This is a genomic window from Pseudomonas sp. LAM2023 (assembly GCF_016620375.1).
GTDB lineage: Bacteria > Pseudomonadota > Gammaproteobacteria > Pseudomonadales > Pseudomonadaceae > Aquipseudomonas > Aquipseudomonas anuradhapurensis.
In genome coordinates this window covers 858161-967665 of the sequence record NZ_JAENHV010000036.1, presented here as the reverse complement: position 1 = coordinate 967665, position 109505 = coordinate 858161, and the positions used below count along the sequence as shown (strand labels likewise).

Below are 109505 nucleotides of genomic sequence, written 5' to 3'. Positions count from 1 at the left end.
GACGCTCATGCCGCCGTCGGCCATGACCACCGAACCGACAATGAAGCTGGCGCGCTCCGATGCCAGGAAGGCGACGATTTCGGCGATTTCCTGCGGTGCTGCCGCCCGGCCGATAGGCGCAGACTTGCCGTGCTCCTGCAAGAAGCCGCGACCATCCTCCATGAAATGGTTCAAGAGGTTGGTCACCACGTCACCGACGCCAATGGCGTTGACCCGGATGCCATGTTCAATCGCCTCCAGCGCCTGGGTACGGGTCAATTGCGCCAGTGCGCCCTTGGACGCGGTGTAGGCCGCGATACCGGGGAAGGCGAAATAGGAGGCGTAGGAGGCAATATTCACGATCGCCCCGCTCTTGTTCTTGATCATTTCCTTCATCGCTTCCCGGGAATGCAGGAACGCCCCCGTCACGTTGGTTTGCATCTGCCATTCCCAGTCTTCGCGGGTCATCTCGAGCAGCGGTTTGTACAGAATGCGACCGGCGTTGTTGACCAGCACGTCCAGCTTGCCAAAGTGCTCGACCGCAAGCGCCACTGCCTGCTCGGCAGCACCGTCGACCGTGATGTCAGCAACAAACGGAACAAGGCCAGCACGCTCGAGTGCGTTGACTGCGGGGTCGATGTCCTCGGCGATCACCTTCGCACCGCGAGCGTGAAGGAGTTCGGCGGTGGCCTTGCCGATGCCGCTGGCCGCGCCGGTGACCAGCACGACTTTGCCTGCCACTTCGTTTGGGGTTGGGGTGAAGTCGGTCATTTTCTCGTCTCCAAGTCAGGAATGGGTTGTCGCTTTCGACGGTGCCAATTTCTTCCTTTTCGACGTAGGCCGCCCTGGCGACCTTGCTCTGGCTGTCGGAGTTTTGCTTGTTTCGACCTGGGAGGTCTGGTTCCACTCAGGTGGACACTTCAGAGTTCGCCAGCTTGCTGGCTGAAGCGCTCGATGAGCCACCGCCCCGCCGGCCCAGGCGGTGAGTCAGTGCGGTAAATAGCATCAAATGCGTAAGCGCCGCCTTTGCAATCAGGCAGATCGAGTTCGACCAGGTGCCCTGCATCGAGGTCCGCTTGCACCATGGCGACCGGCATATTGCCCCAGCCGATGCCTTCCTTGAGCAACATGTGCTTCGCGCCCAGGTCCGCGAGCCGCCACGTGTGCGGGCTCACCACGGCAAAATCTCGGTCGCCGGTCAGCGCTGATCGGTCTGATAGCACCAGCTGAACGAAATTTCGCGCCGCACCCGGTTCATTGCCGCCGCCGCTGGCGAGTGGGTGCGCGGGGGCAGCGACGGGTACCAACTGCACGCTACCCACGCCGACACGCTCAAGGCCATCACGCCCGATGTCCAGCGGGCCGCTGATCCCGATCGCAGCTTGCTTTTCGATAACCCGCTGAGTGACCGCACCCAGTGCTTCCATGTGAAGGTGCAAGGTCACCGTTGGAAATACCTGGCTGAAGGTCTTGAGCGCATCTACCACCCGCTCTGCAGGTAACATCACGTCTAGCGCAAGGTGAACTTCTGCTTCAAGCCCATGCAATAGCCCGGACACCTTCGAGCGCAGCCCGTTAACGCCGTTGATGATCGTTCGTGCTTCGGCAAGCACGGTTCGTCCAGCCTCAGTCAGCTGTGGCTTGCGTGTGGTGTTGCGGTCAAAAAGCGATACGCCAAGCTGCATCTCCAGGTTTGAAATGGCATAGCTCACTACCGAAGTAGCGCGGTGCAGTGTTCTTGCCGCACCGGCGAAGCTTCCCACCTCTACAACCGTCAGGAACACTTTCAACTGGTCCAGGGTCGGGGTGCCAGGGTCCGAAATCATTTTCACCCGCTCGAGCATGTTGGATTGCAGCATCCTATTTGCGGCTCAACCCTATGTCGATAACGTGGTGATCGCCAGTTATCAGCAAATCGCTGGCACCGGGGGGGTGATCTGCCGTCCACGGGCTCTATCAGCCACTATCGGGCCCAGCGTCATGACATCTAGCCACTCACCCTTGACCCACGCCCTCCGCGCGCCACATGCTCGGCCACACCACCCACGCTCAAGGAACGATTGCATGAAGCTGGAAACCCTCGCCATCCACGCAGGCTTCAGCCATGACCCGGCCACCCGGGCCGTGGCCGTGCCGATCTACCAGACCACCTCGTTCGCCTTCGACGACACCCAGCACGGCGCCGACCTGTTCGACCTGAAGGTCGCCGGCAACATCTACTCGCGCATCATGAACCCTACTAACGACGTGCTCGAACAGCGCATGGCGGCGCTGGAGGGCGGGGTCGGTGCGCTGGCGGTGGCCTCGGGCATGGCGGCCATCACCTACGCCATCCAGACCGTCGCCGAAGCGGGCGACAACATCGTCTCGGTGGCCAAGCTGTACGGCGGCACCTACAACCTGCTGGCGCACACCCTGCCGCGCATGGGCATCCACACCCGCTTTGCCGCGCATGACGACATCGCTGCCCTGGAAGCCCTGATCGACGAGCGCACCAAGGCGGTGTTCTGCGAGTCCATCGGCAACCCCGCCGGCAATATCGTCGACATCGCCGCGCTGGCCGAGGCCGCCCACCGCCATGGCGTACCGCTGATCGTCGACAACACCGTGGCCACCCCGGTGCTGTGCCGGCCGTTCGAGCATGGCGCGGACATCGTCGTGCACTCGCTGACCAAGTACATCGGCGGCCACGGCACCAGCATCGGCGGCATCGTCATCGACTCCGGCAGGTTCCCCTGGGCCGAGCACAAGGCGCGCTTCGCCCTGCTCAACACCCCCGACCCGTCCTACCACGGCGTCACCTACACTGAAGCCTTCGGCCCGGCCGCGTTCATTGGCCGCTGCCGCGTGGTGCCGCTGCGCAACACCGGCGCCGCGCTGTCGCCGTTCAACGCCTTCCTGATCCTGCAAGGCCTGGAAACCCTGGCCCTGCGCATGGAACGCCACACCGAGAACGCGCTCAAGGTCGCCCGCTACCTGCAAGCCCACGAGCAGGTCGCCTGGGTGAAGTATGCCGGCCTGCCCGACCACCCCGAGCATGCCCTGGCGCAGCGCTACACCGGCGGCAAGCCGGCGGCGATCCTGTCGTTCGGCATCAAGGGCGGCCAGGCGGCCGGGGCGCGCTTCATCGATGCGCTGCAACTGGTGGTGCGCCTGGTGAACATCGGCGATGCCAAGTCACTGGCCTGCCACCCCGCCTCCACCACCCACCGCCAGCTCAACGACGAAGAGCTGGAAAAGGCCGGCGTGCCGCGCGACATGGTGCGCCTGTCGATCGGCATCGAGCACAGCGACGACATCATCGCCGACCTGGCCCAGGCCCTCGAGGCCAGCCGCGGCTGACCCTTCCGCGCCCCACCCAATGCCGACGGCGGGCGCACCTCGTGCAAAAGCGGATTCCCTTGCAATGACCCTGTTCTACCTGAAACTCATGGTGACCCCGCTGCTGATGTGGGCCATTTCCCTCGCCTCGCGGCGCTGGGGTGGCCTGCTGGGCGGGCTGTTGTCCGGCCTGCCGGTTACCTCGGCGCTGGTAATGACCTTCCTGTGCCTGGAACAAGGCACCGCCTTCGCCCTGGGCGCAGTACCCGGCGCGCTGGGCGGCCTGGCCGCAGTGCAGGCCACCTACACGTTCTACCTGTTCGCCACGCGCAGGCTCGGCATTGCCCCGGCCGTGTTGCTGGCAATCCTGGTCTACGGCCTGGCTGCCTACGCGTTTACCCACTGGGGCAGCCTGTACCTGTCGATTGGCGTGGCGCTGCTGCTGATCGGCGTATTGATACGCGCCAGCGGCCGCGAGCCCAGACCGGACACCCTCGTCCGCCCCCGGCATCGCTATTGGGAGATCCCCCTGCGCATGGTGTCGGCAACCGCGCTGCTGATGCTCACCACCCGGTTGGCCAGCTGGCTGGGGCCGGCGACCAGCGGGATGCTGGCGCCGATCCCGGTCATTGCCTGGCCGCTGGTGGTGTTCGCCCACGTGCAGCATGGCCGCGCCGGGATGGCGGCGATGGTGCGCGGCAATGCGATTGGTGCGGTGGGCGTGATTGCGTTTTATCTGGTAATGGCAGGATTGCTCGATGCCTGGGGCGTTGCCATTGCCATCAGCCTGGCCATGGTTTGTGCCGTGGGGCTGACCGTTGGGTTGGCGGGCGTTTTGCGGCGAGGATGACATGTCGGGCCGCCCTGTCGCGTTGAAACTGAATGCGCGCGCGCTCCGCTTACCCTGTAGGAACGGCTTTAGCCGCGAAAAGTCCAATGCGGTGCATGGCGCCGGCTGCGCCGGTGTTCGCGGCTAAAGCCGCTCCTACACGCTCTGCCTGTCATCATCAGCCAGGCCATCATCCGCCTGGCCATCGCCGCCCTCCTCTTCGTTCATGAGCGGGTCGTCATCAGGGTCGGGGATGGTCGGCCGATCGGGGTCAACTGCCGGGTCGGGTGAAGTGGGCAAGTCAGGGTTGGTACCGCCTTGTGCACTCGGATCGGGGTTCATCGCTGCATACCTCTCAAGAAAACTGTGTGAACCATCTTCGGGCCACCCATCAACGCGATTGCGGATGCTCGGCAGAAACCGAATTGTTGGCTTCCACATCCTGCATTTCTTCCTCGACTGGGCCCTCGTCATCTGCAGATAACGGGACTTCCCCGTCACCGCTGCCGGCCTGCTCGTCTTGGGTCCTTGCGCTGCCATTGTCCCGATCCAGCTGCCCGTCCTGGTCCGAGCCGGGGTTGCCTGGCGGCGGGTCCCAATCGACGGGGCGATTTTTGGACCAGGCCTCGCCGACGCCGGTCTCGGGTGCGGTTGGTGCAGATGCCTCGGGGCCGTTCTGGTCGATTGCCATGAGCGTTCTCCTGGTTTGGCGCAATGAAAGCGCACTTACAGGTGTGAGGGAGCGCTGCTTGCGGGAGTGCCTGGGGTTCGACCGGTGGCGCGAAAAGCCGGGGTACTGGGTGCGCGGGGCATGTTGGCGGATGACTCGGGAAAGCCCGCCAGGCCGAGCCTGGCGGGGGCAGCTGATGGGGCTGAGTCAGGCCAGCGCCTCGCGGCTGTGCTGGCCATCGACCAGGCGCTGCAGGCCCAGCGGGTTGGCGTTTTTCAGGGCGTCGGGCAGCAGCGCATCGGGGTAATCCTGGTAGCACACCGGGCGCAGGAAGCGGTCGATGGCCAAGGTGCCGACCGAGGTGCCACGCGCATCGGACGTGGCCGGGTACGGCCCGCCATGCACCATCGCATCGCACACTTCCACGCCGGTCGGGTAGCCGTTGACCAGCAGTCGCCCGGCCTTGCGCTGCAGCACCGGCACCAGCGCGGCGAAGCGCTGCAAGTCTTGCGGCTCGGCAATCAGGGTGGCGGTCAGTTGCCCATGCAGGGCTTGCACGGCGCGGCGCAGTTCGGCTTCGTCGGCCACTGCGACGGCCACGGTCGCCGGCCCGAAGACCTCTTCCTGGAGCAAGGCGTCACCGTTCAGCAGCAGGCTCACGTCGGCCTGGAACAGCTGTGCCTGGGCCTGGTCACCCGCCTGTTCGGCACCGGCCAGATGGCGCACGCCCGGGTGCTGGTGCAAGCGTTGCACGCCTTGGGTATAGCTGCGCAGGGTGCCGGCATTGAGCATGGTCTGCCCGGGCTGGTCGGCCAGTTGCGCGCCAAGCGCGGTGAGGAAGCTGCTGAACGCTTCGCCAGCGATACCCAGCACCAGCCCGGGGTTGGTGCAGAACTGCCCGCAGCCCAGCACCACCGAGCCGGCCAGTTCCTTGGCCACCTGCTCGCCCCGGGCCTGCAAGGCCGCCGGCAATACCAGCACCGGGTTGATGCTGCTCATTTCGGCGAACACCGGGATCGGCTGCGGGCGCGCCGCCGCCAGCTCGCACAGGGCACGGCCGCCTTTGAGCGAGCCGGTAAAGCCCACCGCCTGGATCGCCGGGTGGCGCACCAGCGCTTCGCCGACACCGGCACCGTAGATCATGTTGAACACGCCGGCAGGCATGCCGGTGGCGAGCACGGCGCGCTCGATCGCCTCGGCCACCTGCTCGGCGGTGGCCATGTGGCCGCTGTGCGCCTTGACCACCACCGGGCAGCCGGCGGCCAGCGCTGCGGCGGTGTCACCGCCGGCGGTAGAGAAGGCCAGCGGGAAGTTGCTGGCGCCGAACACCGCCACCGGGCCGACACCGGTGCGGTACTGGCGCAGGTCCGGGCGTGGCAGCGGCTGGCGCTGTGGCTGGGCGCGGTCGATGCGCGCGCCGAGGAAGTCGCCGCGGCGCAGCACGTTGGCGAACAGGCGCATCTGGTTGCTGGTGCGCGCCCGTTCACCCTGGATGCGCCCGGCCGGCAGCGCGGTTTCGCGGCACACGGTGGCGATGAAGGTGTCGTCCAGCGCATCCAGCTGGTCGGCAATGGCATCGAGGAACTGCGCACGGCGCTGCGGCGCCATGCCGTTGAATTCGGCAAACGCCGCTTCGGCTGCCTGCGCGGCGGCGTCCACTTCTTCCGGGGTGGCCTGGGCAAAGGCCAGCGGCAAGGCTTCGCCGGTACGCGCATCGAGGCTGTGCAGGCGCACGCTGCCGGCGGCGCTGCGCTGGCCGCCAATGAAGTTGCTTCCAGACATGGTTGGCTCCTGTAATGAGGAAAGAAGATTCAACGGTTCATGTCAGCCATGGAGTGCACATGCCCCCCATGTCAGCAGAACCCCTGTGGGAGCGGCTTCAGCCGCGAACACCGGCGCAGCCGGTGCCATGCACCGCGCCGGGCCCTTCGCGGCTAAAGCCGCTCCCACAGGTATGCGGGCGAACCTGACACACCGCTCGCCTGACTGCTCAAAGGCTTTTCACCACTCCAGGGCACACCTGCGCGGGTGCTGCCGCAATACCGTTGCGCAGTGGTTGGCCAAAGGCGTCGAGGCTGACCTCGAAGGTATCGCCCGGGCGCGCCTGGATGCCGTCGGCGAACGACAGCGTGGCGGTGCCGAAGTAATGCACGTGGATATCGCCAGGGCGCAGGAACTGGGCGTACTTGAAGTGGTGGAACTCAAGGTTCTCGAAGCTGTGGCACATGTTCTGCTCGCCCGACAGGAACGGCTTGCGCCACAGCTCCTGGCCGTCGCGCAGGATGCGGCTGGTACCTTCCAGGTGGGCCGGCAGCGCGCCCAGGCGCAGCTCGGGGCCGAAGCTGCAGGCGCGCAACTTGGAATGGGCCAGGTACAGGTAGTTGCGCCGCTCCATCACATGGTCGGAAAACTCGTTGCCCAGCGCATAACCGAGGCGATACGGGGTGCCGTCGGCAGCGATCAGGTACAGCCCGACCAGCTCCGGCTCCTCACCAGCATCCTCGGCAAACGCCGGCAGCGGCAGGTCGGCGCCTGGGCGCACGACGATACCGCCGTCGCCCTTGTAGAACCACTCCGGCTGCGCGCCCTCCTCGCCTGCCGGCGGCCGCCCGCCGTCCAGGCCCCACTGGAACATGCGCATGCTGTCGGTCACGGTGCCTTCGGCCTGCTGCTGGTGCATCTTGTCGCGGGTGGCGGCGCTGCCCAGGTGGGTCAGCCCGGTGCCGGTGACCAGGCAGTGCGCCGGGTCGGGATGGTCCAGCGGTGGCAATACCCGGCCTTCAGCCAGCAGGGCCAGGTAGTCGTGGCGCTCGCCCAGGCCGGCAGCCTGCACTTCGGCGGCCAGGTCACGGCCGGCAGCAATGGCTTGCAAGGCCAGCTCACGGGTGCTGCCGGCGCCACGTACTTCCAGGGCGTACTCGCCTTCCACCACGCCCACCCGGCGTGCGCCGGTGGCGGTTTCGAATTGAATCAATCGCATGCTTGTGCTCGCTTTTCGGTTGCGAAAATTAGCGGGGGGCCGGGGCTACCCGCGTGGAAGCCAGGCGCTGGCGGCGTTCGAGGCGGTTGTAGACCACCCCGGTCAGCAGCAGGCCGAACAGCATCACCACGGCCAGGAAATACAGTCCCGACGACAGTTGCCCGGTGTGCTCCTTGAGCGCGCCGATGCCGAACGGGCCGAGGTAGCCGCCAAGGTTGCCGATGGAGTTGATCAGCGCGATGCCGGCAGCGGCACTGGCACCGGAGAAGAACCGCCCCGGCAAGGTCCAGAAGATGGCCGTGCAGGAGAACAGCGCGAAGGCCACCAGGCACAGCGCCGCCAGCTGCAGGCCGGGCACGCTCAGCCAGGCACTGAGGAACAGGCCGAGCGCCCCCAGGGCATACAGCAGGCCGAGGTGGCCGTAGCGGTCATTCAGGCGGTCGGAACTGCGCGGCACGATCAGCAGGCCGATGATGCCGAACAGGTACGGCACCGCCGAAACGAAGCCGGTGACCAGGTCGCTGCCACCAAACTGGTGGATCAGCGTCGGCAGCCACAGGCCCAGGCCGTAGATGCTCAGGGTGACCGGCAGGTAGAACAGCGCCAGCAACAGCACCCGCCCGTCCTTCAACGCATGCAGGGGGTTGCCGTGGCGGGTCTGGCCGAACTCGCGCAGGTCGTTGGCCAGCTGTTCCTGCAGCCAGCTGCGTTGCTCGTCGCTGAGCCAGCGCACCTTGGCCGGGCCGTCCGGCAGCAGGCGCAGGGTTGGCCAGGCCAGCAGCACCGCCGGGGTGCCGATGCAGATGAACAGCCATTGCCAGCCATGCAGGCCGAAGCTGCCATCGAGCCCCAGCAGCGCGCCGGAAAGCGGCCCGGTAATCAGCATCGCCAGCGGCTGGGAAAGGATGAAGAAGCCGAGGATCTTGCCGCGATGGCGTACCGGGTACCACTGGGTGATGTAGTACAGCACCCCCGGGAAGAAGCCCGCCTCGGCCGCCCCCAGCAGAAAGCGCATCAGGTAGAAGCCGTTGGGCCCGCTGACGAACGCCATGCCGACGGTGATCGCGCCCCAGGTGACCAGGATGCGGGCGAACCAGCGGCGCGCGCCGAAGCGGTCGAGCAACAGGTTGCTGGGCACCTCGAACAGGAAATAACCGATGAAGAACAGCCCGGCGCCCAGGCCATAGGCCGCGTCACCCAGGCCGATGTCGGCGCCCATGTGCAGCTTGGCAAAGCCCACCGCAGAACGGTCGACATAGGCCACCAGGTACAGCAGGACCAGAAAAGGGATGAGTTTCAGTGTGATCAGGCGGACGAGCCGCTGCTCCTGAATCATGGCGATGTCTCCGATTGTTCTTGTAATGGGCAGAGCACCTGGTCGGGCTTTTTGGCAGGCCATCGACCGGAAAATCGATCTTATAGTATTACTATTTAAAACGACAAGCCTTCACATAGCGCATTTTTGTCGATACAGTCAGTCGCACAACGACAAATAGTAATACTAATTAGGTATCCCTCATGTCTGATCACAAACGCCCGCTGCGCTCCGCCCAATGGTTCGGTACCGCTGACAAGAACGGTTTCATGTACCGCAGCTGGATGAAGAACCAGGGCATCCCGGACCACGAATTCCAAGGCAAGCCGATCATCGGCATCTGCAACACCTGGTCGGAGCTGACCCCGTGCAACGCGCACTTCCGCAAGATTGCCGAGCACGTCAAGAAAGGCGTGCTGGAAGCGGGCGGCTTCCCGGTGGAGTTCCCGGTGTTTTCCAGCGGCGAATCCAACCTGCGCCCCACCGCCATGCTCACCCGCAACCTGGCCAGCATGGATGTGGAAGAAGCGATCCGCGGCAACCCGGTGGATGCCGTGGTGCTGCTGACCGGCTGTGACAAGACCACCCCGGCGCTGCTGATGGGTGCGGCGAGCTGCGACGTGCCGGCGATCGTGGTCACCGGCGGGCCGATGCTCAACGGCAAGCACAAAGGCAAGGACATTGGCGCCGGCACCATCGTCTGGCAGATGCACGAGGCCTACAAAGCCGGGCAGATCGACCTCAACGAATTCCTCTCGGCCGAAGCCGGCATGTCGCGCTCGGCGGGTACCTGCAACACCATGGGCACCGCCTCGACCATGGCCTGCATGGCCGAGGCGCTGGGCACCTCGCTGCCGCACAACGCCGCCATCCCCGCCGTGGATGCACGCCGCTACGTGCTCGCCCACCTGTCGGGCATGCGCATTGTCGACATGGTGCGCGAAGACCTGCGCCTGTCGAAGCTGCTCACCCGCGAAGCGTTCGAAAACGCCATCCGTGTCAACGCCGCCATCGGTGGCTCGACCAACGCAGTGATCCACCTCAAGGCCATCGCCGGGCGCATCGGCGTGGACCTGCAACTGGAAGACTGGACCCGCATCGGCCGCGGCACGCCGACCCTGGTCGACCTGCAGCCTTCGGGGCGCTTCCTGATGGAAGAGTTCTACTACGCCGGTGGCCTGCCCGCGGTCATCCGCCGCCTGGGCGAACACGGCCTGCTGCCCAACCCCGGCGCGCTGACCGCCAACGGCAAGAGCCTGTGGGACAACTGCCAGGCTGCGCCGCTGTATGACGAAGAAGTCATCCGCCCGATCGACAAGCCGCTGGTGGCCGACGGCGGCATCTGCATCCTGCGCGGCAACCTGGCGCCCAAGGGTGCCGTGCTCAAGCCGTCGGCGGCCACCCCGGCGCTGATGCAGCACCGCGGCCGGGCGGTGGTGTTCGAGAACTTCGAGGACTACAAGGCCCGCATCAACGACCCCGAGCTGGAGGTGGACGCCAATTCGGTGCTGGTGATGAAGCACTGCGGGCCGAAGGGCTACCCGGGCATGGCCGAGGTCGGCAACATGGGCCTGCCGGCCAAGCTGCTGGCCCAGGGCGTGACCGACATGGTGCGCATTTCCGACGCGCGCATGAGCGGCACCGCCTATGGCACCGTGGTGCTGCACGTGGCGCCGGAGGCTGCGGCGGGTGGGCCACTGGCGGCCGTGCGTGAAGGTGACTGGATCGAACTGGACTGCAAGGAAGGCCGCCTGCACCTGGACATTTCCGACCAGGAACTGGCCGGCCGCCTGGCCGACCTGCAAGCCCCGCCGCAGCTGATCAGCGGTGGCTATGCCAGGCTGTACCTGGACCACGTGATGCAGGCCGACGAAGGTTGCGACTTCGACTTCCTGGTCGGTTGCCGCGGCGCGGCGGTGCCCAAGCACTCGCACTAATGCCTGAAGCCTGTCGGTTAGCGTCATTGGAGCTGCTGCGCAGCCCATCGCGCCGGATTCTTCGCGGGTAAACCCGCCCACAGGTACCGCGCCAGCTTCGAGGTGACGCTAAACCTGTGGGAGCGGCTTCAGCCGCGAACACCGGCAAAGCCGGTGCCATCCTCCGCGTCGCCTGCTTCGCGGGCACGCCCGCCCCACAGGCACTGCGCTGGCTTCGAGTTAACGCTACACCTGGGGGAGCGGCTTCAGCCGCGAACACCCGCAAAGCCGGTGCCATCCTCCGCGCCGCCTGCTTCGCGGGCATGCCCGCTCCCACAGGTACTGCGCTGGTTTCGAGGTAACGCTAAACCTGTGGGAGCGGCTTCAGCCGCGAACACCGGCGCAGCCGGTGCCATGCACCGCGTTGACGCGCTAATGCTATGATGCTGCCCCCGCCCGAAGGATCGCCCCCGCCGCACATGAACTACCGCCAGCCCACCACGCGCAAGAGCATGCACGCCACCCTGGTCCAGGACCTTGGCGTACAGATCGTATCCGGCCAACTCGCACCCGGGCAGAAGCTGCCCTCCGAGGCCAGCCTGTGCGAAACCTACGCGATCAGCCGGCCGGTATTCCGCGAGGCCATGCGCGCCCTCACCGCCAAGGGCCTGATCGAAGCCCGCCCGCGTACAGGCACCCTGGTCCGCCCCCGGCATGACTGGCACATGCTCGACCCCGATGTGCTGCACTGGCTGATGCAGGCCACGCCGCAGCAGGAATTCTTCAACATGCTGTCCAGCGTGCGCTGGGTCATCGAGCCCGCCGCCGCCGCGCTGGCCGCCACCAACGCCAGCGCCGAGGACGTCGCGTCGATCGCCGAGGCCTACCAGCGCATGGAAGCCGCACGCAACCATGAAGAGCGCCTGCAACCCGACCTGGACTTCCACGCCCGCATCGCCGACGCCACCCACAACGACCTGCTGGCCTACCTGTGCAACATGCTGTCGATGGCGCTGCGCGAGTCGGTGCGCTATTCCAACCAGCGGGCGAATTTCGACGAACTCGCCCTGCCCCGGCACAAGGCAATCCTCACCGCCATCCAGAACGGCGACGCGCTGGGCGCGCGGCATGCTTCACTGGTGCAACTGGAGGATGCCCGCGTGGCGCTGGCCAAGGTGCTGGGCCAGGACCCGGCTAGCTGAGGCGACGCTGAAGGGAGCGTAGACGTTTAGCCAGGGTCCACTTGGGTCAGCCAACGCCGTTAGCACCGACCTCCTCCATGAAATCCGCAAGATAGGCTTCCAGCCGCGCGTGGCGTTCGGCAGCCAGGCGCCCCCCTTCGGCGGTCTTGAAGCCCGATGCCAGCTTGAGCAGCTTGGTATGAAAGTGCTCGATGGCGTAGGCCGTATCCTGATACCCCCGCCCCTGCGCAGCGGGATTCTCGAAATCGTACAGCGCCGAGCCCATCCGCCCGGAAACATAGAAACAGCGGGCAATACCCACCGCACCGATGGCGTCCAGGCGATCACTGTCCTGCAGAATTCGGGCTTCGAGGCTCGCTGGCTCGAAACCTGCGGAATAGCTGTGCGTTTTGATCGCATGGGCCACCTGCTCGACACGCGGCAACGGCCAGCCAAGCGCGGTGAGGATGGCGGTGGCCTTTTCGGCCGACAAGCTCGACGCCTGCTTACGCAAAGGTGAGTTCTTTTCGACTGGCACACAGTCATGCAATACCGTCGCGGCCAGCAGTACTTCCAGGTCGCCGCCCTCTGCCCGCCGGATCCGCTGCGCGTTTACCCATACGCGATGGATGTGCGCGAGGTCGTGGGAGCCATCGTGGTGGTCTGGTGGGAGATGTTTCAGCAGTTGAGCGGCGAGGTGTTGGAAAGGGGCGAAAGCTTCGCTGGTCATTGCTGGTGCGTTCCATTTCGGTTGAATGCGCTGCAGCACGCGCTACAAGCTGTGAAGGATAACGTGCGAAAAATCAGAAATAGGCACTTCCCTGTAGGCCGTTTCCCAAAGATACTCCCTGCGCCTGTTTTTCGTTGCACATGGTCAACGTGGATTCTAGTCTCGGCTGGTCGCTGCCAATTCAGCGACCGGTTTTGACAGGCCGTCGATTGTTGTCCGTGTACATACGCTTATGGCGGCTGTGCGTGCGGGCACCTTCGTGTGCGCCGAGTGCCAACAATCTCGGTCTGTCAACCCGCGTACAGCTGCCACCCTCCCGTTTGACAGCGAGATGGAATCGCAGCTCAACCATTGTTGGAGCGAAAGCATGCGAAAGATAGTCCCTGACCCACCACATTTCCCTTCCCTTGAAGACACTCTGATCCAAGCCACGGATTACGCGTTGTGCGCGTCGACCGTCACGCATCAGGCAATGCTACTGCATCCCAAGTCACCGGCATCAATCCTCATGATGGCGTCTATGCATGAGCTGGAGACGCTGCGAGCCCTGCTTGAGCAAGCGCTGATCCAGGTGCAAATGCCTTCTGAACCACGGACCTTGCACTAAGGCTTCACTGATATGTCGCCCGGGCTGCCTTATCGCCGGCGATAGGGTCAGCGCAGGCACTAGAGATTTTCGGGGAGATTGAACAATGCCTACAGAAGAACCCAAATGCACCGTCGGCAAGACCACCTTCTACCAAGGTGAAAACCAGACCCATCCCCTCTTCCGCATCGAAGCCGGCATCCCTTGCCAGAGCGCCCGCGAACAAGCCTCGGAATTGATGGGCTACGCACGGGACCTGACCTTGGACGGCTTGATGGAAGACAAGCCTCAGCTGATATGGGCTTCGCACTACCTGTGCGCGTTAGCCAAGGCGCTGATGGATGATGCCGAGTTGGGCATGATGCGCTGAACATCACTCACCGAATTGCCTTCAAGATCTCGAGCGAAGCACAGACTTGAAGGCAATTCGCACGCCCTGCCACATGATTAATCAGCGATGCTGCTGATCAGAACACCGACCATCCGATCCGCGAACTCAACAGCTCAAGCGCCGCCATCCCAGCCAGAGAGTTGCCCGCAGCGTTCAGCTCAGGTGACCACACGCACACAGTGAATTGCCCCGGCACGATCGCCACGATGCCACCGCCCACACCACTCTTGCCCGGCAGCCCCACACGGTAGGCGAAATTGCCCGCCTCGTCATACAGCCCGCTGGTGGCCATGATCGAGTTCACCTGCTGGGTCTGGCGCGGGGTGAGGATCTGCGAGCCGCTGTGCTTGCAGAAACCATCGTTGGCCAGGAAACAGAACGCCCGGGCCAGGTCGAGGCAGTTCATCTGCAGCGCGCAGTAGCTGAAATAGCTGCGCAACACCGTTTCGACCTCGTTATGGAAGTTGCCGAACGACTGCATCAGGTACGCCATGGCCGCGTTGCGCGCGCGGAATTGGTATTCCGAATCAGCAACGCGCGCATCGATCGAGATATGCGGGTTGCCCGACAGCCGCCGCACGAAATCGCGCATCGACAAGGTAGGTGCTGCAAAGCGCGACTGGTTGATATCACAGATCACCAACGCACCCGCGTTGATGAACGGATTGCGCGGGCGCCCGCGTTCGAACTCCAGCTGCACCAGCGAGTTGAACGGCTGGCCCGAGGGCTCATGGCCAAGCCGCTCCCAGATGGCCTCGCCCGAGTGGCCAATCGCCTGGACCAGGCTGAACACCTTGGAAATACTCTGCACCGAAAACGGCACCAGGGCGTCGCCTGCGCAGTGATAACTGCCATCGTTGCCGTAGACGGCGATGCCCAACTGGTTCGCCGGCACGTCGGCCAGCGCAGGGATGTAGTCAGCCACTTTGCCCTTGCCGATCAAGGGACGTACTTCTTCGAGAATCTCGTTCAACAGCGTTTGCATGGAGGGCCCTGTATCAATCCCCAGACGACGGCTTAGGGGTAGTGTTCTTGACGAAGGTTAAGCGGGAGAAATCACACATTCGACAAGAAATGGCCGAGACTACCATGCCGGGCAGCGACCACGGGGCCAGCAGGATCAGGCAGGCCTGTGCCTCTGCGTGACACTGGGCAAGTCATCGGCAGATACAATGCAAACGGCTCGATGCAGGTCGCACCTAGCGGGCGGTTTTGTGGCGAACGTAAAGCGCACTCGCGCCCCCGGAAAGCGGCCGCGCCTGCAGCTCGAACGCATGTGGATGCCCCTTGATCAAATCGCTCAGCTTCTTGAAACCATGGGTGCGCGGATCGAACTCCGGTCGGAGCTTTGTTATGTTTGCGCCCAGCATTCCCAGGCTCGCCCAGCCCTCCTCGTCGGCAAGGTCGTCCAGAATCTTGTTGATGAAGCCAACCGGGACTTTTGGCTTTTTACGAGCAACTGCGTCTTTGTTCGGCTTGTCGGGGCCGGAAGTGGCATCAACGTCACCTGCCACCTGCTCGCTGGCAGGAGGCAACACCTCCTCCCGTAACAGCTCGGTGTAGACAAACTTGTCGCAGGCGGCCACGAATGGCTTCGGCGTCTTCTCTTCACCAAACCCATAAACGGTCAGGCCTTCCTCACGCAGGCGTGAAGCTAGCCGAGTGAAGTCGCTGTCGCTAGAAACCAGGCAGAAGCCATCGAAACGTCGGGTGTAGAGCAGGTCCATTGCATCGATGATCAACGCGCTGTCGGTTGCGTTCTTGCCTTTTGTGTAGGCGAATTGCTGGATGGGTTGGATGGAGTAATCGAGCAGAACCTTTTTCCAGCCACCCAGTTGCGGGCCGGTCCAGTCTCCATAGATGCGCTTGACGCTGGCCACGCCGTATTTGGCAATTTCTTCGAACAAACCTTCAACGATGGCGGCTGGGGCGTTGTCGGCGTCGATCAGTACAGCGAGGTGTTTCTGTAAGTGGTTCGCGCTGTGAGTGGCCATGATCCATCCTTGAAAAGAATCAACCATATCGTCAACGGTTCCAGAAATCTCCCCTTTTCAATATCCAATCGGATCGGCTTGCGAGGGCTTCTGAGCCTGTATTACCCGATGCGGTCACTGGTAATCCATCCGGCCGCTGAACAGTGAGGAAAAATCGGCGGAAGAACAGCCACAGACCAAGCGCAATCTTGAACTGTTAAAGGGTTTGGGCTCACGCGCTTCAGCCTGCACCGCTGGCTCCAATCTCATCTATGAAATCCGCAAGAAACACTTCAAGCCGAGCATGACGTTCAGCAGCCTGCCAAGCCCCTTCAGCAGCTTCAAAGCCTGACGCAAGCTTGAGCAGCTTGGTATGAAAGTGTTTGACCGTATACGCCTTGTCCTGATACTCCCTCCCCCACGCAGTGGGGTTCTCGAAATCGTACAGCGCCGACCCCATTCGCCCGGAAACGTAAAAACACCGGGCGATACCCGCCGCACCTATGGCGTCCAGGCGGTCACTATCCTGAAGAATCCTGGCCTCAAGGGTGAGCGGCTCGAAGCCAGCCGAGTAGCTGTGGGTTTTGACTGCATGTGCCACCTGCTCGATGCGCTGCAAGGGCCAGCCCATATCAACCAGTATTGACGCCGCCCTTTGTGCGGACAGCGTTGACGCCTGGCTCCCACGACCTGTCCCGCATCCATCGCGTGTGGGTCAAACCGTAGCTCGCGCCACCTGAGCCTGATCTGGCGTTCGCAGGAAGAGGGCCTGATGTGCATGACGATCACGCTACTACCAGATCGCTCGCTCATAGGCCCCCTTCTCATCTGTGGGCCATTCAGAAGGGCTATTCGGTTTATTGTCTATGAGGTCGTGCAGCGATGATGTACCGCATTGCTAGTAACAGCAGTGAGATAGGTATCACTCTCAAATCAGCTTGCAAATGACATCCAGGTCGTCATAAACGAATTGCGCGCTCGCCCTACAGTAGATCTCATAGTGGTCGACTAATCGTGCACCATTCTGCGGATGACTTAAGTAGGCGTTAACTAACTCTCCCGGCTGATGCAAGCGCGGCTTGCTCAAGACATACCTCTCAGTGAGTTCCTGATCCTTGCGGAACTGTACGCGTCCGTCGCGCAAGATGTTCCGAAGCAGGTTCCATTCGTAGAAGAAGATGCCATCCAGCTCATAGAAATTGAGAAACGGTATGTTATGCAACAAAATAAAATGGCTGTTATGCGTATGTGCATTGACCAAGCCGTGGCTACTGAGCTTTTGCCTAATGCTGTCATCGGTGAGATTGTCTCTCAGCATTGCCAGTTGTTTTACGAAGCCCTTGCGGAACTCAGGCTCGGAAAAAAGCCGGCATTGCTCGGAGAGATAAGTAGGAAGATTGGATAGTCGATACTTTACTTGGATAAAGTAATAAATATCTTCCTCTACGTCCTGCAGAACCAGGTCTATATCGTACCCCTTGACTTTCGATCTGTTGCCCGGCTTGAATTCACCATAGACCTTGAACCGCGGGTCGTTGAGATTCTTGATGTAGTTAACAATATAATCCGCCTCAAAACCGATACCGAGCACCCCTCTGAAATCCTGCCCCTTACCACCTTGTAAAGCTTTCCCTAGTAACTGCCCTACAAATTTCCTCAATCCATATTTAAAGCTCAACGCACCCCGCACGTATGTATTGCCTTTGTATTCGATAAAGCTGCTGGCTGAATTTAGCGTCGGCGCTTGTCCCGAGAGAGCGGAGTTGATCATGCTGATAGTCGCCGGGCTTACGCAGCTTTGCAGCTGAGCTGCTGGAGTAATGCGCTCACCTAGCATTACCCGCAGCTCGAGATACGTAGCGAAGTAGACAATCTCGCGCAAGTACTGATACTGGGGGTGCAGAATTATATTCGCTGATAGATAGTTTGTGTGTATGGACAGACACTTGTCGAGGACATGGGCGATCAGCGGCTCGCGTGCTGAAGGCGGCAAATGCCCTAGCCTCTGTAGTACCAGTGCCATGTCGAGCAAAGTGCGCATGTCACTAATTTTAGAGTTAGCTTCGCAGGTCTCTGCTAACCAATGCCCTTTGAGGCGACGCTGGAGCGTAGCGGTAGGCACGATCGACAGCGTTTTCCCCTCCAGCCTGGCGCTCATTAGTCCGTGTGCCATGAGGAAGTAAACCTCGCTCAGGTAGTAACCAAGCCAAAGGTTGGCGTTACTCAAAATGGCCAAGTTATGCTCAGCGCGAAGCTGCAGGTTCTCGGCAATCCTGTTGCAGGTGTACTCGAGTTTGGCCCAGGTGTTGGCCTGAATGAATGCGTTGAGCATTGCAAGCCGCTCACTCGAATCGGCCTCATTCTTAACCAGCATGATACCAATTCTGAAGTACTTGCTCAGTTGGTCAGTGAAGCGACTCATAGTTTTTTCATTGAGCGAAACGGTGTCTTCAAAGAGGTGCTGGGGCAGCGTTCTCTTCGCCTTCGCAAGGCCCGCACTCAGCTTCTCTAAGACAAGCCACTGAACCTGTTCGGAACTAATGAAGCGACGAAGGGCTGGCACCTTGTAGAGCGTCCGGGTAAGCCAATTGGGACGCTTTCGTTCAATATCCAAGGCTTCGAGCGTTGCCAGGGGATCATGCAAAAAGGCGAGAAGCTGCGGGTCGACATCCTCATAAATCATCTTTGTGCCTTGACTAATCCGTTGTGATGTTGGTTGGGGCGACGCTCGCGATTCAGCAGAAAATCATGGGCGATAATCAAGGCATCCAACGCTTCCACCCCCGATATTGCGTTTCTTACCGTATTCATGGCGAAAGTCCTACGCCAGATCGTCAGAGTGTACTTTGCGCCGGCTAGAGGCTGTCTACAGAGGCTCGTTGACCCACCGCCCGCGCAACATTCCTTTTAACTCTTCAATGCTCAGTGTCTTATCACGCTTGCGATGGACTACCGCATGACAGTTGGCGCACAACGTTACGAGATCTGTCTCAGGACTCACGGCCTGCTCACCACCAAATGTCGAGATCGGTACGACATGGTGAACGTGGATGAAGCCCTTCGCGTGTTCCCCATAAGCCTGTTCAAAATCAAAACCGCATGCCTTGCAGTCAAGCCCGTGGAAAGCGATAGCTTTCATCCTCAGGTCGGTGCTGCGCTCGTAACGTGTTCCAAAGAAGCTTGTCTTGCTGCCTTCACTAAACGACTCAAAGGTGAATGTATCGTCGTCTGCATTCGGCACAACCGTTTGCGCTTGGGAAGACAACAGCTTTGCGTGGCTTAAGATGGCATCGTAATTGACCTGAGAGATGGGTCGAACCGCGTCTCGCCAGTAGTTTTTCACTCGGGTCGCGGGGATGGTCTCCAGGTAAATCCCGTCAATTTTTAATGGAACGGGGTTTTCAAACGGAACGAAATTTTCAATAAACGCGAAGAGATCCCCCTTGTTATTCCTTCTGTCTGCATCAACCTTGCCGATGCGTGCCTTGCCGAAATAGTGCGGATCGTTGCTGAGACGCGCAGAAGCAAAGGACTTGTCTTTGATACGCCCCTTGTAGTAGACCACCTCCATTCCCTGAGCGAGCAAGTTTTTGTAGCGTTTGGGAAAGTGATAGACAGAGCCTGTCTCGTCTTCCCACTGCGATGAATCGTTCTCAACGATGATGACGGGCATTGGATTTTCTCTCGAAAGGCTCCAGAAGCCTACCAAAAAGAGGAATTTTCCTACAATACAATGAGAAGTGCGCTGCAATTCTTTGCATAACGGTAATTCCTCACCGTTGACACTCGGTATACTCAAGCTTTCCATAAACCCCACAGCGCCTATGGGATAGCGATAAAGTTAACTGTTGGCGGACGCGGGTTCAGCTCCCCCCGGCTCCACCAAATGATCAAACAAAGACGTCCACGGACGTCTTTTTTTGTGCCTGCGATCCAGTAAACACGCGGCTTCCAGCGCTTTTACGGTCTTTTGAGAGTTTTGGAGTTCCAGCCATTTGGGTATTCCAGACGGTATTCCATCTCATCCGGTGCTAATCTTTGGAATACCGAATCAGTGCTTGAGGACAATCTCATGCCTGCTCAAAACCTCCGCCTCTCCGATCGACAGCTCAAAGTAGTCAAACCCGCGTCCAAGGATTACGTCCTCACTGACGGTGATGGTTTGCAGCTCCGTGTACGCAGCAACGGCTCGTTGCTGTGGAATTTCAACTACCGCGAGCCGGTGACCAAGAAGCGCATCAACATCGGCTTTGGGACCTATCCCGAACTGTCACTGGCAAATGCACGAAAGATGGCAGTCGATGCGCGCGAGCTGCTCGCTCAGGGCATTGATCCGAAGGTACAGCGCAACACGCTGAATGAAGCCAAGCGTGCAGAAACGGAACACACCTTTGAGAACGTGGCCACCGCCTGGTTCGAGCTCAAGAAAGACTCGGTGACCCCGGCCTATGCCGAGGACATTTGGCGGTCGCTCACGTTGCACGTGTTCCCCGACTTGAGGACGACACCACTGGTGAAAATCACCGCGCCGATGGTAATCGCATTGCTTCGTCCAATCGAAGCGAAAGGCAGCTTGGAGACGGTCAAACGTCTTAGCCAGCGGCTAAACGAGATCATGACCTACGGCGTAAACTCCTGCCTGATCTTCGCTAACCCGCTCAGCGGCATCAGGGCAGTCTTCAAGAAGCCCAAGAAAGAGAACATGGCTGCGCTTCCGCCCGAAGAACTCCCCGAGCTCATGCTGGAGATCGCGAACGCCAGCATCAAACGCACGACCCGTTGCCTGATCGAATGGCAGTTGCACACCATGACTCGCCCCGCCGAGGCAGCGACTACTCGCTGGGCAGACATCGATTTTGAAAGGCGCGTTTGGACTATCCCACCGGAGCGGATGAAGAAGCGCCGCCCGCACAGCATCCCGTTGAGTGATCACGCTGTCGCGCTGTTGGAATCATTGAAGAACCACAGCGGCCATCGCGAACACGTCTTCCCGGCCGACAGAAACCCACGCACCCACGCCAATAGCCAGACTGCCAACATGGCGTTGAAACGTATGGGGTTCCAGGATCGGTTGGTCAGCCACGGCATGCGCTCGATGGCCAGCACCATCTTGAATGAACATGGGTGGGACCCCGAACTCATTGAGGTCGCACTGGCGCATGTCGACAAGGATGAGGGGCGGAGCGCTTACAACCGGGCCGACTACATCGAGCGCCGGCGCCCGATGATGGCGTGGTGGAGTGAGTACATCCAGAAAGCCGCCACCGGCAGCCTGCTCGCCTCAGCGTATGGCCAAGTCAGAGACAAGAACGTGGTGCCGATACGCTAGCGCTATACGGCGCAAGAACGGCAGCAGAAACAACTGAACGTTCAAGATTCGGGGCTAGCAGCCTCGCTTATTCGCTTCTCAGCACGGGTCCTTCCAAACAGGGCTGCAAAGCCGCCCTGTTTGGAAGGACCTCACTTTGAATAGCTAAAAGCGACCACGTTGTCCAGGATTTACCACGGAATTCCACCGGTGGATAACCGCTCTTAAAGTCCAAAGTGACGCTGAATTTTGAAACTTGACCGGGTTTATCTACAGGCGTAGAACTGGCCGTGCAAGCGCTGTCGATGACAGCAACCCAGGTGGCCCGAGCCTTGAAGGTCACGCCGCTCTCGCGGTGGTTCTCCCCCCAAATGGCGATTCGCATCCGGCAGCTCGCCCGGTCACCTCCCCGGTGATGGATGCCAACTACATTTCATGGTCCTCGTGCGCCAGACGACACTTCCTATTGCGCTGTCCTGCAGCAACCTATCCGCTTGGCCGAATCTTGCGCCAACCTGTGCCCGTCTCTTTCTGTGGAAAGAGACGGGCACTTCTAACGCTGCTGCAGCCCTGATCGCACATGGCTTTGCGGCATTCCCTCTCGTGACAATCGGCGTGACAAACGCCGATGTCACCAGCAACCGCCATGTAGATGATGGTGCCGCAGACCAGGGAATGGACTGCACCTGACTGACAGTCAGGCATGCCCCGGTCATCGCATTGCTGCTTGCACACGGCTCAGGATCTTCAGTCGCTGGTCTCGTCAGCCAGCACTGCCTCCACCCGCCCACCGGCAACGGTGTTAAGGAGGCCAGATCATGAGATGCCCTTGCTCCCGGTCGTAAGGAGCCGCCAGTCCCGCGTAGAGGACATTCCCCACAGGTCGCAGGGGCCTTGATCCCTGATAACACTCAGCATTCTTGGCGGGATGACGTGGGGCGACGATCGGAGATCGGAAGATGAGGTGATCGACATGGCATTAGTGGGTAGACGCGATGGTCGTAATTTCGGCTACGGCAGACAATTGAGCTATGCAGGGCCGCAAGCGTTGAAAGACATGTTCGGCGGAGGCCACTACGGCACGGTGAAGGCGCACGGTGACCGGTGGTTGGCATTCGTAAAGTGGTGCCGCTCCGAACAGGGGCCCCGTATCAATGATGCGCGGCAGATTGATCGAAAGGTATTGGCCGACTACGCGGCGTATCTGCGCGACATGGTTAAGCGCGGTGATCTCGCAGTCAGCACCGCGCAAAACCGACTATCCAGCGTGAACAGGACCATGGCAGCGCTTCGCGGTGATCAGCATGTGAAACTGCCAAGTCCGTGCAAGGCGCTGGGTATGCAGCGCAGCGGAGTTCGACACTCGGTGCCACAGGGCCAAGACCGCAACCAGGTTAAGCAGATTGCCGATGTGCTTTGCCGCGATCATCAGCTCCGGGCCGCTGCAATCGTTCTGTTGGCGCGAGCCACCGGCATGCGCTTGCGTGAGGCCATCCTAGCCGACTTGCCACGGCTGAGCCGTGAGGCTAACGACCTAGGCAGGATCAACGTCCAGGATGGTACCAAAGGCGGCCGAGCTGGCGCCTCAGCGCCACGATGGATTGCGGTGGTCCACCATGTTCAAGACGCACTTGGGTTTGCACGGCAGGTGTCGCCTGCGAGTAGCCGCAACCTGATTGCGCCAGACGAAAGCTTTCTGAATGTTCTGCAGGAAATCATTCGCCCAGCGCGGGACGTCCTGCATGCACACAAGCTCAAAGGCTTTCATGAGCTGCGAGCGGCGTACGCATGTGAGCGTTACGAGCAAATCACCCAACATCGCGCGCCTATAAACGGGGGGCAATGCTGCCAGTTAGATCAGCACCTTGACCGCGAGGCTCGAATGCAAATCAGCTATGAGCTGGGGCACGGTCGGATCGACGTCGTCGCTGCGTACATTGGAGGGCGTATGAAAGGCCATTCGACATGGAGCTGTTCTTAGCCGGCGTGCTGAGAGGATCGCAAGCCACTCAACAACGCCATTTTCGGCAGGCGAGAATCATCCAAGCGGAGATTTCTGAGCGCTGGCAACGACAGACGCCTTGGGCTTGGCAGAAAAAGCATATGGCTTGGTTTCTCGATAATCACTTGAAAATGCACAGTGAGGCTACCCGATATCAGTACCTACTCACCGTGAGGCTGATCGCCCGTCGATTAGAAAAGCCATGGATGTTCAACCGCTGAAACCTCCAACCACGTGCTGGGTAGATGTCTAATTTGGAGCCTACGTAAAGCAAAATCGGATGCGAAATCCATCAGACGAAGGAGCCGAAGTAAGCTAGACCGCGACATGGCCAATTGATACTATCGAGCTTCGCGGTGGTGATTATACAGCACCGGCTACTGCACTGAGGAACCTATGGACAGGTTACGATTTGATCTTAACTTTATATTCAGGCTCTTGCTGACCTTCAATGCCACGTCGTTGCTTGTTATCGTTTTTCTTGTCCAGAAAGGTTTTACGCTAGGACATTTCTTTTCTAACACCCCTTGGCTAACCAAAATACCTAACGCTGCCTCCTATCTATTTTACTTATCGATTCCGATCACGCTCACAGGACTAAGCCTTTTACTCAGCTCTTTTTTGGGTAAAGACGAATTCAAAAAAGGACAAACGAGCAGCATTGACCACGCAAATAATAGTTTTTTACCAAGCTACCTTGGATATTTCTTTGTAGCTCTAAGCGTGAATAATTGGGAGACCTTGTTTTTTGTCTACGGGATTTTATTCATCTTCACATTTAGATCCCAAGCACTATATTTCAACCCCCTATTCTTACTTTACGGATATGAATTTTACAACATAACCACAACATCCAAATCCTCCATATTCCTGATCAGCCGCCAGAGATACAAAACCCCCGCAGAGATAGTCATCACAAAAGCGTCTAGAATAAATAACTACACATACATCGAGCGAGACTAAAAATATGGATCACGTTCTGGCAAAGGTTAAGAAAGTACGTAAGAAACCAATCTTTAAATTAATATCAGACCACACGCTATTTTCGCGCATTGAAGTCGATCCCGGGGCATGCATCCCTTACAACCCAGACCACAACCTGGATGAAGAGTGCTGGTTTAAAGTCGAAAATTTTTCACAGCAATCTTACTGTTTAGAGATACTGACAGCCGACATCGACCCGAAAAATTACGACGAACTTCCCAAAGGAAAATTTCCGGACATATCTCACATATGCGCACTTCAAGGAAGTGACTTTTATTTCCAGAAGGTTACTCCGTCATTATTCCTGCGACGCAAGACTTTTGTATTCGGCGAAGTCGCAGAGATTGAAGATGATCGGCTACGACTCGTGATCAACACCCAACCGGACGCTGTATATTTCTCTAAACAAGACGTGTTAATTTTTAAAATCCTGGCGACGATTTCAAGTATTTTCCCGGGGATTGATGAGCTCTATAAAGAAGCAACACAGGAAGAGGTTAAGCAGTTCCTCGACGAACCGTTCATAAGTCTTAGCAATGACTTTGACGCCGATAAAGTATCGAAACCCAATAGAAAAAGAATTGCATTGGCGATGGCCACTCTGGCGGCATTACCAGAGCAAGACAAAGAAGGCATGCTTTCCTACATTGATGGCTATTGCGGCGAAAGCTTGAAATTTGACAAAGATGCGGGAATGTTTGACATCTCCACAGACAACGAACTAAAGATGCTAATTTATGGTATAGAGCAACGATTTTACACAACCCAATTCGGACAAGAAAAGCGCTTAGCAAACTCTGTCCAAGCGCTAGGATAAATGATGCGGAAATTTGCAGGTTTGCCGGCCTACCATTGCTAACCTGCACTGCATTCTAGGATCTGCATAAAATCAGATTCAGTCACTTTCCGCCTAAAAAGCTTTGAGTCTCAGTGGACAAGCTCTTAACCTGCGTTAGCAGGATAGACTTAAAGTTAAATTCAAGTTAGCAGTCACAAAAAGACTAACTAATACGGACTTACAAAGCTGCGAGGCACCTTACCAGCTGATACTGGCAGCATGCCTCTAGCCAATGTGGTAAATTCCGCAGAATGCCACAGGGACATAGCCAGCCATGGACAAGAAATCACTTTCTGAGCGGGACATCTGCAGTAAGTACATCGCACCAGCGGTTCAGCAAGCTGGCTGGGACATGCTAAAACAGGTGCGTGAGGAGGTCAGCTTCACCAAAGGCCGCATTTTGGTCCGGGGCAAGCTTCACAGCCGGGGCGAGGCGCGCCGTGCAGACTTCATCCTGTACCACCAAGCCAACCTCCCCATCGCTGTGATCGAGGCGAAGGATAACAAGTACTCCATTGGCTCCGGCATGCAGCAAGCTCTTGGCTATGCAGAGGCGTTGGATGTGCCGTTCGTGTTCTCCAGCAATGGCGATGGTTTCCTCTTTCATGATCGCAGCGGGACAGGCAGCAAGGTCGAAACTGAGCTCTCCTTGGATCAGTTCCCTAGTCCTGCCGAACTTTGGCACCGCTACTGCCAATGGAAGGGGTTGGACAATGCTGCTCAACACAAGATAGAAGCGCCCTACTACGACGACGGCTCCGGACGTATGCCGCGCTATTACCAAATGAACGCCATCAACCGCACCGTTGAGGCGGTAGCGCGCGGGCAGGACCGCGTTCTGCTGGTAATGGCAACTGGCACCGGAAAAACCTACACCGCCTTTCAAATCATCTGGCGACTGTGGAAATCAAAACAGAAAAAAAGAATCCTGTTCCTTGCCGACCGCAACATCCTGGTCGACCAGACAAAGAACAACGACTTTAAGCCCTTCGGCCAAGCGGTGACCAAAATCGCCAGACGCCAGATAGACACCTCCTACGAGATCTACCTGTCGCTCTATCAGGCGATGACTGGCGCTGAAGAAGAGATGAACGTCTACAAGCAGTTCTCCCGCGACTTCTTCGACTTGATCGTGATCGACGAATGCCACCGTGGCAGCGCCGCCGAGGACTCCGCCTGGCGCGAGATTCTTGACTACTTCTCCAACGCCACCCATGTCGGCCTCACCGCAACACCGAAGGAAACCAAAGAGGTGTCCAGCATCACCTACTTCGGTGAGCCGGTGTACAGCTACACCCTCAAGCAGGGCATCGAGGACGGTTTTCTCGCGCCCTATAAAGTGGTGCGGATCGACTTCGACAAAGACCTGCAAGGCTGGCGTCCACCCAAGGGCATGCTCGACAAGAATGGCGAGCTGATCGAAGACCGCATCTACAACCTCAAGGACATGGATCGCACCCTGGTCATCGAGGCGCGCACCCTACTGGTGGCGCAGAAGGTCACCGAGTTCCTCAAGGCCTCCGACCCGTTCCAGAAAACCATCGTCTTCTGCGACGATATCAATCACGCCGAGCGTATGCGCCAGGCCTTGGTCAACCTCAACCCCGAGCGCGTGACTGAGAACCGCAAGTACGTCATGCGCATCACCGGCGATGATCAGGAAGGCAAGGCCGAGCTGGATAACTTCATCAACCCGGAAGAGCGCTACCCGGTCATCGCCACCACCAGCAAGCTGATGACCACCGGTGTCGATGCGCAGACTTGCAAGCTGATCGTGCTCGACCAGCACATCAAGTCGATGACCGAGTTCAAGCAGATCATCGGCCGTGGCACCCGCATCAATGAAGACTTCGGCAAATACTGGTTCACCATCATGGACTTCAAGAAGGCGACCGATCTGTTTGCCGACCCGGCCTTCGACGGTGACCCGGTGGTGGTCTACGCCCCCGAAGGCAGCGAGCCGCCAGTCCCGCCCGACGATTTACTTGAAGGCGATGGCATCAGCGCAGGCAGCGATGGAGAAGGTGATGATCTGGACTTTACCGGCGAGGAAGACGGCAAGAGGCGCATCAAGTACATCATCGACAGCATCCCGATTTATGTCATCGCCGAGCGTGTGCAGTACTACGGCCAGGATGGCCGACTGATCACCGAATCGCTGCACGACTACACCCGCACCTGCGTACAAAAACAGTTCGCCTCGCTGGACGATTTTCTGCGCCATTGGAGTGATGCCGAGCAGAAAAAGGCCATCATCGACGAAATGGCCACCCAAGGTGTGATGTGGGAAGCCCTGGCCGAAGAAGTGGAAAAGAAACAGGGCAAGCCACTCGATCCGTTTGACTTGATCTGCCACGTCGCCTTCGACCAACCGCCGCTGTCGCGTAAAGAACGCGCCGAACAGGTGAAAAAGCGTAACTACTTCGCCAAGTATTCCGGTGCAGCCCGCCAAGTGCTGGAAGCGCTGCTGGATAAATACGCCGACACCGGCATTGAGCACATCGAGGACATCAAAATCCTCCAGCTCGATCCCTTTAACCAGCTCGGTGCACCCATCGAACTGGTTAAAGCCTTTGGCGGCAAAGCTGGCTACAACAAAGCTATCCATGAACTGGAAGACGCGCTGTACGCCAGTTAATCCGTTCTACCCGTAGGGTGAGCAACGTCGGAGCCTTGTCCACCTAAGCAGCCAACTCCATTACAATCCTCCGCTTTGCCGCACCGACCGAGAATTCGTTATGTCCATCAGCTCCACCATCAAGTCCATCCAGGACATTATGCGCAAAGACGTCGGCGTCGATGGTGACGCCCAGCGCATTGGCCAGCTGGTCTGGCTGCTGTTCCTCAAGATCTTCGATGACCGTGAGCTGGAATGGGAGTTGATGGATGACAACTATAATTCGCCGATCCCCGAGAGCTGCCGCTGGCGTACCTGGGCCGCAGACCCGGAAGGCATGACCGGCGATGCGCTGAAGGACTTTATCGACAACAACCTGTTCCCGCAGCTGCAGAACCTGCACGAATACAGCAACACACCCTCGGCCTTTGTGGTGCGCAGCGTGTTTGAAGACGCCTACAACTACATGAAATCCGGCCAGCTGCTGCGCCAGGTGATCAACAAGATTCAGGAAGGTGTGGACTTCAACAAGGCCCAGGAACGCCACGAGTTTGGCAACCTCTACGAGCAATTGCTGCGCGACCTGCAGAACGCCGGCAACGCGGGCGAGTTCTACACCCCGCGCCCGGTCACCGAATTCATGGTGCGCATGGTCGATCCCAAGCTGGATGAGAAGGTCATGGACCCGGCCTGCGGCACTGGCGGCTTTTTAACCTGCGCCATCGAGCACAAACGCAGCCGCTATGTAAAAACCGCCGAGGACGAACGCATCCTGCAGGGCAGCATCTTCGGCGTTGAGAAAAAGCCGCTGCCGCACCTGCTGGCCACCACCAATATGATCCTGCACGGAATTGAGGTGCCCAGCCAGATCCGCCACGACAACACCCTGAGCAAACCGCTGATCAGCTGGGGCCCGAGCGAGCGCGTGCACTGTATCGTCGCCAACCCGCCTTTCGGCGGCATGGAAGAAGACGGCATCGAAACCAACTTCCCCACGGCCTTCCGCACCCGCGAAACCGCCGACCTGTTTCTGGTGCTGATCATGCAGCTGCTCAAAGACGGTGGCCGCGCCGCCGTGGTGCTGCCCGATGGCTTTCTATTTGGCGAAGGCATTAAGAGCCGCATCAAGGAAAAGCTGCTGAACGAGTGCAACCTGCACACCATCGTTCGCCTGCCCAACGGCGTATTCAACCCCTATACCGGCATCAAGACCAACTTGCTGTTCTTTACTAAAGGCACACCGACCAAGCAGGTGTGGTTCTACGAGCACCAGTACCCAGCAGGCGTAAAGAACTACAACAAAACCCGCCCCATGCGCATCGAAGAATTCGCCGTGGAACAAGACTGGTGGGGGAGCGAGGCCGATGGGTTCGCCACACGAGTGGAAAACGAATTCGCCTGGCAGGTCAGCATCGAAGAGCTGCAAGCCCGCAACTGGAACCTGGACTGCAAAAACCCGCATATCGGCGAACAAATCAGCCACGACCCGGAGGAGTTGTTGCGAGATTACGCCAATCTGCAAGGCGAAATCAGCGACCTACGCGATCAGCTTAAGGCGGCGTTGGCCGAATCCCTGGAGCGCCAGGTATGACGGCGCTGCTCATCGACAACCTGCCGCTGCTGGCCGGTGCGCCCAATGGCATAAAAAAGTTGCGCGAGCTGATTCTGGAACTGGCGGTGCGTGGCAAGTTGGTGCCGCAAGATCCTGGTGATGAGCCGGCCAGTGAATTGCTCAAGCGCATTGCTGAGGAAAAGGCGCGGTTGGTAGCTGAGGGCAAGATCAAGAAGCAGAAGCCGCTGACGGAGGTTGGCGAGGAAGCAGAACCGTTTGAATTGCCAGCAGGATGGAAGTGGAGTTCATTAGCGCAAGTAGCATTTGTTAACCCTCGGAATGCTGCAGCAGACTCACTTGAAGTCTCTTTTGTGCCTATGACTTTTATTGGCACACGCTTCGATGATCAGCATGGGCAAGAACCTCGCCTCTGGGGTGAGGTAAAACAAGGTTTCACGCATTTTGCCGAAGGCGATATTGGTGTCGCGAAGATCACACCATGCTTTGAAAACAGCAAAGCATGCGTCTTTTCCAACCTCATGAATGGCTTGGGCGCGGGCACGACTGAGCTGCATATTGTTCGCCCTGCTAACGAAACCCTTAATCCTAGGTACGTACTGGCCTATCTGAAATCGCCACAGTTCTTGCTTGTTGGCGAAACCAAGATGACGGGGACAGCAGGTCAGAAACGATTGCCGAAAGACTTTGTTGAGACAAATCCGTTTCCATTGCCCCCTCTCGCCGAACAACACCGCATCGTTGCCAAAGTCGATGAGCTGATGGCCCTGTGCGACCGCCTGGATGCCCAGCAGGCAGACGCCAAAAGCGCCCACGCTCAAATGGTAGAAGCGCTGCTAAACATCCTGACCCAGGCCAGCGATGCAGATGAATTCGCCGCCAACTGGCAACGTCTGGCCGAACACTTCCACACCCTGTTCACCACCGAGCCCAGCATCGGCGCCCTTAAGCAAACCCTGCTGCAACTGGCCGTGATGGGCAAACTGGTGCCGCAAGACTCCGCCGATGAATCTGCTGATAAGTTGCTCAAGCGCATTTCGGATCACCGCTCAACGTATCGGGAGAAGAAGCAGAAGTCTTTCGCCGAAACTACCGAGGTAGAAAGGCCCTTTGAGCTGCCGTGTCAGTGGGTGTGGACAACCTTACCGGCCATTGGGGAGCTTGCCCGAGGTAAGTCGAGGCATCGACCTCGAAACGACCCTTCTCTATATGCAGGGGGAAATGTTCCTTTGATTCAAACAGGCGACGTAGCTAGGGCCAACGGTGTAGTCAAGACACACAGCGCTATGTATAACACTAAAGGTGTGGAGCAAAGCCGCTTATGGCCTGCCGGTACTATGTGCATCACCATTGCGGCGAATATCGCTGACAGTGCAATTCTTGGCTTTGACGCATGCTTCCCAGACAGTGTTGTGGGTTTCATTCCGGAACTCCCTGAACTCGATGTACGCTATTTCGAGTTCTTTCTGCGTACTGCAAAGTCGCATCTTGAGGACTTTGCTCCTTCTACCGCTCAGAAAAATATCAACTTAGAGATTCTTGGGCTGCTGTCTGTACCATTGCCGCCAGCTAATGAAGTTCGCCGCATCGTCGCCAAAGTCGATCAATTGATGGCCCTCTGCGATCAACTGAAAGACCGCCTAACCCAGGCCCGCCAAATGAACGAACAATTGGCCAGCACGCTGGTCGAGCAGGCAGTCGCCTAGCGGCTTGCAAGCTGCATGAAATTAAGGACAACCCCATGCCCATCAAAACGCAAATCTGGACGGTCGGTGGCCAACCCAACCAGTTGCATGAGTGCATCCTGCCCAGCGAGCAGTTGTTGGAAGACATGATCGTCAGCGCGCCACGGCTGCTGTCGGAAGAGTGGATGTTGATCGGCCGTCAGGAAAGCACCGGGCTGGGCGGGCGGATCGATCTGCTGGCCATCGCTCCGGATGCCTCCCTGGTGGTGATCGAACTCAAGCGCGACCGCACTCCGCGTGATGTGGTGGCGCAGGCGCTGGACTATGCCTCGTGGGTGGAGAAGCTGGCCGCCGAGGATATTGCCGCCATCTACAAACGTTACAGCCAGAACGCCGACTTGGCGGCGGACTTTCAAGCCTACTTCGGCCTGCCGCTGGATGAAGAGGCTCTCAACCAAAGTCACCAGATCATCATCGTCGCGTCCGGGCTGGACGCCAGCACCGAGCGTATCGTGGCGTACCTCAGCGAGCGGGATATTGCTATCAACGTGCTGTGCTTTCAGGTGTTCAAGCAGGGCGCGCAACAACTGATCAGCCGCTCCTGGCTGCTAGACCCTGTGGAAACCCAGGCCAATGCCAGCAACACTCGCAGCGATGGCCCGAGCGAGCCGTGGAATGGTGAGTTCTATTGCTCTTTCGGCCACAGTTCCACGCGTTCCTGGCTGGATGCGCAAGCCTTTGGTTTTATCTGTGGCGGTGGCGGCACTTGGTACAGCAACAGCCTGAAGATGCTCGCCCCCGGCGACCGGGTGTGGGTCAACATTCCGCAGCAAGGGTACGTTGGTGTCGGCCGTGTGACCGGTCGAGCCACAGCAGCGGCAGACTTCACCGTGCCCTACAACGGCGTTGATACGCCGGTGCTGCAAGCCGCCAAGCGTGGTACCTACCACGCCGAATACAGCAACGACCCAGCGCTGTGCGAGTACTTCGTGCCTGTGGAATGGCTGCAGACCGTGCCGGTTGAACAGGCCATCAAGGAAGTCGGTCTGTTCGGTAACCAAAACACCGTCTGCCGCCCAACCACACCCAAGTGGCGCTGGACGATAGAGCGGTTGAAGGCGCGTTTGCTCAACAAGGCGCTATGATCATTCGACTCATCCGGACAAGCTATCGGCTCTGGCACCTAGCGATCTCAATCACCACCTGTAATCTGCTCAGCCAAACGGATAGCAAGTCAGGCGGACGGTCGCGGAAATCAACCTAGCTAAAAAATTGGTGCATACGGCAGGCTCTATTCTTGGGCATGCCGTGCTTCCGACTCGTTGACAGGAAACAGACTAGGCACTCTGCTCAATTCGGGCCCACCCTAGATGATTTGAGTAATCAGATATAAAGACTCCCGAAACTTTACCTTGTGTTCAGAACCACAAAAACTAGGAAGAAACACACGCTCATGGCACCCGTATCTCCCCCCACAACCATCCCTCAAAGCCCATCCCCCGCTTCACCGCCCGCCCCCTCCGCCTCCAGCAGCCCCCGGCAAGCATTATTCAAACTCCTCGCCGATATCAAATGGTGGCTGCCAGTAGTTTCAACGCTTATCTCAATCTCACTCCTCACCAAGTACCTCTGGGTAATCCATCACCCCGAGTTGATCCTGAGTTCGTTAGGGAACCCTTCGAACCTCGTCGCCTGGTTATTCTTCAGCCTGCTGATACTCGCGTCGCTGCTGCTCATCGTATCGGTGCCGTCTTTGGTCTTCACGTTGAGCATGTCTGTATGCACCGTTGACAGAGAGCTGGAAAAGAGGCTCGCCTTACGCTTTGGCCTCATCGTAGGCGGGGGCTACCTACTGCTATCGCTCAACCTGCTGGGGGCCCTCTTTGATTACACCATGGCCCCAGGCTACTTCTTCCCTATCGTCGTAGTCGCTGCCGCTTGTGCCGTGATAGTTCTGCTTCACCGCGATGCGCCCCTGCACAACAAAGTACTGGAGCTGCCGCCTGGTCCCCGCAAACCCTCGCATCGCAAACTCTATTACACAGCCCTCGTTGGCTGGCTAGGTACGCTGCTCGCGTTTACTTCGGTGAGTGGAGTCATGCCCGCCCAGCTAGCCATCATGACGTGGCGAGGCGGAGAGAGCGACGAAGAGGCATTCGGGGCTATCGCCCTCTGCTTATTGATAATGTGCCTCTACCTAGCGCCAGTCCTCGTCTTTTATTTGACAAACGGCAATGCGATGCAGCGCACCGGCCGAGCCGCACTGGTGCTGCTCGGGTGCATCTTCGTCAACGCCATGCTGTTGCCGGCCCTCTTGGACCTGTGGGTCTATTCCGCCGCCAATCTGATCAAAATCAGGGACAATACCGAGCTGAGCTATGTGTTGAACGAAAAGGATTATCCGAAGGAGGTATTCAGTAGCGCCCCGTGGCAACTGGAGAGCTACGAGGGGCCGAATGGTTTGTACAGCGTCAGGGCGTTTCGTCAGTTCCGCTTCGGCGATACGTTGTTGATCTGTCCCGCTAGCTACCGAAATATCGCTTTGAAAGAGATCGACAGCTACGCACATCGCTGTATTGCCTTGTCCGAGGCCAAGGTGCATGTAGCCGCTCCTGTATTAAGCAAGAATGCCGCGACGGTAGCCAAACCGAATTGATCCGGCCCCCATGCCTACCCACGCTCCGGTGTTGATTGAATACCGGAACTGCCAATCTGTTTGCTGCCGCACAAAAAAGTGCTCAAAAAGCAACTCCATCGGAATCCAGACCACACAGCGTTCCAACTGGTATTCCAAGCAAGTTGACCAATAAATTAATAATCAGAAAAAACAGATAGATACCGACACATTTCAAATTACCCCGGCCCCGTGGCATGGATCGCACGCACTATGCACAGCCAGCGATAAGCTGCATACAGACCAACACGAGAATTCGACCGAAAAAACTGTATGCCGAACCGTCCTCATAGATTAGCGTCGGGGGATCAGTAGCTGAGCCGCGAATAGAAGCCGCGGCCGTAATTGAACCAGGGTCGCCCGCCCTTTTTTTTCGAAACGCCTGCTCAACTACACGGTACCGAAACGACACGTATCGCGAACTTACCCCCACCCGAATCACAAGATCGATTAACGGAACAAGCAAAACCCCTAAAAATCAAAATCCCAGAAACAACAAAGCCACCCGAAGGTGGCTTAGTCGTTTAAATAATGGTCGGGACGGAGTGATTCGAACACTCGACCCCTTGCACCCCATGCAAGTGCGCTACCGGGCTGCGCTACGCCCCGACTGGGCTTTGAAGCATGTTCTCAATGCTACCGAGAACGTTGAAGAATGTACCCTAACCTCCTGATAAATGAAAGCTTTTTCTCAAAAAATTTTCATTCACCAGCAACCAGGTCACTTCTTCAACACCACCAACACATCCTCCAACTCGACAATCATCTGTCGAATCAGCTGCTTGTACTGGCTAGACTCATCCTTGGCCTCATCACTTGAAAGCCTCAACCGAGCCCCGCCAATGGTGAACCCCTGGTCATAAAGCAGCGCACGAATCTGGCGAATCATCAGCACATCCTGGCGCTGATAATACCGCCGGTTCCCCCGCCGCTTCACGGGATTGAGCTGGTCGAACTCCTGCTCCCAATACCGCAGCACGTGCGGTTTTACCGCACAAAGCTCACTCACCTCACCGATGGTGAAGTACCTTTTGCCCGGTATGGGGGGCAGTTCGTCGTTATGGCTTGGTTCCAGCATAGGCCTCAACCCGGGCCTTCAACTTCTGCCCTGGACGAAAGGTGACGACGCGCCGTGCAGTGATCGGGATTTCTTCCCCAGTCTTGGGGTTGCGGCCCGGCCGCTGGCGTTTGTCGCGAAGGTCGAAGTTGCCGAAACCGGACAGCTTGACCTGCTCGTTCTCTTCAAGTGCGTGCCGAATTTCTTCGAAAAACAGCTCGACCAGCTCCTTGGCCTCACGCTTGTTAAGCCCTAGCTCCTCGTACAGCCTTTCGGCCATCTCAGCTTTCGTCAGAGCACCCATGCCGTTATTTCCTTAACGTGGTGTTCAACCTTTGTTCGAGCGAGGTGAGGATGTTTTGCAGTGCGGCGTTCACCTCATCGTCGTTAAGAGTGCGCGATGGATGCTGCCAGGTCAAGCCGACGGCCAGGCTTTTTCTATCAGGATCAATGCCTTTACCCTGGTAGACATCAAACAGCCTGAGGTCTGTGAGCCATTCGCCTGCATTGTCACGAATTACTTCAAGCACCGCGCTAGAAGCTACATCACGTCCTGCGATCAAAGCCAGGTCACGACGGGTTTCCGGGAACTTGGACAGCTCGCTGAACTTCGGCAGGCGGCCTTCGACCACGTCGCCCAGCACCAGCTCGAAGAGGAACACCGGGCGGTCCAGGTCCAGGGCCTTGGCCAGCTCTGGGTGGATGGCGCCGAGGTAGCCGACCAGCTTGCCGTCACGCTCGATGGCGGCGGTCTGGCCTGGGTGCAGGGCGGGGTGCTTGCCGGCGCTGAAGGTGAAGTCGCTCAGCGCGCCGGAGTAGCCCAGCAGGGCTTCCACGTCGGCCTTCACGTCGAAGAAGTCGACGCCGTCACGGCCGTTGGCCCAGCCTTCCGGCAGGCGGCTGCCGGTGACCACGCCGGCGATCATCGGTTGCTGCTGCAGGTCGCCGAGCTGGCCGACGAAGCGCAGGCCGCTTTCGAACAGGCGCACGCGGTCTTGCTGGCGGTTCAGGTTGTGCTGCAGGGCCTTGACCAGGCCCGGCCACAGCGAGGCGCGCATGGCGGCCATGTCGCTGGAGATCGGGTTGGCCAGCAGCAGCGGCTCTACGCCCGGGCTGAACAGTTCGAACAGTTTCGGGTCGATGAAGCTGTAGGTGATGGCTTCCTGGTAGCCGCGGGCAACCAGCAGGCGGCGCAGGGTCGGCAGGTCACCGCGGGTTTCCGGCTTGCCTTGCGGCGCCAGGCGGGCTTGCGGGTAGCGTACCGGCAGGTTGTTGTAGCCGTACAGGCGGGCCAGCTCTTCGATCAGGTCCACTTCCAGGCTGATGTCGAAGCGGTGGCTTGGGACGTTGACGGTCCACTGCCCTTCCCCGTTACGAGTCGTGGTCAGTTCGAGGGCGTTGAGCAGTTGCTCGACCTGGGCGGGGTCCATTTCCATGCCGAGCATCTGGGTGATGCGTTCGGCGCGCAGGGTCACCGGGGCGACTTGCGGCAGGTGCTGTTCGCTGACGGCTTCGACCACCGGGCCGGCTTCGCCGCCGACGATGTCGAGCAGCAGCTGGGTGGCACGCTCCATGGCTTCGCGGGCCAGCTGCGAGTCGACGCCGCGCTCGTAGCGGTGCGAGGCATCGGTGTGCAGGCCGTAGGAACGGGCTTTACCGGCGACGGAAATCGGCTCGAAGAAGGCGCTTTCCAGGAACAGGTCGCGGGTTTTGTCGGTGTTCACACCGCTGTGCTCGCCACCCATGACGCCGGCGATGGCCAAGGCGCGGGTGTGGTCGGCGATGACCAGGGTGTCGGCGCGCAGGGCCACTTCCTGGCCGTCGAGCAGGACCAGCTTCTCGCCTTCTTCGGCCATGCGTACGCGGATGCCGCCGTTGATTTCTGCCAGGTCGAAGGCGTGCATCGGCTGGCCGAGTTCGAGCATCACGTAGTTGGTGATGTCGACGGCAGCGTCGATGCTGCGCACGTCGCTGCGGCGCAGGCGCTCGACCATCCACAGCGGAGTCGGCTTGCTCAGGTCGACGTTGCGGATGACGCGGCCCAGGTAGCGTGGGCAGGCGGCCGGGGCGCTGACTTCGACCGGGCGCACTTCGTCGTGGGCCGCCGCTACGGCTGGCACCGCCGGGCGGGTGACCGGGGTGTCGTACAGGGCGCTGACGTCGCGGGCCAGGCCGGCGATGGACAGGCAGTCGCCGCGGTTCGGGGTGAGGCCGATCTCGATGCTGGCGTCGTCCAGGCTCAGGTACTGGCGAATGTCTTCACCCACCGGGGCGTCGGCGGCCAGTTCCAGCAGGCCGTCGTTCTCTTCGCTGATCTGCAGCTCGGCAGCCGAGCACAGCATGCCGAAGGACTCGACGCCGCGCAGCTTGGCCTTCTTGATCTTGAAGTCGCCGGGCAGTTCGGCGCCGATCATGGCGAACGGGATCTTGATGCCTGGGCGGGCGTTAGGGGCGCCGCACACCACCTGGAAGGTTTCCTGGCCGTTGCTGACCTGGCACACGCGCAGCTTGTCGGCGTCCGGGTGTTGCTCGGTGGCGAGGATCTCGCCCACTACGATGCCGCTGAACTGGCCGGCAGCGGGGGTGACGCTGTCGACTTCGAGGCCGGCCATGGACAGGCGGGCGACCAGTTCATCACGGGAGACTTGCGGGTTTACCCAACCGCGCAGCCACTGTTCACTGAATTTCATGCTGTTCTCCTGAAAGTTGCGTCGGGCATTGACCTAGCGGAATTGCGCGAGGAAGCGCAGGTCGTTGTCGAAGAACAGACGCAAATCGTTGACGCCATAGCGCAGCATGGCCAGGCGCTCGGCGCCCATGCCGAAGGCAAAGCCCTGGAATTCTTCCGGGTCGATGCCGGACATGCGCAGCACGTTCGGGTGCACCATGCCGCAACCCATCACTTCCAGCCAGCCGGTCTGCTTGCACACGCGGCAGCCTTTGCCGGAACACATCACGCACTGGATGTCGACTTCGGCGGACGGCTCGGTGAAGGGGAAGAACGATGGACGGAAACGCACCGCCAGTTCTTTCTCGAAGAACACCCGCAGGAACTCTTCGATGGTGCCCTTGAGGTCGGCGAAGTTGATGTCGCGATCGATCAGCAGGCCTTCGACCTGGTGGAACATCGGCGAGTGGGTGATATCCGAGTCGCAACGGTACACGCGGCCCGGGCAGACAATGCGGATGGGCGGCTGGCTGGACTCCATGGTGCGCACCTGCACCGGCGAGGTGTGGGTGCGCAGCAGCATGTTGGCATTGAAGTAGAAGGTGTCGTGCATCGCCCGCGCCGGGTGGTGGCCGGGGATGTTGAGCGCTTCGAAGTTGTGGTAGTCGTCTTCCACCTCGGGGCCTTCGGCGATGCCGTAGCCGATGTGGGTGAAGAACTGCTCGATGCGCTCGAGTGTACGGGTGATCGGGTGCAGGCCACCGGTGGCCTGGCCGCGGCCTGGCAGGGTGACGTCAATGCATTCGGCCGCCAGGCGAGCGCTGAGCTCGGCTTCTTCGAAGGCCGCCTTGCGGGCGTTGAGCACCACGGTAACGCGCTCTTTGGCGTCGTTGATCAGCGCGCCGACTTTCGGCCGCTCTTCGGCTGGCAGGTTGCCCAGGGTCTTCATCACCTGGGTCAGTTCGCCCTTCTTGCCGAGATAATTAACCCGGATCTGTTCCAGGGCATTGATGTCTTCAGCGCGCTCCACAGCTTCCAGGGCTTGGGAGACCAGCGCATCCAGGTTTTCCATGTACAGACTCCAGATACGAAAATAGGGGAAGAGCTTTGAAGGCTCTTCCCCTATCGATGACGTTCAATGCCCGACGGCGCTGGCGCCGCCGGGTGATTGTCGCGGGTACTTAAGCCAGAACGGCTTTAGCTTTCTCGACAATCGCAGCAAACGCCGCTTTTTCGTTCACTGCCAGATCGGCCAGAACCTTACGGTCGATTTCGATCGAAGCCTTTTTCAGGCCAGCAATCAGACGGCTGTAGGACAGACCGTTGGTGCGGGCACCGGCGTTGATACGAGCGATCCACAGTGCGCGGAACTGACGCTTCTTCTGACGACGGTCACGGTAGGCATATTGACCAGCCTTGATGACCGCCTGCTTGGCAACGCGGAATACGCGCGAGCGTGCACCGTAGTAGCCTTTAGCCAGTTTCAGAATTTTCTTGTGACGCTTACGAGCGATGACGCCACGCTTAACACGAGCCATGAGTAACTTCCTCTATCTAAACCAGAATTAACGTACGCGCAGCATGCGCTCGACTTTTGCCACGTCAGACGGGTGCAGCAGGCTGGCACCGCGCAGTTGACGCTTACGCTTGGTCGACATTTTGGTCAGGATGTGGCTCTTGAAAGCGTGCTTGTGCTTGAAGCCGGAAGCGGTCTTCAGGAAGCGCTTCGCAGCACCGCTCTTGGTTTTCATTTTTGGCATGTTGGAACTCCGCATTCGATAAAATTACACAATAATCATCAGGCCTGCCGTGCCCGGGAGATTACTTCTTCTTTTTGGGGGCGATGACCATCATAAGCTGGCGTCCTTCCATCTTAGGATGCTGCTCAACGGAGCCGTATTCGGCGAGGTCGGCTTCGACCCGCTTCAACAGCTCCATGCCCAGCTCCTGGTGGGCCATCTCACGGCCGCGGAATCTCAGAGAGATCTTGGCCTTGTCCCCATCGGTAAGGAAACGTACCAGGTTGCGTAGTTTTACCTGGTAATCCCCTTCTTCCGTCCCTGGACGAAACTTGATTTCTTTAATCTGGATCTGCTTCTGGTTTTTCTTGGCTTCGTTGGCCTGCTTCTTCTTCTCGAAGAGGTGCTTGCCGTAGTCCATCACCTTGCAGACGGGCGGCTGCGCGTCGGCAGAAATTTCCACCAGATCCAGCTTCGCTTCATCAGCGATACGAAGCGCTTCATCAATCGAGACGATGCCAATCTGCTCGCCGTCAGCGCCAATTAACCGAACCTCGCGTGCCGAGATATTCTCGTTGATCGGGGCTTTCGGTGCAGTTCGTTTATCGTTTCTCATTTCACGCTTAATAGTCATTACTCCGATTCTAGGCGACCGCGCTGGGCAACAGCGCTGTTGAGCAGCTGCGTGAATTCAGCCACCGGCATGGAGCCGAGGTCTTTGCCTTCACGGGTGCGTACGGCGACGGTCTGCGTTTCGACTTCGCGATCCCCTATAACCAAAAGGTACGGGACCTTGAGCAAAGTATGCTCGCGGATTTTAAAGCCGATCTTCTCATTTCTCAAGTCCGACTTGGCACGGAAACCGCTACCGTTCAGGGTATTTTCCACCTCGAGGGCGAAATCGGCCTGTTTGTCGGTGATGTTCATGATCACCGCCTGGGTTGGCGCCAGCCAGGCCGGGAACACACCGGCGTAGTGCTCGATCAGCATGCCGATGAAGCGCTCGAACGAACCGAGGATGGCGCGGTGCAGCATGACCGGGCGGACCCGGCTGTTGTCTTCGGCGATGTAGCTGGCATCCAGGCGCTCGGGCAGGTTCGGGTCGTACTGCAGGGTACCGCACTGCCAGTTACGGCCGAGGCAGTCGCGCAGGGTGAACTCGATCTTCGGCCCGTAGAAGGCGCCCTCGCCCGGCTGGTATTCCCACTCCAGGCCCGATTCGTTCAGGGCGTCGGCCAGTGCACCTTCGGCACGGTCCCACAGCTCTTCGGAACCGACGCGCTTGGCGGGGCGGGTCGACAGCTTCATGGCGATGTCGGTGAAGCCGAAGTCCTTGTACACGTCCAGGGTCAGCTTGATGAAGTCGGCGGCTTCCTTCTTTACCTGTTCTTCGGTGCAGAAGATGTGCGCGTCGTCCTGCACGAAGCCACGCACGCGCATGATGCCGTGCAGGGCGCCGGACGGCTCGTTACGGTGGCAGGCACCGAACTCGGCCAGGCGCAGCGGCAGGTCGCGGTAGCTCTTCAGGCCCTGGTTGAACACCTGCACGTGGCACGGGCAGTTCATCGGTTTTACCGCGTAGTCACGGCTTTCCGACGAAGTAGTGAACATGTTCTCGGCGTAGTTGGACCAGTGGCCGGAACGCTCCCAGAGAATGCGGTCGACCACTTGCGGGGTCTTGATTTCCTGGTAGCCGTTGGCGCGTTGCACCTGGCGCATGTACTGCTCGAGCACCTGGTACACGGTCCAGCCGTTGGCATGCCAGAACACCATGCCCGGGGCTTCTTCCTGCAGGTGGAACAGGTCGAGCTGCTTGCCGATCTTACGGTGGTCGCGTTTTTCGGCTTCTTCGATGCGCTGGATGTACGCAGCCAGCTGCTTCTTGTCGGCCCAGGCGGTGCCGTACACGCGTTGCAGCTGCTCGTTCTTGGCATCGCCGCGCCAGTAGGCGCCGGACAGCTTGGTCAGCTTGAACGCCTTGAGGAAACGGGTGTTCGGCACGTGCGGGCCGCGGCACATGTCGACGTATTCTTCGTGGTAGTACAGGCCCATGGCCTGCTCGTCCGGCATGTCTTCGACCAGGCGCAGCTTGTAGTCTTCGCCACGGGCCTTGAACACGTCGATGACCTCGGCACGCGGGGTCATCTTCTTGACCACGTCGTAGTCCTTGTCGATCAGCTCCATCATGCGCTTTTCGATGGCGGCCATGTCTTCAGGGGTGAAGGGGCGCTCGTAGGCGATGTCGTAGTAGAAGCCTTCGTCGATGACCGGGCCGATGACCATCCTGGCGGTCGGGTACAGCTGCTTCACCGCGTGGCCGACCAGGTGGGCGCACGAGTGGCGAATGATCTCCAGTCCCTCTTCATCTTTAGGGGTGATGATCTGCAGGGTGGCGTCGTTGTGGATCAGGTCGCAGGCATCGACCAGCTTGCCGTCGACCTTGCCGGCCACGGTGGCCTTGGCCAGGCCGGCGCCGATGGAAGCGGCGACTTCGGCTACGGATACGGCATGATCGAACGAACGTTGACTGCCATCGGGAAGAGTAATAACGGGCATGGCGCCTCCTCTCCTAGTGGTGACCCCTACCAAAGGTCACGTGGGTTGGGATGAGCCAGTACAAGATCCGACCTGCCTTCCTGCACAGGAAGCCTGCCTCACAGTGGCAGAAGCCTTTCGGCTTGCGGGGGACGAACCAGAGTGACTGGAAAGAAAAAAGATAGCTGCGGCGCGCAACGGCGCGACCACAAGCCGGGCATGCTAGCACGCGGGTTGGGCGCCACGCAGAAATATTTGGAAATTACGCCGCTTGGGTGAACTTACACGGAAAATTTCCTATCAGACCTTGGGAAGCAACCTACTCTTGATGAGACATTTACCCAAGGAGTAACTGGTTATGCGAGTTCCGTCTCTTCTGGCCCTGGCGGCCGCTGGCGCCCTGCTGCTGCCCGTGGCTGCAAACGCCGGCAACTTCCCAGCCGGGAAGGAGGCCGCCTACATGACCCAGTGCACCCAGGTGGCCAGCGGCCAGGGCGTTGACGCCGCAACCGCGAAAAAGCACTGCGATTGCGGTGCCCAAGCCATCAAAAAGAATTTCACCGACGCGGAAATCGCCGACCTGGACAGCAAGGATGGTGTTGATGCCAAGCTGATGCAGAAGGCGCAGACCGTGGTGAAACAAGCCTGCGCACCGAAGCGCTGAAACCTTACAGCCAGAGCAGGCCAGCCATTCTTTGCGCTGGATCAATATCCTGCGAAGGTAAAAGGCGCTAGATGTGCAGAATTAGACTATGATGTGTCCCGTGCTCCGTAGCCTCGGCCGCATTGCACCACTGAAAAAACTAAATGTTCTGGAGATTCACCCATGTCCAATCGCCAACAAGGCACCGTCAAATGGTTCAATGATGAGAAAGGCTACGGCTTCATCACCCCAGCAGGCGGCGGCGACGACCTGTTCGTTCACTTCAAGGCCATCGAATCCGACGGCTTCAAGAGCCTGAAAGAAGGCCAGACTGTTTCCTTCGTCGCCGAGCGCGGCCAGAAGGGCATGCAGGCTGCACAGGTTCGTCCGGAGTAATTCGGATAGCTGTAGAAAAACCCGCCCTTGTGGCGGGTTTTTTTATGGGCGCTTGCCGGGCCAGCCCCGTTCGCTTCTTGTAGGAGCGGCCTTGCGTCGCGATGGGGCGCGCAGCGGCCCCGGCAATGTTTGCTGCGAAGCTGAAAACCTGGGGCCGCTGCGCGGCCCATCGCGACGCAAGGCCGCTCCTACAAAGGACCGCGGCTAGCGGTCAGCCGCAGTTGACCCGGGTCACCTTGCCCTGCTCGTCCACATTCAGGTTCAGGCGCTCGGAACGGTACTCCAAGGTGACCACATCGTGCGGCTTGAGAATGCGCGCCATCTGCGAGCCACTGGCCTTGCGCGCCTGCTCCAGCAGTTCGGCGCTGGCCACTTTGCCAAGGGTGAAATCGGCGCCGCTGGCTTCGCAGCGGCCATCGTTGCCAGCCGGCGCGGCCGGCGTAGCGCCACCGCCAGCATTGCCACCAGTGCTGCAACCAGCCAGGACAGCAGCCACCGCCAGGGTTGCCAGGTAAGCACGGGTACGGAACATGAAGCCTCCTAAATCGGTCCGGGAACTGCCTGATCCGACAGTTCCACTGTTCTTTTGTTGCAAAACCGGTCAAGTTTGCCTCAACCAAGCGGCACAGGCGAAAACGCAATCGTGACCGGATTTTGCACAAGCCGCCGCATTTGCCATATGCTTAAGTCGCAAGGTCAATGACGCAAAGTCATGATTTAGTGCAAGAAGTGGAGCGCACCCCGCCTCCATCGAACACCAGGGTCAGTGTTCGTCCTTCGTCCGGGCCCCCAACGAGAGCGTTAATGAGCAGCCACAGCATTGTTGCCGATATCAAGGTCAAATGGGCCGAAGGCCAGAGCGCGTACAGCCCCGGCACACCGGAAGAGTTGCTACTGATTGCCATCGACCTGCTGGTGCGCGACCGCGGCAGCGAGGCGGCGCGCAGCTTCATCGACCAGGTGTTCGAACGCTACGCGCCGCATGCGGCTATTCCAATCGGGCCAAACGGGCGCTGAGCAGGTCGAATAGGCCCTGGGCATCGCCCTCCTGCACCCACAGCACATTGGCAGGCTGCTTGAGCACACCGTACCAGTCGGCAATGGTCTGGCCGAAGGTGGGGCCTTCGCGGCTGTCGATGCTCATGTGGATGCGCCGGCCGCTGAACAGCTCGGGCTTGAGCAGGTAGGCGATGACGCTGGCGTCGTGCACCGGGCCGCCGGGCATGCCGTACAGGTCCATGTCGTGGGTGATGTAGGCGTTGAGGATGTCCACCACGCGCTTGCTGGCCTGGTTGTTCACTGCCGCCAACTGCTTGAGGCGGGCGTCACTGGTCAGTAGCTTGTGGGTGACATCCAGCGGCAGGTAGGTCAGTTGCACACCGCTGGCCAGCACCACTTCGGCAGCATGCGGGTCGGCGTACAGGTTGAATTCCGCCGCCGGGGTAATGTTGCCGCCGTTGAAATGGGCACCGCCCATGACCACCACCTGCTTGATGCCCTTGACGATGTCCGGGCGCTGGACCAGCGCCAGGGCCAGGTTGGTCTGCGGGCCGAGCATGGCGATGGTGATGCTGTGCGGCTTGGCGGCGCTGAGGGTGTCGACCAGGTATTGCACGGCGTTGCCCTGGGCCAGGGGCGTTTTCGGCTCTTTGACCTCGACGCCGGTGAGGCCTTCCTCACCATGCACCTCGGCAGCGTAGATCGGCTTGCGCACCAGCGGGCGGCCGGCACCGGCATACACCGGGATGTCATCGCGGCCAGCCCATTCGCAAGCCAGGCGGGCATTGCGCGAGGTTTTTTCCAGGCGCACGTTGCCAGCCACGGTGGTGATGGCGCGGATGTTCAGTTCATCGGGCGAGGCCATGGCCAGGAACAGCGCGACCACGTCGTCGGCGCCGGGGTCGCTGTCGATGATCAGGTCGATGGGGGCGGCCTGGGCGGTAGCGGCGGTGACCATGAAGGCGATTCCTTGTAGCAGGGGTTTGAGCATGGTTGGCACTCCTGTTGCCAAAGCGAATGTCTGTAGGAGCGGCCTTGCGGCGCGATGGGGCGCAAAGCGGCCCCAGTTTTTCAGCTTCGCAGCCAACATTGCCGGGGCCGCTTCGCGCCCCATCGCGACACAAGGCCGCCCCCACAAAAAACAGCGTGTCCTGACGGTTAGAACGTGACACCGGAAATCAGCGCGATGTTGCTGTAGGGCTGGCACTCGCCGGTGCGCACCACCGCACGGGCGCTGCGCGACAGCACCTTGAACTCCTCATGGCTCAGCCATTCCCGCTTGCCCAGCTTGCCTTTGAGCCGCTCGATCTCGACCAGCGCCGGCGGCACCACTTTCTGCATTTCTTCGGCCAGCACGTGGCGCTCTACCTGCAGCTCGCTCAGCACCACGCGCAGCACACTGGCGAAATCCGGCAGGCCGGGCGTCACGGCCAGGTCGATCAGTTCGACACCTGGCGGTACCGGCAAGCCGGCATCGCCGATCACCAGGATGTCGCCATGCCCCATGCCGGCAATGGTGCGTGACAGGGCAACGTTCAGCAGCGGGGTTTTCTTCATGGCGCAAGCTCCGCCAGGTAGGGAATCGACGGCTGGGCCCCGGCACGGGTAACCGACAACGCTGCGGCGCGCTGGCCAAAGGCGATGGCTTCGCCCTCCTCCAGGCCGCGCACCAGGCCGGCGGCAAAGCCACCAATGAAAGTGTCACCGGCAGCGGTGGTATCCAGCGGCTGCACCACCGGCGCTGGGAAGTGCCGGTGGCCCTGGGCAGTGACCAGCAGCGCACCTTGCGCGCCCAGGGTAATGATCACCTTGCCCGCACCCAGCTGCAGCAAGCGCTCGCCGGCGCGCCGGGCACTGTCCAGGTCGGTCACTGCCACACCACTCAGGGCTTCGGCCTCGCTTTCGTTGGGGGTGAGGTAGTCGATATGCGCGAACCAGGCCGCGGGCAGCGGGCCGGTGGCGGGCGCCGGGTTGAGGATCACCTGCTTGCCCAGCTCGTGCCCCCTGGCCAGGGTCCAGGCGACAGTTTCGGCCGGCACTTCCAGCTGGCAGATGATGATCTCGGCCGCCTGCAGCAGCGCATCGAAACGTTGCACCGACTGCGGTGTCAGCAGGCCATTGCCCCCCGGGATGATGACGATGCAGTTCTGGCTGGCCGCATCCACGGTGATCAGCGCCACACCGCTGGACACGCCCGGGCAGGTGTCGATTGCCCGGCAGTCGACGCCTTCGACATACAAGGCCTGGCGCAGTTGCTGGCCGTAGGCATCGTCACCCACGTTGCCGATCATCGCCACGCTGCCGCCCAGGCGCGCCACGGCCACGGCCTGGTTGGCGCCCTTGCCGCCGGGCACGGTGAAAAAACTGTCGCCGGGGAGCGTTTCGCCGGCCCGGGGCAGGCGCTGGGCGCGGGCCACCAGGTCCATGTTGAGGCTCCCGACCACCACGACCTTGGCACTCATGACATTTCCTTAGCGTTAGCGGTAATCATTGAACAGGTCCGGGCGTGGCCCGGTGGATTCGCGCAGCACCAGGCGCGGGGCGACGATGCGCTGCTCCGGCGCCCCCTGCCGAGGGGTACCGATGCGCGCCAGCAACAGCGAGGCGGCGCTTTCGCCCAGCTCGCGGATCGACTGGCCCACGGTGGTCAGCGGCGGATACACATAACGGCTGAGTTCGATGTCGTCGAAACCGATCACCGACAGCTCGGCGGGCACGTTGAGCTGGCGCTCGGCGGCAGCGCGCAGCACGCCGAAACCGATCATGTCGTTGCCGGCGAAAATCGCCGTTGGCCGCTGGCCCTGCAGCACCTGCGCCGCCGCCGCATAACCGCCCAGGCTGGTGAAGTCGCAGTGCAGCACGCGATCGCCCGCGGCCGTTGCGCCGGCCTCGGCCATGGCGCGCCGAAAGCCGCTCAGGCGCAGCTGGGACACCCCGGTTTCGGCGGGGCCACCGATGTAGGCGATATCGCGGTGGCCAAGCTCCAGCAGGTGGCGGGTGGCCAGGTACGCACCCAGTTCGTGGTCGATGCGCACCAGGTCGGCGTCCACGCCTTCCAGTTCGCGGTCGACGATGACCATCGGCGTACGCACCCCGGCCAGGCTTTGCAGCAGGTCGCTGTCCTGGCCCACCGAGGCCACCACCAGGCCATCGATGCGCTTTTCCAGCAACACGCGCAGGTAGCTGCGCTGTTTTTGCGGGTTGTCATCGGAGTTGCACAGGATCACGCAGTAGCCGTTGCGCTCACAGGCATCCTCGATACCCCGCGCCAGCTCGGCGAAGTACGGGTTGACGCTGTTGGGCACCAGCAGGCCGATGGTGGCGGTGCTGCGCGCCTTCAACGAACGCGCCACGGCGCTGGGCACGTAGTCGAGTTCAACGATGGCGGCTTCGACTTTCAACCGCACCTGCTCGCTGACCGGGCGGGTCTTGTTCAGCACATGGGACACGGTGGTGTAGGAAATGCCCGCCAGTGCCGCGACGTCTTTGATGGTTGCCATGTTTTCAGTTCCGCCGGCCCGCGCGCCGGCTACGGTAAGTGTCGAGCACCACGGCGATGACGATCACCGCCCCGGTGATGATGCGTTTGGTCGGTTCGCTGGCGCCGATCTGCGCCAAGCCGGCGGCCAGTACGGAAATGATCAGCACACCGAAAAAGGTACTGATCACCGAGCCACGCCCGCCCATCAGGCTGGTGCCGCCAATCACCACGGCGGCGATCACCTGCAGCTCGAGGCCGGCGCCGGCGTTGGGGTCGGCCGCCTCCAGGCGCGAGATCTGGAACAGCGCAGCCAGCCCGGCGAGCAGGCCCATCAGGGCGAACACCAGCACCTTGTACGGGCGCGGATCGATGCCGGCCAGGCGCACCGCCTCTTCGTTGGTGCCGATGCCGATCAGGTAGCGGCCGAACACCGTACGCGTCAGCACCAGCTGGGCCAGCACGATCACCAGCAAGGCGATGATGAACGCCGGCGAGATGCCAAAGGCGATGGGGTTGGAGAACCAGGCATAGGCATCGCCGATGTAGGCGGTGCGCGAGTCGGTGAACTGGTAGGCCAGGCCACGGGCCATTTCCAGCACGCCAAGCGAGACGATGAACGACGGGATGCGCCAGGCCACGGTAACGCCGCCGGTGATGCTGCCGGCCAACGCCGCCACGGCCATGCCCAGCAGGGCCGCAGGCAGCATGCCCCAGCCCCAGCCGAGGATCGCCACGCTGACGGTCGAGGCGGCCAGCGCCAGCACCGAGCCCACCGACAGGTCGATGCCACCGATGATCAGCACGAAGGTCATGCCGACCGCCAGCACCATCAGGTCGGGGATCTGGTTGGCCAGGGTGCTGAAGGTGTTGTATGACCAGAAGTGGCTGCTGAGGAACGAGAACAGCACGATCATGGCCAGCAACGCGCCGGCCAGGCCCAGGTAGGTACCCAGGCCAAAGTAGGTGCCACTGCGGCGCAGCGGTGCGGCGCCCTGGCTGTCGAGCGGGGTGGTTTTCATGCATCCATCCTGGGGGCTGCATCATGCAGCAGTGCGTCACGTTTCTGATAACCGGCAAAGGCGGCGGCCAGCAGCTGGTCCTGGCTCCAATGGTCACGCTCGAAGGTGTCGATCAGGCGGCCGGCCGAGAGCACGGCAATGCGGTCGCAGATCAGCATCAGCTCGCGCAGGTCGCTGGACACCACCACCAGGGCCTTGCCCTGGCGCGCCAGTTCGGCCAACAGGCCATAGATGTCGAACTTGGCACCGACGTCGATGCCACGGGTAGGCTCATCGAACAGCAGCACCTGGCAGTCACGCTCCAGCCAGCGGCCGATCACCACCTTCTGCTGGTTGCCACCGGACAACTCGCCGACCACCTGCTGCGGGCCGGCACTGCGGATGCGCATGGCCTGGATCTGCCGGGCGGCCAGGGCCTGTTCGGCCTGGCTATCGAGCACACCGGTGCGCGACACCGCGCCCAGGTTGCCTAGGGCGATATTGGCGCTGATCGACTGGGTCAGCAGCAGGCCCTCGCCTTTACGGTCTTCGGTGATCAGGGCGATACCAGCCTGCACGGCGGCCTTGGGCGAGTCGATGGTGACCGCCTGCGGTGGCTGGCCGAGCGCGATGCTGCCGCTGTCGGCCCGGTCGGCACCGTAGATCAGGCGCAACAGCTCGGTACGGCCGGCGCCGATCAGGCCGGAGATGCCAAAGATCTCCCCTGCCCTGACCTCAAACGACACCTCACGCACCTTGTCAGCGCGGCTGAGCTTGTCGACCCTGAGCAGCGGCGCACCGATCTGCCGATGGCCCAGGTCGATGTGCTCGCCCAGTTCGCGGCCGACCATCAGGGTGACCAGTTCGGCGCTGCTGTAGCGCTGGATCGGCTCGTCACACACCAGCCTGCCGTCGCGCAGCACGACGATGCGCTGGGCCACGCGCTGCAGCTCTTCGAGGCGGTGGGAAATGTAGACGATGGCCACGCCACGCCGGCGCAAACGCTCGATCTGGGTGAACAGCAGCTCCACTTCACGCGCGGTGAGCATGGCGGTGGGCTCGTCGAAGATCAGCACATGGCAGTCGCCGATCAGGTTGCGGGCGATCTCGACCATCTGCTGGTGGCCGATGCCCAGCTCGCCCACCGGGGTATCCGGGTCGATGGCGTCGAGACCGACCTGGGCCATGGCGGCCGTGGCCAGCTGGCGCAGGCGCTTTTGGCTGATCCAGCCGAAACGGCTGGGCAGGTTATCGAGGAACAGGTTTTCCGCCACGGTCAGGGTGGGCAGCAGGTTCAGCTCCTGCATGACCATGCGCACGCCGAGGCGCTCGGCTTCGCTGCGGCTGCCGGGCGCATAGGCCTGGCCGCGGTAGTTCATGTGCCCGCTGGTGGGGGTTTCCAGGCCACTGATGAGCTTGGACAGCGTGCTCTTGCCCGCGCCGTTCTCGCCGGTCAGGGCCAGTACTTCGCCGGCGCGCAGGCTCAGGCTGACCTCGGCCAGCACCGGCTGGGCGTAGGTCTTGCCCAGGCCGCTGGCGGCGAGTACCACTTCATTGGCCGATGCAGGCATGGCCGTATCTCCTGCCAGCGATCAGGGTTTGGTGATGAGTTGGACCGGGGTCTGGATGACGTTGTCGGCATCCACCTCGGGTTTCTCGCCCTTGACCATCTTCAACGCCGCCTGGATGCCGTACACCGCCTGCTGGCTGGCCGCCTGGTCGAGGGTGGCGAGCACACGGCCATCCTGGAGCATGGGCTTGATGGCATTGATGTTGTCGTAGCCCACCACCTGCACCTGGCCGGTCTTGCCAGCGGCGCGCACCGCCGACACGGCGCCCAGGGCCATGCTGTCGTTGCCCGCCAGCAGGGCTTTCAGGTCCGGGTATTCATTGAGCATGGAGGCGGCGACGGCGTTGCCCTTGTCGATTTCCCAATTGCCGCTCTGCACCGAGACGATCTTGATCTGCGCGGCGTCCATCGCGTCCTTGAAGCCGGCGGTGCGCTGCTGGGCGTTGGTGGTGGTCGGCACGCCCTCGATGATGCCGACCTGATCGCCGGCCTTGAGTTTCTCGTTGGCCAGGTAGTCGCCAACCAGGCGCGCGCCCTTGCGGTTGTCGGGGCCAACGAACGGCACGCTGATGCCCTTGCTCTTGAGCAGTTCGGGGTCCAGGCGGTTGTCGATGTTGATCACCACCACGCCTTGGTCCATGGCCTTTTTCACCGCGGATACCAGCGCCTTGGAATCGGCCGGGGCGATCACCAGCGCTTTGGCACCGGCGTTCACCATCTGTTCGACGATACGGATCTGTTCGCCGGTGTCGGTTTCGTTCTTGATGCCGTTGGCGATCAGCTCGAATTCGTCAGGGTGGGCTTTCTGGTAGTCCTTGGCGCCGTCTTCCATGGTGCGGAAGAACTCGTTGGCCAGGGATTTCATGACCAGGGCCACCTTGGGCTTGTCTTCGGCGTGGGCTGCGGAGAACGGTATGGCGAAGGACAGCGAGGAAACGACAGCGAGGGCCAACAGACGACCGGGGAACGGCAGTTTCATGGACGATGACTCCGAATCTTGTGGTTTTTATCGGATAGCAAACGTTTGCGGTACCTAACTATGGAAACAGTACCGGGGTTTGTCAAATCCGTTTGGCTGTCGGAGGTCAGTGAACTGCCGGGAGGATTATCCCGAAAACTTGTGCAAAACCGAACACCTTTTTCCCACGCTTGCTCCAAATCCGGGCCGGAAACTGCCCGCTTGTAGGAGCGGCCTTGTGTCGCGACGGGCTGCGCAGCAGCCCCCTTTCCCTGGCCTGGTAGAAATTGCCGGGGCTGCTGCGCAGCCGTCGCGACACAAGGCCGCTCCTACAAAAAACACTGTTCCGGCCCGTTAAGGTATCGGCAACCTGTTGCGAAATAACTTACACTCAAATACTGTACGCACATACAGCAACAACAAGGAAACGCTTGTGTCCAACACTGCCTCCGCCACCCCCGACAGCTATCAACAACTGGGTATGCGCATCCAGAAGATCATCAACAGCCCCACCGCCCAGCGCAGCCGGGCGGCGCTGATCTTCCGCCTGGAACAGGAAACCCCGGAAGACTGGGAAACCTTGCTTGAGGAAATCGCCGAAAACGACAACGTCACCCTCGCCCATCGCGATGATGGCGGCGTGCAGATTTTCTGGACCGTGCCCAAGGAAGATTAATCGCGCAGGCGCCCACCGCCCTCAGGCCAGCGCCTGCAGGTAGGCACTGGCCTCGCGGTAACGGGCCAACCGCGCCAGGTCGGCAGGGCCTGGGCAAGGAATGCGCGAAAGGTCGCTGTTGTCGGCCAGGTCGGCCAGTTTGACGGTGCGCGCCAGCGGGTCATCGCCCAGGCGCACCACGAAGTCCTGGTAAGCCTCGCCCTTGCGGCGGCTGAGCGCCAGCAAGGCGGCAAGGATTTTCAGCGCGAAACCTTCGCGCGCCAGGTCGGAAAGGGTCAGCGGGGTATCTTCGATCACATCGTGAAGCACCGCGACAATCCGTTGTTCAGGTGTGGAAACCCGCATCATCACGCGTAGCGGGTGGAGAATATACGCTGCCCCACCCTTGTCGTATTGCCCTTCATGCGCCCTGGCGGCCACGGCAATGGCCCGCTCCAGTGTAGACATGAGGCCCTCCCCGTTCGGCTTCTTCCTGCCAAGCATAGCCAAACTTGGGCCACCGCGGTCCGTGCAGGAGCGGCCTTGTGTCGCGATGGGCTGCGCAGCAGCCCCAGGGGTTCGGCGTCACGACAGATTCTGTGGGGCTGCTTTGCAGCCCATCGCGACACAAGGCCGCTCCTACAGGGGCCGTGCAAGGCTGTGCAGTCAGCGGGCTGCGCCGTGCTGGATGACCACCGAATCGGTGCCCAGCTTGGCCATCACCTCGGCCTGGCGGGCTTCGGCTTCTTCACGTGTCGGGAAAGGCCCCATCAACACCACCGGCTTGCCGTTGCGGTACTCTACCGAGGACGGAATGCCCTTTTCGATCAGGCGCGCGGTCATGTCACTGAGCGCACCCATGTTGGCACCCTGGATCACTTCCACATCCCAGCCTTGCGGGGCCGGCTGGCCAGCCAGGGCCTCGGCGCGGCGCTGCAGGTCGGCGCCGCCGCACATCTCGCGGATGCGCAGGTTGTTGCCGCTGTCGTCGACAATGATCTCGTACTGGCCATCACGCTTGATCGCCACATAGCTGCGGTAGGGCTCGTACTGCCCGGCATCATCCTTGCCGCGCACCTGGCCGCAGATGGTGCCCTGGGTGTCGATCCGCACATTGCCGAACTTGGCCGTGTTGGGGTTGTGCAGGTGTTCGGCCACCTGCTTGTGCACGCCTTCGACCTCGTTCTCACAGCCCGCCAGGGCGAGCACTGCCATTACCACAGCCAGTTTGCGCACGCGTGTACCTCCAGATTCGAAGGGGCGGATTCTAGCACGCCGGGCAATGCCCCGAAGCGCGACCAAACGTTACAGCCTGCTTCGCGCGCGCAGCAAAAAGGGCGATCATTGCTGATCGCCCTTTTCGGATTTGGTAGGCACAATTGGACTCGAACCAACGACCCCCACCATGTCAAGGTGGTGCTCTAACCAACTGAGCTATGTGCCTGTCGTGTGGTGCGCATATTAGAGATCAAACACACGCCTGTAAAGCGTTTTTTTCAGAAAAATCAAAAACTTTCGGCAGCCGCCCAAGGCGAGGCAGCCTCGCGTCGCAAGCGCCAGCACAGCCGCCTGGCGCCAGGTAGAATCGCAATGAAAAAAGGGGTGACCCTTGCGGATCACCCCTTCTTCGATTTGGTAGGCACAATTGGACTCGAACCAACGACCCCCACCATGTCAAGGTGGTGCTCTAACCAACTGAGCTATGTGCCTGTCGTGTGGTGCGCATTCTACTCATTCCAAAAACCCTGTCAACACTTTTTTTCGCGCTAAGCTACTGAATCATAAACTCTTTATAGAAAGGTGCACGGGCAAGGGCCGAGTAAAGGATTTTCAACGGACGACTAGCGGGTGTTTATTATTATTGATAGCATCGGTACATTCGTTAAAAATATAAAACACGAGGTTCCTGCAGCATGGCTAACACCCCCTACCCCCAGTCCTACTACGCCGCCTCGGCCAACCCGGTGCCGCCACGTCCGGCGCTGCAGGGTGAGGTGGAAACCGATGTGTGCATCATCGGCGCCGGTTACACCGGCCTGTCCAGCGCCCTGTTCCTGCTGGAGAACGGCTTCAAGGTCAGCATCGTCGAAGCGGCCAAGGTCGGCTTCGGCGCGTCGGGCCGTAACGGCGGCCAGATCGTCAACAGCTACAGCCGTGACATCGATGTGATCGAGCGCACGGTCGGCCCCAAGCAGGCGCAACTGCTGGGCCACATGGCCTTCGAAGGCGGGCGCATCATTCGTGAGCGCGTGGCCAAGTACAACATCCAGTGCGACCTGAAGGACGGCGGCGTGTTCGCGGCCCTCACCAGCAAGCAGATGGGCCACCTGGAGTCGCAAAAACGCCTGTGGGAACGCTTTGGCCACAACCAGCTGGAGCTGATGGACCAGAAGCGTATTCGCGAAGTGGTTGCCTGCGACAACTACGTGGGCGGCATGCTGGACATGAGCGGCGGCCACATTCACCCGCTGAACCTGGCCCTGGGCGAGGCGGCGGCGGTCGAGTCGCTGGGCGGCATCATCTATGAGCAAACCCCGGCCGTGCGTATCGAGCGTGGCGCCAACCCGGTGGTGCACACCCCGCAGGGCAAGGTTCGCGCCAAGTTCATCATCGTCGCCGGCAACGCCTACCTGGGCAACCTGGTACCGGAGCTGGCCAGCAAGTCCATGCCATGCGGCACCCAGGTGATCACCACCGAGCCGCTGGGCGAGGAACTGGCACGCACCCTGCTGCCGCAGGACTACTGCGTCGAGGACTGCAACTACCTGCTCGACTACTACCGCCTGACCAGTGACAAGCGCCTGATCTTCGGCGGTGGCGTGGTATACGGCGCGCGTGACCCGGCCAACATCGAGGCGATCATCCGCCCGAAGATGCTCAAGGCCTTCCCGCAGCTGAAGAACGTGAAGATCGACTACGCCTGGACCGGCAACTTCCTGCTGACCCTGTCGCGCCTGCCGCAGGTCGGCCGCATCGGCGACAACATCTACTACTCGCAGGGTTGCTCGGGCCACGGCGTGACCTATACCCACCTGGCCGGCAAGGTGCTGGCCGAGGCCATGCGTGGCCAAGCCGAGCGCTTCGATGCCTTCGCCGGCCTGCCGCATTACCCGTTCCCGGGCGGGCAGATGCTGCGGGTGCCGTTCAGCGCCTTGGGTGCCTGGTACTACAGCCTGCGCGATCGCCTGGGCTTCTGATGCAGGCAGGCCTGACCTCTTCGCGGGTAAACCCGCTCCCACAGGGACATCACTGACCTGAGGGCAGCGGGTTTCCTGTGGGAGCGGGTTCACCCGCGAAAGGGCCGGTACAGATAAAAGCTATTTGCCCAGGCTGTTGACGGCCTGTTTCGCCGCAATCTCCTGCCCCGCACGGGCGAGTTCATCGGCAGCCTGCAACCAGCGCTGGCGGTCGACCTGGGCCGGCAGTTGCCGCGGTGGCTGCACCAGCACCGCCCAACTCCCCTGCCTGGCCCATGCCGAGGCAAAATCATCGAACGCCATCAGTTGTCGCCGGTGCATGCCCGAGCGCAACAGCACCCGTTGCTTGTAGCGGTCATAACCGATCAGCACGGCGTAACGTGGCTCACCCCACCAGGCCGCGCCATCTTCATAACGCAACAGTACCGGATTACCCGCCGCCACCTGGATCAACAGCGCGTCCAGCTGCTTGTCCAGTGGATACACCACCCTGCCGTAGTCACGCGCCACCCGCGGGATGCTGCTGTCCAGCGCGTCGGCGCCCTGGGGCAGGTTCAACGGCTGGTCCAGCAGCCCCGGGGTGATGGGCGCGCCCTGTTGCGACAGGACCGCCGCCAGGGCCATGGCGCCACTGTGGTTGGCGTTGCCCCGGTAGAACGGCACGCTGCTGATTTCGACCCGCTGCGGCAGGCTGTTGAGGCTGGCAGGCGGCGTACCTGCACAGCCGGCCAGGCTGGCGGCCAGCAGGCAGGCCAGCAGCAACCGGCGCGGGGTGGTGATTGCCGACTTGAAGGAATCTTGCTCCATGGACACTCGCTTGTTCCAACGCCAGGCAGGCAGCGCCCGGCTCTGCCAGCGATCATAGGGCGGACGGCGGCGCGGGTATAGCCCGGCACCGGCCAGGAGCAAAACGGACCAAGCAATAGACCTTCGGTCAATGGAACGTCACAGGCGAAAGGCTAGACTAAAGGAGTGTCTGTAAGGCAAGCGCAGGCTGGCCGAGCGCGGCCCGTAGAGATGGAGGCACAGATGAGCCTGACCGTGGCAATTCTCATGCTGGTGGGCATGTGGCTGAGCGTCGCAGCCGCCATGCTGTGGGGTGTAATGCGTATCGTGCGGCGCCATTCCCACCACCACCTGCCGCCGCAGGCCCCTGCCAGAGCGCAGCCTGCACACCGGACACGGCGGCATGCCGGGGTGCACTGAGCAGCAATTTCCTCATATCCATTCGCGGGCAAGCCCGCTCCCACAGAGACAGCACAGGCCTTTAAAGCGGTGCTGTCTCTGTGGGAGCGGGCTTGCCCGCGAATGGGGCGCAAAGCGCCCCTGCTACATCAGCCTTGCGCCGCTTCGCGCTTCAACCGCGCACGACGGGCCAGGATGTTGAGAATCTCGATCGCCGTCGAGAACGCCATGGCCGCATACACATAGCCCTTCGGTACATGGGCGCCGAAACCTTCGGCAATCAGCGTCATGCCGATCATGATCAGGAAGCCCAGCGCCAGCATCACCACGGTCGGGTTGTCGTTGATGAAGTTGGCCAGCGGGTCGGCGGCCACCATCATGACGATTACTGCGGTGATCACGGCAATGATCATGATCGGCAAGTGCTCGGTCATGCCCACGGCGGTGATGATGCTGTCGACCGAGAAGACGATGTCCAGCAACAGGATCTGGAAGATTGCCGCGGCAAAGCCCAGGGTAACCGTCGAGGACACCTTGGCTTCTTCCTTGGCACCGTGCGGGTCGACGTTTTCGTGGATCTCCTTGGTCGCCTTCCACAGCAGGAACAGGCCACCGGCGATCAGGATCACGTCCTTCCAGGAGAAGGCATTGCCGAACACTTCGAACACCGGGTCGGTCAGCTGGACGATCCAGGCCACCGTGCTGAGCAAGGCCAGGCGCATGATCAGGGCCATGCTGATACCGATACGGCGCGCCTTGGAGCGGTATTCCACCGGCAGCTTGTTGGTCAGGATGGAGATGAAGATCAGGTTGTCGATGCCCAGTACAACTTCCATGGCCACCAGCGTAGCCAAGGCGATCCAGGCGGTAGGGCTAGCGACGAGTTCCAGCAAGTATTCCATTGTTCACATCCTGCAGCAGCGGTTGGGGTCAGATTTCCTGGGTGTCTTTGTGCTTGTCGGCGTCCTCGGGCGCATGCCCTTCCCTGCCGATGGCCTCGCTCAACGCCTGCTGGGCGGCCTTGTTGGTGTCGTCGATCGCCTGCTTGGCCGACTGCGCGGCCTGGTCAAGCATCTGCTGGGCGGACTTCTCGGCCTGCTCGCAACCGGCCAGGGCGAACAGGGCCAAGGCTAGCACCAGCGGCGTGCCGATGGATTTGAATTGCAGCATGGGTTCCTCGCTTGTTTGTTCCGGTGGCGCACAGGGCGCCTGATGGAGCGCATTCTAAAGAGCGCAATACATCAGGAAAATTCGTTTTTTCAGCGGTTATACTTCGGTTTTTACGAATCCGGAACGCACCGATGCTCAACTACCGGCAATTGCACTACTTCTGGGCCGTGGCCAAGACCGGCAGCATCGCCCGCGCCAGCGAACAGTTGAACCTGACCCCGCAAACCATCAGCGGGCAGATCAGCCTGTTCGAACAGACCTACGGCCTGGAACTGTTCCAGCGCGTCGGGCGCCAGCTGGAGCTGACCGAAACCGGGCGCCAGGCGCTGGTCTATGCCGAGCAGATGTTCCAGCTGGGTGGCGAACTGGAGGCCATGCTGCGGGCCGGCCCGCAGGAGCAGATCTTGTTCCGCGTCGGCGTCGCGGACGTGGTGCCCAAGTCGATCGTCTACCGCCTGCTGGCGCCAACCATGGAGCTGGACGATGTGCTGCGCATCAATTGCCGTGAAGACAAGCTGGAACGGTTGCTGGCCGACCTGGCGATCCAGCGCCTGGACCTGGTCATCTCCGACAGCCCCATGCCCAGCCACCTGGATATCAAGGGTTACAGCCAGAAGCTGGGTGAGTGCGGGCTCAGCTTCTTCGCCACCCCGGCCTTGGCCCGCCAGCATGCCGGACCCTTCCCGGGCTGCTTGCAGGATGCGCCCTTGCTGATCCCCGGCCAGGAGACGGTGGTACGCAGCCGCTTGCTGCGCTGGCTGGGCGAGCAGCAGGTGCAGCCGCGCATCGTCGGTGAGTTCGATGACAGCGCGCTGATGCAGGCATTCGGGCAATCGGGCAGCGGCATCTTCCTCGCCCCCAGCGTGATCGCCGAGGAGGTGTGCCGCCAGTACGGTGTGCAACTGGTCGGGCAGACCGAGGCCGTACACGAATCGTTCTATGCCATTTCCGTGGAACGCAAGGTCAAGCACCCGGGGATCGTGGCGATTACCGAGGGGGCGCGGCGGGAGTTGTTTCATTGGTAGCCATGGGAGCCCTTTCGCAGGCAAGCCTGCGAAAGGGCCGCCCCTGCTCGACCAAGGTCTATGGTAAAGTCGCGCCTTTTTCGAACATGCCGGGATACCGCTGCACATGACTCCTGTCCTCCGCTTCATCAACCGCACCAGCCTGGTGACCCAGATCGTCATCGGCCTGATCGCCGGTATCGCCCTGGCCCTGCTTGCGCCTGCCATCGCCCGTGACATGGCGTTCCTCGGCAAGGTGTTCGTCAGCGCCCTCAAGGCGGTGGCACCGGTACTGGTGTTCATCCTGGTCATGGCCTCCATCGCCAACCACCGCCACGGCCAGGAAACGCACATTCGGCCGATTCTCTGGCTGTACCTGCTGGGTACCTTCGGCGCTGCGGTAGTCGCCGTGGTCGCCAGCATGCTGTTCCCGTCGACCCTGGCACTGAGCGCCAGCGAGGCCACGCTGAGCGCCCCGGGCGGCATCGGCGAAGTGCTGCAGAACCTGCTGCTGAGCGCGGTCGACAACCCGATCAACGCCCTGCTCAATGCCAACTTCATCGGCGTGCTGACCTGGGCCATCGGCCTGGGCGTGGCCCTGCGCCACGCTGGCGAAACCACCCGCAATGTGGTCGAGGACCTGTCCACGGGTGTGACCCTGATCGTACGCGTGGTCATCCGCTTCGCCCCGCTGGGCATCTTTGGCCTGGTCAGCGCCACCCTCGCCCAGTCGGGCCTGGACGCCCTGCTCGGCTACCTGCACCTGCTGGCGGTGCTGATCGGCTGCATGCTGTTCGTGGCGCTGGTGATGAACCCGCTGATCGTGTTCTGGAAGATTCGCCGCAACCCCTTCCCGCTGACCCTGTTGTGCCTGCGCGAAAGCGGTATCACCGCGTTCTTCACTCGCAGCTCGGCAGCCAACATCCCGGTCAACCTGGCCCTGTCGGAACGCCTTGGCCTGCATGAAGACACCTATTCGGTGTCGATCCCGCTGGGCGCTACCATCAACATGGCCGGTGCTGCCATCACCATTACCGTGCTGACCCTGGCGGCGGTGCACACCCTGGGGATCGTGGTGGACCTGCCGACTGCCGTACTGCTCAGCGTGGTGGCTGCAGTCTGTGCCTGCGGTGCCTCGGGGGTGGCGGGTGGCTCGCTGCTGCTGATTCCGCTGGCGGCCAGCCTGTTTGGCATCCCCAGCGAGATTGCCATGCAGGTGGTGGCGGTAGGCTTCATCATCGGCGTGCTGCAGGATTCGGCCGAGACGGCGCTGAATTCCTCGACCGATGTGCTGTTCACTGCGGCGGCATGCCAGGCCGAAGCGCGGCGCAACGCTTGAGATGGCTGGGGCCGCGTTGCGGCCCTTCGCGACACAAGGCCCGCGTCTGCACGCAAAGGACCGCAACGCGGTCCCGATTGCCTTGTACGGTGGCATTACCTACCCTAGTGGCCTTTCCCAGCAACGAGGCAGGGCCATGTCAGATCACCAAACCGCAGGCGAAGGCCGTTTCAACAGCATCGAGATCCGCATTCTCGGCGCGCTGATCGAAAAGCAGGCCACCAGCCCGGAAAGCTACCCGCTGACCCTCAATGCCCTGGTGCTGGCGTGCAACCAGAAGACCAGCCGCGAGCCAGTGATGAACCTGAGCCAAGGCCAGGTCGGCCAGGCCCTGCGCGCCCTCGAAGGGCAAGACATGGCGCGGCTGCAAATGGGCAGCCGCGCCGACCGCTGGGAACACCGGGTAGACAAGGCGCTGGAGCTGGTACCAGCGCAACTGGTGCTGATGGGCCTGATGTTCCTGCGCGGCCCGCAGACCCTCAACGAACTGCTGACCCGCAGCAACCGCCTGCATGACTTCGACGACATCGAACAGGTCCAGCACCAGCTGGAGCGCTTGATCGCCCGCGGCCTGGCCTTGCACCTGCCACGCCAGGCCGGGCAGCGCGAAGACCGTTACACCCACGCGCTGGGCGACCCGGCGGAAATCGAGGCGATCCTGGCCGCGCGGCAGCAGGAAGGCAGCCCGCGCAGCAGTGCCGGCAGTGTGTCGGAAGAACGTATCGAAGCCCTCGAAGCCCGCATTGCCGCGCTGGAGGCGCGCCTGGCCGTGCTGGAAGGCTGAGCCATCACGGCTCCGGGTCGGGGAAGTTACGGCAGCTCTTGCGCTCGGCCAGCTCCCGGTCAGTGGGGCGCTGGTCGACAAACACGGTGCGGCCGTCGGCGTAGATTTCCAGGTAGCCCCAGTGCAGGTCCTGCTCCTGTTGCCCGGGCTTGGGCGGGACTAGCCACCAGGGTTCGCGGCTGATCAGGGTCATGGGTCGGGTTCCTGAAGGTGTCTGCAGTAAGCATAGACACCCTCAAGATGAGCTTTGCCAGTTCTGACGCATTCGCGGGCAAGCCCGCTCCCACTAGGTTTTCCACTGGCACTGAAAAAGTGTGGAGTACCTGTGGCAGCGGGCTTGCCCGCGAAGAGGCCGGCCCAGGCTTACGCCGGTGCCGAAGTGCGGATCAGGTGATCGAAGGCCGCCAGCGAAGCCTTGGCGCCCTCGCCCACGGCAATCACGATCTGCTTGTACGGCACCGTGGTCACGTCACCGGCAGCGAACACCCCCGGGATGCTGGTCTGGCCCTTGGCGTCGACGATGATCTCGCCACGCGGCGACAGCTCGACGGTGCCCTTCAGCCAGTCGGTGTTCGGCAGCAGGCCGATCTGCACGAAGATACCCTCCAGCGCCACCTCGTGCTGCTGCTCCGTGGTGCGGTCCTGGTAGCGCAGGCCGGTGACTTTCTCGCCATCACCCAACACTTCGGTGGTCAGCGCGCTGGTGATCACCTTGACGTTCGGCAGGCTGTGCAGCTTACGCTGCAGCACCGCATCGGCACGCAGCTGACTGTCGAATTCGATCAGGGTCACCTGGGCGACGATGCCGGCCAGGTCGATGGCCGCTTCCACGCCCGAGTTGCCACCACCGATCACCGCCACGCGCTTGCCCTTGAACAGCGGGCCATCGCAATGCGGGCAGTAGGCCACGCCACGGGCGCGGTATTCCTGCTCGCCGGGCACGTTCATTTCGCGCCAGCGCGCACCGGTGGCCAGGATCACGGTCTTGGCCTTGAGCGAGGCACCACCGGCCAGGCGTACTTCATGCAGGCCGCCATCGGTGGCCGGGATCAGCGCTTCACCGCGCTGCAGGTTCATGATGTCGACGTCGTATTGCTTGACGTGCTCTTCCAGGGCCGTGGCCAGTTTCGGCCCTTCGGTTTCCTGCACCGAGATGAAGTTTTCGATGGCCAGGGTGTCGAGCACCTGGCCGCCGAACCGCTCGGCGGCGATACCGGTGCGGATGCCCTTGCGTGCGGCATAGATGGCTGCCGAGGCGCCGGCGGGGCCACCACCGACCACCAGCACGTCGAAGGCATCCTTGGCGTTGATCTTCTCGGTCTGACGAGCACCGGCGTTGCTGTCGATCTTGCCGAGGATTTCTTCCAGGCCCATGCGGCCCTGGCCAAACACTTCGCCGTTCAGGTAGATGCTCGGCACCGCCATGATCTTGCGCGATTCCACTTCGGCCTGAAACAGCGCACCGTCGATCGCCACATGGCGCACGTTGGGGTTGAGCACGGCCATCAGGTTCAGCGCCTGGACCACGTCCGGGCAGTTCTGGCACGACAACGAGAAGTAGGTTTCGAAGGTAAATTCGCCTTCCAGTGCCTGGATCTGCTCGATCACTTCGGCACTGGCCTTGGACGGGTGGCCGCCGACTTGCAGCAGGGCCAGCACCAGCGAGGTGAATTCGTGGCCCATGGGGATGCCGGCAAAGCGCAGGCTGATCTCGCCATTCGGGCGGTTGAGCGAGAACGATGGACGACGGGCGTCATCACCATCCACGCGCAGGGTAATCAGGTTCGACAGGCCGGCGATCTCCACCAGCAGGTCGTGCAATTCGCGGGACTTCGCGCCGTCGTCGAGGGAAGCAACGATCTCGATCGGCTGGGTGACCCGCTCCAGGTAGGTTTTCAGTTGCGATTTAAGCGTGGCGTCCAACATACGGGGCGATTCCTTTTTCAAAACTCGGATACAAAAACGCCCAGGCGATGGCGCCCGGGCGTTTCTACGGGGCGGTAGAGGGTTCAGCTTTGGCGGCTGCTCACCGCCCACGGTTTGCTCACGGACTTAGATCTTGCCGACCAGGTCCAGCGACGGCGCCAGGGTGGCTTCGCCTTCTTTCCACTTGGCCGGGCACACTTCGCCCGGGTGGGCGGCAACGTACTGGGCGGCCTTCACCTTGCGCAGCAGTTCGGCAGCATCGCGGCCTACACCACCGTCGTTCAGCTCGACGATCTTGATCTGGCCTTCCGGGTTGATCACGAAGGTACCGCGATCGGCCAGGCCGGCTTCTTCGATCAGTACGTCGAAGTTGCGCGAGATGACGTGGGTCGGGTCACCGATCAGCGGGTACTGGATCTTGCCGATGGTTTCCGAAGTGTCGTGCCAGGCTTTGTGGGTGAAGTGGGTGTCGGTGGACACACCGTAGATTTCCACGCCCAGCTTCTGGAACTCGGCGTAGTTGTCAGCAAGGTCACCCAGTTCGGTCGGGCAGACGAAGGTGAAGTCGGCCGGGTAGAAGAACACGACAGACCACTTGCCTTTCAGGTCGGCTTCGCTGACCTGGACGAACTCGCCCTTGTGGTAGGCGGTGGCGTTGAACGGTTTGACCTGGCTGTTGATGATGGGCATGAGAGACGCTCCTTCATGGGGTTGGAATCAGTTGACGGAGAGAATCCTAACCGCTGGTCGGTGATTAGGCTCATTGGCAAACCTCATGCGCGTCATTGGTTTTGGCTATAAAGCGCCGGCCTCGATAGAGGCTTTGGCTTCTAAGCCTCCCCGCGCCTGCAAATGTGCACCCGCTGCGGCTGACTGTCGGCCAGCTGGTAGGCCAATGAGCATTGCTCATCCGGTGCGTCCCCCCACTTGACCAGTAGCGTGCCGGCATCCCTGTCGGTGCGCACATGCAGGCGGCTCCCCTGCCCGACCATTCCCAACTCATCCTGCTCGGTGGCCTGCCCGGCAAACACCAGCGCGCCGAACGGCAGCGCACTGCCATCCTCGAAACGCGCCCGCAGGGTGAACTGGCGACCGCTGCGCGTCGGGTAACGCAGCAACGAGGCAGCACCGGCGCGTGGCACCACCGATTGAGCGGTCAGCTGCAACTCGGTATCGCGGGACATGCCTTTGGGTTCGAGTTCGACCGTATTGACCTGGTAAGGCACCAGCGCCGGTATGACTGCGTAACCGCGCCGGTCGAGGCTGACCTGCGGGTGCTGGCGCAGGCGCGCAGCATCGGCGCCGGGCGCATGCACGATGGCAAAGCTCTCGCCCAGCGGCGGTGCGGTGATCAGGCCACCGGCATGGGCGACCACGGCGCCTTGCGCCCCCAGCGTTGCCTGGCGATAGCCACGCCGGCTCGACAACGCCCCCTGGATATCGCCACTCGCCCCACGGTGCTGCAGGGTGGCGTCGAAGCCACTGTCGGCCCGCTCGCCTTCCTGGCGCACCAGCGCCAGCCCATGGCCCCATTGGCCATGTTCACCGGACACGCCTTGCCAACGAACGCTGGCGCTGCCCTGGCTGCGAGAGTCGCTGTTCAACGCCGTACTGAGCGAGGACCGGCGGCGCTCGCCAAGCGGCAGGCTGGCATTCAACATGAGGGCGTCGACGGCATGGCCGGTTACAGCCTGCTCACGACTCAGGCTGATGCCATAGCTGAGCGTCCCGATGTGGTTGTTGTAGCCAACGCTGTAGCTTTCGCTACGGCCTCTGCTGGCCCAACGCTGTCGCAGGCTGGCGCGCAACGTGAAACGACCGCCGCGCGCCCCTACGGGCTGATCCACCCCCAGGCCGGCCTGCCAACGTAGCGGGTCGATCCGCGCACCCTCCATCGCGCGGGCGTAGTCGTTGAAGCTGTAATAGCCTGGCCCCTCGCTGCGGATCAGTGTCGCGCTAAGGTCGGTATCGGTAGCGCTCATGCGCTGACGCCAGCTCAAGCGCCAGGCCTGGCCACGCACCCGGCGATGGCCGGCAGGCTCGGCGCTGGCGTGATATCCGGTCAGGCCCAGGCCCCCCAGCCCGGTGTTCAGGGCAATCCCCATCGCACTGGCCAGGTAATCCTCGGCCAACCAGGTACCGCCGTGTACGCTCAAATGATTGTCCAGGCCTTGCTGCCAACTGCCTTGCACAAAGCCTGGGCCCGAGCGCCCATACGCTTGGCGCCAGACGCCACTGGCCAGTTCAAACCGCCTTGCGCCAGGGCGCAGTGCCAGTGGCGCAGCCGCATAGGGCTGGATGAAAGTGCGTACGCTGCCATCGGCCTCGCGCAGCGTCACCTCCAGGTCATCGTTCAAGTCATTGGCGTGCAGGTTGTCGATTTCGAACGGCCCCGGCGCGACGGTGGATTCATGGATCAGCACACCGCGCTGGCGAATGCTGATCAACGCGACGCTGTTGGCGACGCCTCTCACCACGGGGGCAAAGCCACGTTGCTGCTCCGGCAACATGCGCTGGTCGCTGCCCAGCAGCATGCCGCGCATGGCGGTGCCCTCGAATACCTCCGAGCCGCTATAGCTGTCGCCGATGGTCAACTGCGCAGCCCAGGCGGGAATATCCCGCTGCACCGATGTGGCCGTGGTTTGATAACGCGAGGCGATACCTGAGGAAGCCTGCCAACTGCCCTCGTGGCGCCAGTACCAGCGGCCGCTGTTGAACCCGGAACGTACCCCCAAATAAGCCTGGCGCGTGGCATTGCCCTGTTCAAGATCATGCTGCTCATACAGGTTCAGGCGGTAGTCGAAAAAGCCGGCAGTGATGCCGCTGTCCCAGTTTTCCGCCGGCAGGTACCCGCCGGGCAGGCGCTGCAAGGCCTGCTGCGGGATACTCAGGTCCAGCCTCAAGTTGGCGAAATCCAGCGTTTCACGGGACTCTGCAACGATGCTGCCCAGCCCTGCGCAGGCTTCATCCTGGGCGAGTAGGTCGGTGCTCTCACGGCCAAGGCGGCGCAGGTCCACGCCCAGCTTCTGTAGCAAGGTTTCGCTGTAGCAAGGTGTCGCCTGACCACTTGGCCCCGGCGCCCGCAAAAGCACATGATGGCGCCCGAGCCACTGCTGATTCAGCATCACATCGAGAGAGTACCGGCCCTCTGGCACTGTCGTGTCTTGCTCGTAGCGGCGCAGGTCGGCTGAGGTTCCCTGGCGGAGCAATCCGGCATCGAACTCGACGGCGCTTGCCGGGGTTGCGAGCAAGCCCAGCAACACACCCGCGGTAGAACGGCAACGAAGATTGAATCGCAATGGCTGACCCATCCTGCACTGCGCCTCAATTTGCCAAGTGCACGGTCACCGCTTGCGGTGCGTCACGCACCGCCCCGTAGTCATCGATGAAGGCGTAGTGCAGTCGAACGGTTGACTCCCCGGCCAGGCGCTCGAGGCTGAAACGGGTACTGGCAAACGGCAGCACGTGGTTGGGGCCCAGCTGCAGTGGAGACTGGCGGGCCTGCTCCACGGTCACCCTGGCCAGGTTGACCACATAAGGGCTGCCATTGCTGGCCGTCAGCACCCATTGCTGGCCTTCACGCAGCAACTGCCAGGTGACTCGGCGGTGGGCATCAACGGCCTTCCCCGGCAGCCCTGCCGGCCGATACAGCAATTTGATGCGTGAGCGCAGCGCCACCTGCAGGGCATTACCCGAACCCTTGGGGGGCACGTCCAGCACATTCAGCCAATACAGGCTCTCGCGGTCGGCGGGCATTGCCTCTCCGCCATGAAACAGCCGCAGGCTCTGGCCTTTGCCTGCATCGAGGCGAAACATGGCGGGCATCACGTCGAACGGCACCTGCAGGTCCTGCACCCGAGCCTGGGGCCGACCATCGTCGACCCAGGCCTGAACGAGCGAGGGCGTGCTGCCGACATTGCTCAGTTTGACCGTGACTTCGGACTGATCGGCAGGAAACACAACCCGCGTGTTGGCGATGACCACATTGGCGGCAAGCGGCGGCGATACCAGGCAGACGGCCAGCAACCAGCCGCACCGCACGGCGTTGGAGAAGAAACGCATGATGAAGATGCTCAGGAACGTTGAAAAAGGCAGCCCTGGAGCGGGCCGCCTTCAGAGAAATGTCATGGGTAGTCCAGCGAGTACTGCACGCGGGTTGCCACCAGGCCAGGCGTGGTGCCACCGGTGGAGTAGTAGCGTGCGGTGTAACGCAATGTCGCATTACCGCTGACGATCGGTACCACCTGCGAATTCTGCGAGCCCTTTGGCGCCGCCAGGTTCATTGGTGCCTGCTTATCGTTGAGCAGCTCCACCTGGACATTCTCGCTACCGCCTGCATCAACGATCAGGCGCCCCTCCGGGCTGATGGTCGGGCCAGATTCGAAATAGGTCGACACTTGGGTAACACCCGGGGAGCAATTGCTGAGATTCAGCTGGAAGGGCGTATTTCCGGCGGTTTGACCGGGGCTGGCAAGCAGTGCCGCGTTCACCGCTGGCAACGACACCGGCAGGTTGCCGTTACCACCATTGATTTGGCAGGTTGGCGCCTCTACCAGGCCGTCCAGGCTGATCTGGCCATAATCGGCCTGTGCTGCCTGCGCACACAAGAACAGCATGCAGCAACCTGCAAGCAACGACTTCGAGTTCATAGTCACCTTCTTTACTCATGGAAATGGCCAGGCATTGGCTGCCGGGCCCCTGCCGCTGGATGCGGCGCGGTGCAGTATCAGTAAGGTGACGCGGTAAAAATGTAGGCTGACTCAGCAGTCGGGGAGTTGAAAATTGCCCCCTCGAGGTAGGAAGCATGACCACGTGCAGACGAGACCATGCTTCCCACCGGGTGCCATCAGCGGGTGATGGTACGCAGGGTAACGAACTCTTCGGCGGCAGTCGGGTGAACGCCGATGGTCTCGTCGAACTGCTGCTTGGTGGCGCCGGCCTTGAGGGCAATCCCCAGCCCCTGGATGATCTCGCCGGCGTCCGGGCCGACCATGTGGCAGCCCAGCACTTTGTCGGTCTCGGCATCCACCACCAGCTTCATCAGGGTCTTCTCCTGGATGTCGGTAAGGGTCAGCTTCATGGCGCGGAAGCGGCTTTCGAAGATCTGCACCTTGTGCCCGGCTTCCAGAGCCTGCTCTTCGCTCAGGCCCACGGTGCCGATCGGTGGCTGGCTGAACACAGCGGTGGGGATGTTGCGGTAATCCACCGGGCGGTACTGCTCAGGTTTGAACAGGCGCCGCGCCACGGCCATGCCTTCGGCCAGGGCCACCGGGGTGAGCTGCACGCGGCCGATCACGTCACCGATGGCCAGGATCGACGCTGCGGTGGTCTGGTACTGATCATCGACCCGGATGAAGCCGCGCGCGTCCAGTTCCACGCCGGTGTTCTCCAGCCCCAGGTTGTCGAGCATCGGCCGGCGGCCGGTGGCGTAGAACACGCAATCGGCGAGCAACTCGCGGCCGTCGTTGAGGGTGGCCTTGAGGCTGCCATCTTCGAGCTTGTCGATGCGCTGGATGTCGGCGTTGAACTGCAGGTCCAGGCCGCGCTTTTCCAGCTCTTCCTTGAGGTGGGTGCGCACCGAGCCGTCAAAGCCACGCAGGAACAGATCGCCGCGATACAGCAAGCTGGTGGTGGCGCCCAGGCCGTGGAAAATGCCGGCGAACTCGACCGCGATGTAACCGCCGCCGACCACCAGCACCCGGCGAGGCAGGTCCTTGAGGTAGAACGCTTCGTTGGAGGTGATGGCCAATTCCTTGCCGGGGATGTCCGGCACCTGTGGCCAGCCACCGGTGGCAATGAGAATATGCTTGGCGCTGTAGCGCTGGCCTTGCACTTCCACTTCATTGGCACCGGTCAGCCGCGCATGGCCCTGCAACAGGGTGACCCCGCTGTTGAGCAGCAGGTTGCGGTAGATGCCATTGAGGCGTTCGATTTCCCGGTTCTTGTTGGCAATCAGCGTTCCCCAGTCGAAGTGCCCTTCTTCAAGGGTCCAGCCGAAACCTGCCGCCTGCTCCAGCTCGTCGGCTACGTGCGCGCCGTACACCAGCAGTTTTTTTGGCACGCAGCCGACGTTGACGCAGGTACCGCCCAGGTAGCGGCTTTCGGCCACCGCCACCTTCGCGCCGAAGCCAGCGGCAAAGCGCGCCGCACGCACACCGCCGGACCCGGCGCCAATCACGAACAGATCAAAATCGTAGGCCATGCATTCAGTCTCCTAGGCAGGCGCCCAGCATAACGCCGTTGGCGGCCGCAAACAAAAAAGCCACCCCGAAGGGTGGCTTTGCGGCCAGCAGGCTTGTCAGTAAGCCTTGCCAGTCTTGTAGTAGTTCTCGAAGCAGAAGTTGGTTGCGTCGATGTAGCCTTCGGCTCCACCACAGTCGAAACGCTTGCCCTTGAACTTGTAGGCAATCACGCAGCCGTTCTGCGCCTGCTGCATCAGGGCGTCGGTGATCTGGATCTCGCCACCTTTGCCCGGCTCGGTGTTGGCGATGATATCGAAGATATCCGGGGTGAGGATGTAGCGGCCGATGATCGCCAGGTTGGACGGGGCGTCTTCCGGCTTCGGCTTCTCGACCATGTTGGTGACCCGGAAGATGTCGTCACGGATCATGTCGCCGGCGATCACGCCGTACTTGTTGGTTTCCTGCGGGTCGACTTCCTGGATGGCGACGATCGAGCAGCGGAACTGGTTGTACAGCTTGACCATCTGGGTCAGCACGCCGTCACCTTCCGGGTTGACGCACAGGTCGTCCGCCAGCACCACGGCGAACGGTTCGTCGCCGATCAGCGGGCGGCCGGTGAGGATGGCGTGGCCCAGGCCTTTCATTTCGGTCTGGCGGGTGTAGGAGAACGAGCACTCGTCGAGCAGGCGACGGATACCGACCAGGTATTTTTCCTTGTCGGTGCCCTTGATCTGGTTTTCCAGCTCGTAGCTGATGTCGAAGTGGTCTTCCAGGGCACGCTTGCCGCGCCCGGTGACGATGGAGATCTCGTTCAGACCGGCATCCAGTGCCTCTTCAACGCCATACTGGATCAGTGGCTTGTTGACCACCGGCAGCATTTCCTTGGGCATGGCTTTGGTAGCAGGCAGGAAGCGGGTGCCGTAACCGGCTGCCGGGAACAAGCATTTTTTGATCATATACGTCCTTACAAAAGGCTAGGCCTGTGGAATTCGGCGCAGTCTAATCAGGCGGCAGTCACCTTACAATGCCCTACCGCTGGCCGACCGTTGGGAAGATAGAGATAACCCAGTGTAGATAGTTCCAAGGGAACGTAAATATTGCTGTCATACATGAACGTTGGAGGGCAGCAGTGGCGTTCGAGCGTACCGGCCTCCTCGCGGTTGAGCCCGCTGCCAGGATACTGCAACAGCCTTCGAAACTGTGCAGCCCCGGGGCGCAGCAGGCCCACCCGCGACGAGTCCGGTACAGGCCATCAGCTACCGCTGCCCTGGCCGATCAGCACCCCGTCCACCTGCTGCCCATACAGGTTCACCCCGTCGTTGGCGTGGAACTTCAACCGTGTCTTCTCGATGGAGCCCTCCACCAGCCGCGGGTCCTGCGGCCGTTCATGACGGTTGATCCAGGCCGCCACGTCCCAGGCCTGCTGGTCGCTGAGGCTGCCCGGCTTGCCCAGCGGCATGTTGTACTTGATGAACGACGCCGCCGTGTTGATGCGGTGCATCCCGGCCCCCCAGTTGTACGAGTCCTTGCCCCACAGCGGCGGCATCACGTATTCGCCGGCCACCTTCTGCCCTTCGCCATTGTCGCCATGGCAGATCGCGCACTGCTCGCGGTACACCTGCTGGCCACGCGTGAAGTCGTAGCCGCCCTTGGGCTGCGCCACCTCCGGGTAACCGCGCCCGGCAATCTCCACGCCCGTTGGCGCCTTGGTCGACAACCAGTACGAATACACTGCCAACGCCGTCATCTGCGGGCTGTCGGCGGCCGGCGGCTTGCCGTTCATGCTGAACTGGAAACACCCTTGGATACGTTCGGCGTAGGTGTTGACCTTGTCGTTTTTCTTGCGGTATGCGGGGTACATCGGGTACGCCCCCCACATCGGCGCGGAATGCGCCAGCCGGCCCTGGTCGAGGTGGCAATTGCTGCAGTTCATGCCGTTGCCCACGGCCCCAGGCATCAGCCGACGGGTATCGACGAACAATGCATGCCCCTCACGCACCATCTTGCCGAAGGCATTGTCGGGCAAGTCGCTTTCGGCAGGCGGCACGAACTGCGGCGCGGCCTGCACGCCTGGCACTTTCAATTGCGACTGGTCTTCCATGGCGATCTGGGCGGCCTGGGCGCTGCCCATGGCCAGCAGCAACAAGCTTGGCAGCAGCGGTTTCATGGCGTGACCTCCTGGCTGGCGGGGCGGGCGAAGAACTCGGCAATGGCCTTGACCTCGGCATCGGTCATGGCCTTGGCCACACCGACCATCAACTGGTTGGGGTCATTGCTGCGGCTGCCATCGCGCCAGGCGTTGAGCTGCGCCATCAGGTAACTGGCGGGCTGGCCAGCCAAGGGCGGGAAGTGCTCGCCAACGCCACTGCCGCCCGGGCCGTGGCATTGCACGCAGCCGGGGATCTGCCGGCTCCAGTCGCCGTACAGGGCCATGCGGGTGGTGGGGTCATTGGCGATCTGCTGACGGCGCAGTTCGCCGGCAGGGCTGGCCGGCAGGCTGGCCAGGTAGCTGCTGACCGCGTCGATCTCATCATCGCTCAACGCCTTGGCCAACGGCTCCATCACCGGCTGCTTGCGGCTGCCGCTGCGCCAGTCATGCAACTGTTTGCGCACGTAGCCGGCCGGCAGCCCGGCCAGGCGCGGAAAGCCGGCAGCGGCAATGCCCTTACCGTCCGGGCCATGGCAACCCAGGCAAGCCATGGCGGCGGGGTTGGCCCCGCCCTGGGTGAACACCTTCTGGCCATCGGCGGCATGCGCGGCAGGCCAGGCCAGGATCAGCAAGCTGCCGACCACGACACGTCTCAAGGGTGTCATCACGAATCTCCTTTTCTATTGTTATATGCTTAGGCCCAAAACATATAAGCAAAAGGAGCACGATCAGTTGCCCTGGATCAACTCCCGGAGATGCATTGGGTGGCCGCAGTGCGCACGTCGCCCAGGCGCAGCGGGAAGTTGTTCAGCCGTTCGTGCAGCTTGATGCTGCTGCCGCTGCCACGCTTGTCGATGTCTACCAGCGCCGCCGGGCCCGCGCCCGCGCTGAGCTTCTGCGGCACGATCAGGCGCAGGCCATCGCCACGCTGCTCTTCCTGCAGCGGGTCACGCGTATCGGCCAGCTTGTGCTTGACGCAATCGGCATAGGCGCGCGGAGACTTGCCAGAAATAACGTCCAGCGTTTCATGCGATTGTTCCAGCTCCGCGACACTCACGCAGCCACCCAGCGTCAGCGACAACGCCGCCACCATCCACTTCATTTGCAGCACCTCTGCCATCAAGAATCCGCTTCGACCACGACCAGGCGGTTTTGCTCCCTGCTTTGGCAGATTTATCTGCGCCTGGCCGAACAGCGCGGCAGTGTAACCCGACATCGTGGTATCGTTTGCCTTTGCAGAACCAATCCTTGCGGAGCATCACATGAAATTCGTACACCAGCGCGAGCACCTGAACGAGGACGACATCGTCGTCATCGAGTGCTCCCAGCGCTGCAACATCCGCCTGATGAACGACGCCAACTTCCGCAGCTTCAAGAACGGCGGCCGTCACACCTACCACGGCGGCCATTTCGACAAATTCCCGGCGAAGATCACCGTGCCCAGTACCGGCTTCTGGAACATCACCATCGATACCGTGACCACGCGCCCGATCTCGGTGACCCGCAAGCCAACCTTGACCCACAAGATCAAGATCGTCCGTCGTTCGTCGTCGAAACTCAGGTAAGGCCACCATGACCCAGACCATCAAGTACGTCATCAAATACAAACTCGACGGCCAGCGCCGCTGGGACTTCGCGCAGATGCCCGACGCCTCCCTCGAGCAAGCCCTGGAAGCCCTGCGCAAGATCCACGGCGAAGACGCCGAGAAGATCAGCGACATCCAGGTCAGCAAAGCCTTGTAACCGCCCCCCGCCGCACCGCTCGCCCGTGCAAGGAGAACCGCATGAGCCACTGGCCCGACCGCCGTATCCTCGACCTGCTGGGCATTGAACTGCCCATTCTCCAGGCGCCGATGGCGGGCGCCAGCGGTGCGCCCATGGCCATTGCCGTGGGCCTTGCGGGTGGGCTGGGGGCCCTGCCCTGCGCCATGCTCACAGGTGACCAGGTGCGCGCCGAAATCGCCGCCTTCCGTGCCGGCTGCCCGGGCCGGCCGCTGAACCTGAACTTCTTCTGCCACCAGCCGCCAGCGCCCGATGCCGAGCGCGATGCACGCTGGAAGCAGGCACTCGAACCGTATTACCAGGAAGTGGGTGCGGATTTCGCAGCCCCCACCCCCGTGTCCAACCGCGCGCCTTTCGATGAGCAGAGCTGCCAACTGGTCGAGCAATTGCGCCCGGAGGTGGTGAGTTTCCACTTCGGCCTGCCCCGGCGCGAGCTGCTGCAACGGGTAAAGGCCAGCGGTGCCAAGGTGCTGTCCAGCGCCACTACCGTGGAAGAAGCGGTATGGCTGGAAGGCCATGGCTGTGATGCGATCATCGCCATGGGCTATGAAGCTGGCGGCCATCGCGGCATGTTCCTCAGCGACGACATCACCAGCCAGATCGGCACCTTCGCCCTGGTGCCGCAGGTGGCCGATGCGGTCAGCGTACCGGTGATTGCCGCTGGCGGCATCGCTGACCACCGCGGCCTGGTCGCAGCGCTGGCCCTGGGTGCCTCGGCGGTGCAGATCGGGACGGCTTACCTGTTCTGCCCCGAGGCCAAGGTCTCGCCGGGGCATCGCCAGGCACTGGACAGCGCACCCGCCAGCGACACAGCGCTGACCAACCTGTTCACCGGCCGCCCGGCGCGCGGCATCAACAACCGCATCATGCGCGAGTTGGGGCCGATGAGCGAACTGGCACCGCGCTTCCCGCTGGCCGGTGGTGCACTGATGCCGTTACGGGCGATCACCGAGCCACAGGGCAACAGCGACTTCAGCAACCTGTGGTCGGGGCAAGCGTTGCGCCTGGGCCAGCACCGCCCGGCAGGCCAGTTGACCCGCGAAATTGCCGAGAAAGCGCTGGCCGTGGTCGGGCGGCCGGCCTTCTCGTAGGCAGGCTCGGCCTCATTGCGGCTGAACCCGCACCTACAGGGCCATCACAACATTCGGACGCTGTGCAGTACCGGTGGGGGCGGATTTACCGGCGAACAGGCCGGGCCTGCCGATGCCCCCTTCCAGGCCCACTGCCTATCGCTATATAGTTGAGGATATAACGATAAGCCCAAGGAGCTGCGTTCATGCGTACCCGCCTTCTCCACTTGGCTGCCACCGCCCTGGCCAGCTTGCTCACCCTCAACACAGCCTGGGCCGCCGAGGTCCAGGTTGCGGTCGCAGCGAACTTCACCGCCCCCATGCAGGCTATCGCCCGGGACTTTCAGCACGACACCGGCCACACGCTGATCGCCGCCTATGGCGCCACCGGGCAGTTCTACGCCCAGATCAGCAATGGCGCCCCGTTCGAGGTATTCCTCGCCGCCGACGACAGCACACCGGCCAAGCTCGAACAGGAACAGGCCACCGTTCCAGGTTCGCGCTTCACCTACGCCATCGGCACCCTGGCCCTGTGGTCAGCCAAGCCTGGTTATGTCGACAGCCAAGGCCAGGTGCTGCAGCACAACGCCTACCAGCACCTGGCCATCGCCAACCCGAAAACCGCGCCTTACGGCCTGGCCGCCGTCCAGGTGCTGGACAAGCTGAAACTCACCGAGGCCACCCGGCCCAAGCTGGTCGAGGGGCAGAACATCACCCAGGCGTTCCAGTTCGTTTCCACCGGCAACGCCGAGCTGGGCTTCGTCGCCCTGTCGCAAATCTACCAGGATGGCAAGCTTGCAAGCGGTTCGGCGTGGATCGTGCCATCGTCCCTGCACGCGCCCATTCGCCAGGACGCAGTGGTCCTTGAAAAAGGCCGGGGCAACCCCGCCGCCAAGGCCCTGGTCGAGTACCTGAAAGGCCCGAAGGCCGCGGCGATCATCAAAGCCTACGGTTATGAAATCTGATGCCGCTGGACGCCACTGACCTGGGGGCCATCTGGCTGACCGTGAAACTGGCCAGCCTGACCACCCTGATCCTGCTGATCGTCGGCACGCCGATCGCGTGGTGGCTGGCGCGCACGGGCTCGTGGCTGCGCGGCCCGGTGGGCGCGCTGGTGGCCTTGCCGCTGGTGCTGCCGCCCACGGTGATCGGCTTCTACCTGCTGATCGCCCTTGGCCCGCAAGGTTGGCTGGGCCAGGCGACCCAGGCGCTGGGCCTGGGCAGCGTGGTGTTCAGCTTCAGCGGCCTGGTGATCGGCTCGGTGATCTACTCCATGCCGTTCGTGGTCCAGCCGTTGCAGAATGCGTTCGCCGCCATCGGCCAGCGCCCGCTGGAAGTGGCCGCCACGCTACGCGCCAGCCCCTGGGATAGCTTCGTCCACGTGGTGTTGCCACTGGCCCGCCCAGGCTTCATCACTGCCAGCATCCTCGGCTTTGCCCATACCGTGGGCGAGTTCGGCGTGGTATTGATGATTGGCGGCAATATCCCGGACAAGACCCGGGTGGTCTCGGTGCAGATCTTCGACCATGTCGAGGCCATGGCCTATTCGCAAGCGCACTGGCTGGCTGGCGCCATGCTGCTGTTCTCTTTCCTGGTGCTGCTGATGCTGTACGCCGGACGGCGCGGCAAAGCTGGCTGGAGCTGACATGAGCAAATCGATTGTGGCGCGCCTGAAACTGGCCCGCGACGACTTTACCCTGGCGGTCGACCTGCACCTGCCCGGGCGTGGCATCAGCGCACTGTTCGGCCACTCGGGCTCTGGCAAGACCAGCTGCCTGCGGTGCCTGGCCGGCCTGGAACGGGCCGCCAGTGCCTATATCGAGGTCAACGGCGAGGTCTGGGAAGACAGCGCGCGCGGCTACTTCCGCCCCCCGCACCTGCGCCCGGTAGGCTATGTGTTCCAGGAGGCCAGCCTGTTTGCCCACCTGACGGTGCGCGGCAACCTGGAATTCGGCTGGCGCCGGGTGGCCCCTGCCGAGCGCAAGGTCAGCCTCGACCAGGCCTGCCAATTGCTCGGCATCGGCCATTTGCTGGCACGCCGGCCGGCGACCTTGTCCGGTGGCGAGGCGCAGCGGGTGGGCATCGCCCGCGCACTGCTCAGCAGCCCGCGCCTGCTGCTGATGGACGAGCCGCTGGCGGCCCTCGACGGGCCACGCAAGCGCGAGATCCTGCCCTACCTGGAACGCCTGCACGACGAGCTGGACATCCCCCTGGTGTACGTCAGCCACGCCCAGGACGAAGTGGCGCGGCTGGCCGACCACCTGGTATTGCTGGAGCAAGGCCAGGCGGTGGCCAGCGGCCCGGTCGGCGAAACCCTGGCCCGCCTCGACCTGGCGCTGGCCCAGGGCGAGGACGCCGGCGTGGTGTTCGACGGCCTGGTGGTGGGCCACGACCCACACTACGACCTGCTCACCCTGCGCCTGCCCGGCGCCCATGGGCCGCTGCTGCGCATCGCCCACCCGCCCCAGGTGATGGGCAGCACCTTGCGGGTCAAGGTGCAGGCGCGTGACATCAGCCTTGCGCTGACCGCCGATGGCACCTCGAGCATCCTCAATCGCCTGCCGGTGCGCGTGCGCCAAAGCCAGCCGGCGGCCAACCCGGCCCATGTGCTGGTCAGCCTGGATGCCGACGGCAATGCCCTGCTGGCGCGTATCACCCGCTTCTCGGCAGACCAACTCGGCCTGCACCCGGGCCAGCTGCTGTTCGCCCAGATCAAGTCGGTGGCCTTGCTGGGCTGAGCATCCACCGCGTGGCCGCTGTCCATTGATCAGTCAACCTGATCGAGGCCTGCTGCCGATGCCCGACTGCCCGCTCCCCGCAACGCTGCATTACGTCGATGACAGCCAGCCTGGCCTGAGCCGCCGACGCTGGCGGGACCGCTTCATCTACCTCGACGCCGAAGGCCAGCGGGTACGTGACCCGGACACCCTGGCACGTATCGCCGCACTGGTGATCCCCCCGGCCTACACCGACGTGTGGATATGCGCCGACCCGCAGGGCCACCTGCAAGCGACGGGGCGCGATGCCCGTGGTCGCAAGCAATACCGCTACCACGCCCAATGGCGGGAAATGCGCGATCAACACAAGTACGGGCGCATGCTGGCTTTCGCCCACGCGTTGCCGAAGCTGCGCAAACAACTGGAGGCGCACCTTGCCCGCCCAGGCCTGGATCGGGAAAAGGTCATGGCCCTGGTGGTCAGCCTGCTCGACCACACGCTGATCCGCATCGGTAACCAACGCTACCTGCGTGACAACAAGTCCTACGGACTCACCACCCTGCGCAACCGCCACGTGCAAGTCAAAGGCAGCACCATTCGCTTCCAGTTCCGTGGCAAGCGTGGCGTCGAACACAACGTCACCCTCAACGACCGGCGCCTGGCCAGCCTGCTCAAGCGCTGCATGGAACTGCCCGGCCAGGCGCTGTTCCAGTACCTGGATGAAGACGGCCAACGCCATAGCGTCGGCTCCAGCGAGGTGAACCAGTTTCTGCAACAGTTGACCGGTGCCGATTTTACCGCCAAGGACTACCGCACCTGGGCCGGCAGCCGCCTGGCCCTGGCCCTGCTGCGGCCGCTGGCCTGGGAGCCCGAGAGCGAAGCCCGGCGCCAGGTCAGCGCCATCGTCCGCCAGGTGGCCACGCGCCTGGGCAATACACCGGCCGTGTGCAGGCGCTGTTATATCCACCCGGCAGTACTGGAACACTTTGCCTTGGGGCGTCTGGCCAACTTGCCGAAAAGCCGCGTGCGCAAAGGCCTGGACCGTGAAGAAGTGGCTTTGTTGCTATTTCTTCAGGCACTTGAGGAACAGCCGGACCATTAACCTGGTCTATTCAGCCCATGATGCGAAGAAATTTCCCATTGGACGCCAAGCCCCCTATTCTTGCCACCGAGCACCTTGGCCGACAAACCGCTGGCGGTTTGCTTCGGCACCTGCGACTGAAGACACGCAACAGAATTTGTCTGTCGGGGAATTACTATCCGCCGAAAGCGTCTTTAATGAGAAGGAAGAGGGACCAGCTCCCGCCGCCGCGGCAACTAGCCCGACGGACTTTTACATCACCAAGGAGAACTACATGCTGATACTCACCCGTAAGGTTGGCGAAAGCATCGTCATCAATGATGACATCAAAGTCACCATTCTGGGCGTCAAGGGGATGCAGGTGAGGATCGGTATCGATGCACCGAAAGATGTCCAGGTCCATCGTGAAGAGATCTTCAAGCGTATCCAGGCCGGCAGCCCGGCCCCGGAAAAGCACGACGACTCGCACTGAGCGACCCGCCTCAAGCCGCACGGACGCGCTTGACCGCCCCGCGCCTCAGGTGCCGAGCAGTTCGCGCACCTTGGCGATCATACCGTCGATGTCGAACGGCTTGTCGAACACCGCGGCGAACAGTTCCGGGCGCCCCTGGTTGGCTTGCGCCCCACTCATGAGGATGACCGGCAGGTCGCTCAGGTCCGGGTCCTGGCGCATCGAACGCACCAGTTCCTCACCGTTGAGCAGCGGCATCATGTAGTCGGTAATTACCAGTTGAACGCGCTTTTCCTTCAGCGCTTCCAGGGCCTTCAAGCCATTGCTGGCCTTTTCTACCAGAAAGCCTTCGTCCTCCAGGGCAAAACCGAGGATATCGGCAATCAGGTATTCGTCATCGACGATCAGGATGGTGTTCATTGGCCCGCCCCGTCAGCCACTTCCCTGTGGCACCGGCGTTCCTGAAAGCACTCCACAGGCGCCTTCGAACGCCTTGCGCAAGGTAAGGCCTTGTGGCCCGATCTGCAGCTCGTGCAAGGCCGGGTCGTGATGGCTGTCACGCACCTTGAGGATCGACAACATACGCCGCAGCTGCGAATCCAGCTCGACGAAACGCATCAGCATCAGGTTGTCGACGATGCTCGACAGGTCTGGCGCCGGGGCGCTGATTTCCGCGCCGAAGATATCGCGCATTTCCCAGGTGAGCATCACGCTGACGTCACGCGCGCGCAGCTCGCCGGTCAAGGCGCGGAAAAATGCATTGAGCCGCGCCGGGTCGATGGCCAGGCGGCTGAACGCCCCCAGGCTGTCGATCAGCACGCGCTTACTGCCTTGTGCCTCGACCCGCTCCAGCAGGCGCGCCCCGACCTGATCGAGCAGGCCTTCTGTGGTTGGCTGCCAGCACAGCTGCAGGCTGCCGCGCTGCTCCATCGCGACAAAATCGTGCCCCAACGACGCGGCCTTGATACGCAAGCGTTCCGGCGTTTCGTAGAAGCCGAAATGCAGCCCCGGCGCCTGCGGGCTGCTGGCACCGAGGAAGGCCAGGCCCAATGAGGTCTTGCCAATACCGGAGGGCCCGATCAGCAGGCTGACCGAGCCCGTGGCCAGGCCACCGCCAAGCATTTCATCCAGGGTTGCCACGCCGCAGCTGACCCGCTCCCGGGTGGCAGTGCCCGCAGAGCTGGGGTGGCCGAACAGCGACTCCAGGCGCGGGTAGACGTGCAGGCCGGCTTCATCGATGAGGCATTCGTGGCGCCCCGACAGCGCCGCACTGCCGCGCGTCTTGCGCAGCTGGATATGGCGCACGGCACGGCTGCCGTGCAGTTGCTCGCCCAGCTCGATCACGCCGTCGACCATGGTGTGCTCGGGGCTGCCCTCTTCCAGGCGCGCGCTGGTCAACAGCAGTACGGTGCAGCCGGCAAATGCCGCATGGCCTTGCAATTCGGAGACGAACTTCTTGGTATCCAGCGTGGTTTCTGCGCGCACGCGCGCATTGAGCACGCCATCGACGATCAACAGGCTGGCCTGTTGCCGGGCGATTTCCTGGCGCAGCAGCCGCACCACCGCATCCAGGCCTTCCTGCTCCAGGGTGTCGAAGGCACTGACGAACTGGATCGGGTCGCCGACCAGCGACGGGTCGAAGAATTCCAGGGTCGCCAGGTACTGGAACAGCCGCTCGTGCGACTCGCTGAGCAAGGTCGCCACCAGTACCCGGCCACCGCCGCGCACATGCCCGCAGGCCAGCTGGTTGGCAAGAATGGTCTTGCCGGCCCCCGGCGGGCCCTGCACGATGTAGGACGCACCGGCCACCAGGCCACCCTTCAACAACGCATCGAGCCCTTCGATGCCCGTCACCAGCCGCCTGAGTGCCTGAGCCATGGTATCTACCTGTCGAGTTGGCTGTGTGTCTGGTCCTGATAGATTGGCAAGTAAAGCTGCATGCAAGTTCCCTGGCCGGGTTCACTCTCGACACGGATCGCGCCACCGCTCTGCCTGGCGAAGCCGTACACCTGGCAGAGGCCCAGGCCGGTACCCTTGCCAAAGGGTTTGGTGGTGAAGAACGGCTCGAAGATCCGCGGCAGTACCGCTGGCGCAATCCCTTCACCGCTGTCTTCCACCTCGAAACGCACAAAACCGCCGTGCAGCCCTTCCACCTCGCCAGCCAGCTCGACCACATCGACGGTCAAGCCGATCCGGCCCTGCCCGGCAATGGCATCGCGGGCATTGAACAGCAGGTTGAGCAGCACCATCTGCAACTGCCCGGCATCCACCTCGATCAGCGGCAGGTCCGGTTGCAGCAGCACCTTCAGCTCGATCGAACCCGGCAGCGCATGCTCCAGAAGGCCGCGCGTGGCGGCGACAAGGCTGGCCGGGGCGACGCGAGTTACATCGAACGTGCGATGGCGGGCAAAGCTGAGCAACTGCTGGGTCAGTTCAGTCCCCCGCTGCCCGGCGTCGAGAATGTGCTGCAGCATGCGCTGGGCGCGTGCCGGGTCCTTGGTGGACAGGGCCAGGTGCGCCGAGCTGATGATGATGGTCAACAGGTTGTTGAAATCGTGGGCCAGGCCGCCGGTCAACTGGCCCAGTGCTTCCAGCTTCTGTGCCTGGAACAGCTGGGCGCGTACCGCGTCCAGTTGCAGCGCCGCCTCGCGGCGGTCAGTGATATCGCGGATGACCTTGGCCAGGCCAACAACCTGGCCAAGGTCATCATGAATCACATGCAGCACGGCCAAGGCCCAGAACTGCGTGCCATCCTTGCGCACCCGCCAGCCTTCGTCCTGCGCGCTACCCTGCTCCAATGCCTGCCGCAACAAATGCTCCGGGCGGCCCTCGGCACAATCCTGGGTAGTGAAGAACAATGAGAAATGCTGGCCGATCACTTCATCGGCGCGGTAGCCCTTGATGCGTTGCGCACCGGCATTCCACGACACCACATGGCCGGTCGGGTCGAGCATATAGATGGCGTAATCCACCACCGACTGGACCAATTGCTCATAGCGGTGGTCAGGCATGACGGGGTTGAGACAGTCGGCTGAAACCATGCAAACTCCACCGGTACGGCAGGAAAGGAAAAATACGCACCCACCAGCCTGCTCGCGCGTGGCTGGGCTCAGGGGTTGGCGCAGCTCAGTGTTCGGAGTCAACCGATACCGAGCCGATGCACCACGGCATCGTCACTTTGAGCAGCCACAGGCTGACCAGCAGTATCAAGCCACCACCGGCGAAGGCCATCAACTGCTGCGGCTGAGCGTGTTCGGCATCGAACCCCAGCATCACCAGGTACACGCCGAGGCTGAGCAGGCACACATAAAGAAAGGCGCCCAACACCAGCACGTGCGCGAACAGCAGCCGCCATAAAAGCCGTTGGTACAGGATACGCTGCGAAGCTTCGGATCGAGTCATCGCCGCACACTCATTGGATCCAATAGAAGAAGGACGGTGGCGCATTGACAGCAAGGTGTCAATTGCTCCTTCGACCGACCCCTTCTCTGTTGATCATAGGTGCTGTGGTTGACGCAACTATAACGATGGGTTATAAAGCGCGCTTGAATGCGAAGCCCTTCTGCTTAGAAGCGAGCCGGTCCTCACGACCCCTTCAAGCGTGCGAGTGTGGTGGAATTGGTATACACAGCAGACTTAAAATCTGTCGGCGTGAGCCTTGCGGGTTCGAGTCCCGCCACTCGCACCAAATTCCTTTGAAAAAGCGCCTTCAGGGCGCTTTTTTGTTGCGCGCCAACAAGCCTCGCCGCAGCTGCTAGAGTGGTGCATATATTGGTCCACTGGAACGCTGCCATGCGCTACTCACTGTTCGATGGTCAACGCGACATCCTTTTGTTGGTCGCCCGAGTGACACTGATGATCCTGTTCATCTTGTCTGGCTGGGGCAAGCTGACCGGTTTCGACGGCACGGTCGGCTACATGACCTCGCTGGGCGCCCCTGCCCCGATGCTGGCAGCAGCAGTTGCCGTGCTCATGGAATTCGTTGTCGGCATCCTGCTGATCCTCGGCTTCTACACCCGGCCACTGGCGTTCCTGTTCGCCCTGTTCGTGCTGGGCACTGCGTTGCTGGGCCACCCGTTCTGGAACATGGTCGACCCGGAGCGCAGTGCCAACCTGACCCAGTTCCTGAAAAACCTCAGCATCATGGGCGGCCTGCTGGCGCTGGCCGTCAGTGGCCCAGGGCGTTTTTCAGTAGACGGTCGCTGAATCACTCCTCTTCGCAGTCGTCGAACCACGCTGGGTGATCGCGTTCTTCGTCATCGAGCTCATCCAGCGTTTGTTCGTCTTCCTCGATGTCATCCTCGATGCCTCGGGCATCGGCTTCTGCTTCACTGTCGTCGTACAGGAATTCGTGATCAAGCAGGTGATCATGCTCGGGTTCGTGCAGGTCGTCTTCGTCGTGCATGCTGGCTCCTGGGCTCGTGGCAGGCCTGTATAGGCTGATCAACCGCGCAGGTCAATGCATTACCGTTTAATGCTGGGTTAACCGGCCGAGTCCAACCTGCAGGCTCTCCCTTCAAACGTTGCTTGCCCGCCTTTCCCGGCGGGCTTTTTTATGGCTGCCACCCTCCCCCTGTCCAATGCAGGAAAATCACAGGGAACCCGGCCCATGCTGGCCACGCTCGCAAATGATGCAGGACCTTTGTTTTTCAAGGAGAGCATCCATGACTGTAAACATCGACACCCTGATCATTACCACCCCCGTAGCCAAATCCGCCACCGACCCGGTCGCCCTGGAATTGACCGGCGCCCAGGCGCTGGCCACGCTGCCCGAGGTGGTTGCCCGCCTGAGTGATGGCTCGGTGCGCCTGACCGCCCCGACCAAGGGCGCCTCCAGCAAAAGCACCCACCGCACCCGCTGCGAGTGGAAGGAGCCCGTCTACTGGGCACTGAACAGCGCCGCCCGGCACCGCAACCACCAGACCATGGTGCTGGAGAAGGTCAACCTGGCGCAGAAAGTGGTGATTGCCCAGTTGCATGTCAAAGACGATGACAGCCCACCTATCAAGGTGTTCTGGAACAAGGCCAGAATAACCGTCGGTTTCCGTACCGAGTTCAACCAGCTCACTACCAGCAGCAGCACGGTACTGACCGACGTCCCGCTGGGGGCGCGCTTCGACATCACCATCGAGGTAACGGCGGCCGGCGCCTGCACGGTCAGCGCCAGCTGCAATGGCCGCACCGGCACGACCTCGGGCCTCCAACTGAACGATACCTGGGCCACGCGCACGCTGAACTTCCATGGCGGGGTGTACAACCAGGTGGACTATACCGATACCACGCCGCCCGAAGACGGCTCGGTGTGCGTGATCAGCCAACTGGACCTGAGCCATGCGTGACACCCCTATCACCTGAACTTCACAAAATACTGACATCCGGCTGGGCACACTGACCCTGCTCCCTATGTTCTTACAGCCCGCCGCATCCTTGCCGCGGGCTTTTCTTTTTGTGGCATACGCCGCGCCCCTGAGCATGACCTGAAGCAGTTTTCCCGTAGCGACCCAGAGCTATGCTTAGCCGGCGATAAGCAAGCCCATTCGGAACAGGAAACGGAGGCTCATATGAAAGCTGCTGTTGTTGCCCCAGGCCGTCGCGTAGAGGTGGTGGAGAAGACCCTGCGCCCACTCGAACACGGCGAGGCGCTGCTGAAGATGCAATGCTGTGGTGTGTGCCACACCGACCTGCATGTGAAAAACGGCGACTTCGGTGACAAGACCGGCGTGGTGCTGGGCCACGAAGGTATTGGCGTGGTCCAGGAGGTCGGGCCGGGCGTCACCTCGCTCAAGCCAGGCGACCGCGCCAGCGTGGCCTGGTTCTACCAGGGCTGCGGGCATTGCGAGTATTGCAACAGCGGCAATGAAACCCTGTGCCGCGAGGTGAAGAACGCCGGCTACACGGTAGACGGCGGCATGGCCGAAGCCTGCATCGTCAAGGCCGACTACTCGGTCAAAGTGCCCGACGGGCTCGACTCCGCGGCAGCCAGCAGCATTACCTGCGCCGGCGTGACTACCTACAAGGCGGTGAAGGTCTCCAACATCCGCCCCGGCCAGTGGATCGCCATCTACGGCCTCGGTGGCCTTGGCAACCTGGCGCTGCAATATGCCAGGAACGTGTTCAACGCCAAAGTGATCGCCATCGATGTCAATGACGAGCAGCTGCGCTTCGCCAGCGAGATGGGCGCCGACCTGGTAATCAATCCGCGTACCGAAGATGCTGCCAAGGTCATCCAGGCAAAGACCGGAGGCGCCCATGCGGCGGTGGTTACCGCGGTGGCCAAGGCTGCCTTCAACTCGGCGGTCGACGCCCTGCGCGCCGGCGGACGACTGGTGGCAGTCGGGCTGCCATCGGAAGCCATGGACCTGAATATCCCCCGCCTGGTGCTGGACGGTATCGAAGTGGTCGGTTCGCTGGTCGGTACCCGCCAGGACCTGCAGGAAGCCTTCCAGTTTGCCGCAGAAGGGAAAGTGGTGCCGAAGGTCACGCTGCGCCCTATCGAAGATATCAACCACATCTTCGAGGAAATGCTGGAGGGCAAGATCAAAGGGCGGATGGTGATTCAGTTCGAAGGATGACGTACACGTGCGCTGGCTGTGGCTGCAGCGCACGCTACCCCTTGATAAAAACGAACCAACCGGTGCCGCCTGGGCTCTAGTTGCTGGTAAGGGCAGGAATTTCTGCCTGGCAACCTGCCGGGCCTGAGATGAACGGTGGTTTGAAGGGGTGGACAGCATGACGGAAGAAGAAGCAAAAGACGTGCTCGAGCGGATCGAATACGAGCTCAGCCTTGGTCAGCCGCACACTGCGACAGAAATCGTCATCCACGATCTGGGCTTATGGGCTTATCTGGAAAAGACCAGCGGCTTCATCACCAGTGGCGGTGCGCTGTTCGATAGGCCAGTGTTACTGCAGCCGAAATGCGATGCTTCCTTCACGGTAGTGTCCAAGCCGTGAGTCGTAGCGCCTTCGCGAACAGGCGACTGGTCAGCTAATCGAGGTACAGACATGAGCATCCGCAGCTTGGCGAAGAACCTGCCACCCGACCCAGGCAATGAAGGCTGGGTGCTCGGTTGGGGCGTGCTGAGAGACCGCCATCCTTGGCATTTCGTCGATGTTTATGCCGACCAGAAGACGGCCAGGGCCGAGGCACAGCGCCGTGGTCATGGCTACGTGGTGGAGTTCGGTTCGCACCGCTTGGGGTCGGATGAATTCGTCTGTGGGGTAAACCCGCCTGAAGGCTAGCGCCTGCGCATGGACGAGGTAGCGGGGGCGCCTGGGCACCCCCACTTTCGATCATGCCAACAGACGTCGCATGATCAACTCGCCATCGATCACTTCGCCCGTCTCGACAAAGCCTTCGCAGACATAGAGACGTCGCGGAAACTGGGTCATGAGGGCACCTCCTTGTTCGCGGAAGGGAAAGACAGTCCACTGATCCGGCCGACCGAGGCGTGAATCTAGGGGCGTGCGCGACAAATATTCAAGCGACCGACCAGGCACTGCAGCGGGTGACTGGCCGATGCCCTACACCCGCCTGAAACTCGAGCGTCTCGTTGTTTTCGGCAGAACTCAGCAATGGCCTGGACGTCGCGCAAGACTACCCCGTGGCGACCTTCCGGCTGGGCGATCGCACTCCGCCAGCCAGGCAGCGAGCACGCCCTACGCCCCGGGCCATTGCCCGCGTCATCGTCTCTCCTGGGCGAGAATCAAAGCTTTCTTCGTGGATCATCGCTCCACCGGGAGCATAGACACCGATGAACATCTGGGTTGCGCCGGTTCTGGACAGCCGAACCTGAACATCGATTTGGGTTCCGTCACTCAACGTTTCGTTATGAGTTCTGGTGTGTAATACCGGGTCGCCCCACTGCCAGAAGCACTCGCCACGCTCCCTCGCCATCGTCCCAATGTCCTGAGTTATCGAGAAAGATGCTTCTTACAGCAACGAGCACACCGACTCAAGATTTTTGACGCCAAATAAATGGCTTCCGGACGACCGGGAAAGGCCAAGCACGTATCGAGTGAAACGGAACGATCAGCCTGATCGCAACTCGGCCGAATCATTGTCATCCTCATTGCCGAGGCCACACAGCTCGGGAGGGTTGAGCGTCGCGGCAAAGCTCATCCACTTCTCGAAGACTTCCCGATGATGGGCCTGCGCCTCTTTCCATGAAGGATCGCCAATACGTCCGTACGCGACTTGGTTCATGATCGACGAGGTTATGGCATCCAGCTCTCTCAGGAGCTGATATGCAGCAAACCTTTTATCTAGTGGCATGTGTCATCTCGCAAGGCAGTAGAACTCAAACTCGCAGCATCGCTGAGGTTTGGGACAGCTCTGTTCTGTTTTTGCTCCTTGTCAGCCGTCGGCTGCAAGGTCAACCAGGCGCCTGAAGCTGGCGAGCTCCTGCACAACAGGGAGCTTACAACATGTGCTCAAGGCCACGCCGCCTCGACGCTATCGCCAGGCTCTGGCAATGAGGAAGGATAACTGGTTGTAGGACTTAATTTTTTCAGCCCACAAAGAAAAACCCCGCAGACGTTAATCTGCGGGGCTTTCGAATGGTGGAGGCCGAGGTCGGAATCGAACCGGCGTAGACGGATTTGCAATCCGATACAAGAATCGCCGCTTCATGCCACCTAGGCGTCACCTTTAGTTCCGAAACGAAGCGCGAACGATACCCCTGCAGGCCGCATTCTACAAGGGTCGCCTTTTTAGTTTTGGAACCAATTTTCACCCCTCCTCTGGCGTTCTGCCGACCCTATCTCCGTTTCAAATTTACACCCCGCCGGGCCCCTCATACTTGAGCGCGCACAGCCGAGCACCGTGGGCAAATTCCAGCATGTCGGATAGACCGCCGTCGTCTACCTAGTAACGGCGATGGGCGGCAAAGGCCATTTAACAGAGCGCGGCGAGCCAGGCCGGAGTTAGGCTCAGGCGTCGACAAATTCCGATGTAAGCAAGACCCAAAAATTTTAGGGAAACCCTGAAGAAGACTTCCCGAACCTGGTGAAATATGCCGATCCCGTTGCCCGAGTTTCCCGATGAAGCAGATGAGCTTCGCTGATGCCGGATACACCAGCACGCGCAAGCAGACTCGCAAGGAGTTGTGCCTGATCGAAATGGATCAGGTGGTGCCATGGTAGGGGTTGATTACCCTGATCGAGCCTCACTATCCAAAAGGTGAAGGCGGTCGTCCGGCCTATCCGCTGATGGCGATGTTGCGCGTACATCTAAGGCCATCTGTGGTACTTCGACATGAAGGCACACATCGGTGCCGATGCCGAGTCAGGCCTGGTGCACAGCGCGGTGGGCACGGCGGCCAACGTGGCCGATCTCACCCTGGTCGGCCAGCTGCTGCACGGCAGGGAAACATAGTCTGTGGCGACGCGGGCTGTACCGGCGTGGAGAGGCGCAAAGCGCACACAGGGCGCCAGGTCATCTGGTAGGTCGCTGCCCGCCGCAGTACCTGCCAGAAGCTGGGCAAGCGCAATGCGATGTACAAAGCCAAGCGCCAGATCGAGCAGGCCAGGACGCAGGTACGCGCCGAGGTCGAGCATCCGTTTCGGGTGATCAAGCGCCAGTTCGGCTACGTGAACCCCTAAATGCAGCCGGGCCTAGCTTACTGGTAATACAAGTCCACCAGAGCCATGGCTTCGAACGGTCCTAAAATCGGTGCCGAGCGCCAGACCAGGTCAGCACGGAACTCATTGCGCATCAAGCCCGGGGCGGTCAGATCTGCCAGCTTGAACCACTTATCAAAAGGCACCTGTATGTTGCTGTCTTGCTGGGTCAGCGCTATACCCACCGAGCTATTTTTTGCGGGAACTAGCAGTTTATCTATGATGCTCGCAGTACCCGCGACCGGCGTGAACCGAGCGCTGACGGAGTAGGGCGTATCGCAGGTCCTGACAAGGTCTAGGCTAAAATTAGCTGAACTGGCGACCTGACCAACCTTTGCCGAGCTGGCCAGGGTACGGGGGAAATTGACCACTGATGGAGAGATTGTTAACTCCGGAGAGCAAGGCACGAAGCGGATGTTGTTCATGCCAGTGACGATGTAGTTAAGGTTGCTATTGGGCTTGGGATTTAACCCGCCCCCCCCGTCCAACTGGAAAACCCGGTATTCGGTCAAGTTGCTGGCTTGCCCGTCGGTAGGGGTTTCGCCGAACTTCTCTATAAATACAGAGAAATCTAGGGTGAACTTGGCTCTGTCCCAGCCCGCGCAGTTTGCCCAACTACAACCTTCAAGCGAATTATAACCAGTGTTGACCTTAGAGGTTCCGGTAATTGTCTTGGACCCGTAGCGAATTCCAACCCGTATACCCTTGCCTACATCGGCCTCGGCGGGATTAGGATAGAAATAAATGAATTCCCTATGGCCTGTTTCAAAATCATCGGCGCAGATGACCGGAACCGAATGTTCCTCCGATTCCCAGATAATTGTGCCGTTAGGTGCATCGGCTGGGACAGCAAGCGCGGTGCCTAGGGCTTCTTTGAACTCTGCGGCCTTGGACGGATCGAGTTTGCATGACAGCGCGTAACTAGTGGCGGGGCAACTGGCGGCCATGATGAGCACTAATAACAAATGGTTCCGGATCAGGGGCATAGCTATTTTATCCTATTGAAGTATGTTCAACGCAGCACGACATGGTGACGCTTCTGCAGGCCTATATCGGTGATCTCGCTGTATGTCATGCGACTGTTCGCTGGCATAGACGAAGGCACCTCGAAGGAGAGCGATTCCCAAGGGTGCAGGAGAACGTTGTCCGCTAGCGGGCGCGCCTGACCAGGACTGACGAGCTGGAGGTCAATCAAGGAGACATGGAAACCGCTCGGGTTGTGTACTTCGATACGGCCTGGCTGTCGCGTCCGCCACTCTAGGCCTTCGGCCGCCGCGCTGGCCGAGCCTGTTAGCCCGGCGGGGCGGTAGAAAAGCTTTAGGCGCTGGCGGATTGCAAGCTGCAGGGTATTGGCCTGTTCGGTTTCATGCGGGATCTCGAGGATGTTGAGCCAGAACAGTGACTCCCTGTCTTCGGCCAGGCCTTTGCCAGAGTACAGCACCCGCAGCATCTGCTGTCCGTTGGGTGGTATTAAGGTCAACGGCTGGACAATCGCGAAGGGGACATCGCCGCCCCCTTCTGAATCACTGACCCAGCTTTGCATGAGCGTGTCGAGGCCACTGCGATTGACTACCTTGACGCTCGCCTCTTTATACGACCATTTGTAGATTAGGCGCGTCCCTTCAATCTTCAGCTGGGCCCAGGCGGTGGACATCATGCTCATTAGGATGAGTACTGCAATGGCAGGACGCGAGAGGGTATGAAGCAGACGCCACATGTCGGGAAAGGCTCCGGTGTGATTGCCTGGGAGTTTCCTGACCATCTTAGCCACCTAAACCAACGCCGGCTTTAAGACATTTCTCAAATTACAGCGGATTTAATTTTCCCGTTTTTTCACAGCGTTGTCATGGCAACATGCATCGGCAAGGCGGTCACCTAGACGTGCAGTATCCCCGTATGGTCGACAGATTCAGGAACGTTACAAGGGTCGATCGGAGTGTGGGTCAGGCCACCCGGGCTACACCACGACTAGATCATCCATGATCCATGATCGGCTCTATCGCTGATGATTCAGACCATCTGGAAATACTAGGAGGTACATTTTTAACGGCCATCACCGATGCATCTATAGTTTTGCCCTGTCATATTCAGAATCGTCTGATTAGCACTCCAGCAGCCCTCTCGTATCCTAAAGAATTAATTCACTCACCTGAAATTAAGCATGAAATATTTAGCCAATCGCTTCACCCCAAACAATTTAGCTACAACAGCCATCCTAATAGCAGTTGCTGGATGCACCACCACCTCCAGCCTCACTTACGAAGACAGCAAACGCTTACAACAGCAGCAGTTCAACAAAGAGCTTAAACGACTTCAGTCACAGTCCCCGGAATTCAACTGGGGCTTTATAGAGGCGGGAAGATGAGTCTACCCAAAGCACTCGCACTGATATTTTTGATTGGCGCACCATCAATTAGCAGTGCAACTTGTGAGTTTTACGAAGGGCACTCCATGCAAATAATTACAGTGCAAATTCCGCCAACACTCTCCATACCCAGAGATGCTGTAAATGGCACTGTGATTTTCGAGTCTCCGACGCAAACCTACAACGGAAGCGCATCCTTTAAATGCTCAACCGACTGGCTGATGGGAGTAAGGAATAACAGGGGATCGAACTCCCCAACATCCAGAACATTCCCTATCGAAAACACTGGGCTTTCGTGGCAATGGATATATTGGGACAACCCATCTCTTGGCGAGGGAGGAAAGTCTTATAAGGCTGGCGGCTACGGACATAATGGCTCAACAAACAGACTTCGCATAATAAAGACGGGAGATATCGGACCCGGCACTTCGATATCCGCAGGCATCATGGGCTACATGATGTCCGACACACTCGCGACACTAGCACTGCAAATCAACGGCAACACTTCGATAACTCTCCAGTCATGCGAAACTCCTGACGTGCGCGTAGAAATGGGAGAGTTCAACTTAAGCACATTCACAGAACTCGGGAAATTCACCAACCCGCACGCATTCAGCATAGATCTTAGAAGCTGCCCAAGCGGGATCAACAAAGTCTCTTACACTTTAACTGCAAGCGCAATGGGCCAAACCTCAAATCCAGACATTGGCATCGTTGAGCTAAATCAAAGTTCGACTGCAAAAGGGATTGGCTTGCAGATACTCGACGGCAGCCTTGAGCCCATCAAATTTGGAAAAAACTATGTATTCACCGAATACAACTCGAGCGGCGGCAGCTTTTCCATTCCTATGAATGCAAGGTATATCCGTACACTCCCGAACGGGACTTCTGGGCAATACGATCAAGGGATGAGCGCAGGCACCGCCAATAGTGAACTGACCTTTACCATGAGTTATTTATGACCAATCAAAGCTTTCCCCTATTATCACTCAAACTGCTATAAGAAGCCACGCAGAGTTCCCCTGCTATTCGGGCACGGTCATAAGCTTTCGCCAGCTCTCCCGCTCGTTCATCAGCCCGTGCGAGCAAGTCGGAAAGCACCATAGCGGCGCGGGTGGCTGCCTGGCCTCGGGCGATAGCGGCGGTATCCGTGCCGGGGCAACTGACGGTGGCGGCGAGCTTGGCGCCTTCGTGCTGCAGCCGCTGGCCAGCAGCATCGGCGCCAGCAGCACCAGCATCAGCAATGGTTCGTTGTTCCTGAGCATGGGCTCTCGCCTCCTCCTGCGCCTGGGCGCGTCGTTGTTCTTCCTTTCGGGCGCCCTGTTCGCCGATCACCTCGGCCAGACGGTCGCTGCTGTCACGTTCAGCTGATGCACGGGCGGCTTCGGCGCGTTCCACCGCCCTGCCATGCAGGTAGACGCCCCAGTGGGACGCTAGGCCCAGCACCAGTATCAGCAGTGCCAGGCGCGGGTTAGGGCCGGTCATACGCCCAGCACCTTGCGAGCCTTCTCCCACAGCGCCATACGGTCGGCAATGCCGTTGACGCCGCCATTGATCTTGCGGGTGATGCCGACGAAGTCGCCCCGATCCGCGAGCGTGTTTAGACCACGCGACTGCCAGAACCAGGCCGCCGACGCGGCCGCGTGCTGCGGCTGCTCCAGCAGCTCGGGGTGGTCGACCAGGTTGAGGCCCAGCGCCTCGCCGCAGGCCTGGTAGTTGGTCAGGCCGGTAATTTGGATCAGCCCCCGCCCCCGGTACTTCTGCCCGTCGCCATCGGCCGCCGGCGTGTTGCCCAGGCGCGCCGCCAGTGCGCCGGTGTCGTACCGGGCCAGGTAGGCATCATTGCCCAGCTCGCGCACGTAACGCAGCTGGCCGGACTCGTGGCCGATCTGCGCGAGAAACGCCGCCTGCCGCGCCGGCGTGACGATGCCGCGCGCCCCCATGGCGGTATTGAGGACGGGTGCAAAAACGCCGGCTTTGGGGCCGGCGTTCGGGAGGATCTGCTGCAGTTGTTGGATGGATAGTGCCATTGCGTACTCCAGTGTTGGCCGCGTACGGCCGTGGGGTTACAGCTGCTCAGTCCTGAGCGGCTTTTTGACTTTCTTCTTCTTGCCCGAGGCCTTGGCCTTGCCCTTCTTGCCGCCGTTGCACTCCACGGCGGTGGTCCAGCCGCTGGCGGTGAATACCTGCTCGACGCTGTCCACCAGGTACTCGCCATCCAGGCCGACCTTGAAGCCCTGGGCGTTGATCGTGCACTCGGCAAACAGGTCAGTACGTCCGGCCATTTCCAAGCGCACGCCGGCGGTGCTGCGGTTGAACGCGGCCAGGCGCGCCTTGGCAGCCTGCTCGGCGGCGGTCTTGTCGGGGTAGATATGGCGGTCGGTATGCACCGGGGGCAGGCCGCCGGGGGCCTCGTCGTTGTCCAGCTGGACCACCTGCAGGGCGCCGGTTTTCTTGTCCTGGTGCTGGGTCCGCACAGCCTTTTGCGCGCCGCGATCGCCGAGGCGGAATTGGTACCGCTCGACCTCGGTTTTGTTGATGGTTACGACCTGCAGGGCCTTGCCGTTGATGCTTTTCCCGCCCTGCCGGGGCATGACCAGCAGCTTGCCCTCGGCCACCTTGGCGGTGCTGTCGTACTGCCTGGCCAGACGCGTGACAAAGTTAAAGTCCGACTCGTTGCGCTGGTCGACGCGCTCGATCTTGGTGGTCACCGGGCACACCGGCTCCCAGCCGTTGCGCTTGGCCACCTCGCTGACGATCTGCGACAGCGACACGTTTTCCCAGCTGCCACTACGCACGGTCTTGCCACTGCCACGCATGTCGCTGGCCTTGCCGCGAATGGTCATGGTGTCCGGCGGGCCGGACAGCTGCACCTCGTCGACCATAAAGGCACCCACGCGCGTGAGTGGCTGGCCCTCATAGCCCAGCAGCACCTCCACCCGGCCTCCTCGCCCAGGAAGCGCAACAGCCTGGTCGCGGTCGTCAATGCGCAGCTCGAACTCGTCCGACTCCATGCCGGGCTTGTCCGATATCCGCAGCAGCAACAGGCGGTCATTGATCAGCGCGGTAATGTCCTTGCCATCCGCGACGATACGGTACGTCGGTTTCATGCTTGCTCCAGAAATGAAATGCCCCGCACAGGGCGGGGCTCGTTACGCGTAACGCGGGGTTATCGGTCGAACAGCTGCAGCAGCTCCACCGCCGGCGCCGACAGGTCGGGCAACTGGATCAGCAGGCCAGCGCGGTACGGTTGTACCTCCCTGGCCAGGTCCGGGTTGGCCTCCAGTACCGCCTCGACGGTGCCATTGAGGTGTCCGTAATGGCGCTGGCAGATCACATCCAACAAATCTCCGCTAGACGTTCTGCAGGTCGTTGCCATAGCTCACAAACTCCAGGGTGAACCCTTGTTTCCGGGGGATGCCGCCAGCCAGCAGGTAGCCCTGTTCTTCATCCACGTTTACCAGGCACCAGTCGCCCAGTACCTCGCCGTAGCCTGTGACCAGCTTCAGCGCCTGCAGGTTGCGGCCGATGCTGCGCAGCACGTTCAGCTGCTTAATGCCGCCCTTGTGGTGCGGAAAGATCGCGCCCTTGAGCGTTATCTTTTCCTCACCCAGGCCGACGGCTTGCTGCGCCACACTGCGGCGCAAGCGCTCTTGGCCAGCCCAACGGAACGACGCCTGCCGGCGCAGCTCGTCAAAGGGCGCGGTGTCCAGGTTGAAGTAATACGGCTGCAGCTTGGGGTCGTGCGGCTGGATGATCAGCAGATGGGGGAACGGCGCGACCGCCTCGGGCAGTGGCGTGGCCGAGCCCAGCAGCCCGCCCGAGGGCAGGATGTTGGCCAACGACGGGCTCACAAGTCCCGCCACCCGCTTGGCCTCGGCCGTGACCTTGGCCGCCATCGTCTTAAACGTGCCAAGGCGCTCCTGCACCTGGGCGGCGCCGGTGACGGCCCGACTATAGGTCGACGCCACCTGCCCCACCTGGGACTGTGCCACGTTGATGCTGCGCACGATCCGCCCCAGTTTTTCTCCGGCCTCGGGCCCGACAAACGGGATGTTCTCCAGTTCGGATGCAGCGCCCGTGATGCTACCAATGGCGCCATTGAGCGGTGACAGCATGCCATCCACCCCCTTGCGCCCAGCCTCCCCGGCTGAAACCAGCCCGGACAGGGACGATTCCAGCTGTTCCATGTAGGGCATAGACCCTCCTTAAACGTGTGGTTGGTCGTACAGCTGCGCCGACGCCATGCGCGCCTCCGCTTCGCGCTGCCAGGCTTCAAACAGACGGCGCAGCGGTGACTCAATTTCGCGCACCAGCTGCTCTGGCTCTTTCACATCCCCGAGCACGTCGACCTTGATTGACGGCGAGAACGTAAAGGCCTGGTCCACCTTCGGGGCCGGCGGCTTGAGCGGGGTCGCCTGGGCCGACTTAGCCGGCTCGGGCAGCTTTGGCTCAGGCGCTTTTGCCTGGACCGTCATGTCGCGCACCACACCACCCAGTGCATCCGGCCGGGGTGCGGGCTGGGTGGCTGCTTGGTTGGGCGCGACCTGGGCGGCCTTGGACGCAGGGGTGGCCAGCACCAGAGGCGGCACCGACGCCGGCGTGCCAGCACCGGGCACGACCGGAGCAACAGTCTTGCTCCCCTGCGGCTCCAGCGTTACGCGTAACGCTTCACCAGGTGCTGCCGGCGACGACGGTTTGTCTTTCGCCTCGGTCGTATCCTCGCCAAACCAGCGTTTACCCAGCCAGCTACCGACAGACTCGCCCCCGAGGCCGCCCAGGGCCGCCCCAATAGCGCCGCCAACAGCGGTGCCAATGACCGGCACAATCGAGCCAATCGCCGCACCTGCTGCCGCACCCGCCATGGCCCCGGCCATGCCGCCCGCCACGCCGCCGTAACCCTCGGCCTTCTCGTCTTGGGTTTCGGCATTCAGCGCCACATCGAGCACGCCGGGCACCGCATCGATCAGCTTGCCACCTGGCAGCTTGCCGGCGGCCTTGGTGATGCCGCGCACACTGCGCACCATACGGCCCAGGTTGTTCGCCTCGGCAGCACCAGCGAGCGCCGCAACGCCCGCCACCGGCACATGCGCCTTGACCGCCGGCGCGACAGGCGCGCGCCGCGCATCGGCCTGCGCACCAGCTCGACGCCGACGCCGACGGCGCGCACGACGGCTACCGGCTTCGGCCGGCCCTGAATTAGCCACGCTACCGCCTACCCGGCCGATAGCGTCGGCATTGACCACAAACACGCGTTGCGGCTCGCTGTCGGCGCCTGGGGCCGGGTCATTGCTGGCCGTGGCTCCAAACACCTTGCCCAACACGCCCAAACCAGTATCGAGCACCTTGTTGCCGGTCTTTGGCCGGCGCGTCGGCGCCTCGTCTTCCTTGCCGCCACGCCCCATCAAGGCACCGCGCGCAAAGTTAAATGTGCCCTTGCCAATCCGGTACGCGCTGGCAGCAGCACCTAACGCCAGAAGGGCCGCCACGGTGCCGGCGATGCCCGTCACGACCGCCGGGAAGGCGTCCGACAGGGAGGTGATGCCATGGGCGACCGCTTTCAGCCCTTTGGCCGCCATGTCAGTGGCTGGGCGGATGGCATCGCCAATGCTACGCATGGCATCGTCAGCCGCCTGCACCGTCTCTGCCCATTGCTGGGCCGAGGCTTCGCGCCGCTCGGCCAGGTTCTTGTCGAGGATGCCGCCGACCTTCTTCGCGTTGGCAGAGTTGGCCTTCAGCTCCTCATACAATCCCCGGTTTTGCCCGTAGGCGGTCAGCGCCGCCTTGACCTGCATGTCAGCGAAAATGTCACCCGTGCGCAGGGTCTTTTCCAGAGCATCCAGCGCCGCCCTAGCCTTCTCCGGGTCGACCTCCTTGTCGATCTGCGCCTTGGCCGCCTCGATCTTCTTGGCCTTGTCCGGGTCGGTCGCCTCGACGTACCTCATCGCAAGGGCCATGGACGCCTCAATGACGTTCATTCTCTTCTGCAGGCCGGTATTCAGCGAAGCCTGATAATCAATGCCGGCGTCCTTGTAGGCCTTGACCACGTCGCCAGCGCCGATCTTCTCCATCCAGTTCTTGAGGTTGTTTGCGGCCTCGTCAGAACTGCCGGCGGTCTTCATTTGCACCTGCAGCATCGAGCCCAGCGAAGTCACCGCGTCCAGCCCGGTGATGCCGCTTTTCTCCATGCCGGCCAGCAGCTGCGGGAACCACCGGGCCATGTCGCTGGCCTCGAAGCTACCCGCCTGGCCCTGGTAGGCGATGGCCTCCAGCGCCTGTTGCATGACCTTCGGGTCGCTGATTTTGGCGTTTTGCTCAAGCGCCTGGATCATTGACGCCGTGTCGACGCCCGAGGCGCCTTGACCAACGGCGAACTTGGCCGCCACCGGTGCATAGGCCAGCGCCTTATCCAGCTCCATGCCGGCGCCAACCAGCTGGTTGACCAGGGCGGCCACGTCGTTGCGCGCCATACCGGTGTCAGCGGCCGTGCCGATCACCGTCCGGTTCAGCTGCTGCTCCTGGGGCTTGTTGACGATATCAGCCTTGATCGCAATGTCGCGGATGATCGCCTGGTAATTCGCGCTGACCATCGTCGGCACAGCGACAGCGGCCGTGGCCGCCACCGTCTTGCCCACGTTCGACTTGAGCGAATTCTTGCCCGCTTGAACCTGCTGGTGGCCTTTGATCTGCAGATCGGCGGCGCGCGCCTCGCGGCCCAGCCGCTGATATTCGCGGCCCAGCCGGCCGACCTCGATACCCTGCTTGCGCAAGGCGTCGAGATTGTCGTTCAGCTTGCGCTGCAGCTTATCGGCGCCGGCGGCGCCGCTGTCGTGCGCGCGCTTCCATTCCTCGCGCAGCTTGATGGTTTCGCCAATGGTGCTTTTCAGCACCCTGGCCTTGTTGCCCTTGGCTTCCAGCTTCTGGATGCCACTTTCGACCGTCTTAAAGGCGGTGCCGACCGTTGAAGCGACGGCCCCCCCGATGACCAGCATCAAAGGCTTTAACGCCATTGCCTATCCCCTCGCTGGCTTAGTCCGAGAGCCACCACACCACGTCCGAATAGGGCATGGTCATGATTTCCTCGGCCGAGAAATGCAGCTGGGCCGCCAGTCGCTTGGCGGCCGCCTTCATGCTCACGGGATTACAGTTCGTCCTCTCGCACCAGAAAGGTGTAACCCGTCGAGACGCGGTTGTAATCCTTGAGGGTCAGGCCTTCCAGGTCCTTGACGCTGACCGTGGCCAGGGAGGCAAACAGGTTCAGCTCGCGCTGTTCGTCGTCCTCGCCGCCGGTCTGGGTGGAGACACGAATATCACGCACCGTCGGCGCGCGCAGGGTGATGGTGTCCACCTTGATGCCGTTCATTTCGCTCGGCTTGGCCAAGGTGATGGTGACGTTTTCGGGGGTCAGCTTGAGGTACTTCGGTGCTGGCTTGCTCATGACGCGGTGTCCTTGAATCAGAAAGGGTGACGGAAAGGTTGCAGGGGGTTACAGGCCAAGGTCGCGGCGCTGGCTGGCCAGCTGGTCGACCCCGTTGATGACACGCTTCATGGCCATCGGCTCGATCTCATAGATGACCTCGCCGCCGACCTCCAACTTGTAATAGGTCAGGGCCACGGCATGCTTAAGCTCGGCCTTGTCGCCGGGCTTCCAATCGCCCATGTCCAGCTCTTTCAGGGTGCCGCGCTGGGTGACGATGACCGCTTTGGTTTCGCCCTTCTGGCCCTTGAACGAACCCCGGAACGTCCCGTTGAAGGCGTTACCATCGGCCAGGCCGAAGAACTTCAACGACTCTTTGCGCACACCGGTGGTGGTGAAGCTGGATTCCAGCTTTTCCATGCCCAGGTCCATCTCAATCGGCATATCCATGCCGCCTGGGCGGTATTCCTCCATCTTGAGTGCCAGCTTCGGCAGGGTCAGCGAAGGCACATCGCCCTGGAAGCTGACGCCGTCCACAAACAGGTTCATGTTGGCCAGAATTTGGGGAATCATTGCCATTTGGTGCGCTCCTTACGCGACTTGATCGAGGACTTCAGTCAGCCATTGATTGGTGACTTCGATACGGAAGTTAGGGTTCTCGGCCGGCGGAACGTCGGTAAACCGAATGTTCCAGTACACCTTGCCCTGCTCCAGCTGGCTGGCCGTGTTCAGGTCCGGGTCGGCGTAGACCTCGAAGTTGATGATTGCGCCCTGGGCTTTCAGATCGCGCATGAACGCTTGCAGGCCCTCGGTCACGTCGCGGATATAGGTCGAGGTGATACCCCGGTCCACAGCCCACTTATGGCCGTACAGAATCGCGTCCATGACCATGTCCATGGTCCGCACGCGGGTGACGAACGCCCATTTCGGATCGCTCGACAGCGTGCGGTTACCCCACAGGCGGAAACCGTCGTCACGAATGATCGTCGCGATATTGGCGTTGTTCAGCAGGTTGGCCCGGCACGTCTCGTCGCCATCCAGGTACTCGATGGCACGGGTGGTGCCGGTGATGCCGACGAACTCTTTGTTCGAAGGCGAGGACCAGAAACCATACTCGCTGTCGGTCCAGGCAAACACGCCTGCAGCCCAGGCCGAGGCCGGCGCGTCGACCGTCGCGTTGGCGGTGGTGTCCCACATCTGCACGCCCGGATCGACCATGTAAATGCGCTTGGAGCCGAACGACTTGGCGTAGGCGGTGGCCGCCTCGTCAGTGGTGTTGGGGCCGTCGACAATCGCCACGGCGCGCAGCTTTTCCGCAATCGACTGCATCGCGGTGGCGACAGCCTGGGTCGCGCTGTGCTTGGGCGCGACGATCAGGCGCGGCTGGGCATTGAAACGGCTCTTGCCGTCCAGCAGCGCCTGCAGGCCGGTACGCTTGCCGTTGGCCTGCACACCGCCAATGATCGCGGAAGTCTGCGCGGCCGCGTCGGCCCCCTGAGCCACGCCCGTGGCGACGATAACCGCCTTGGAGCGCGCATAGATCGCCCGGCAGGCCTTGGTGATGGCCGCATCGGCGCCGAACGCGGCAACGGCCTCGCGCTCGTTGGTAATCAGCAACAGGTCACCGACTTTGGCCGAGACGTTCGCGCCCTCGGTGAAGGTGTCGACCAGACCAATGATCGAGGAAGACGGCAGCGCGACGTTGCGCGCGCCGGTGTCAACGTTCGTTACCGTAACGCCGTGAAAAAATCCAGCCATGGAAAGCTCCAAAAGAAAGGGCTGCACGTGGCGGCCCTGCAGAAACGAAAACGCCCCGAAACCGGGGCGCTCAAGGTGGACGCAGCAAAATCAGGCGGTGGTAATGCCGGCGATACTGTCGCGGATCGCTGCGATAGCCGCGTTAGCCAGGCGCTCCGCCTCGGCATGGCTGGTCGCCTTGAGCACCTGAGCCTTGCCCTTCAAGCGTGCGGCGCGGATTTCACACAGTGCGCCACGCCAGGCCGCCGTTTCGGCCAGAATCCCCTCGGCGGCCTCCTGCGCCCCTACGCCTTGCGCGTCGACAACAGCCTGAACGGTAGGCGGGATCGCCCCCTGGAAGTCGGCAGCCTTGAAGGCGGCGGCCTCCTTCTCGGCCATTTCATACTCAACCACACGAAGCGAGCCGCCGATGATGTTGGCGCGCGCCTGGTCGGCGGACTGGTCGACTTGCATCGCTGCCGCTTTAAGGGCGGCCTCCAGTGGCAAGTCTTCGTAGACATAACCCTGCAGGATGATGCCGCCGCCCATGTCGACGGAAAGATTCAGTTTTTGCATAGCGAGTCCTTACAAAGAAGTCAGGTTGGTCATGATGTTTGGATAGTCCTTCGCCAGCGCACCGGCCGGCACTCCATAGGCGTAGCGACCCGCAAAGCCCGAGGGGAAGCTGGAAGAAACCACCTGCAGTATCAGCGCGTTGTTATGCTGCATGGCCAACCAGCCCCCGAAGTCAGCCGGCATCTGCATATCGCATGCGGCGTACTTGACCGCGTAAACCGCCGCAATCTGAGAGCTGAAGGACCTGAACATGATGTTGGCGGTTCCGGTTGGAACCGGGTTGAGCCCTGCCGGAGTGGGCATTACTTGCGTCACATCCAAGAAAGCGACAGTGGATGAACTCGCCATAGCGAAACCAGACATGAAGTACTGCCCATCAGTACCCATCTGATAAGTCACAGTGAACTTGCGCTTCAGGCCAGACACATCGCTGGATATCAGCAAGTTGCGCACTGTAACTACAGTGCTCTTGGCATGGACGTAGTCAGCCTGCAGGCGGACGTTACAGGTGCCGCCGGCAGGAGTACTACTCTGTGCTTTTTCAATGGTCGCAAACGGCGCCGCCGCAGTGCCCACGTTGTCGTCATTCCCGGTTACCTGGTTGACGTACCAGGTACGCTCCATGTTGGGCACAGCAGCAACCGCAGCGGCAACCGATTTATCGATCGCAGCATTCTTGCCAGCGTAGATATCGATCAATGCCTTGGCAGTCGACGTCAGACCGGAAATTTCAGTTTCGAGACTCATAGCCTTGTCACACTCCGTATAGGTGTTTTGTCAGTTGTGTTTGGGTCGAAATGATTGAGTCAGCAGCGGCAATACCCATGCCCAACAGCCCCTCATGGTTTACCGTTTGCGTTTGTTCGGCCTGCTCGATACGCCCCTGCAGGTGACTCAATTGCGCAAGCGCGATGCGCTGCTGTTGCATCAGCTGGTCAATCTGGTCTTGCTGCAGCTGGTTGCGCAGTTGCTCCCCCATCAATGCGGATGCCAGCGCGGCCAAAGGCTCAGCCAGGGAAAGATTCAGCCCTGCCGGCGAGGTGTTGATGGTCACGCTATCCGCCGGCAATGCGGCCAGCGAAATGTCGTAAGCCAGCAGCAACTGGTCGCCGGCCGGCTTGTAGGTAAGCGCCTCGGTAGGGTGCGACCACACGGCCAGCAAGGTGCCGTCACTCAGCAGAAACCCAAGCTCGCGCACCCAGAAGGCACCCGGCCCGTCCACAACGGCTGAAAGGTGCAGCAGTGTGCTGGTCAGCTTCTGCCCGCCGGCAATGGGGTATTTGGCCACCTGGTTGCGCAGGGTCTTTTGCTCGTTGCTGGGCGTGTAGTTGCCAGTGCCGACCACGACGTGAGTGATTTCAGCCGCGAACCCTGAGTTGGTCGTGTTGAAGATCGCCGCCAAGCCGGCCTTGGTGATGACAGGTTGTAACGGTGAACTCATAAAACAGCCTCCATCGTGCCGCGCACGACGACGTAACCCTGTGCCGCGCTGGCAGCAACAAGGCCCGATTCAGCGTTGATTGGGATGCCCAGCGCTTCGGCTCTACCCCGAAGAACACCGAGCACGTTGGCGGCGTTGGCGAGTTGTAGCGTCTGCGCCGTCGGATCGATTGGCACCGGCGCCGGCTCCATCGTCCGGCGCTGCAATGTACGCCCCTGGACGGCGTTACCCAGCACCAGACCGCCGTCGAAGCGCGCACCCAGCCGAAACTCGTAATGGCTGCGCTCGTTCTTCGCCGCGTCGACCAGGGCACGCAGGCGCGCGCCCAGTTCGGGCGAGATAATCGAACCCTCGCCCGCCCGGTTGTCATTGGCCCAAGCCGTGACCTGGAACGTGTACGGCGCGGCGTTCGGGATCTGGTGCCATTCCTTGAACTCCGCATTGACCCGAACCGCCTTGAGCACCCGCCGGATTGCGCCGACGGTGCCCTTGGTCTTGTGAACCGGGATCGCCTCACGGATCAGCGCGCGGCGCTGCTCGTCGGTGTAGGCCGCTTCCCAGCCTTCAACCTTGAGCGCCCAGCCCAACCAGGGCAGGAAGTTCGGCGGGCAGCGCGCCGAGTCGGCCACACCCCGGATAATGTCCGGGTCCACGCCGAACTCGCCGGCGCGCTCCAGGGCGCGTTCCAGCAGCGTGGCGTTGTGCGGTAACAGGCTCATGTGACCACCTTGGTGGTCAGGGCAATGGACGTGGCGCGCGGGTAATGCCGCTTGTCACACACCACTCCCGCCACCGGCTTGATCAGGTCGACACGACTGATGCCCGTTACGTGTAACGACGCGTAGACGGCCGAGACGGGCAACTGCCCCTCCAGCCGACGCGCGGCGGCAATGGCCTTGTCCAGGCTGGCCCCGGCCGCCGCAAGGACAACGTCAGGGTCTGGCCCGGCCTCCACCCACAGCACCGCCTCAACCTGAAAGTCAGTCGGGATACCGCCCTGTACGCGCGGCCGATCCGTCACCGGCCGAACGTCATCGGCCGACAGCGCCTTGAGGACAGTGGTCACCAACTGCGCCTCGGGCACGGTGCTTTCAGGCCGTGCCAACACGGCCAGCGAAACATCGCCAGGCAGCGGGTTGGCCAGGCCAGCATCGTGGTCGCAGACCACGACAATGGCCCCGGCCGGCAACTGCGCTTGAACCGCGGCTGGCACCGGCACCCCGGAAAACCGGGGCGAATCGACCGAAACGTGCACCAGCTCGGCCGACGAACTCAGCGCGAGATACTCATACGCCCCGCTACTGCCGGCGACGGACAGCGCCTCCAGCGACAGCCGCGTGCGGTAGCGCAGCGCCTCGTCGCTTTCCATCACCGCCTCCAGGGGCGGTACCGCGTCGGGGTCAGCCGCGCGAATGGTCAGGCGTTGCACGCCGTAGTCAGCCGCGCGGTTGTCGAGGTCGGCGCCCTTGGCATAGGCCAGCAAGCTGGCCTTGGCCGCCGCGTTGACACGGGCACGCACCATAAGCTCACGGTAGGCCATGACCTCCATCAGCTTGACCACCGGGTCCGACTCAAGAAGCGCGGTCCACTGGTCGCCCATATGGGCGCGAAAGATGCCAAGCACCTCCTGATACAGCGTCTCGAACTCCAGGGTTTCCACCACGTCGGGCGGCGGCAGTAAAGACAGGTCAATCATGCGCTCACCTCCACAACGGCCGAGCTACCCAGGTACTGGCCCGTCAGCAACAGGCCAATCTGGCCATCGAGCACCGAAACGACCTTGACCCGCTCCAGCTGCAGGCGCGGCTCCCAGCGTCCCAGGGCGCGGGCGACCTCGGCTTGCACGGCGCTTTTCCAGCCCTCGTTAACCGATAGGTCGACAAAGCGGCGCAGGTTGCAGCCGTATTCAGGCCGCATCCGACGGCTACCCAGGGGCGTGGTCAGGATGTCCTCAATCGACTGTTTCAGATGATCAAGGCCGGTGGATTTCTGGCCGGTCCTGCGATCCAGGCCGATCATGCTCAGCCGTCCAGCTGCTGCAGGTCGGCATGGCCACCCAGGAACGCCAGCGCCTCGGCGTCGTCGGCCTGGACGGTCACGCGGCCGGCCTGCACCTTGAACTCGCGCAGGTCGTCACCGGCCTGCAGGAACAGCGAGCGCGAGGTGAAAGCGCGGTCGATGAAAGTCACGCCGACGACCGTTTCAGTGTCGGCGGTTTTCTTAACTGCCATAAGTGATGCTCCAGAAAAGACAAAGCCCGCAAAGCGGGCTGTCAGTGCTTGTGGTTCGCCGTGTTGCCGGCGGTATCGATGATTTTCCCGAGGCCGAGAATGTCGCCCGTTACGCGTAACGACCCGACAATCTCCACGCTACCCTCCAGGGTGATGGTCGGCGCCTTGGCCTTGATCGCGGCCGACTCGGCGTTGATCGCGGCGTCAGTGATTACCGCCTTGCTGCTGCCGACCTCGATGCTGACCGTGCCAGTGGGCAGCTTGATGGTGTAGCTCTTGGCCGCCCAGTCGTAGACCAGGGAGCCGCCATCTTCGAACCGCCACACCTCGACATGGTCGCGATTGTCCGGCGGCGGGCCGGCGTTGCCGTACAGCCCAGGAACGAATGTCCCTTGTGCGGGCTCGCCGCTTGGGCTTACCAGCACGCCTTGCTCGTACAGACTCGGCGCACGCCAGTGGCGGGCCTTGCCGGCGGCTTGGGCATGCCAGCGAACCCAGGCACTGGTCCAGGCGCCGCCGTCGGATACCCGCACCCTGGCGGCGACCAGGTCGACCGCCACGACGTAACAGGGGATCACCAGACCGGCCAGCATGCGGTCCATTTGCGCTGCTGCGTAACTCATGCCATTGCCTCCGGCGCCTGATACTGGCCCTCGCTGCCGGGGCCGCTGTCTGGCTCGAAGGCGAAAACCAGCGAGCCCGGCGGCTGGTCCTCCCAGGGCCATTCGACGTCCCCCAGGTAAACGTCCTGCTGCCACTGCACTGACCAGCCGACGCAGCTGGCCAGCTCGGGCACGAATTCGGCCGGCATGGCCTGTACGTTTTCGGTAGGGCCGACAAAGTCAGCCTCCCAGTACTGCAGGCGAAGGACCTTCATCAGCTTGCTGGCCAGAATGGCCGCCTGCAGCGGCGCCAGGGCGCGACTGGACTCCAGCAGTACCAGCGCCTCAAACGTCACTTTGAGGCACAAGCGACCATCGCCAGGATCAGCGCCGGGGGCAAAGTTGGTCGCCGCGTATAGCAGCGCCGGCAGCTTCATGCCCTCCTTGACCAGCTTGGGGTAAGCCTCGATCAGCCGGAACTGCGGCAGCTCCGCCTGCAGGGTGGTAGTCATCGCGTCATGCAGCTGTTTCAGCTCGCTGGGGATCACCGGCGGCTCGTCAGAAGATATCGGCGGTTCGCTCATGGTCCAGCTCCAGTATCAGGGCAACCATTCCGTCGCCGGTCGGCTCAGGGCGCACAACGCTGTAACGGCCGCCGCCTTCTTCAGCCGGCAGCGCAATGGTGAGTTTCGCCCCCCGAGGCAACCGCGCCGCCACCGTCGACAGCACCGTGAAACGCGGCTCGTCCAGCTCCGCCGCGTCGACCTGGCTAGCCAGACGATGGCCGCTGCGACCTTGCATCTGCGGGTCAAGGAATTTGTTTTCAAAGGTGCCCATGATCAGCTCCCCACCCTCCAAGGTCGCGCGGTCACCCACGCGATCAAAGATTCGGGTAGTGATAACGGCCATTCGCTCGCGAAAGCTCGGCCGAGCACTCATTGGACAATCAACACTTCGGCATAGCCGTTGAGGGTGTCGGTGGTCAGCTTGCCGAATGGCAGCGCGTTGACCGTGCCAGCGGCCACCAGGGCGCCGTCCAGCACACTCACATTGACGCCCGCCTTGAGCCCGGCCGCCGCCGGGACGTTCCAGACGCCACAGGTGCGGTAGGTAATCAGCGTGCCCTTGGGGCCGCTCGACAGCGGAATGACTGCCAGATCGCCAATCACTTGCGGCACACCAGACACAGACCCGCCGGTTGGTGCCGGCAGAACGACGGACGCGCCGCTGTTTACATGGTTATTGGCCATGGTCGTACTTTCTCCTATTCCAGAAACAACAAACCCCGCGAGTGCGGGGTGTTTGGTGACGCCGGCGGATTAGGCGCCAACGGAACGGCTCAGGCCGCGCGAGTCGAGAGCCGAAACGCCCGCATCAATCCGCACTTTGGTGGCGATGCCGTCGACGGTGAAACCGTCTTGCTGTTCGATATACGGCGTGTCGACGCCATCCAGATACGCCACTTCGATGGTGTCGCTACCTTGACGGCCGGCGAGATACCAGGTGGTCGAAGAGGCGTCATCCAGACGCGGGTCAGCAATGACCTTGGCAAAGTCCTTGATCGGGTTGATAACGCCGGCGTTGACCTGGGCAGTGGGCACCGAGGCGGAACGGATCAGCTGGTTGGCCCTGTCTTCCAGGGCGACCGGGCACAGCAGGAAGGCCGGGCGGATGTTCAGAGTGCGCGGCTTCGCGCCCTCGGCGGTCTTCGCCTTCTGCAGGGCCATCGCAGCCTTGGCGGTGCTCATGGCTTCGATGGAGAGCGCCGAGCCCGCCCCGGTGAACAGGTTTTTGCGCGAGGCGTCAAACAGCGGCTTGCCGTCCTTCATCTTGTTGTTGTCGATCAGCGTGGCGTACACCAGATCACCGATGGTGGCCCGTGCCGCGATGCCCATCAGGCGCGGGATAGCGCTCAGGGCGTCGAGATCGTCGTTGATGATCGCCTGGCGGTCGATGGTGAACATCTCGCCGTAGCTCGCCAGCTTGATGGTTTCGCCGGAGTCGGTGAGGGTAATGTTCTTGTACTCCGCCCCTGGACGCACCTCACGCAGCGACGAGAACGACCCCAGCGCCACACGGTTGGCCACCTTGAAGTCACTCAGGCGACCGGTACGGGTCCACAGGTGGAAGGTTTCCTCGGCCTCTTCCCAGCCGGCCAACAGCGCACGGTGCGAGGCATCCAGCAGGATGTTGCCGAAATCGCTGGTGGTGTGGGTGAAGGCCAGCCCGACCATGTCCAGCGGTCGCAGCGTAGCCACGCCAATGCCACGGTCCTGCAGCGAAGCGCGGGCCAGCTCGCGCAAGGTCATGTAGTTGTAGGCGTTATCGGCCTGGTGTTCCTCGAAGCCCAAGCGGCCGTAGATCGAAGCACGCACCGAGTCGCCCACCAGGTTGCCGTTCCCAACATAGCCAGGGTGGCGGATGGACGGGGCATTCACTGGTGTGGTATCCGCGCCCAGGGCGGCCAGCAAGCGCTCACGCGCCACTGCGACGGTGCAGGTCATGTCAGCCTGGCAAGCCTGCATTAGGCCGGCGTGAGCCACCGCCAGATTACCCACGAAAGCAGCGGCGATGCCCTCGCGGCGCTGGGTTTCCTCGGCGCGGAACTTGGCGAGCAACGCGTCCGCCTGCGGATCAGCAGCAGGGACGGCAGGTGCGGGGGCCGGGGCGGGAGCAGGTGCCGGAGTCGGGTTAGGCGCAGAGGCCCGTGGCTGGAACAGGGCGCGTGCTTCTGGTGGCATGGTGGAATATTCCTCTAAACGTTTAGAACTGAGTTGAGCGGCGGCCTTGATGGGGTCCAACACCAGATCAGCGAAGCCGGCCGCCACCGCCTCGTTACCGTCCATCCAGGTCGTTTGCTTGAGTAGCGCGGCGATTTCCTCAACGCTTTTTCCCGACTTGCGCGCATAGGCCTGGATCAGCGTTCCCTCGACCTTGTCGAGCAGGTCGGCGTATTCGCGCATGTCGTCAGCGTCCCCCACATGCCCGCCCCACGGCTTATGGATCATCATCATGGCGTTGGCCGGCATGCGGATTTCGTCGCCAGCCATGGCCACGACGCTGGCCATGGACGCGGCCAGGCCGTCGATGTACACCACAACCCGCGCCGCATGACCGCGCAGAATGTTGTACATGGCGGTCCCTTCCATCACGTCGCCGCCGCCCGAATGGATGCGCAAATTGATCTGTGACACGTCACCGAGCGCTGCCAGATCGCGAGCGAACTGGCGCGCCGAGATACCCCAGGCGCCGATATCGTCGTACAGCATGACCTCGGCCACGCCGCGTGAGGCGGCACGCAGGGAGTACCAGCTTTCTTCGGGCTTATTTGCCTGGCTGATTGCCGCCCGTGGCTGGATCAGCGGGGTCTTTACCTTTGGATTCATTGCCTTTGTTCCCGTAGAACTTGTGGAAGGCGTCCGAGCTAAACACCAGCCCTTTCGCCCGGTTGATCAAGATTTCCGCAATGCGGGACTTCTTGAGTTCTGCAGGGTTACGCCCCCGCGAGCGCGACACTTCGGCCTCGTCGGCAAAGCCGGACTCCACCAGAATCTGCCAGGCCGTCGCCTCATGAACCGGGTTGATCCAGGGCATGACTGGGCCTTGGTAAACCGCCGAGAACACCGTGTCGGGGTTAACCCCGGCCGGCACGACGATTTGGCCGCTGGCAATGGCTATCTCTAGCCACTTGCGGTACACCGGCCGGCACCAGTAGTCGATGAATTCGTGCTGTAGCAGGTCGTAACCCAGCTGGCCCTCGACCAGCTCCTGGCGTTGCGCCGAATAGGTGCCGTCGTAACTGCGTGACACGCTCGAATGCGTGCTACGGGTGCCGCCGGCCACGGCCTTCAACTGCCCCGAGCGGAACGGCTCAAGGAACGTATTGGGCCGGTTGCTTTCGATCATCCCGACCTCTTCGCCCGGCCGCAGGCCGTCAAAGACCATGCCGGGCTTGATCGGAATGGAGCGCTCTTTGGCGTTCTGTACGGGGGTGTACTCGTCGGGCGATCCCTTCTTGATGTACATCCCCAGCGCCGCACTGAGCCGCGCGGCAATACGCTCGCTTTCCTCGTAGTCCTTGATGTCCGCCAGACGGGTGATTACCCCGTGCAGCAACGGAACCCCTCGGTTCTGGCCAATCCGCTTGCGATAGGCAATGTGGATCATCCGATCCGCCGGCACTGCCTTGGTGTTTTGCGCCAGGCCGTGCACCAGCAGGTCACCGGGGTGCCGCTTGTAGATGTGATAGGCCCGAACGCGCCGCCACTCGTTACGCTCGACGCCCTGGGCGATGCCCTTGGACAGGTCGTTGTACTCCCAGGGCAGGTAGTCGGGCTCCAACAGTTCCAGGGCAAACGGCACCTTGTGCAGGTGCTGATAGCCGGGCACCTTGCCAATTACCTGCTGCGCCAGACCTTCGCCATCGCGCAGCCAAGTGCGGCACATAAGGCGCTCCATCTGCGGCCTGGTCAGCTCACCCGAGACTTCCGGGCATAGTGACCATTCCGCCCACTCCGCTTTGAGCAAATCGGCAAATTCGGTATGCACGTTGCCCGCGTAGTCCAAGGGCAGCGGCTCCACGGAAATACCAGGGCCGCCAACAATGCGCTCCTCCAGCCGGTCGAGCAGACCAATGACAATGTCGTGGTCTTCGTCCAGCTTGCGGCATTGCTCGCGCATCGAGCGGCCGTCTTTCTGCAGAGAGGCATTGGCGCTGCGCCCTTGCCGCTTGGCCTTGTGGGTACGGGTAACGGTGGCGGCCTCATAGGCCTGGATCACGTCACGGGCGGCCATGCGCCGCGCTACCCAGCTGGGAAACAGCGGCTCAAGCACCCGGTCAACGCGGTTCACTCAAAGACAGCCACGGCATAGCCGGGGCCGCCTCGGGACGCCGCCACGCGTTGCTCCCACTCTTGACGACCTTTGATGATCTGCGGCAGGTCGGCCATTACCATGCGCCGACCGCCGAAAGTCACATCCTTTCCGGCCAGCACATCGCGCTCGGCCTGCATGTACAGGTCGAGCATTTCCTGGGGGTTTACAGCCATGGGTTGTCGTCTCCTACGCCCAGTAAACCGTCGTCATCCAGCGGCTCGGGCAGTGTGGTGTCATTGGGTTCTGCCTCGGGCTCGGCCGGGGCTTCGTCGGGCTCGTCTTCTTCGTCGTCCTCGTCCGGATCGCCTTGCGCGTCCGGCTCATCGTCCTCGTCCGGCTCGTCAGTCGGCGCCGGCCACCCTCGCACTTCCGGGCTCAGGTCGTCGGTCAGCGACTCCAGGTCGAGGCCGAATTTGTCCTGACTGATGCGCAACGCCGCCAGGGCATACACAAAGCAGTCGAGCGCTTCGTTACGTTTCTTACTGGCGTCCCAGCGCAGCACGCGGCGACCTTTGGCCAAAACCCATTTCTTGGTTTCGCTGGTCAGCTGCTTTAGCTCGTCGTCGTCACAGATCGAATCGTCGGCCGGGAAGTGGATCAGGCCCGGCACCGGACGATTGCCGTCCGGTTGCAGCTTGAGGCGGTTGTAAATGACCTCTTTGGCGTTGTCGGTACCGACCTCAGTCAGGTAGGTCTTGGACTTCTTTTCCTTCTTGCGCGGGAAGCTGGCAATGGGCTTGCCGTAGGTACTGGCCCCGAAAATCGGAATCACCCAGTGCAAACCATGCTTTCGGCTCTGAGCGCGCACAGTTTCCGAGTGGTGGCCGCCGGAGTCCCAGCACCACCGCATCACATCCATTTTCGTGCCATCGGCTCGGGTGAACTGCTTGCGCAGCTGCAGGCCGACCTGGCGCAACAATTGAGCGCTGGCAGGATCACCCGTCAAAACTCGGCGGTAGATCAACCAGGCTTCTTCATCGGCGCCAAAGCCCCACACGCGCAGCTCGTAACGGTCGTCCTGGGTGTCGATGCCACCCATGAGCACAACGCAACGCGCCGGCACTTCGGCCCCGTAGACTTCGCGCCGCTCGCGCAGCTTCTCCCAGTCGACTTTTTCGGAAAGGTCTTCTTCCCAGGCCTCGCCCAAGGTGGTGTTGACGAAGGTCTTGATCTTGCCCCGGTCCTTGCCGGCCTTGACACGCTCGTCAGCGATCTTTACCCAAGTAGTGAAGGTCGAGTAGATCGTCCAGATATGGAACGTCAGGCGGCGCGGCGTTCGAATCGGCTTATCGTCAGGCCCGAACCACTCCATGCTGTCGCGGGTCCAGATGCCGGTACGCTCGCAGATGTAACGGCCG

General features: G+C 61.5%; 117 protein-coding genes, 4 tRNA genes and 2 pseudogenes (2 of these 123 running past the window's edge). 41 read left to right on the top strand and 82 right to left on the bottom strand.

What is annotated here, in order from left to right:
* Window positions 1-750, bottom strand: partial view of an SDR family NAD(P)-dependent oxidoreductase gene (locus tag JKP78_RS24125; protein ID WP_186677388.1) — the 5' portion only. The gene continues 12 nt to the left of window position 1, outside the view; the window shows 750 of its 762 coding nt (coding positions 1-750); the start codon lies at window positions 748-750; the stop codon falls past the left edge of the window.
* A gap of 149 nt (window positions 751-899) precedes the next feature.
* Complete coding sequence (locus tag JKP78_RS24120) at window positions 900-1805, bottom strand: LysR family transcriptional regulator (RefSeq protein WP_186677477.1); 906 nt, start codon at window positions 1803-1805, stop codon at window positions 900-902.
* Window positions 1806-2043: 238 nt separating this feature from the next.
* Here JKP78_RS24120 and JKP78_RS24115 point away from each other — a divergent pair, with 238 nt between their 5' ends.
* The gene (locus tag JKP78_RS24115) at window positions 2044-3321 is read left to right on the top strand and encodes a bifunctional O-acetylhomoserine aminocarboxypropyltransferase/cysteine synthase (protein WP_186690445.1); all 1278 of its coding nucleotides are present in this window, start codon (window positions 2044-2046) and stop codon (window positions 3319-3321) included.
* A 64-nt stretch (window positions 3322-3385) separates the two neighbouring features.
* Window positions 3386-4150, top strand: a complete 765-nt coding sequence (locus JKP78_RS24110) for a hypothetical protein (protein ID WP_200627906.1) — start codon at window positions 3386-3388, stop codon at window positions 4148-4150.
* A gap of 135 nt (window positions 4151-4285) precedes the next feature.
* Here JKP78_RS24110 and JKP78_RS24105 read toward each other — a convergent pair whose 3' ends face one another.
* The 5 genes from JKP78_RS24105 to JKP78_RS24085 form a co-directional block, all read right to left on the bottom strand.
* Window positions 4286-4471, bottom strand: coding sequence for a hypothetical protein (locus JKP78_RS24105; protein ID WP_186690447.1), 186 nt, complete (start codon window positions 4469-4471; stop codon window positions 4286-4288).
* 49 nt (window positions 4472-4520) lie between these two features.
* Complete coding sequence (locus tag JKP78_RS24100) at window positions 4521-4820, bottom strand: hypothetical protein (protein WP_186690448.1); 300 nt, start codon at window positions 4818-4820, stop codon at window positions 4521-4523.
* 186 nt (window positions 4821-5006) lie between these two features.
* The gene (locus JKP78_RS24095) at window positions 5007-6581 is read right to left on the bottom strand and encodes an aldehyde dehydrogenase (NADP(+)) (protein WP_200627904.1); all 1575 of its coding nucleotides are present in this window, start codon (window positions 6579-6581) and stop codon (window positions 5007-5009) included.
* Between the two features lie 208 nt (window positions 6582-6789).
* A complete protein-coding gene (gene araD1, locus JKP78_RS24090) occupies window positions 6790-7779 on the bottom strand; it encodes an AraD1 family protein (protein WP_200627902.1) in 990 nt (329 codons plus the stop codon).
* 28 nt (window positions 7780-7807) lie between these two features.
* Entirely contained in the window at window positions 7808-9115 is a 1308-nt protein-coding gene (locus JKP78_RS24085) for an MFS transporter (protein ID WP_200627900.1), read from the bottom strand.
* 182 nt (window positions 9116-9297) lie between these two features.
* Here JKP78_RS24085 and JKP78_RS24080 point away from each other — a divergent pair, with 182 nt between their 5' ends.
* Complete coding sequence (locus JKP78_RS24080; RefSeq protein WP_170030391.1) at window positions 9298-11031, top strand: IlvD/Edd family dehydratase; 1734 nt, start codon at window positions 9298-9300, stop codon at window positions 11029-11031.
* Between the two features lie 458 nt (window positions 11032-11489).
* Entirely contained in the window at window positions 11490-12212 is a 723-nt protein-coding gene (locus JKP78_RS24075) for a FadR/GntR family transcriptional regulator (RefSeq protein WP_170030392.1), read from the top strand.
* Window positions 12213-12258: 46 nt separating this feature from the next.
* On the opposite strand, the gene JKP78_RS24070 is transcribed toward JKP78_RS24075, so the two are convergent.
* The gene (locus tag JKP78_RS24070) at window positions 12259-12921 is read right to left on the bottom strand and encodes an HD domain-containing protein (RefSeq protein ID WP_200627898.1); all 663 of its coding nucleotides are present in this window, start codon (window positions 12919-12921) and stop codon (window positions 12259-12261) included.
* Window positions 12922-13288: 367 nt separating this feature from the next.
* Here JKP78_RS24070 and JKP78_RS25200 point away from each other — a divergent pair, with 367 nt between their 5' ends.
* A complete protein-coding gene (locus tag JKP78_RS25200; RefSeq protein WP_234454699.1) occupies window positions 13289-13528 on the top strand; it encodes a hypothetical protein in 240 nt (79 codons plus the stop codon).
* An 85-nt stretch (window positions 13529-13613) separates the two neighbouring features.
* Window positions 13614-13877, top strand: coding sequence for a DUF3077 domain-containing protein (locus tag JKP78_RS24065; protein ID WP_200627896.1), 264 nt, complete (start codon window positions 13614-13616; stop codon window positions 13875-13877).
* 97 nt (window positions 13878-13974) lie between these two features.
* Here JKP78_RS24065 and glsB read toward each other — a convergent pair whose 3' ends face one another.
* The 6 genes and pseudogenes from glsB to JKP78_RS24040 form a co-directional block, all read right to left on the bottom strand.
* A complete protein-coding gene (glsB, locus tag JKP78_RS24060; RefSeq protein WP_186677418.1) occupies window positions 13975-14883 on the bottom strand; it encodes a glutaminase B in 909 nt (302 codons plus the stop codon).
* Between the two features lie 214 nt (window positions 14884-15097).
* Entirely contained in the window at window positions 15098-15892 is a 795-nt protein-coding gene (locus tag JKP78_RS24055) for an NYN domain-containing protein (protein WP_200627894.1), read from the bottom strand.
* Window positions 15893-16112: 220 nt separating this feature from the next.
* Window positions 16113-16550, bottom strand: a pseudogene (locus JKP78_RS24050) (HD domain-containing protein); the annotation flags it as partial.
* A 249-nt stretch (window positions 16551-16799) separates the two neighbouring features.
* The gene (locus JKP78_RS24045) at window positions 16800-18554 is read right to left on the bottom strand and encodes a hypothetical protein (RefSeq protein WP_200627892.1); all 1755 of its coding nucleotides are present in this window, start codon (window positions 18552-18554) and stop codon (window positions 16800-16802) included.
* Window positions 18551-18682: a hypothetical protein gene (locus JKP78_RS25255; RefSeq protein ID WP_267912399.1), complete on the bottom strand. Its 132-nt coding sequence runs from the start codon at window positions 18680-18682 to the stop codon at window positions 18551-18553. The genes JKP78_RS24045 and JKP78_RS25255 overlap by 4 nt, the downstream gene beginning before the upstream one ends.
* Before the next feature lie 55 nt (window positions 18683-18737).
* A complete protein-coding gene (locus tag JKP78_RS24040; RefSeq protein WP_200627890.1) occupies window positions 18738-19544 on the bottom strand; it encodes an HNH endonuclease in 807 nt (268 codons plus the stop codon).
* Between the two features lie 399 nt (window positions 19545-19943).
* Here JKP78_RS24040 and JKP78_RS24035 point away from each other — a divergent pair, with 399 nt between their 5' ends.
* The 9 genes from JKP78_RS24035 (at window position 19944) to JKP78_RS23995 (ending at window position 33531) form a co-directional block, all read left to right on the top strand.
* Window positions 19944-21200 carry an integrase domain-containing protein gene (locus JKP78_RS24035; RefSeq protein ID WP_200627888.1) on the top strand — a complete coding sequence of 419 codons (1257 nt, stop codon included), beginning with the start codon at window positions 19944-19946 and terminating at the stop codon, window positions 21198-21200.
* A gap of 952 nt (window positions 21201-22152) precedes the next feature.
* On the top strand, window positions 22153-23160 hold the full coding sequence (locus tag JKP78_RS24030; protein ID WP_200627886.1) for an integrase domain-containing protein: 1008 nt from the start codon (window positions 22153-22155) through the stop codon (window positions 23158-23160).
* Window positions 23145-23402: a hypothetical protein gene (locus tag JKP78_RS24025; RefSeq protein WP_200627884.1), complete on the top strand. Its 258-nt coding sequence runs from the start codon at window positions 23145-23147 to the stop codon at window positions 23400-23402. The genes JKP78_RS24030 and JKP78_RS24025 overlap by 16 nt, the downstream gene beginning before the upstream one ends.
* Window positions 23403-24148: 746 nt before the next feature.
* Complete coding sequence (locus JKP78_RS24020) at window positions 24149-24982, top strand: ATP F0F1 synthase synthase (protein ID WP_200627882.1); 834 nt, start codon at window positions 24149-24151, stop codon at window positions 24980-24982.
* Window positions 24983-25277: 295 nt separating this feature from the next.
* Window positions 25278-27641, top strand: a complete 2364-nt coding sequence (gene hsdR, locus JKP78_RS24015; RefSeq protein ID WP_200627880.1) for an EcoAI/FtnUII family type I restriction enzme subunit R — start codon at window positions 25278-25280, stop codon at window positions 27639-27641.
* Window positions 27642-27741: 100 nt separating this feature from the next.
* Window positions 27742-29211, top strand: a complete 1470-nt coding sequence (locus tag JKP78_RS24010; protein WP_200627879.1) for a type I restriction-modification system subunit M — start codon at window positions 27742-27744, stop codon at window positions 29209-29211.
* Window positions 29208-30896 carry a restriction endonuclease subunit S gene (locus JKP78_RS24005; protein ID WP_200627878.1) on the top strand — a complete coding sequence of 563 codons (1689 nt, stop codon included), beginning with the start codon at window positions 29208-29210 and terminating at the stop codon, window positions 30894-30896. The genes JKP78_RS24010 and JKP78_RS24005 overlap by 4 nt, the downstream gene beginning before the upstream one ends.
* A 35-nt stretch (window positions 30897-30931) precedes the next feature.
* Window positions 30932-32020, top strand: a complete 1089-nt coding sequence (locus JKP78_RS24000; RefSeq protein WP_200627877.1) for an endonuclease NucS domain-containing protein — start codon at window positions 30932-30934, stop codon at window positions 32018-32020.
* Between the two features lie 308 nt (window positions 32021-32328).
* On the top strand, window positions 32329-33531 hold the full coding sequence (locus tag JKP78_RS23995; RefSeq protein ID WP_200627876.1) for a hypothetical protein: 1203 nt from the start codon (window positions 32329-32331) through the stop codon (window positions 33529-33531).
* Window positions 33532-34081: 550 nt separating this feature from the next.
* Here the strand turns inward: JKP78_RS23995 and JKP78_RS23990 are convergent.
* From JKP78_RS23990 to thrS, 9 genes are all read right to left on the bottom strand, one after another.
* Window positions 34082-34158: transfer RNA gene (locus JKP78_RS23990), tRNA-Pro, on the bottom strand.
* A 112-nt stretch (window positions 34159-34270) separates the two neighbouring features.
* Complete coding sequence (locus JKP78_RS23985; protein WP_003250681.1) at window positions 34271-34627, bottom strand: MerR family transcriptional regulator; 357 nt, start codon at window positions 34625-34627, stop codon at window positions 34271-34273.
* Window positions 34608-34910: an integration host factor subunit alpha gene (ihfA, locus tag JKP78_RS23980; protein ID WP_003250679.1), complete on the bottom strand. Its 303-nt coding sequence runs from the start codon at window positions 34908-34910 to the stop codon at window positions 34608-34610. Before ihfA ends, JKP78_RS23985 begins: the two co-directional genes overlap by 20 nt.
* Before the next feature lie 4 nt (window positions 34911-34914).
* The gene (pheT, locus tag JKP78_RS23975) at window positions 34915-37296 is read right to left on the bottom strand and encodes a phenylalanine--tRNA ligase subunit beta (RefSeq protein WP_200627875.1); all 2382 of its coding nucleotides are present in this window, start codon (window positions 37294-37296) and stop codon (window positions 34915-34917) included.
* A 33-nt stretch (window positions 37297-37329) separates the two neighbouring features.
* Window positions 37330-38346 carry a phenylalanine--tRNA ligase subunit alpha gene (gene pheS / locus JKP78_RS23970; protein ID WP_170030402.1) on the bottom strand — a complete coding sequence of 339 codons (1017 nt, stop codon included), beginning with the start codon at window positions 38344-38346 and terminating at the stop codon, window positions 37330-37332.
* Between the two features lie 109 nt (window positions 38347-38455).
* Window positions 38456-38812 carry a 50S ribosomal protein L20 gene (gene rplT, locus JKP78_RS23965; RefSeq protein ID WP_003250671.1) on the bottom strand — a complete coding sequence of 119 codons (357 nt, stop codon included), beginning with the start codon at window positions 38810-38812 and terminating at the stop codon, window positions 38456-38458.
* Between the two features lie 27 nt (window positions 38813-38839).
* On the bottom strand, window positions 38840-39034 hold the full coding sequence (rpmI, locus tag JKP78_RS23960) for a 50S ribosomal protein L35 (protein ID WP_003250667.1): 195 nt from the start codon (window positions 39032-39034) through the stop codon (window positions 38840-38842).
* 61 nt (window positions 39035-39095) lie between these two features.
* Window positions 39096-39647: a translation initiation factor IF-3 gene (gene infC / locus JKP78_RS23955; protein WP_013972005.1), complete on the bottom strand. Its 552-nt coding sequence runs from the start codon at window positions 39645-39647 to the stop codon at window positions 39096-39098.
* Complete coding sequence (gene thrS, locus JKP78_RS23950; protein WP_200627874.1) at window positions 39647-41569, bottom strand: threonine--tRNA ligase; 1923 nt, start codon at window positions 41567-41569, stop codon at window positions 39647-39649. The genes infC and thrS overlap by 1 nt, the downstream gene beginning before the upstream one ends.
* 337 nt (window positions 41570-41906) lie before the next feature.
* Between thrS and JKP78_RS23945 the strand changes: the two genes are divergently transcribed.
* Together JKP78_RS23945 and JKP78_RS23940 are read left to right on the top strand one after the other, a co-directional pair.
* Window positions 41907-42212 carry a hypothetical protein gene (locus JKP78_RS23945; protein WP_186690584.1) on the top strand — a complete coding sequence of 102 codons (306 nt, stop codon included), beginning with the start codon at window positions 41907-41909 and terminating at the stop codon, window positions 42210-42212.
* A gap of 162 nt (window positions 42213-42374) precedes the next feature.
* A complete protein-coding gene (locus JKP78_RS23940) occupies window positions 42375-42587 on the top strand; it encodes a cold-shock protein (protein WP_003250656.1) in 213 nt (70 codons plus the stop codon).
* Window positions 42588-42798: 211 nt separating this feature from the next.
* Here JKP78_RS23940 and JKP78_RS23935 read toward each other — a convergent pair whose 3' ends face one another.
* The gene (locus JKP78_RS23935; protein ID WP_200627872.1) at window positions 42799-43119 is read right to left on the bottom strand and encodes an I78 family peptidase inhibitor; all 321 of its coding nucleotides are present in this window, start codon (window positions 43117-43119) and stop codon (window positions 42799-42801) included.
* A 272-nt stretch (window positions 43120-43391) separates the two neighbouring features.
* Between JKP78_RS23935 and JKP78_RS23930 the strand changes: the two genes are divergently transcribed.
* Window positions 43392-43604: a hypothetical protein gene (locus JKP78_RS23930; protein ID WP_170030407.1), complete on the top strand. Its 213-nt coding sequence runs from the start codon at window positions 43392-43394 to the stop codon at window positions 43602-43604.
* Here the strand turns inward: JKP78_RS23930 and JKP78_RS23925 are convergent.
* From JKP78_RS23925 to JKP78_RS23895, 7 genes are all read right to left on the bottom strand, one after another.
* Window positions 43576-44577 (bottom strand): nucleoside hydrolase, encoded by a 1002-nt coding sequence (locus JKP78_RS23925; protein ID WP_200627871.1) that lies wholly within the window; start codon window positions 44575-44577, stop codon window positions 43576-43578. The two genes, JKP78_RS23930 and JKP78_RS23925, sit on opposite strands and share 29 nt — an antisense overlap.
* Before the next feature lie 167 nt (window positions 44578-44744).
* Complete coding sequence (gene rbsD / locus JKP78_RS23920; RefSeq protein ID WP_186690581.1) at window positions 44745-45143, bottom strand: D-ribose pyranase; 399 nt, start codon at window positions 45141-45143, stop codon at window positions 44745-44747.
* Window positions 45140-46048, bottom strand: coding sequence for a ribokinase (gene rbsK / locus JKP78_RS23915; RefSeq protein WP_200627870.1), 909 nt, complete (start codon window positions 46046-46048; stop codon window positions 45140-45142). Before rbsK ends, rbsD begins: the two co-directional genes overlap by 4 nt.
* A gap of 15 nt (window positions 46049-46063) precedes the next feature.
* Window positions 46064-47086: a LacI family DNA-binding transcriptional regulator gene (locus tag JKP78_RS23910; RefSeq protein ID WP_186690578.1), complete on the bottom strand. Its 1023-nt coding sequence runs from the start codon at window positions 47084-47086 to the stop codon at window positions 46064-46066.
* A gap of 4 nt (window positions 47087-47090) precedes the next feature.
* Complete coding sequence (locus JKP78_RS23905) at window positions 47091-48086, bottom strand: ABC transporter permease (protein ID WP_186690577.1); 996 nt, start codon at window positions 48084-48086, stop codon at window positions 47091-47093.
* On the bottom strand, window positions 48083-49636 hold the full coding sequence (locus JKP78_RS23900; RefSeq protein ID WP_186690576.1) for a sugar ABC transporter ATP-binding protein: 1554 nt from the start codon (window positions 49634-49636) through the stop codon (window positions 48083-48085). The genes JKP78_RS23905 and JKP78_RS23900 overlap by 4 nt, the downstream gene beginning before the upstream one ends.
* 21 nt (window positions 49637-49657) lie before the next feature.
* Window positions 49658-50614 (bottom strand): sugar ABC transporter substrate-binding protein, encoded by a 957-nt coding sequence (locus JKP78_RS23895; protein WP_200627869.1) that lies wholly within the window; start codon window positions 50612-50614, stop codon window positions 49658-49660.
* A gap of 412 nt (window positions 50615-51026) precedes the next feature.
* Between JKP78_RS23895 and JKP78_RS25250 the strand changes: the two genes are divergently transcribed.
* The gene (locus tag JKP78_RS25250; protein WP_186690574.1) at window positions 51027-51269 is read left to right on the top strand and encodes a DUF1654 domain-containing protein; all 243 of its coding nucleotides are present in this window, start codon (window positions 51027-51029) and stop codon (window positions 51267-51269) included.
* A gap of 21 nt (window positions 51270-51290) precedes the next feature.
* Here the strand turns inward: JKP78_RS25250 and JKP78_RS23885 are convergent, their stop codons facing one another.
* The 4 genes from JKP78_RS23885 to JKP78_RS23870 form a co-directional block, all read right to left on the bottom strand.
* Window positions 51291-51716, bottom strand: coding sequence for a GTP pyrophosphokinase (locus tag JKP78_RS23885; RefSeq protein WP_170030416.1), 426 nt, complete (start codon window positions 51714-51716; stop codon window positions 51291-51293).
* A gap of 198 nt (window positions 51717-51914) precedes the next feature.
* Entirely contained in the window at window positions 51915-52484 is a 570-nt protein-coding gene (locus JKP78_RS23880; RefSeq protein ID WP_170030417.1) for an SPOR domain-containing protein, read from the bottom strand.
* A gap of 131 nt (window positions 52485-52615) precedes the next feature.
* Window positions 52616-52692 (bottom strand) — tRNA-Val (locus tag JKP78_RS23875).
* 189 nt (window positions 52693-52881) lie between these two features.
* Window positions 52882-52958: transfer RNA gene (locus JKP78_RS23870), tRNA-Val, on the bottom strand.
* A gap of 203 nt (window positions 52959-53161) precedes the next feature.
* Here JKP78_RS23870 and JKP78_RS23865 point away from each other — a divergent pair.
* Entirely contained in the window at window positions 53162-54445 is a 1284-nt protein-coding gene (locus JKP78_RS23865) for an NAD(P)/FAD-dependent oxidoreductase (protein ID WP_170030418.1), read from the top strand.
* A 120-nt stretch (window positions 54446-54565) separates the two neighbouring features.
* Here the strand turns inward: JKP78_RS23865 and JKP78_RS23860 are convergent, their stop codons facing one another.
* A complete protein-coding gene (locus JKP78_RS23860; protein WP_186687150.1) occupies window positions 54566-55252 on the bottom strand; it encodes a peptidase C39 family protein in 687 nt (228 codons plus the stop codon).
* A gap of 222 nt (window positions 55253-55474) precedes the next feature.
* On the opposite strand from JKP78_RS23860, the gene JKP78_RS23855 reads away from it, so the two are divergent.
* On the top strand, window positions 55475-55651 hold the full coding sequence (locus JKP78_RS23855) for a hypothetical protein (RefSeq protein WP_186687136.1): 177 nt from the start codon (window positions 55475-55477) through the stop codon (window positions 55649-55651).
* A 128-nt stretch (window positions 55652-55779) separates the two neighbouring features.
* Here JKP78_RS23855 and JKP78_RS23850 read toward each other — a convergent pair whose 3' ends face one another.
* Together JKP78_RS23850 and JKP78_RS23845 are read right to left on the bottom strand one after the other, a co-directional pair.
* Window positions 55780-56532 carry a TerC family protein gene (locus tag JKP78_RS23850; protein WP_200627868.1) on the bottom strand — a complete coding sequence of 251 codons (753 nt, stop codon included), beginning with the start codon at window positions 56530-56532 and terminating at the stop codon, window positions 55780-55782.
* A gap of 28 nt (window positions 56533-56560) precedes the next feature.
* Window positions 56561-56800, bottom strand: coding sequence for a hypothetical protein (locus tag JKP78_RS23845; RefSeq protein WP_170030422.1), 240 nt, complete (start codon window positions 56798-56800; stop codon window positions 56561-56563).
* A 131-nt stretch (window positions 56801-56931) separates the two neighbouring features.
* On the opposite strand from JKP78_RS23845, the gene nhaR reads away from it, so the two are divergent.
* The 3 genes from nhaR (at window position 56932) to JKP78_RS23830 (ending at window position 59927) form a co-directional block, all read left to right on the top strand.
* The gene (nhaR, locus tag JKP78_RS23840) at window positions 56932-57825 is read left to right on the top strand and encodes a transcriptional activator NhaR (RefSeq protein WP_200627867.1); all 894 of its coding nucleotides are present in this window, start codon (window positions 56932-56934) and stop codon (window positions 57823-57825) included.
* 106 nt (window positions 57826-57931) lie between these two features.
* Complete coding sequence (gene sstT / locus JKP78_RS23835; protein WP_200627866.1) at window positions 57932-59143, top strand: serine/threonine transporter SstT; 1212 nt, start codon at window positions 57932-57934, stop codon at window positions 59141-59143.
* A gap of 136 nt (window positions 59144-59279) precedes the next feature.
* On the top strand, window positions 59280-59927 hold the full coding sequence (locus tag JKP78_RS23830; RefSeq protein ID WP_186687124.1) for a YceH family protein: 648 nt from the start codon (window positions 59280-59282) through the stop codon (window positions 59925-59927).
* Between the two features lie 4 nt (window positions 59928-59931).
* On the opposite strand, the gene JKP78_RS23825 is transcribed toward JKP78_RS23830, so the two are convergent.
* From JKP78_RS23825 to JKP78_RS23775, 11 genes are all read right to left on the bottom strand, one after another.
* Complete coding sequence (locus tag JKP78_RS23825) at window positions 59932-60120, bottom strand: hypothetical protein (RefSeq protein ID WP_170030426.1); 189 nt, start codon at window positions 60118-60120, stop codon at window positions 59932-59934.
* Between the two features lie 170 nt (window positions 60121-60290).
* Window positions 60291-61853, bottom strand: a complete 1563-nt coding sequence (gene ahpF / locus JKP78_RS23820; RefSeq protein WP_200627864.1) for an alkyl hydroperoxide reductase subunit F — start codon at window positions 61851-61853, stop codon at window positions 60291-60293.
* Window positions 61854-61979: 126 nt separating this feature from the next.
* Entirely contained in the window at window positions 61980-62543 is a 564-nt protein-coding gene (gene ahpC / locus JKP78_RS23815; RefSeq protein WP_054884952.1) for an alkyl hydroperoxide reductase subunit C, read from the bottom strand.
* 140 nt (window positions 62544-62683) lie between these two features.
* Window positions 62684-65164, bottom strand: coding sequence for a fimbria/pilus outer membrane usher protein (locus JKP78_RS23810; RefSeq protein WP_234454698.1), 2481 nt, complete (start codon window positions 65162-65164; stop codon window positions 62684-62686).
* 13 nt (window positions 65165-65177) lie between these two features.
* Window positions 65178-65915 (bottom strand): fimbrial biogenesis chaperone, encoded by a 738-nt coding sequence (locus JKP78_RS23805; RefSeq protein ID WP_186687112.1) that lies wholly within the window; start codon window positions 65913-65915, stop codon window positions 65178-65180.
* Between the two features lie 62 nt (window positions 65916-65977).
* Complete coding sequence (locus tag JKP78_RS23800; RefSeq protein WP_186687109.1) at window positions 65978-66469, bottom strand: fimbrial protein; 492 nt, start codon at window positions 66467-66469, stop codon at window positions 65978-65980.
* Between the two features lie 230 nt (window positions 66470-66699).
* Window positions 66700-68055 (bottom strand): glutathione-disulfide reductase, encoded by a 1356-nt coding sequence (gene gorA / locus JKP78_RS23795; RefSeq protein ID WP_200627860.1) that lies wholly within the window; start codon window positions 68053-68055, stop codon window positions 66700-66702.
* A 96-nt stretch (window positions 68056-68151) separates the two neighbouring features.
* Window positions 68152-68991 (bottom strand): UTP--glucose-1-phosphate uridylyltransferase GalU, encoded by an 840-nt coding sequence (galU, locus tag JKP78_RS23790; RefSeq protein ID WP_013973181.1) that lies wholly within the window; start codon window positions 68989-68991, stop codon window positions 68152-68154.
* A gap of 296 nt (window positions 68992-69287) precedes the next feature.
* The gene (locus tag JKP78_RS23785) at window positions 69288-70202 is read right to left on the bottom strand and encodes a c-type cytochrome (RefSeq protein ID WP_200627858.1); all 915 of its coding nucleotides are present in this window, start codon (window positions 70200-70202) and stop codon (window positions 69288-69290) included.
* Entirely contained in the window at window positions 70199-70849 is a 651-nt protein-coding gene (locus JKP78_RS23780; RefSeq protein WP_200627857.1) for a c-type cytochrome, read from the bottom strand. Before JKP78_RS23780 ends, JKP78_RS23785 begins: the two co-directional genes overlap by 4 nt.
* Window positions 70850-70926: 77 nt before the next feature.
* On the bottom strand, window positions 70927-71286 hold the full coding sequence (locus JKP78_RS23775; protein WP_170030434.1) for a hypothetical protein: 360 nt from the start codon (window positions 71284-71286) through the stop codon (window positions 70927-70929).
* A gap of 160 nt (window positions 71287-71446) precedes the next feature.
* On the opposite strand from JKP78_RS23775, the gene JKP78_RS23770 reads away from it, so the two are divergent.
* From JKP78_RS23770 to csrA, 8 genes are all read left to right on the top strand, one after another.
* Window positions 71447-71749 carry a DUF1883 domain-containing protein gene (locus tag JKP78_RS23770; RefSeq protein WP_004375922.1) on the top strand — a complete coding sequence of 101 codons (303 nt, stop codon included), beginning with the start codon at window positions 71447-71449 and terminating at the stop codon, window positions 71747-71749.
* A 7-nt stretch (window positions 71750-71756) separates the two neighbouring features.
* Complete coding sequence (locus tag JKP78_RS23765; RefSeq protein ID WP_170030435.1) at window positions 71757-71927, top strand: hypothetical protein; 171 nt, start codon at window positions 71757-71759, stop codon at window positions 71925-71927.
* Between the two features lie 41 nt (window positions 71928-71968).
* Window positions 71969-73057, top strand: coding sequence for an NAD(P)H-dependent flavin oxidoreductase (locus JKP78_RS23760; protein ID WP_200627856.1), 1089 nt, complete (start codon window positions 71969-71971; stop codon window positions 73055-73057).
* A gap of 185 nt (window positions 73058-73242) precedes the next feature.
* A complete protein-coding gene (gene modA, locus JKP78_RS23755) occupies window positions 73243-74001 on the top strand; it encodes a molybdate ABC transporter substrate-binding protein (RefSeq protein ID WP_200627855.1) in 759 nt (252 codons plus the stop codon).
* The gene (gene modB, locus JKP78_RS23750; RefSeq protein ID WP_170030438.1) at window positions 74001-74681 is read left to right on the top strand and encodes a molybdate ABC transporter permease subunit; all 681 of its coding nucleotides are present in this window, start codon (window positions 74001-74003) and stop codon (window positions 74679-74681) included. Before modA ends, modB begins: the two co-directional genes overlap by 1 nt.
* Before the next feature lies 1 nt (window position 74682).
* On the top strand, window positions 74683-75774 hold the full coding sequence (modC, locus tag JKP78_RS23745; RefSeq protein WP_200627854.1) for a molybdenum ABC transporter ATP-binding protein: 1092 nt from the start codon (window positions 74683-74685) through the stop codon (window positions 75772-75774).
* Window positions 75775-75832: 58 nt separating this feature from the next.
* Window positions 75833-76855, top strand: coding sequence for a DNA topoisomerase IB (locus JKP78_RS23740; protein WP_186687091.1), 1023 nt, complete (start codon window positions 75833-75835; stop codon window positions 76853-76855).
* Between the two features lie 253 nt (window positions 76856-77108).
* On the top strand, window positions 77109-77306 hold the full coding sequence (gene csrA / locus JKP78_RS23735; RefSeq protein WP_004375914.1) for a carbon storage regulator CsrA: 198 nt from the start codon (window positions 77109-77111) through the stop codon (window positions 77304-77306).
* Window positions 77307-77351: 45 nt separating this feature from the next.
* Here the strand turns inward: csrA and JKP78_RS23730 are convergent, their stop codons facing one another.
* The 4 genes from JKP78_RS23730 to JKP78_RS23715 all read right to left on the bottom strand — a co-directional run bounded on the left by JKP78_RS23730 (window position 77352) and on the right by JKP78_RS23715 (window position 80687).
* A complete protein-coding gene (locus JKP78_RS23730) occupies window positions 77352-77705 on the bottom strand; it encodes a response regulator (RefSeq protein WP_186687087.1) in 354 nt (117 codons plus the stop codon).
* A gap of 12 nt (window positions 77706-77717) precedes the next feature.
* A complete protein-coding gene (locus tag JKP78_RS23725; RefSeq protein ID WP_186687084.1) occupies window positions 77718-79163 on the bottom strand; it encodes an ATPase domain-containing protein in 1446 nt (481 codons plus the stop codon).
* A 5-nt stretch (window positions 79164-79168) separates the two neighbouring features.
* A complete protein-coding gene (locus JKP78_RS23720; protein ID WP_200627853.1) occupies window positions 79169-80326 on the bottom strand; it encodes a two-component system sensor histidine kinase NtrB in 1158 nt (385 codons plus the stop codon).
* An 85-nt stretch (window positions 80327-80411) separates the two neighbouring features.
* Entirely contained in the window at window positions 80412-80687 is a 276-nt protein-coding gene (locus tag JKP78_RS23715; RefSeq protein ID WP_200627852.1) for a hypothetical protein, read from the bottom strand.
* A gap of 201 nt (window positions 80688-80888) precedes the next feature.
* Here JKP78_RS23715 and JKP78_RS23710 point away from each other — a divergent pair.
* Window positions 80889-80973, top strand: a tRNA-Leu gene (locus JKP78_RS23710).
* A 104-nt stretch (window positions 80974-81077) separates the two neighbouring features.
* Window positions 81078-81491, top strand: coding sequence for a DoxX family protein (locus JKP78_RS23705; RefSeq protein WP_186687078.1), 414 nt, complete (start codon window positions 81078-81080; stop codon window positions 81489-81491).
* Between the two features lies 1 nt (window position 81492).
* Here the strand turns inward: JKP78_RS23705 and JKP78_RS23700 are convergent, their stop codons facing one another.
* The gene (locus tag JKP78_RS23700; RefSeq protein ID WP_186687075.1) at window positions 81493-81690 is read right to left on the bottom strand and encodes a hypothetical protein; all 198 of its coding nucleotides are present in this window, start codon (window positions 81688-81690) and stop codon (window positions 81493-81495) included.
* A 259-nt stretch (window positions 81691-81949) separates the two neighbouring features.
* Here JKP78_RS23700 and JKP78_RS23695 point away from each other — a divergent pair, with 259 nt between their 5' ends.
* The 4 genes from JKP78_RS23695 (at window position 81950) to JKP78_RS23680 (ending at window position 84524) form a co-directional block, all read left to right on the top strand.
* Window positions 81950-82624 carry a polysaccharide lyase family 7 protein gene (locus tag JKP78_RS23695; RefSeq protein WP_200627850.1) on the top strand — a complete coding sequence of 225 codons (675 nt, stop codon included), beginning with the start codon at window positions 81950-81952 and terminating at the stop codon, window positions 82622-82624.
* A gap of 222 nt (window positions 82625-82846) precedes the next feature.
* Window positions 82847-83857 carry an alcohol dehydrogenase AdhP gene (gene adhP / locus JKP78_RS23690; protein WP_170030448.1) on the top strand — a complete coding sequence of 337 codons (1011 nt, stop codon included), beginning with the start codon at window positions 82847-82849 and terminating at the stop codon, window positions 83855-83857.
* 157 nt (window positions 83858-84014) lie between these two features.
* On the top strand, window positions 84015-84236 hold the full coding sequence (locus JKP78_RS23685; protein WP_200627849.1) for a hypothetical protein: 222 nt from the start codon (window positions 84015-84017) through the stop codon (window positions 84234-84236).
* Between the two features lie 51 nt (window positions 84237-84287).
* On the top strand, window positions 84288-84524 hold the full coding sequence (locus JKP78_RS23680; RefSeq protein ID WP_200627848.1) for a hypothetical protein: 237 nt from the start codon (window positions 84288-84290) through the stop codon (window positions 84522-84524).
* 355 nt (window positions 84525-84879) lie between these two features.
* On the opposite strand, the gene JKP78_RS25195 is transcribed toward JKP78_RS23680, so the two are convergent.
* Together JKP78_RS25195 and JKP78_RS23675 are read right to left on the bottom strand one after the other, a co-directional pair.
* Entirely contained in the window at window positions 84880-85179 is a 300-nt protein-coding gene (locus JKP78_RS25195) for a hypothetical protein (RefSeq protein WP_225931887.1), read from the bottom strand.
* 135 nt (window positions 85180-85314) lie between these two features.
* A complete protein-coding gene (locus JKP78_RS23675) occupies window positions 85315-85557 on the bottom strand; it encodes a hypothetical protein (RefSeq protein WP_186687063.1) in 243 nt (80 codons plus the stop codon).
* Between the two features lie 767 nt (window positions 85558-86324).
* Here JKP78_RS23675 and JKP78_RS23670 point away from each other — a divergent pair.
* Window positions 86325-86873 (top strand): annotated as a pseudogene (locus JKP78_RS23670) (transposase); the annotation flags it as partial.
* A gap of 29 nt (window positions 86874-86902) precedes the next feature.
* On the opposite strand, the gene JKP78_RS23665 reads toward JKP78_RS23670, so the two are convergent.
* Both JKP78_RS23665 and JKP78_RS23660 read right to left on the bottom strand, forming a co-directional pair.
* A complete protein-coding gene (locus JKP78_RS23665) occupies window positions 86903-87889 on the bottom strand; it encodes a fimbrial protein (protein ID WP_200627847.1) in 987 nt (328 codons plus the stop codon).
* Window positions 87890-87915: 26 nt separating this feature from the next.
* Entirely contained in the window at window positions 87916-88557 is a 642-nt protein-coding gene (locus JKP78_RS23660) for a fimbrial biogenesis chaperone (RefSeq protein WP_234454697.1), read from the bottom strand.
* Between the two features lie 507 nt (window positions 88558-89064).
* Between JKP78_RS23660 and JKP78_RS23655 the strand changes: the two genes are divergently transcribed.
* Both JKP78_RS23655 and JKP78_RS23650 read left to right on the top strand, forming a co-directional pair.
* Entirely contained in the window at window positions 89065-89268 is a 204-nt protein-coding gene (locus JKP78_RS23655; protein ID WP_200627845.1) for a hypothetical protein, read from the top strand.
* Window positions 89265-90230, top strand: a complete 966-nt coding sequence (locus JKP78_RS23650; RefSeq protein ID WP_200627844.1) for a fimbrial protein — start codon at window positions 89265-89267, stop codon at window positions 90228-90230. Before JKP78_RS23655 ends, JKP78_RS23650 begins: the two co-directional genes overlap by 4 nt.
* Window positions 90231-90234: 4 nt before the next feature.
* Here the strand turns inward: JKP78_RS23650 and JKP78_RS23645 are convergent, their stop codons facing one another.
* From JKP78_RS23645 to JKP78_RS23530, 24 genes are all read right to left on the bottom strand, one after another.
* Complete coding sequence (locus JKP78_RS23645) at window positions 90235-90753, bottom strand: DUF2514 domain-containing protein (protein ID WP_200627842.1); 519 nt, start codon at window positions 90751-90753, stop codon at window positions 90235-90237.
* Window positions 90750-91298: a glycoside hydrolase family 19 protein gene (locus tag JKP78_RS23640; RefSeq protein WP_200627841.1), complete on the bottom strand. Its 549-nt coding sequence runs from the start codon at window positions 91296-91298 to the stop codon at window positions 90750-90752. The genes JKP78_RS23645 and JKP78_RS23640 overlap by 4 nt, the downstream gene beginning before the upstream one ends.
* Before the next feature lie 36 nt (window positions 91299-91334).
* Window positions 91335-92378, bottom strand: coding sequence for a phage late control D family protein (locus JKP78_RS23635; RefSeq protein WP_200627840.1), 1044 nt, complete (start codon window positions 92376-92378; stop codon window positions 91335-91337).
* Between the two features lie 59 nt (window positions 92379-92437).
* Window positions 92438-92647, bottom strand: coding sequence for a tail protein X (locus JKP78_RS23630; RefSeq protein ID WP_200627839.1), 210 nt, complete (start codon window positions 92645-92647; stop codon window positions 92438-92440).
* Window positions 92622-93467, bottom strand: coding sequence for a phage tail protein (locus tag JKP78_RS23625; protein ID WP_200627838.1), 846 nt, complete (start codon window positions 93465-93467; stop codon window positions 92622-92624). Before JKP78_RS23625 ends, JKP78_RS23630 begins: the two co-directional genes overlap by 26 nt.
* A gap of 9 nt (window positions 93468-93476) precedes the next feature.
* Entirely contained in the window at window positions 93477-96278 is a 2802-nt protein-coding gene (locus JKP78_RS23620) for a phage tail tape measure protein (RefSeq protein WP_200627837.1), read from the bottom strand.
* A gap of 131 nt (window positions 96279-96409) precedes the next feature.
* On the bottom strand, window positions 96410-96706 hold the full coding sequence (locus JKP78_RS23615) for a phage tail assembly protein (protein WP_200627836.1): 297 nt from the start codon (window positions 96704-96706) through the stop codon (window positions 96410-96412).
* A 48-nt stretch (window positions 96707-96754) separates the two neighbouring features.
* Window positions 96755-97264, bottom strand: a complete 510-nt coding sequence (locus JKP78_RS23610; protein ID WP_200627835.1) for a phage major tail tube protein — start codon at window positions 97262-97264, stop codon at window positions 96755-96757.
* A 12-nt stretch (window positions 97265-97276) separates the two neighbouring features.
* Window positions 97277-98443, bottom strand: a complete 1167-nt coding sequence (locus tag JKP78_RS23605) for a phage tail sheath subtilisin-like domain-containing protein (protein WP_200627833.1) — start codon at window positions 98441-98443, stop codon at window positions 97277-97279.
* A 90-nt stretch (window positions 98444-98533) separates the two neighbouring features.
* Entirely contained in the window at window positions 98534-98998 is a 465-nt protein-coding gene (locus JKP78_RS23600; RefSeq protein WP_200627831.1) for a hypothetical protein, read from the bottom strand.
* Between the two features lie 9 nt (window positions 98999-99007).
* Window positions 99008-99745, bottom strand: coding sequence for a hypothetical protein (locus tag JKP78_RS23595; protein WP_200627829.1), 738 nt, complete (start codon window positions 99743-99745; stop codon window positions 99008-99010).
* A gap of 7 nt (window positions 99746-99752) precedes the next feature.
* Window positions 99753-100439 (bottom strand): phage tail-collar fiber domain-containing protein, encoded by a 687-nt coding sequence (locus tag JKP78_RS23590; RefSeq protein WP_200627827.1) that lies wholly within the window; start codon window positions 100437-100439, stop codon window positions 99753-99755.
* Window positions 100436-101158: a phage tail protein I gene (locus tag JKP78_RS23585; protein ID WP_200627824.1), complete on the bottom strand. Its 723-nt coding sequence runs from the start codon at window positions 101156-101158 to the stop codon at window positions 100436-100438. Before JKP78_RS23585 ends, JKP78_RS23590 begins: the two co-directional genes overlap by 4 nt.
* On the bottom strand, window positions 101155-102135 hold the full coding sequence (locus JKP78_RS23580) for a baseplate assembly protein (RefSeq protein ID WP_200627822.1): 981 nt from the start codon (window positions 102133-102135) through the stop codon (window positions 101155-101157). Before JKP78_RS23580 ends, JKP78_RS23585 begins: the two co-directional genes overlap by 4 nt.
* Complete coding sequence (locus JKP78_RS23575) at window positions 102132-102458, bottom strand: GPW/gp25 family protein (RefSeq protein ID WP_200627820.1); 327 nt, start codon at window positions 102456-102458, stop codon at window positions 102132-102134. Before JKP78_RS23575 ends, JKP78_RS23580 begins: the two co-directional genes overlap by 4 nt.
* 2 nt (window positions 102459-102460) lie before the next feature.
* Window positions 102461-102670 carry a hypothetical protein gene (locus tag JKP78_RS23570; RefSeq protein WP_200627818.1) on the bottom strand — a complete coding sequence of 70 codons (210 nt, stop codon included), beginning with the start codon at window positions 102668-102670 and terminating at the stop codon, window positions 102461-102463.
* 41 nt (window positions 102671-102711) lie between these two features.
* Window positions 102712-103293, bottom strand: a complete 582-nt coding sequence (locus tag JKP78_RS23565; RefSeq protein WP_200627816.1) for a phage baseplate assembly protein V — start codon at window positions 103291-103293, stop codon at window positions 102712-102714.
* Complete coding sequence (locus JKP78_RS23560; protein ID WP_200627814.1) at window positions 103290-103856, bottom strand: hypothetical protein; 567 nt, start codon at window positions 103854-103856, stop codon at window positions 103290-103292. The genes JKP78_RS23565 and JKP78_RS23560 overlap by 4 nt, the downstream gene beginning before the upstream one ends.
* Window positions 103831-104109, bottom strand: a complete 279-nt coding sequence (locus JKP78_RS23555) for a hypothetical protein (protein ID WP_234454696.1) — start codon at window positions 104107-104109, stop codon at window positions 103831-103833. Before JKP78_RS23555 ends, JKP78_RS23560 begins: the two co-directional genes overlap by 26 nt.
* A gap of 98 nt (window positions 104110-104207) precedes the next feature.
* On the bottom strand, window positions 104208-104441 hold the full coding sequence (locus JKP78_RS23550; RefSeq protein WP_234454695.1) for a hypothetical protein: 234 nt from the start codon (window positions 104439-104441) through the stop codon (window positions 104208-104210).
* A 150-nt stretch (window positions 104442-104591) separates the two neighbouring features.
* Window positions 104592-106658, bottom strand: coding sequence for a ClpP-like prohead protease/major capsid protein fusion protein (locus JKP78_RS23545; protein WP_200627808.1), 2067 nt, complete (start codon window positions 106656-106658; stop codon window positions 104592-104594).
* Entirely contained in the window at window positions 106597-108123 is a 1527-nt protein-coding gene (locus JKP78_RS23540) for a phage portal protein (RefSeq protein WP_200627806.1), read from the bottom strand. Before JKP78_RS23540 ends, JKP78_RS23545 begins: the two co-directional genes overlap by 62 nt.
* Complete coding sequence (locus JKP78_RS23535) at window positions 108120-108320, bottom strand: primosomal replication protein PriB/PriC domain protein (protein ID WP_200627804.1); 201 nt, start codon at window positions 108318-108320, stop codon at window positions 108120-108122. The genes JKP78_RS23540 and JKP78_RS23535 overlap by 4 nt, the downstream gene beginning before the upstream one ends.
* Window positions 108311-109505 carry the 3' portion of a phage terminase large subunit family protein gene (locus JKP78_RS23530; protein WP_234454694.1) on the bottom strand. It continues 887 nt past the right edge of the window, so the window shows 1195 of its 2082 coding nt (coding positions 888-2082); its start codon lies off the right edge, out of view — the gene reads right to left on this strand; its stop codon occupies window positions 108311-108313. The genes JKP78_RS23535 and JKP78_RS23530 overlap by 10 nt, the downstream gene beginning before the upstream one ends.

Excerpts from the sequence above, each read along its gene's own strand:
- ahpC (WP_054884952.1), bottom strand. The coding sequence starts at position 62,543 with ATGCCCATCATCAACAGCCAGGTCAAACCGTTCAACGCCACCGCCTAC.
- JKP78_RS23650 (WP_200627844.1), top strand. The coding sequence starts at position 89,265 with ATGAGTCTACCCAAAGCACTCGCACTGATATTTTTGATTGGCGCACCA.
- JKP78_RS24005 (WP_200627878.1), top strand. The coding sequence starts at position 29,208 with ATGACGGCGCTGCTCATCGACAACCTGCCGCTGCTGGCCGGTGCGCCC.
- galU (WP_013973181.1), bottom strand. The coding sequence starts at position 68,991 with ATGATCAAAAAATGCTTGTTCCCGGCAGCCGGTTACGGCACCCGCTTC.
- JKP78_RS23615 (WP_200627836.1), bottom strand. The coding sequence starts at position 96,706 with ATGAGCAAGCCAGCACCGAAGTACCTCAAGCTGACCCCCGAAAACGTC.
- modB (WP_170030438.1), top strand. The coding sequence starts at position 74,001 with ATGCCGCTGGACGCCACTGACCTGGGGGCCATCTGGCTGACCGTGAAA.
- JKP78_RS23775 (WP_170030434.1), bottom strand. The coding sequence starts at position 71,286 with ATGAAGTGGATGGTGGCGGCGTTGTCGCTGACGCTGGGTGGCTGCGTG.
- JKP78_RS23910 (WP_186690578.1), bottom strand. The coding sequence starts at position 47,086 with ATGGCAACCATCAAAGACGTCGCGGCACTGGCGGGCATTTCCTACACC.
- JKP78_RS24120 (WP_186677477.1), bottom strand. The coding sequence starts at position 1,805 with ATGATTTCGGACCCTGGCACCCCGACCCTGGACCAGTTGAAAGTGTTC.
- JKP78_RS23780 (WP_200627857.1), bottom strand. The coding sequence starts at position 70,849 with ATGACACCCTTGAGACGTGTCGTGGTCGGCAGCTTGCTGATCCTGGCC.
- JKP78_RS23740 (WP_186687091.1), top strand. The coding sequence starts at position 75,833 with ATGCCCGACTGCCCGCTCCCCGCAACGCTGCATTACGTCGATGACAGC.
- JKP78_RS23660 (WP_234454697.1), bottom strand. The coding sequence starts at position 88,557 with ATGTCCACCGCCTGGGCCCAGCTGAAGATTGAAGGGACGCGCCTAATC.
- JKP78_RS23760 (WP_200627856.1), top strand. The coding sequence starts at position 71,969 with ATGAGCCACTGGCCCGACCGCCGTATCCTCGACCTGCTGGGCATTGAA.
- JKP78_RS23800 (WP_186687109.1), bottom strand. The coding sequence starts at position 66,469 with ATGCTGTTCTTGTGTGCGCAGGCAGCACAGGCCGATTATGGCCAGATC.
- JKP78_RS23545 (WP_200627808.1), bottom strand. The coding sequence starts at position 106,658 with ATGAATCCAAAGGTAAAGACCCCGCTGATCCAGCCACGGGCGGCAATC.
- JKP78_RS23985 (WP_003250681.1), bottom strand. The coding sequence starts at position 34,627 with ATGCTGGAACCAAGCCATAACGACGAACTGCCCCCCATACCGGGCAAA.
- rpmI (WP_003250667.1), bottom strand. The coding sequence starts at position 39,034 with ATGCCAAAAATGAAAACCAAGAGCGGTGCTGCGAAGCGCTTCCTGAAG.
- rbsD (WP_186690581.1), bottom strand. The coding sequence starts at position 45,143 with ATGAAGAAAACCCCGCTGCTGAACGTTGCCCTGTCACGCACCATTGCC.
- JKP78_RS23685 (WP_200627849.1), top strand. The coding sequence starts at position 84,015 with ATGACGGAAGAAGAAGCAAAAGACGTGCTCGAGCGGATCGAATACGAG.
- JKP78_RS25200 (WP_234454699.1), top strand. The coding sequence starts at position 13,289 with ATGCGAAAGATAGTCCCTGACCCACCACATTTCCCTTCCCTTGAAGAC.
- JKP78_RS23560 (WP_200627814.1), bottom strand. The coding sequence starts at position 103,856 with ATGAGCGAACCGCCGATATCTTCTGACGAGCCGCCGGTGATCCCCAGC.
- thrS (WP_200627874.1), bottom strand. The coding sequence starts at position 41,569 with ATGCCCGTTATTACTCTTCCCGATGGCAGTCAACGTTCGTTCGATCAT.
- JKP78_RS23595 (WP_200627829.1), bottom strand. The coding sequence starts at position 99,745 with ATGAGTCTCGAAACTGAAATTTCCGGTCTGACGTCGACTGCCAAGGCA.
- JKP78_RS23675 (WP_186687063.1), bottom strand. The coding sequence starts at position 85,557 with ATGCCACTAGATAAAAGGTTTGCTGCATATCAGCTCCTGAGAGAGCTG.
- araD1 (WP_200627902.1), bottom strand. The coding sequence starts at position 7,779 with ATGCGATTGATTCAATTCGAAACCGCCACCGGCGCACGCCGGGTGGGC.
- JKP78_RS23925 (WP_200627871.1), bottom strand. The coding sequence starts at position 44,577 with ATGCTCAAACCCCTGCTACAAGGAATCGCCTTCATGGTCACCGCCGCT.
- JKP78_RS24095 (WP_200627904.1), bottom strand. The coding sequence starts at position 6,581 with ATGTCTGGAAGCAACTTCATTGGCGGCCAGCGCAGCGCCGCCGGCAGC.
- JKP78_RS23715 (WP_200627852.1), bottom strand. The coding sequence starts at position 80,687 with ATGACTCGATCCGAAGCTTCGCAGCGTATCCTGTACCAACGGCTTTTA.
- nhaR (WP_200627867.1), top strand. The coding sequence starts at position 56,932 with ATGCTCAACTACCGGCAATTGCACTACTTCTGGGCCGTGGCCAAGACC.
- JKP78_RS23580 (WP_200627822.1), bottom strand. The coding sequence starts at position 102,135 with ATGATTGACCTGTCTTTACTGCCGCCGCCCGACGTGGTGGAAACCCTG.
- infC (WP_013972005.1), bottom strand. The coding sequence starts at position 39,647 with ATGACTATTAAGCGTGAAATGAGAAACGATAAACGAACTGCACCGAAA.
- JKP78_RS24030 (WP_200627886.1), top strand. The coding sequence starts at position 22,153 with ATGGCATTAGTGGGTAGACGCGATGGTCGTAATTTCGGCTACGGCAGA.
- JKP78_RS23945 (WP_186690584.1), top strand. The coding sequence starts at position 41,907 with ATGCGAGTTCCGTCTCTTCTGGCCCTGGCGGCCGCTGGCGCCCTGCTG.
- JKP78_RS23825 (WP_170030426.1), bottom strand. The coding sequence starts at position 60,120 with ATGACCCTGATCAGCCGCGAACCCTGGTGGCTAGTCCCGCCCAAGCCC.
- gorA (WP_200627860.1), bottom strand. The coding sequence starts at position 68,055 with ATGGCCTACGATTTTGATCTGTTCGTGATTGGCGCCGGGTCCGGCGGT.
- ahpF (WP_200627864.1), bottom strand. The coding sequence starts at position 61,853 with ATGTTGGACGCCACGCTTAAATCGCAACTGAAAACCTACCTGGAGCGG.
- JKP78_RS23705 (WP_186687078.1), top strand. The coding sequence starts at position 81,078 with ATGCGCTACTCACTGTTCGATGGTCAACGCGACATCCTTTTGTTGGTC.
- JKP78_RS24100 (WP_186690448.1), bottom strand. The coding sequence starts at position 4,820 with ATGGCAATCGACCAGAACGGCCCCGAGGCATCTGCACCAACCGCACCC.
- JKP78_RS23590 (WP_200627827.1), bottom strand. The coding sequence starts at position 100,439 with ATGAGTTCACCGTTACAACCTGTCATCACCAAGGCCGGCTTGGCGGCG.
- JKP78_RS23810 (WP_234454698.1), bottom strand. The coding sequence starts at position 65,164 with ATGGGTCAGCCATTGCGATTCAATCTTCGTTGCCGTTCTACCGCGGGT.
- sstT (WP_200627866.1), top strand. The coding sequence starts at position 57,932 with ATGACTCCTGTCCTCCGCTTCATCAACCGCACCAGCCTGGTGACCCAG.
- pheS (WP_170030402.1), bottom strand. The coding sequence starts at position 38,346 with ATGGAAAACCTGGATGCGCTGGTCTCCCAAGCCCTGGAAGCTGTGGAG.
- JKP78_RS23585 (WP_200627824.1), bottom strand. The coding sequence starts at position 101,158 with ATGAGCCTGTTACCGCACAACGCCACGCTGCTGGAACGCGCCCTGGAG.
- JKP78_RS23860 (WP_186687150.1), bottom strand. The coding sequence starts at position 55,252 with ATGGAGCAAGATTCCTTCAAGTCGGCAATCACCACCCCGCGCCGGTTG.
- JKP78_RS24115 (WP_186690445.1), top strand. The coding sequence starts at position 2,044 with ATGAAGCTGGAAACCCTCGCCATCCACGCAGGCTTCAGCCATGACCCG.
- ihfA (WP_003250679.1), bottom strand. The coding sequence starts at position 34,910 with ATGGGTGCTCTGACGAAAGCTGAGATGGCCGAAAGGCTGTACGAGGAG.
- rplT (WP_003250671.1), bottom strand. The coding sequence starts at position 38,812 with ATGGCTCGTGTTAAGCGTGGCGTCATCGCTCGTAAGCGTCACAAGAAA.
- JKP78_RS23900 (WP_186690576.1), bottom strand. The coding sequence starts at position 49,636 with ATGCCTGCATCGGCCAATGAAGTGGTACTCGCCGCCAGCGGCCTGGGC.
- JKP78_RS24075 (WP_170030392.1), top strand. The coding sequence starts at position 11,490 with ATGAACTACCGCCAGCCCACCACGCGCAAGAGCATGCACGCCACCCTG.
- pheT (WP_200627875.1), bottom strand. The coding sequence starts at position 37,296 with ATGAAATTCAGTGAACAGTGGCTGCGCGGTTGGGTAAACCCGCAAGTC.
- JKP78_RS23605 (WP_200627833.1), bottom strand. The coding sequence starts at position 98,443 with ATGGCTGGATTTTTTCACGGCGTTACGGTAACGAACGTTGACACCGGC.
- JKP78_RS24025 (WP_200627884.1), top strand. The coding sequence starts at position 23,145 with ATGGAGCTGTTCTTAGCCGGCGTGCTGAGAGGATCGCAAGCCACTCAA.
- JKP78_RS23610 (WP_200627835.1), bottom strand. The coding sequence starts at position 97,264 with ATGGCAATGATTCCCCAAATTCTGGCCAACATGAACCTGTTTGTGGAC.
- JKP78_RS23725 (WP_186687084.1), bottom strand. The coding sequence starts at position 79,163 with ATGGCTCAGGCACTCAGGCGGCTGGTGACGGGCATCGAAGGGCTCGAT.
- JKP78_RS23655 (WP_200627845.1), top strand. The coding sequence starts at position 89,065 with ATGAAATATTTAGCCAATCGCTTCACCCCAAACAATTTAGCTACAACA.
- JKP78_RS23830 (WP_186687124.1), top strand. The coding sequence starts at position 59,280 with ATGTCAGATCACCAAACCGCAGGCGAAGGCCGTTTCAACAGCATCGAG.
- JKP78_RS24105 (WP_186690447.1), bottom strand. The coding sequence starts at position 4,471 with ATGAACCCCGATCCGAGTGCACAAGGCGGTACCAACCCTGACTTGCCC.
- JKP78_RS23695 (WP_200627850.1), top strand. The coding sequence starts at position 81,950 with ATGACTGTAAACATCGACACCCTGATCATTACCACCCCCGTAGCCAAA.
- JKP78_RS24035 (WP_200627888.1), top strand. The coding sequence starts at position 19,944 with ATGCCTGCTCAAAACCTCCGCCTCTCCGATCGACAGCTCAAAGTAGTC.
- rbsK (WP_200627870.1), bottom strand. The coding sequence starts at position 46,048 with ATGAGTGCCAAGGTCGTGGTGGTCGGGAGCCTCAACATGGACCTGGTG.
- JKP78_RS23935 (WP_200627872.1), bottom strand. The coding sequence starts at position 43,119 with ATGTTCCGTACCCGTGCTTACCTGGCAACCCTGGCGGTGGCTGCTGTC.
- JKP78_RS23600 (WP_200627831.1), bottom strand. The coding sequence starts at position 98,998 with ATGCAAAAACTGAATCTTTCCGTCGACATGGGCGGCGGCATCATCCTG.
- JKP78_RS23620 (WP_200627837.1), bottom strand. The coding sequence starts at position 96,278 with ATGGCGTTAAAGCCTTTGATGCTGGTCATCGGGGGGGCCGTCGCTTCA.
- adhP (WP_170030448.1), top strand. The coding sequence starts at position 82,847 with ATGAAAGCTGCTGTTGTTGCCCCAGGCCGTCGCGTAGAGGTGGTGGAG.
- JKP78_RS23535 (WP_200627804.1), bottom strand. The coding sequence starts at position 108,320 with ATGGCTGTAAACCCCCAGGAAATGCTCGACCTGTACATGCAGGCCGAG.
- JKP78_RS23575 (WP_200627820.1), bottom strand. The coding sequence starts at position 102,458 with ATGATCGGCCTGGATCGCAGGACCGGCCAGAAATCCACCGGCCTTGAT.
- JKP78_RS23665 (WP_200627847.1), bottom strand. The coding sequence starts at position 87,889 with ATGCCCCTGATCCGGAACCATTTGTTATTAGTGCTCATCATGGCCGCC.
- JKP78_RS23805 (WP_186687112.1), bottom strand. The coding sequence starts at position 65,915 with ATGCGTTTCTTCTCCAACGCCGTGCGGTGCGGCTGGTTGCTGGCCGTC.
- JKP78_RS23700 (WP_186687075.1), bottom strand. The coding sequence starts at position 81,690 with ATGCACGACGAAGACGACCTGCACGAACCCGAGCATGATCACCTGCTT.
- JKP78_RS24085 (WP_200627900.1), bottom strand. The coding sequence starts at position 9,115 with ATGATTCAGGAGCAGCGGCTCGTCCGCCTGATCACACTGAAACTCATC.
- modC (WP_200627854.1), top strand. The coding sequence starts at position 74,683 with ATGAGCAAATCGATTGTGGCGCGCCTGAAACTGGCCCGCGACGACTTT.
- JKP78_RS23995 (WP_200627876.1), top strand. The coding sequence starts at position 32,329 with ATGGCACCCGTATCTCCCCCCACAACCATCCCTCAAAGCCCATCCCCC.
- JKP78_RS23680 (WP_200627848.1), top strand. The coding sequence starts at position 84,288 with ATGAGCATCCGCAGCTTGGCGAAGAACCTGCCACCCGACCCAGGCAAT.
- JKP78_RS23770 (WP_004375922.1), top strand. The coding sequence starts at position 71,447 with ATGAAATTCGTACACCAGCGCGAGCACCTGAACGAGGACGACATCGTC.
- JKP78_RS23635 (WP_200627840.1), bottom strand. The coding sequence starts at position 92,378 with ATGAAACCGACGTACCGTATCGTCGCGGATGGCAAGGACATTACCGCG.
- JKP78_RS25255 (WP_267912399.1), bottom strand. The coding sequence starts at position 18,682 with ATGAATACGGTAAGAAACGCAATATCGGGGGTGGAAGCGTTGGATGCC.
- JKP78_RS24070 (WP_200627898.1), bottom strand. The coding sequence starts at position 12,921 with ATGACCAGCGAAGCTTTCGCCCCTTTCCAACACCTCGCCGCTCAACTG.
- JKP78_RS23630 (WP_200627839.1), bottom strand. The coding sequence starts at position 92,647 with ATGGCAACGACCTGCAGAACGTCTAGCGGAGATTTGTTGGATGTGATC.
- JKP78_RS23940 (WP_003250656.1), top strand. The coding sequence starts at position 42,375 with ATGTCCAATCGCCAACAAGGCACCGTCAAATGGTTCAATGATGAGAAA.
- JKP78_RS23930 (WP_170030407.1), top strand. The coding sequence starts at position 43,392 with ATGAGCAGCCACAGCATTGTTGCCGATATCAAGGTCAAATGGGCCGAA.
- JKP78_RS23785 (WP_200627858.1), bottom strand. The coding sequence starts at position 70,202 with ATGAAACCGCTGCTGCCAAGCTTGTTGCTGCTGGCCATGGGCAGCGCC.
- JKP78_RS24020 (WP_200627882.1), top strand. The coding sequence starts at position 24,149 with ATGGATCACGTTCTGGCAAAGGTTAAGAAAGTACGTAAGAAACCAATC.
- JKP78_RS24065 (WP_200627896.1), top strand. The coding sequence starts at position 13,614 with ATGCCTACAGAAGAACCCAAATGCACCGTCGGCAAGACCACCTTCTAC.
- JKP78_RS25195 (WP_225931887.1), bottom strand. The coding sequence starts at position 85,179 with ATGGCGAGGGAGCGTGGCGAGTGCTTCTGGCAGTGGGGCGACCCGGTA.
- JKP78_RS24080 (WP_170030391.1), top strand. The coding sequence starts at position 9,298 with ATGTCTGATCACAAACGCCCGCTGCGCTCCGCCCAATGGTTCGGTACC.
- JKP78_RS24040 (WP_200627890.1), bottom strand. The coding sequence starts at position 19,544 with ATGCCCGTCATCATCGTTGAGAACGATTCATCGCAGTGGGAAGACGAG.
- JKP78_RS23885 (WP_170030416.1), bottom strand. The coding sequence starts at position 51,716 with ATGTCTACACTGGAGCGGGCCATTGCCGTGGCCGCCAGGGCGCATGAA.
- JKP78_RS23865 (WP_170030418.1), top strand. The coding sequence starts at position 53,162 with ATGGCTAACACCCCCTACCCCCAGTCCTACTACGCCGCCTCGGCCAAC.
- JKP78_RS23555 (WP_234454696.1), bottom strand. The coding sequence starts at position 104,109 with ATGGGCACCTTTGAAAACAAATTCCTTGACCCGCAGATGCAAGGTCGC.
- modA (WP_200627855.1), top strand. The coding sequence starts at position 73,243 with ATGCGTACCCGCCTTCTCCACTTGGCTGCCACCGCCCTGGCCAGCTTG.
- JKP78_RS23765 (WP_170030435.1), top strand. The coding sequence starts at position 71,757 with ATGACCCAGACCATCAAGTACGTCATCAAATACAAACTCGACGGCCAG.
- JKP78_RS23565 (WP_200627816.1), bottom strand. The coding sequence starts at position 103,293 with ATGAGTTACGCAGCAGCGCAAATGGACCGCATGCTGGCCGGTCTGGTG.
- JKP78_RS23905 (WP_186690577.1), bottom strand. The coding sequence starts at position 48,086 with ATGAAAACCACCCCGCTCGACAGCCAGGGCGCCGCACCGCTGCGCCGC.
- JKP78_RS23570 (WP_200627818.1), bottom strand. The coding sequence starts at position 102,670 with ATGGCAGTTAAGAAAACCGCCGACACTGAAACGGTCGTCGGCGTGACT.
- JKP78_RS23855 (WP_186687136.1), top strand. The coding sequence starts at position 55,475 with ATGAGCCTGACCGTGGCAATTCTCATGCTGGTGGGCATGTGGCTGAGC.
- hsdR (WP_200627880.1), top strand. The coding sequence starts at position 25,278 with ATGGACAAGAAATCACTTTCTGAGCGGGACATCTGCAGTAAGTACATC.
- JKP78_RS23640 (WP_200627841.1), bottom strand. The coding sequence starts at position 91,298 with ATGGCACTATCCATCCAACAACTGCAGCAGATCCTCCCGAACGCCGGC.
- glsB (WP_186677418.1), bottom strand. The coding sequence starts at position 14,883 with ATGCAAACGCTGTTGAACGAGATTCTCGAAGAAGTACGTCCCTTGATC.
- JKP78_RS23730 (WP_186687087.1), bottom strand. The coding sequence starts at position 77,705 with ATGAACACCATCCTGATCGTCGATGACGAATACCTGATTGCCGATATC.
- JKP78_RS24045 (WP_200627892.1), bottom strand. The coding sequence starts at position 18,554 with ATGATTTATGAGGATGTCGACCCGCAGCTTCTCGCCTTTTTGCATGAT.
- JKP78_RS23845 (WP_170030422.1), bottom strand. The coding sequence starts at position 56,800 with ATGCTGCAATTCAAATCCATCGGCACGCCGCTGGTGCTAGCCTTGGCC.
- JKP78_RS23850 (WP_200627868.1), bottom strand. The coding sequence starts at position 56,532 with ATGGAATACTTGCTGGAACTCGTCGCTAGCCCTACCGCCTGGATCGCC.
- JKP78_RS24055 (WP_200627894.1), bottom strand. The coding sequence starts at position 15,892 with ATGGCCACTCACAGCGCGAACCACTTACAGAAACACCTCGCTGTACTG.
- JKP78_RS23720 (WP_200627853.1), bottom strand. The coding sequence starts at position 80,326 with ATGGTTTCAGCCGACTGTCTCAACCCCGTCATGCCTGACCACCGCTAT.
- csrA (WP_004375914.1), top strand. The coding sequence starts at position 77,109 with ATGCTGATACTCACCCGTAAGGTTGGCGAAAGCATCGTCATCAATGAT.
- JKP78_RS23645 (WP_200627842.1), bottom strand. The coding sequence starts at position 90,753 with ATGACCGGCCCTAACCCGCGCCTGGCACTGCTGATACTGGTGCTGGGC.
- JKP78_RS23895 (WP_200627869.1), bottom strand. The coding sequence starts at position 50,614 with ATGAAACTGCCGTTCCCCGGTCGTCTGTTGGCCCTCGCTGTCGTTTCC.
- JKP78_RS24110 (WP_200627906.1), top strand. The coding sequence starts at position 3,386 with ATGACCCTGTTCTACCTGAAACTCATGGTGACCCCGCTGCTGATGTGG.
- JKP78_RS24010 (WP_200627879.1), top strand. The coding sequence starts at position 27,742 with ATGTCCATCAGCTCCACCATCAAGTCCATCCAGGACATTATGCGCAAA.
- JKP78_RS23625 (WP_200627838.1), bottom strand. The coding sequence starts at position 93,467 with ATGCCCTACATGGAACAGCTGGAATCGTCCCTGTCCGGGCTGGTTTCA.
- JKP78_RS24000 (WP_200627877.1), top strand. The coding sequence starts at position 30,932 with ATGCCCATCAAAACGCAAATCTGGACGGTCGGTGGCCAACCCAACCAG.